The 113,057-nt window shown below is 71.7% G+C and carries 105 protein-coding genes, 1 tRNA gene and 2 riboswitches (1 of these 108 running past the window's edge); of the genes, 48 read left to right on the top strand and 58 right to left on the bottom strand.

Annotated features, from left to right (window positions below; translation table 11 throughout):
• The 6 genes from HNR73_RS29520 to HNR73_RS29495 all read right to left on the bottom strand — a co-directional run.
• On the bottom strand, window positions 1-593 hold the 5' portion of the coding sequence (locus HNR73_RS29520) for a carbohydrate ABC transporter permease (RefSeq protein WP_184790943.1). It extends 376 nt beyond the left edge of the window; 593 of the gene's 969 nt are visible here — the first part of the coding sequence; it begins with the start codon at window positions 591-593; its stop codon lies beyond the left edge, outside the window.
• Window positions 593-2,032 carry an ABC transporter substrate-binding protein gene (locus tag HNR73_RS29515; protein WP_184790942.1) on the bottom strand — a complete coding sequence of 480 codons (1,440 nt, stop codon included), beginning with the start codon at window positions 2,030-2,032 and terminating at the stop codon, window positions 593-595. The genes HNR73_RS29520 and HNR73_RS29515 overlap by 1 nt, the downstream gene beginning before the upstream one ends.
• 174 nt (window positions 2,033-2,206) lie before the next feature.
• Entirely contained in the window at window positions 2,207-2,836 is a 630-nt protein-coding gene (locus HNR73_RS29510) for a histidine phosphatase family protein (protein ID WP_184790941.1), read from the bottom strand.
• Window positions 2,833-4,263, bottom strand: coding sequence for an FGGY-family carbohydrate kinase (locus tag HNR73_RS29505; RefSeq protein ID WP_184790940.1), 1,431 nt, complete (start codon window positions 4,261-4,263; stop codon window positions 2,833-2,835). Before HNR73_RS29505 ends, HNR73_RS29510 begins: the two co-directional genes overlap by 4 nt.
• Before the next feature lie 258 nt (window positions 4,264-4,521).
• Window positions 4,522-6,615 carry an alpha-galactosidase gene (locus HNR73_RS29500; protein ID WP_184790939.1) on the bottom strand — a complete coding sequence of 698 codons (2,094 nt, stop codon included), beginning with the start codon at window positions 6,613-6,615 and terminating at the stop codon, window positions 4,522-4,524.
• A 126-nt stretch (window positions 6,616-6,741) separates the two neighbouring features.
• A complete protein-coding gene (locus tag HNR73_RS29495) occupies window positions 6,742-7,599 on the bottom strand; it encodes an oxidoreductase (RefSeq protein ID WP_184790938.1) in 858 nt (285 codons plus the stop codon).
• 108 nt (window positions 7,600-7,707) lie between these two features.
• On the opposite strand from HNR73_RS29495, the gene HNR73_RS29490 reads away from it, so the two are divergent.
• The 3 genes from HNR73_RS29490 to HNR73_RS29480 are packed head-to-tail and all read left to right on the top strand — an operon-like array spanning window position 7,708 to window position 9,667.
• Complete coding sequence (locus HNR73_RS29490) at window positions 7,708-8,607, top strand: LysR family transcriptional regulator (RefSeq protein ID WP_184790937.1); 900 nt, start codon at window positions 7,708-7,710, stop codon at window positions 8,605-8,607.
• The gene (locus HNR73_RS29485; RefSeq protein WP_184790936.1) at window positions 8,604-9,242 is read left to right on the top strand and encodes an NUDIX hydrolase; all 639 of its coding nucleotides are present in this window, start codon (window positions 8,604-8,606) and stop codon (window positions 9,240-9,242) included. Before HNR73_RS29490 ends, HNR73_RS29485 begins: the two co-directional genes overlap by 4 nt.
• A 2-nt stretch (window positions 9,243-9,244) precedes the next feature.
• A complete protein-coding gene (locus tag HNR73_RS29480; protein WP_184790935.1) occupies window positions 9,245-9,667 on the top strand; it encodes a hypothetical protein in 423 nt (140 codons plus the stop codon).
• Window positions 9,668-9,772: 105 nt separating this feature from the next.
• Here HNR73_RS29480 and HNR73_RS29475 read toward each other — a convergent pair whose 3' ends face one another.
• The 5 genes from HNR73_RS29475 to HNR73_RS39220 form a co-directional block, all read right to left on the bottom strand.
• Window positions 9,773-10,285, bottom strand: a complete 513-nt coding sequence (locus HNR73_RS29475) for a type 1 periplasmic-binding domain-containing protein (RefSeq protein ID WP_184790934.1) — start codon at window positions 10,283-10,285, stop codon at window positions 9,773-9,775.
• A 76-nt stretch (window positions 10,286-10,361) separates the two neighbouring features.
• On the bottom strand, window positions 10,362-11,537 hold the full coding sequence (locus HNR73_RS29470) for an ABC transporter permease (protein WP_184791060.1): 1,176 nt from the start codon (window positions 11,535-11,537) through the stop codon (window positions 10,362-10,364).
• Window positions 11,538-11,560: 23 nt separating this feature from the next.
• A complete protein-coding gene (locus tag HNR73_RS29465) occupies window positions 11,561-12,229 on the bottom strand; it encodes an ABC transporter ATP-binding protein (RefSeq protein WP_203686336.1) in 669 nt (222 codons plus the stop codon).
• An 8-nt stretch (window positions 12,230-12,237) separates the two neighbouring features.
• On the bottom strand, window positions 12,238-13,311 hold the full coding sequence (locus tag HNR73_RS29460) for an efflux RND transporter periplasmic adaptor subunit (protein WP_203686324.1): 1,074 nt from the start codon (window positions 13,309-13,311) through the stop codon (window positions 12,238-12,240).
• Window positions 13,311-13,850, bottom strand: a complete 540-nt coding sequence (locus HNR73_RS39220; protein WP_203686326.1) for a hypothetical protein — start codon at window positions 13,848-13,850, stop codon at window positions 13,311-13,313. The genes HNR73_RS29460 and HNR73_RS39220 overlap by 1 nt, the downstream gene beginning before the upstream one ends.
• Window positions 13,851-13,975: 125 nt before the next feature.
• On the opposite strand from HNR73_RS39220, the gene HNR73_RS29455 reads away from it, so the two are divergent.
• Together HNR73_RS29455 and HNR73_RS29450 are read left to right on the top strand one after the other, a co-directional pair.
• Complete coding sequence (locus HNR73_RS29455) at window positions 13,976-14,632, top strand: response regulator transcription factor (protein ID WP_184790932.1); 657 nt, start codon at window positions 13,976-13,978, stop codon at window positions 14,630-14,632.
• Window positions 14,629-15,765 carry a sensor histidine kinase gene (locus tag HNR73_RS29450; RefSeq protein WP_239122157.1) on the top strand — a complete coding sequence of 379 codons (1,137 nt, stop codon included), beginning with the start codon at window positions 14,629-14,631 and terminating at the stop codon, window positions 15,763-15,765. The genes HNR73_RS29455 and HNR73_RS29450 overlap by 4 nt, the downstream gene beginning before the upstream one ends.
• A gap of 3 nt (window positions 15,766-15,768) precedes the next feature.
• Here HNR73_RS29450 and HNR73_RS29445 read toward each other — a convergent pair whose 3' ends face one another.
• Complete coding sequence (locus HNR73_RS29445) at window positions 15,769-16,419, bottom strand: nitroreductase family protein (protein WP_184790931.1); 651 nt, start codon at window positions 16,417-16,419, stop codon at window positions 15,769-15,771.
• A gap of 92 nt (window positions 16,420-16,511) precedes the next feature.
• Here HNR73_RS29445 and HNR73_RS29440 point away from each other — a divergent pair, with 92 nt between their 5' ends.
• Window positions 16,512-17,210 (top strand): IclR family transcriptional regulator, encoded by a 699-nt coding sequence (locus HNR73_RS29440; RefSeq protein WP_184790930.1) that lies wholly within the window; start codon window positions 16,512-16,514, stop codon window positions 17,208-17,210.
• Here the strand turns inward: HNR73_RS29440 and HNR73_RS29435 are convergent.
• Window positions 17,204-18,193 carry an SDR family NAD(P)-dependent oxidoreductase gene (locus HNR73_RS29435; RefSeq protein WP_184790929.1) on the bottom strand — a complete coding sequence of 330 codons (990 nt, stop codon included), beginning with the start codon at window positions 18,191-18,193 and terminating at the stop codon, window positions 17,204-17,206. The genes HNR73_RS29440 and HNR73_RS29435 overlap by 7 nt on opposite strands.
• 91 nt (window positions 18,194-18,284) lie before the next feature.
• Between HNR73_RS29435 and HNR73_RS29430 the strand changes: the two genes are divergently transcribed.
• The gene (locus HNR73_RS29430) at window positions 18,285-20,867 is read left to right on the top strand and encodes a helix-turn-helix transcriptional regulator (protein ID WP_184790928.1); all 2,583 of its coding nucleotides are present in this window, start codon (window positions 18,285-18,287) and stop codon (window positions 20,865-20,867) included.
• A gap of 353 nt (window positions 20,868-21,220) precedes the next feature.
• On the opposite strand, the gene HNR73_RS29425 is transcribed toward HNR73_RS29430, so the two are convergent.
• From HNR73_RS29425 to HNR73_RS29415, 3 genes are all read right to left on the bottom strand, one after another.
• Entirely contained in the window at window positions 21,221-22,252 is a 1,032-nt protein-coding gene (locus tag HNR73_RS29425) for an NAD(P)-dependent alcohol dehydrogenase (RefSeq protein ID WP_184790927.1), read from the bottom strand.
• Window positions 22,253-22,274: 22 nt separating this feature from the next.
• Window positions 22,275-22,742, bottom strand: a complete 468-nt coding sequence (locus HNR73_RS29420; protein ID WP_184790926.1) for a rhodanese-like domain-containing protein — start codon at window positions 22,740-22,742, stop codon at window positions 22,275-22,277.
• A gap of 61 nt (window positions 22,743-22,803) precedes the next feature.
• Window positions 22,804-23,265, bottom strand: a complete 462-nt coding sequence (locus HNR73_RS29415) for a cysteine dioxygenase (RefSeq protein WP_184790925.1) — start codon at window positions 23,263-23,265, stop codon at window positions 22,804-22,806.
• 144 nt (window positions 23,266-23,409) lie between these two features.
• On the opposite strand from HNR73_RS29415, the gene HNR73_RS29410 reads away from it, so the two are divergent.
• A complete protein-coding gene (locus tag HNR73_RS29410) occupies window positions 23,410-23,865 on the top strand; it encodes an RrF2 family transcriptional regulator (RefSeq protein ID WP_184790924.1) in 456 nt (151 codons plus the stop codon).
• Between the two features lies 1 nt (window position 23,866).
• Here HNR73_RS29410 and HNR73_RS29405 read toward each other — a convergent pair whose 3' ends face one another.
• From HNR73_RS29405 to HNR73_RS40965, 6 genes are all read right to left on the bottom strand, one after another.
• Window positions 23,867-24,736 (bottom strand): ABC transporter permease, encoded by an 870-nt coding sequence (locus HNR73_RS29405; protein ID WP_184790923.1) that lies wholly within the window; start codon window positions 24,734-24,736, stop codon window positions 23,867-23,869.
• Window positions 24,726-25,496 (bottom strand): ABC transporter ATP-binding protein, encoded by a 771-nt coding sequence (locus tag HNR73_RS29400; RefSeq protein WP_184790922.1) that lies wholly within the window; start codon window positions 25,494-25,496, stop codon window positions 24,726-24,728. The genes HNR73_RS29405 and HNR73_RS29400 overlap by 11 nt, the downstream gene beginning before the upstream one ends.
• On the bottom strand, window positions 25,493-26,560 hold the full coding sequence (locus tag HNR73_RS29395; RefSeq protein ID WP_184790921.1) for an ABC transporter substrate-binding protein: 1,068 nt from the start codon (window positions 26,558-26,560) through the stop codon (window positions 25,493-25,495). The genes HNR73_RS29400 and HNR73_RS29395 overlap by 4 nt, the downstream gene beginning before the upstream one ends.
• A 673-nt stretch (window positions 26,561-27,233) precedes the next feature.
• Window positions 27,234-28,382 carry a beta-galactosidase gene (locus HNR73_RS29390; protein ID WP_184790920.1) on the bottom strand — a complete coding sequence of 383 codons (1,149 nt, stop codon included), beginning with the start codon at window positions 28,380-28,382 and terminating at the stop codon, window positions 27,234-27,236.
• A 93-nt stretch (window positions 28,383-28,475) separates the two neighbouring features.
• Window positions 28,476-29,069, bottom strand: a complete 594-nt coding sequence (locus HNR73_RS29385) for a hypothetical protein (RefSeq protein ID WP_184790919.1) — start codon at window positions 29,067-29,069, stop codon at window positions 28,476-28,478.
• 81 nt (window positions 29,070-29,150) lie between these two features.
• Complete coding sequence (locus HNR73_RS40965; protein ID WP_184790918.1) at window positions 29,151-29,930, bottom strand: GntR family transcriptional regulator; 780 nt, start codon at window positions 29,928-29,930, stop codon at window positions 29,151-29,153.
• Window positions 29,931-30,145: 215 nt separating this feature from the next.
• On the opposite strand from HNR73_RS40965, the gene HNR73_RS29375 reads away from it, so the two are divergent.
• From HNR73_RS29375 to HNR73_RS29365, 3 genes are all read left to right on the top strand, one after another.
• Complete coding sequence (locus HNR73_RS29375) at window positions 30,146-31,189, top strand: hypothetical protein (RefSeq protein ID WP_184790917.1); 1,044 nt, start codon at window positions 30,146-30,148, stop codon at window positions 31,187-31,189.
• A 17-nt stretch (window positions 31,190-31,206) separates the two neighbouring features.
• Window positions 31,207-32,148 carry a glycoside hydrolase family 130 protein gene (locus tag HNR73_RS29370; RefSeq protein WP_203686329.1) on the top strand — a complete coding sequence of 314 codons (942 nt, stop codon included), beginning with the start codon at window positions 31,207-31,209 and terminating at the stop codon, window positions 32,146-32,148.
• Between the two features lie 155 nt (window positions 32,149-32,303).
• Window positions 32,304-33,521 (top strand): glycosyltransferase, encoded by a 1,218-nt coding sequence (locus tag HNR73_RS29365; RefSeq protein ID WP_184790916.1) that lies wholly within the window; start codon window positions 32,304-32,306, stop codon window positions 33,519-33,521.
• Between the two features lie 26 nt (window positions 33,522-33,547).
• Here HNR73_RS29365 and HNR73_RS29360 read toward each other — a convergent pair whose 3' ends face one another.
• Window positions 33,548-34,516, bottom strand: coding sequence for a glycoside hydrolase family 130 protein (locus tag HNR73_RS29360; protein WP_184790915.1), 969 nt, complete (start codon window positions 34,514-34,516; stop codon window positions 33,548-33,550).
• A gap of 85 nt (window positions 34,517-34,601) precedes the next feature.
• On the opposite strand from HNR73_RS29360, the gene HNR73_RS29355 reads away from it, so the two are divergent.
• The 8 genes from HNR73_RS29355 to HNR73_RS29320 all read left to right on the top strand — a co-directional run bounded on the left by HNR73_RS29355 (window position 34,602) and on the right by HNR73_RS29320 (window position 42,373).
• A complete protein-coding gene (locus HNR73_RS29355) occupies window positions 34,602-35,351 on the top strand; it encodes an MBL fold metallo-hydrolase (protein ID WP_184790914.1) in 750 nt (249 codons plus the stop codon).
• 58 nt (window positions 35,352-35,409) lie between these two features.
• Complete coding sequence (locus tag HNR73_RS29350; RefSeq protein ID WP_184790913.1) at window positions 35,410-36,405, top strand: GNAT family N-acetyltransferase; 996 nt, start codon at window positions 35,410-35,412, stop codon at window positions 36,403-36,405.
• Window positions 36,406-36,412: 7 nt separating this feature from the next.
• Entirely contained in the window at window positions 36,413-37,888 is a 1,476-nt protein-coding gene (locus HNR73_RS29345; RefSeq protein ID WP_184790912.1) for an MFS transporter, read from the top strand.
• A 21-nt stretch (window positions 37,889-37,909) separates the two neighbouring features.
• The gene (locus tag HNR73_RS29340; protein WP_184790911.1) at window positions 37,910-38,362 is read left to right on the top strand and encodes a GNAT family N-acetyltransferase; all 453 of its coding nucleotides are present in this window, start codon (window positions 37,910-37,912) and stop codon (window positions 38,360-38,362) included.
• Between the two features lie 112 nt (window positions 38,363-38,474).
• Entirely contained in the window at window positions 38,475-39,695 is a 1,221-nt protein-coding gene (locus HNR73_RS29335; RefSeq protein WP_184790910.1) for a right-handed parallel beta-helix repeat-containing protein, read from the top strand.
• A gap of 206 nt (window positions 39,696-39,901) precedes the next feature.
• On the top strand, window positions 39,902-41,188 hold the full coding sequence (locus HNR73_RS29330; protein ID WP_184790909.1) for an ABC transporter ATP-binding protein: 1,287 nt from the start codon (window positions 39,902-39,904) through the stop codon (window positions 41,186-41,188).
• A 101-nt stretch (window positions 41,189-41,289) separates the two neighbouring features.
• Window positions 41,290-41,745 (top strand): VOC family protein, encoded by a 456-nt coding sequence (locus HNR73_RS29325; protein WP_203686330.1) that lies wholly within the window; start codon window positions 41,290-41,292, stop codon window positions 41,743-41,745.
• A gap of 49 nt (window positions 41,746-41,794) precedes the next feature.
• Window positions 41,795-42,373: a hypothetical protein gene (locus tag HNR73_RS29320; protein WP_184790908.1), complete on the top strand. Its 579-nt coding sequence runs from the start codon at window positions 41,795-41,797 to the stop codon at window positions 42,371-42,373.
• A 3-nt stretch (window positions 42,374-42,376) separates the two neighbouring features.
• Here the strand turns inward: HNR73_RS29320 and HNR73_RS29315 are convergent, their stop codons facing one another.
• Window positions 42,377-43,549, bottom strand: coding sequence for an ROK family transcriptional regulator (locus HNR73_RS29315; RefSeq protein ID WP_184790907.1), 1,173 nt, complete (start codon window positions 43,547-43,549; stop codon window positions 42,377-42,379).
• Between the two features lie 114 nt (window positions 43,550-43,663).
• Between HNR73_RS29315 and HNR73_RS29310 the strand changes: the two genes are divergently transcribed.
• Window positions 43,664-44,836, top strand: coding sequence for an MFS transporter (locus tag HNR73_RS29310; protein WP_184790906.1), 1,173 nt, complete (start codon window positions 43,664-43,666; stop codon window positions 44,834-44,836).
• Between the two features lie 78 nt (window positions 44,837-44,914).
• On the top strand, window positions 44,915-46,075 hold the full coding sequence (locus HNR73_RS29305) for an MFS transporter (RefSeq protein ID WP_184790905.1): 1,161 nt from the start codon (window positions 44,915-44,917) through the stop codon (window positions 46,073-46,075).
• A 1,409-nt stretch (window positions 46,076-47,484) separates the two neighbouring features.
• Here the strand turns inward: HNR73_RS29305 and HNR73_RS29300 are convergent.
• Window positions 47,485-48,237 carry a TerC family protein gene (locus tag HNR73_RS29300; RefSeq protein WP_184790904.1) on the bottom strand — a complete coding sequence of 251 codons (753 nt, stop codon included), beginning with the start codon at window positions 48,235-48,237 and terminating at the stop codon, window positions 47,485-47,487.
• A gap of 147 nt (window positions 48,238-48,384) precedes the next feature.
• Between HNR73_RS29300 and HNR73_RS29295 the strand changes: the two genes are divergently transcribed.
• The 3 genes from HNR73_RS29295 (at window position 48,385) to egtA (ending at window position 51,469) form a co-directional block, all read left to right on the top strand.
• Window positions 48,385-48,948 carry a DoxX family membrane protein gene (locus tag HNR73_RS29295; RefSeq protein WP_184790903.1) on the top strand — a complete coding sequence of 188 codons (564 nt, stop codon included), beginning with the start codon at window positions 48,385-48,387 and terminating at the stop codon, window positions 48,946-48,948.
• Between the two features lie 498 nt (window positions 48,949-49,446).
• Window positions 49,447-50,016, top strand: a complete 570-nt coding sequence (locus HNR73_RS29290; protein ID WP_373316620.1) for a DoxX family membrane protein — start codon at window positions 49,447-49,449, stop codon at window positions 50,014-50,016.
• Between the two features lie 196 nt (window positions 50,017-50,212).
• Window positions 50,213-51,469 (top strand): ergothioneine biosynthesis glutamate--cysteine ligase EgtA, encoded by a 1,257-nt coding sequence (egtA, locus tag HNR73_RS29285; RefSeq protein WP_184790902.1) that lies wholly within the window; start codon window positions 50,213-50,215, stop codon window positions 51,467-51,469.
• A gap of 52 nt (window positions 51,470-51,521) precedes the next feature.
• Here the strand turns inward: egtA and HNR73_RS40960 are convergent, their stop codons facing one another.
• The 5 genes from HNR73_RS40960 to HNR73_RS29260 all read right to left on the bottom strand — a co-directional run bounded on the left by HNR73_RS40960 (window position 51,522) and on the right by HNR73_RS29260 (window position 58,203).
• Window positions 51,522-52,088: a winged helix-turn-helix domain-containing protein gene (locus HNR73_RS40960; RefSeq protein WP_184790901.1), complete on the bottom strand. Its 567-nt coding sequence runs from the start codon at window positions 52,086-52,088 to the stop codon at window positions 51,522-51,524.
• Between the two features lie 227 nt (window positions 52,089-52,315).
• Complete coding sequence (locus HNR73_RS29275) at window positions 52,316-53,686, bottom strand: amidohydrolase family protein (RefSeq protein ID WP_184790900.1); 1,371 nt, start codon at window positions 53,684-53,686, stop codon at window positions 52,316-52,318.
• 75 nt (window positions 53,687-53,761) lie between these two features.
• Window positions 53,762-54,442, bottom strand: coding sequence for a DedA family protein (locus HNR73_RS29270; protein WP_184790899.1), 681 nt, complete (start codon window positions 54,440-54,442; stop codon window positions 53,762-53,764).
• Window positions 54,443-54,637: 195 nt separating this feature from the next.
• Window positions 54,638-56,638, bottom strand: coding sequence for an N-acetylmuramoyl-L-alanine amidase (locus tag HNR73_RS29265; RefSeq protein WP_239122159.1), 2,001 nt, complete (start codon window positions 56,636-56,638; stop codon window positions 54,638-54,640).
• A gap of 98 nt (window positions 56,639-56,736) precedes the next feature.
• Window positions 56,737-58,203: an MDR family MFS transporter gene (locus HNR73_RS29260; protein WP_203686338.1), complete on the bottom strand. Its 1,467-nt coding sequence runs from the start codon at window positions 58,201-58,203 to the stop codon at window positions 56,737-56,739.
• A 102-nt stretch (window positions 58,204-58,305) separates the two neighbouring features.
• Between HNR73_RS29260 and HNR73_RS29255 the strand changes: the two genes are divergently transcribed.
• Complete coding sequence (locus HNR73_RS29255) at window positions 58,306-58,821, top strand: PadR family transcriptional regulator (protein ID WP_184790898.1); 516 nt, start codon at window positions 58,306-58,308, stop codon at window positions 58,819-58,821.
• A 37-nt stretch (window positions 58,822-58,858) separates the two neighbouring features.
• On the opposite strand, the gene HNR73_RS29250 is transcribed toward HNR73_RS29255, so the two are convergent.
• Complete coding sequence (locus HNR73_RS29250; RefSeq protein ID WP_184790897.1) at window positions 58,859-59,584, bottom strand: alpha/beta hydrolase; 726 nt, start codon at window positions 59,582-59,584, stop codon at window positions 58,859-58,861.
• A gap of 137 nt (window positions 59,585-59,721) precedes the next feature.
• Between HNR73_RS29250 and HNR73_RS29245 the strand changes: the two genes are divergently transcribed.
• On the top strand, window positions 59,722-61,398 hold the full coding sequence (locus tag HNR73_RS29245) for a protein kinase domain-containing protein (RefSeq protein ID WP_184790896.1): 1,677 nt from the start codon (window positions 59,722-59,724) through the stop codon (window positions 61,396-61,398).
• On the opposite strand, the gene HNR73_RS29240 is transcribed toward HNR73_RS29245, so the two are convergent.
• A complete protein-coding gene (locus tag HNR73_RS29240; RefSeq protein WP_184790895.1) occupies window positions 61,377-61,991 on the bottom strand; it encodes a TIGR03086 family metal-binding protein in 615 nt (204 codons plus the stop codon). The two genes, HNR73_RS29245 and HNR73_RS29240, sit on opposite strands and share 22 nt — an antisense overlap.
• A gap of 23 nt (window positions 61,992-62,014) precedes the next feature.
• On the opposite strand from HNR73_RS29240, the gene HNR73_RS29235 reads away from it, so the two are divergent.
• Window positions 62,015-63,136, top strand: coding sequence for a hypothetical protein (locus tag HNR73_RS29235; RefSeq protein WP_184790894.1), 1,122 nt, complete (start codon window positions 62,015-62,017; stop codon window positions 63,134-63,136).
• On the opposite strand, the gene HNR73_RS29230 is transcribed toward HNR73_RS29235, so the two are convergent.
• From HNR73_RS29230 to HNR73_RS29170, 13 genes are all read right to left on the bottom strand, one after another.
• Window positions 63,133-65,361 (bottom strand): transglutaminase TgpA family protein, encoded by a 2,229-nt coding sequence (locus HNR73_RS29230; RefSeq protein ID WP_184790893.1) that lies wholly within the window; start codon window positions 65,359-65,361, stop codon window positions 63,133-63,135. The genes HNR73_RS29235 and HNR73_RS29230 overlap by 4 nt on opposite strands.
• A complete protein-coding gene (locus tag HNR73_RS29225; protein WP_184790892.1) occupies window positions 65,355-66,485 on the bottom strand; it encodes a DUF58 domain-containing protein in 1,131 nt (376 codons plus the stop codon). Before HNR73_RS29225 ends, HNR73_RS29230 begins: the two co-directional genes overlap by 7 nt.
• A gap of 74 nt (window positions 66,486-66,559) precedes the next feature.
• A complete protein-coding gene (locus HNR73_RS29220) occupies window positions 66,560-67,531 on the bottom strand; it encodes an AAA family ATPase (RefSeq protein WP_184790891.1) in 972 nt (323 codons plus the stop codon).
• Window positions 67,532-67,544: 13 nt separating this feature from the next.
• The gene (locus HNR73_RS29215; RefSeq protein ID WP_184790890.1) at window positions 67,545-70,091 is read right to left on the bottom strand and encodes a fibronectin type III domain-containing protein; all 2,547 of its coding nucleotides are present in this window, start codon (window positions 70,089-70,091) and stop codon (window positions 67,545-67,547) included.
• Window positions 70,092-70,202: 111 nt separating this feature from the next.
• Window positions 70,203-71,417 carry a uroporphyrinogen-III C-methyltransferase gene (cobA, locus tag HNR73_RS29210; RefSeq protein ID WP_184790889.1) on the bottom strand — a complete coding sequence of 405 codons (1,215 nt, stop codon included), beginning with the start codon at window positions 71,415-71,417 and terminating at the stop codon, window positions 70,203-70,205.
• Window positions 71,418-71,499: 82 nt separating this feature from the next.
• Entirely contained in the window at window positions 71,500-71,991 is a 492-nt protein-coding gene (locus HNR73_RS29205; RefSeq protein WP_184790887.1) for an SRPBCC family protein, read from the bottom strand.
• 152 nt (window positions 71,992-72,143) lie between these two features.
• Window positions 72,144-74,309 (bottom strand): transglycosylase domain-containing protein, encoded by a 2,166-nt coding sequence (locus HNR73_RS29200; protein WP_239122160.1) that lies wholly within the window; start codon window positions 74,307-74,309, stop codon window positions 72,144-72,146.
• Window positions 74,310-74,480: 171 nt separating this feature from the next.
• Window positions 74,481-75,200: an ABC transporter permease gene (locus tag HNR73_RS29195; protein ID WP_184790886.1), complete on the bottom strand. Its 720-nt coding sequence runs from the start codon at window positions 75,198-75,200 to the stop codon at window positions 74,481-74,483.
• Between the two features lie 34 nt (window positions 75,201-75,234).
• Complete coding sequence (locus HNR73_RS29190) at window positions 75,235-76,152, bottom strand: ABC transporter ATP-binding protein (protein WP_184790885.1); 918 nt, start codon at window positions 76,150-76,152, stop codon at window positions 75,235-75,237.
• Window positions 76,149-77,060, bottom strand: a complete 912-nt coding sequence (locus tag HNR73_RS29185) for an ABC transporter permease (RefSeq protein WP_184790884.1) — start codon at window positions 77,058-77,060, stop codon at window positions 76,149-76,151. Before HNR73_RS29185 ends, HNR73_RS29190 begins: the two co-directional genes overlap by 4 nt.
• A complete protein-coding gene (locus HNR73_RS29180; protein ID WP_184790883.1) occupies window positions 77,053-78,009 on the bottom strand; it encodes an ABC transporter ATP-binding protein in 957 nt (318 codons plus the stop codon). Before HNR73_RS29180 ends, HNR73_RS29185 begins: the two co-directional genes overlap by 8 nt.
• Before the next feature lie 93 nt (window positions 78,010-78,102).
• Window positions 78,103-78,933 (bottom strand): NAD(P)H-binding protein, encoded by an 831-nt coding sequence (locus HNR73_RS29175; RefSeq protein WP_184790882.1) that lies wholly within the window; start codon window positions 78,931-78,933, stop codon window positions 78,103-78,105.
• 17 nt (window positions 78,934-78,950) lie between these two features.
• On the bottom strand, window positions 78,951-80,315 hold the full coding sequence (locus HNR73_RS29170; protein WP_184790881.1) for a cobyrinic acid a,c-diamide synthase CobB: 1,365 nt from the start codon (window positions 80,313-80,315) through the stop codon (window positions 78,951-78,953).
• Between the two features lie 125 nt (window positions 80,316-80,440).
• On the opposite strand from HNR73_RS29170, the gene HNR73_RS29165 reads away from it, so the two are divergent.
• The 3 genes from HNR73_RS29165 to HNR73_RS29155 are packed head-to-tail and all read left to right on the top strand — an operon-like array spanning window position 80,441 to window position 83,108.
• Window positions 80,441-81,232: an SURF1 family cytochrome oxidase biogenesis protein gene (locus HNR73_RS29165; RefSeq protein WP_184790880.1), complete on the top strand. Its 792-nt coding sequence runs from the start codon at window positions 80,441-80,443 to the stop codon at window positions 81,230-81,232.
• Window positions 81,229-81,753 (top strand): hypothetical protein, encoded by a 525-nt coding sequence (locus HNR73_RS29160; RefSeq protein ID WP_184790879.1) that lies wholly within the window; start codon window positions 81,229-81,231, stop codon window positions 81,751-81,753. Before HNR73_RS29165 ends, HNR73_RS29160 begins: the two co-directional genes overlap by 4 nt.
• The gene (locus HNR73_RS29155) at window positions 81,750-83,108 is read left to right on the top strand and encodes a dipeptidase (RefSeq protein WP_184790878.1); all 1,359 of its coding nucleotides are present in this window, start codon (window positions 81,750-81,752) and stop codon (window positions 83,106-83,108) included. The genes HNR73_RS29160 and HNR73_RS29155 overlap by 4 nt, the downstream gene beginning before the upstream one ends.
• Before the next feature lie 59 nt (window positions 83,109-83,167).
• Here HNR73_RS29155 and HNR73_RS29150 read toward each other — a convergent pair whose 3' ends face one another.
• From HNR73_RS29150 to HNR73_RS29140, 3 genes are all read right to left on the bottom strand, one after another.
• Window positions 83,168-84,118 carry a COG1361 family protein gene (locus HNR73_RS29150; RefSeq protein ID WP_184790877.1) on the bottom strand — a complete coding sequence of 317 codons (951 nt, stop codon included), beginning with the start codon at window positions 84,116-84,118 and terminating at the stop codon, window positions 83,168-83,170.
• A 121-nt stretch (window positions 84,119-84,239) separates the two neighbouring features.
• Window positions 84,240-85,223, bottom strand: coding sequence for a M48 family metallopeptidase (locus tag HNR73_RS29145; RefSeq protein ID WP_184790876.1), 984 nt, complete (start codon window positions 85,221-85,223; stop codon window positions 84,240-84,242).
• Window positions 85,224-85,227: 4 nt separating this feature from the next.
• On the bottom strand, window positions 85,228-85,857 hold the full coding sequence (locus HNR73_RS29140; protein ID WP_184790875.1) for a uridine kinase family protein: 630 nt from the start codon (window positions 85,855-85,857) through the stop codon (window positions 85,228-85,230).
• Between the two features lie 352 nt (window positions 85,858-86,209).
• Here HNR73_RS29140 and HNR73_RS29135 point away from each other — a divergent pair, with 352 nt between their 5' ends.
• A complete protein-coding gene (locus HNR73_RS29135) occupies window positions 86,210-86,818 on the top strand; it encodes a single-stranded DNA-binding protein (RefSeq protein WP_184790874.1) in 609 nt (202 codons plus the stop codon).
• Between the two features lie 176 nt (window positions 86,819-86,994).
• A complete protein-coding gene (locus HNR73_RS29130) occupies window positions 86,995-87,816 on the top strand; it encodes an N-acetylmuramoyl-L-alanine amidase (RefSeq protein ID WP_184790873.1) in 822 nt (273 codons plus the stop codon).
• Here HNR73_RS29130 and HNR73_RS29125 read toward each other — a convergent pair.
• Window positions 87,801-88,460: a nucleoside/nucleotide kinase family protein gene (locus HNR73_RS29125; RefSeq protein WP_239122161.1), complete on the bottom strand. Its 660-nt coding sequence runs from the start codon at window positions 88,458-88,460 to the stop codon at window positions 87,801-87,803. The two genes, HNR73_RS29130 and HNR73_RS29125, sit on opposite strands and share 16 nt — an antisense overlap.
• A 130-nt stretch (window positions 88,461-88,590) precedes the next feature.
• On the opposite strand from HNR73_RS29125, the gene HNR73_RS29120 reads away from it, so the two are divergent.
• Window positions 88,591-88,666, top strand: a tRNA-Arg gene (locus HNR73_RS29120).
• Between the two features lie 435 nt (window positions 88,667-89,101).
• On the opposite strand, the gene HNR73_RS29115 is transcribed toward HNR73_RS29120, so the two are convergent.
• Complete coding sequence (locus HNR73_RS29115) at window positions 89,102-90,421, bottom strand: pectate lyase family protein (protein ID WP_373316618.1); 1,320 nt, start codon at window positions 90,419-90,421, stop codon at window positions 89,102-89,104.
• Window positions 90,422-90,852: 431 nt separating this feature from the next.
• Between HNR73_RS29115 and HNR73_RS29110 the strand changes: the two genes are divergently transcribed.
• From HNR73_RS29110 to HNR73_RS29095, 4 genes are read left to right on the top strand one after another with little or no spacing between them, the layout of a single operon-like run.
• Entirely contained in the window at window positions 90,853-92,727 is a 1,875-nt protein-coding gene (locus HNR73_RS29110) for a glycosyltransferase family 2 protein (protein WP_184790871.1), read from the top strand.
• Window positions 92,728-92,784: 57 nt separating this feature from the next.
• The gene (locus HNR73_RS29105; RefSeq protein WP_184790870.1) at window positions 92,785-93,015 is read left to right on the top strand and encodes a hypothetical protein; all 231 of its coding nucleotides are present in this window, start codon (window positions 92,785-92,787) and stop codon (window positions 93,013-93,015) included.
• A complete protein-coding gene (locus tag HNR73_RS29100; RefSeq protein ID WP_184790869.1) occupies window positions 93,015-93,347 on the top strand; it encodes a type II toxin-antitoxin system PemK/MazF family toxin in 333 nt (110 codons plus the stop codon). The genes HNR73_RS29105 and HNR73_RS29100 overlap by 1 nt, the downstream gene beginning before the upstream one ends.
• On the top strand, window positions 93,347-94,345 hold the full coding sequence (locus HNR73_RS29095; RefSeq protein WP_184790868.1) for an enoyl-CoA hydratase/isomerase family protein: 999 nt from the start codon (window positions 93,347-93,349) through the stop codon (window positions 94,343-94,345). Before HNR73_RS29100 ends, HNR73_RS29095 begins: the two co-directional genes overlap by 1 nt.
• Window positions 94,346-94,391: 46 nt before the next feature.
• Here HNR73_RS29095 and HNR73_RS29090 read toward each other — a convergent pair whose 3' ends face one another.
• Window positions 94,392-94,862: an SCO2322-related protein gene (locus HNR73_RS29090; protein WP_184790867.1), complete on the bottom strand. Its 471-nt coding sequence runs from the start codon at window positions 94,860-94,862 to the stop codon at window positions 94,392-94,394.
• A 12-nt stretch (window positions 94,863-94,874) separates the two neighbouring features.
• Window positions 94,875-95,903, bottom strand: a complete 1,029-nt coding sequence (locus HNR73_RS29085) for a prenyltransferase/squalene oxidase repeat-containing protein (RefSeq protein ID WP_184790866.1) — start codon at window positions 95,901-95,903, stop codon at window positions 94,875-94,877.
• Between the two features lie 102 nt (window positions 95,904-96,005).
• A riboswitch (cobalamin riboswitch) is annotated at window positions 96,006-96,141 on the bottom strand.
• 79 nt (window positions 96,142-96,220) lie between these two features.
• Window positions 96,221-96,375: riboswitch (cobalamin riboswitch) on the top strand.
• A 148-nt stretch (window positions 96,376-96,523) separates the two neighbouring features.
• Here HNR73_RS29085 and HNR73_RS29080 point away from each other — a divergent pair.
• Genes HNR73_RS29080 through HNR73_RS29055 form a run of 6 tightly spaced genes read left to right on the top strand, consistent with a single transcriptional unit; the run spans window position 96,524 to window position 103,027 of the window.
• On the top strand, window positions 96,524-97,936 hold the full coding sequence (locus tag HNR73_RS29080) for a prenyltransferase/squalene oxidase repeat-containing protein (RefSeq protein ID WP_184790865.1): 1,413 nt from the start codon (window positions 96,524-96,526) through the stop codon (window positions 97,934-97,936).
• Window positions 97,933-98,823: a hypothetical protein gene (locus HNR73_RS29075; RefSeq protein WP_184790864.1), complete on the top strand. Its 891-nt coding sequence runs from the start codon at window positions 97,933-97,935 to the stop codon at window positions 98,821-98,823. Before HNR73_RS29080 ends, HNR73_RS29075 begins: the two co-directional genes overlap by 4 nt.
• Window positions 98,820-99,998, top strand: a complete 1,179-nt coding sequence (locus HNR73_RS29070; protein WP_239122162.1) for a CbiQ family ECF transporter T component — start codon at window positions 98,820-98,822, stop codon at window positions 99,996-99,998. Before HNR73_RS29075 ends, HNR73_RS29070 begins: the two co-directional genes overlap by 4 nt.
• Window positions 99,999-100,000: 2 nt before the next feature.
• Window positions 100,001-101,605: an ABC transporter ATP-binding protein gene (locus tag HNR73_RS29065; protein ID WP_184790863.1), complete on the top strand. Its 1,605-nt coding sequence runs from the start codon at window positions 100,001-100,003 to the stop codon at window positions 101,603-101,605.
• Window positions 101,602-102,441, top strand: coding sequence for an ECF transporter S component family protein (locus HNR73_RS29060; protein WP_239122163.1), 840 nt, complete (start codon window positions 101,602-101,604; stop codon window positions 102,439-102,441). Before HNR73_RS29065 ends, HNR73_RS29060 begins: the two co-directional genes overlap by 4 nt.
• A gap of 28 nt (window positions 102,442-102,469) precedes the next feature.
• Window positions 102,470-103,027, top strand: coding sequence for a type 1 glutamine amidotransferase domain-containing protein (locus tag HNR73_RS29055; RefSeq protein ID WP_184790862.1), 558 nt, complete (start codon window positions 102,470-102,472; stop codon window positions 103,025-103,027).
• Here the strand turns inward: HNR73_RS29055 and HNR73_RS29050 are convergent.
• The 5 genes from HNR73_RS29050 to HNR73_RS29030 form a co-directional block, all read right to left on the bottom strand.
• A complete protein-coding gene (locus HNR73_RS29050) occupies window positions 103,024-103,488 on the bottom strand; it encodes a GNAT family N-acetyltransferase (RefSeq protein ID WP_184790861.1) in 465 nt (154 codons plus the stop codon). The two genes, HNR73_RS29055 and HNR73_RS29050, sit on opposite strands and share 4 nt — an antisense overlap.
• Before the next feature lie 40 nt (window positions 103,489-103,528).
• Window positions 103,529-104,488 carry a TIGR03557 family F420-dependent LLM class oxidoreductase gene (locus HNR73_RS29045; RefSeq protein WP_184790860.1) on the bottom strand — a complete coding sequence of 320 codons (960 nt, stop codon included), beginning with the start codon at window positions 104,486-104,488 and terminating at the stop codon, window positions 103,529-103,531.
• A 62-nt stretch (window positions 104,489-104,550) separates the two neighbouring features.
• Entirely contained in the window at window positions 104,551-105,435 is an 885-nt protein-coding gene (locus tag HNR73_RS29040) for a hypothetical protein (RefSeq protein ID WP_184790859.1), read from the bottom strand.
• A gap of 42 nt (window positions 105,436-105,477) precedes the next feature.
• Window positions 105,478-106,335, bottom strand: coding sequence for a hypothetical protein (locus tag HNR73_RS29035; protein WP_184790858.1), 858 nt, complete (start codon window positions 106,333-106,335; stop codon window positions 105,478-105,480).
• 9 nt (window positions 106,336-106,344) lie between these two features.
• Window positions 106,345-107,331 (bottom strand): helix-turn-helix transcriptional regulator, encoded by a 987-nt coding sequence (locus tag HNR73_RS29030; protein ID WP_184790857.1) that lies wholly within the window; start codon window positions 107,329-107,331, stop codon window positions 106,345-106,347.
• Between the two features lie 87 nt (window positions 107,332-107,418).
• Here HNR73_RS29030 and HNR73_RS29025 point away from each other — a divergent pair, with 87 nt between their 5' ends.
• The 3 genes from HNR73_RS29025 to HNR73_RS29015 are packed head-to-tail and all read left to right on the top strand — an operon-like array spanning window position 107,419 to window position 109,250.
• Entirely contained in the window at window positions 107,419-107,829 is a 411-nt protein-coding gene (locus tag HNR73_RS29025) for a VOC family protein (protein ID WP_184790856.1), read from the top strand.
• Window positions 107,826-108,389, top strand: coding sequence for a YdeI/OmpD-associated family protein (locus HNR73_RS29020; protein ID WP_184790855.1), 564 nt, complete (start codon window positions 107,826-107,828; stop codon window positions 108,387-108,389). Before HNR73_RS29025 ends, HNR73_RS29020 begins: the two co-directional genes overlap by 4 nt.
• A 9-nt stretch (window positions 108,390-108,398) precedes the next feature.
• Window positions 108,399-109,250 (top strand): serine hydrolase, encoded by an 852-nt coding sequence (locus HNR73_RS29015; protein ID WP_184790854.1) that lies wholly within the window; start codon window positions 108,399-108,401, stop codon window positions 109,248-109,250.
• Here the strand turns inward: HNR73_RS29015 and HNR73_RS29010 are convergent.
• Complete coding sequence (locus HNR73_RS29010) at window positions 109,247-110,200, bottom strand: LysR family transcriptional regulator (RefSeq protein WP_184790853.1); 954 nt, start codon at window positions 110,198-110,200, stop codon at window positions 109,247-109,249. The genes HNR73_RS29015 and HNR73_RS29010 overlap by 4 nt on opposite strands.
• 84 nt (window positions 110,201-110,284) lie before the next feature.
• Between HNR73_RS29010 and HNR73_RS29005 the strand changes: the two genes are divergently transcribed.
• Together HNR73_RS29005 and HNR73_RS29000 are read left to right on the top strand one after the other, a co-directional pair.
• The gene (locus HNR73_RS29005) at window positions 110,285-111,232 is read left to right on the top strand and encodes an MBL fold metallo-hydrolase (RefSeq protein ID WP_203686341.1); all 948 of its coding nucleotides are present in this window, start codon (window positions 110,285-110,287) and stop codon (window positions 111,230-111,232) included.
• A 91-nt stretch (window positions 111,233-111,323) separates the two neighbouring features.
• Window positions 111,324-112,907, top strand: a complete 1,584-nt coding sequence (locus HNR73_RS29000; RefSeq protein WP_184790852.1) for a hypothetical protein — start codon at window positions 111,324-111,326, stop codon at window positions 112,905-112,907.
• The last annotated feature ends 150 nt before the right edge of the window (window positions 112,908-113,057 follow it).

Here is a 113,057-nt window from a genome sequence, read left to right as displayed (position 1 = left end):
ATCGCCACGAAGGGCGTGTAGATCCAGGCGTCGACGACCACCGACCAGATGAACGCCCACAGTGGACTGTCGGTGCCGGTGTAGTCGGTGACGCCGAGCCCGGCCAAGAGCGGGCGGACCCAGCCGACCTCGGGCAGCAGGAGCAGCTTCCACATGATCGCCGCGAGGATCGGCGCGACCATGAGCGGCACGATCAGCGCGCGTTCCAGGACCTTGCCGAGGATCCCGCCGCGGTACAGGAGCAGGGCGACGCCGACGCCGAGGACCGTCTCGACGACGGTGGCGGTGACCGCGAAACTGCCGGTGACCCGCACGGAGTTCCAGAACGGCGCGCTGGTGGTGATCTCGGCGAAGTTGCGCAGCCCCACGAAGGCGGGGTTGGGATTGGCCGCCGAGAAGTTGAAGACGGTGTAGCTCACCCCGACGAAGAACGGGTAGAGGATCCCGACGCACAGCAGCACCGCCGGGACGGCGAGGGTGTACGGGCGCAGGCGTCGTCGGCGCCGCGACACCGTCGGCGGGCGGGAACCGGGTTCCTCCCGGCCCGCCGGGGTGTCGTCGTGGTCCACTTCGGACGGGGTGGTCACCGACATCAGTCGTTGACCCTCGGCTCAAGGCTCGTGGCCAGTTCGTCCAGAGTGGACTTGGCGTCGGCGCCGCCGTAGATGTCCTGGAGCGCCGCGGCCCAGGACGTGGTGGCGTCGAAGAAGTTCTTCTGCGGGGTGAACTGGATCTTCGTGGAGTCGATGACCTGCTCGAAGGTCTCCAGGAAGCCGGTGTTGGGCGCCAGCCTGTCCTTGTACTCGGCCGACGTGGCCACCGACCGCCGCACGGCGTCGATGTGCTGGCCCTGCGTGGCGGCGTACTGGAGGTGCTCCTTCGACTCCGCCCACTGGAGGAACCACCAGGCGGCCTCCTTGTTCTTGGAGGCGGAGTTCATGGCCAGCGACCAGATCCACAGGTTGGTGTTGAGGTTCCCGTCGGGGCCCTTCGGGCCCGGATGCCAGGCCAGTTTCCCGGCGGCGGTGGTCTTCTCGTTCTGGAAGTAGGAGGCGATGTCGGCGTCGAAGAGCATCCCGGCCTTGCCCGCGCCGAGGTCGCTGGAGGCCTGGTACCAGGTGTAGGAGGTCCACCCGGCGGGACCCGAGTCGCGGACCATGCCGGCCCACTTGTCGGTGAAGGCGATCGCCTCGGGAGTGTTCATGGTCGGCTTGAGGCGGCCGTTCTCGACGGCGAAGTCCTTCAGGCCGAGCCGGGTGTACATCGTCATGAAGCCGGGGTGGATCGTCGCCCACTCCTTGGATCCGCGCACGGCGATGCCGTACATGTCGCCGAAACCGTTCGAGGAGGCCTTGGTGTCGATGGTCTTGGCCAGCTCGATGAGCGAGTCGAAGTCCTCGGCGGGGGTGAGGCCGAGCTTGTCGAAGACGTCCTTGCGGTAGGCGACGACGTTGCTCTCGAAGCCCCACGGGAGCATCCACTGCCGGTCGCCGCCGAGCGGGTTGCCGTTGGTGAAGTCCCACTGCCCGGCCGTGAGCAGGTTCGGGTAGAAGTCGGCGGGCTCGAACTCGGCGTGCGTCGCCGAGGCGTTGTTGATCCAGGGATTGAGGTCTTCGAGGTACCCGGGCGGGCCGTACTGCCAGACCATGTAGGCGCCGAGCATGAAGGCGTCGTAACCGCCCTGGCCGGACTGGAGTTCGAGGGTGACCTTGTCGAAGTAGTTCGACTCGGGGAACTCGTCGATCTGGAGCGTGATGCCGGTCTTGGTGGTGAACTCGGCCTGGTGCGCCTTGAGGGCGTCGGTGTAGGGGTGCTTGTTCATCAGGAGCTTGACGGTCTTGCCGTCGTGCTTCTTCCAGTCGAAGGCGCCGGTGACCGCGTCGGCGGCCGAGCCGCCCTCGTCGGCGGGTCCACCGCCGAAGCCGCAGGCGGACAGCAGCGGTGCCGCCGCGGAGAGCGCGGTGCCGAGTCCGGCGATGCGGAGGAGGTCGCGGCGGGCGAGGCCGAGGCGCGGACGAGGTTCGCTGTTCATGGCGTTCGTGGCCTCCGGGGTCGAGGTGGGAACGGTGGCCCGCGGGGGACGGCGGGCGAGATATGACCGCGAGGTTTCGGGGTGGTGTCCGGAGCGTACGGCGGTAGTTCACAGGAGGTCAAGACTTGTTAACGGCAGATCTTGTTATTTTCTCGCCCGGGTAGCAGCGATGGGTTACCAGGCAACACCCGCACGCGTCAACACCGGGTTGAACGCGAGCAGTTCCCAGTCCCCGCCGTCCATCCGGCGCAGAATCGCGCCACTGGCGTTGCCGACCTTCGGGTACGCACGCCGGTACTCCGACGGGTCGACACCCGTGAAATGGCACGTGAGCAGACGCAGCAACGTGCTGTGACAGACCACAAGGGACACACCGCCCGCGCCCGCCAGTGCCGCGTCCAGCACCGCCGCGCTCCCCCGCGCGATCGCCGCACGCGGGTCCTCCCCGCCGGGCAGCGGATCGCCGACCGGGTCGGCGACGAAGGCCGCGCGCTCCTTCGGCCACCGCAACTCCATCTCGGCCGAGGTCAGGCCCTCCGCCTCCCCGAAGTCCAGCTCCACCAGACGATCGTCGGTCACGTGCGGCAGACCCGCGCCCGCCGCCGCCGGCGCGGCCGTCCGGATCGCGCGGGTCAGCGTCGAGCTCCGGACGGCCCGCAGCGCGGGCGTCACCGCGGCCCAGCCCGCCAGCGCCTCCGCCTGCCGTTCACCGTTCCCGGTCAGCGGCAGATCGGTGCGGCCGCAGTAACGGTTCTCGGCGTGCCAGGGGGTCTCACCGTGACGGATCAAGGCGACGATGGTCATGCGGGAACTCCTTCGCCCAGCCAGCCCCTGGCGACGAGCTCGCCGACGAGGCGCGCGTACAACGCGTCCAGCCGCCCGAGCCGTTCGGGCGGGTAGACCCTGGCCGGGGCCAGCATCCGCCGCGAGGTGGCGACGAGACCGTCGGCTCCGGCGGCGGCCAGCACCGCCATGCCCAGGGCCCCGTCCGCCTCCGCGGGGACGCGCACCTCACGGCCGAGACCGTCGGCGTGCAAACGGATCCAGTGCTCGCTGCGGGTGACACCGCCGGTCAGCGTCACGGCGCCCTCGACGGCCAGGCCCAGCCCGGCGACATGGTCGAGGCACAGGCGCGCGGCCAGCACGACACCGCGCAGGATCGCGGCATGACGGTCGGCGTCGTCGTGTACGTCGCCGACGGTGAAGGCCACGGCATCGCCGCTCTGGAAGGGAAAGCGCTCGCCGGTGCCGGTCAGCGGGTAGGTCACGGCATCGACCTCGCGGCCTTCCAGGTCGGGGCGCGGGCCGCCGAACACGGCGGTCACCAGCCCGGCTCCGGCGCTCGACGCGCCGCCGGGCCACCAGCGGCCGTCGGGGGACCGGTGCGAGTACAGGACCCCGGTCGGATCGGCAGGCAGGACGTCGGCGACTCCTTTGAGGACGGTCGTGGTGCCGGCGGCGATGCTCCAGCGGCCGGGTTCCAGTACCCCGGCGGCGATCTGGGCGGCGCATCCGTCGGTCATGCCCGCCACGACACGGGTGCCTTCGCGCAGGCCGGTGGCCTCGGCGACGGCCGGATCGACGTGGCCGAGCAGGTCGCCCGGGCGCACCAGGGACGGCAGGAGAGCGGGTGGCAGGCCGAGGCGGTCGAGATCCTCGTGCGGCCAGGTCCCGGTCACCGGGTCGGCGCCGGTCTTGAGGGCGTTGCTGGTGTCGGTCGCGGCGGGGCGCCCGATGAGCCGGGAGGTGATCAGGTCGACCTGGTGGGCGACGCGCGCCCCCGGCCCGGGGTGGCGTTCGTGCAGCCAGAGCGCCTTCGGCAGGGCCCAGGTCCGTTGTGGACGGAGGCCCGCGGCCGCCCAGACCGGTGCGGGCGCGGCGGCGATCCGCGCCGCCTCCGCGGTGGCGCGGGAGTCGTCGTACATGAGCCCGCGGGTCAGCGGCCGGGCCGGATCGCCGGGGACGTCCTCGACCAGCAGGATCGTTCCGGACGTGCCGCAGCAGGCGATCCCGGCGACCTCCGGGCCACCCGCCTCGCCGGTCGCGCGCCGGAGAGCCTCGACGACCGCCCGCCACCACGATTCGGGGTCCTGCTCGTGGCGGCCGCCGTCGCGCGTTCCGGCCAGCTGGACCGATCCACGGCCGATGACGGTGCCGTCCTCCTCGGCCACGACCGCCCGGACGCTCTGGGTGCCGAGATCGACACCCGCCCACGCGCGTCGTCCGGTCATGAGCGCTCCCTCGCTGTTACCGATGTTGAGAAGATAACAGGAGATCACGAGATTTCAGCGGCCGCGGCGGCCCGCTGTCGGCCATTCACCGAAGCGCGGTCGACTAACCGTCGAAGGCACTGTCGACTTTCCTCTTCCACCGGGCGCGCCGAACTGGAAGGCTGGAGCCGGTCCGACCGGTCCTCCGCTGCGTTCGGGCGGCCGCTCGGGCCGCAACGTGAAGGCCGGGCGCGAACCCGGCCTTCACCGCGCGCCGGGCTAGATCCGGCGCAGTTCGAGGACGTAGGCGTCGGCGGGCCGCAGGACCGGCCCGGTGAGTCCGTAACCGGCCAAGGTCTCCCCCGAGCGCAGGACCTCCGGTTTCCACGGTTCCCCGCGCCAGTCGGGGGCGGGGATCTCCGGGAGCAGGGTGACGGCGTACTCGGCCTCGGGATCGAGGCCCGGCAGGCGCAGGCGGACCGGCGCGGTCGAGGCCGACGTGGCCAGCTGCGCGTAGGCGAAGACGGCGTGGTCGCGGTCGGGCGAGACGATCCCGTAGAGGTGCGCCGACTCGTCGGGGTGGTCGACGCGGACGGTCCGTCCGGTGTGGAGGGTCGGGCGCAGGCGTTTGTAGGCCGCGATCCAGTCGGCGAGTTCGGCGAGTTCGGCGGGCGTGCAGGTGGTGATGTCCCATTCGATCCCGGCGTGCCCGAACAGGGCGGTGACGGTCCGCAGGCGCAGTCCGGTGACCCGGCCCATCTGGTGGTTGACGGGGGCGGAGACGTGCGCGCCGACGATCTCGGGCGGTACGAGCAGCCCGACCCAGCGCTGGATGTGCTGGCGTTCGAGGCCGTCGGTCATGTCGGAGGCCCAGACCCGGTCGGTGCGGGCGAGGATGCCGAGGTCGACGCGGGATCCGCCCGAGGAGCAGGACTCGATTTCGAGTCCGGGGTGGCGGGACTTGAGTTCGTCGATGAGCCGGTAGGCCGCGAGGGTCTGTTCGTGGACGCCGGCGTGGCCGTCGTGGACGGCTTCGACGAGGTCGCGGTTGTGGTCCCATTTGAGGTAGGTCAGGCGGTACTCGGTGACGATGGCGTCGAGGCGTTCCAGGATGTGCGCGTAGGCCTCGGGGCGGGCGATGTCGAGGACCTGCTGGTGGCGCTGGTCGGCGGGGGTGCGGCCGGGCGCGGCGAGGAACCAGTCGGGGTGTTCCCCGGCGAGCGTGGAGCGCGGGTTGATCATCTCGGGTTCGACCCACAGGCCGAACTCGATGCCGGCGGCGCGGACGTGGTCGACGAGGGGATGGAGGCCTTCGGGCCAGACCTCGGGGTCGACGTGCCAGTCGCCGAGCCCGGCGGTGTCGTCGCGGCGGCCGAGGAACCAGCCGTCGTCGAGTACGTAGCGTTCGACGCCGATCTCGGCGGCGCGGTCGGCGAGGGCCTTGAGGCGGTCGAGGTCGTGGTCGAAGTAGACCGCCTCCCACACGTTGAGGGTCAGCGGGCGGTCGCTCGCGGGGTGGGTCTCGCGGCCGCGCATCCAGGCGTGTGTGACCTCGGAGAGCCCGTCGAGGCCCTGTGGGGAGTAGGCGAAGTAGACCCACGGCGTGCGGTAGGTGCCGCCCGGCGCGAGGCGCACCTCCCCGGCGGTGAGCAGTTCGCCGCCGCCGAGGACGGCGTCGGCGTCGTGCAGGCGCTGGGCGAGGTGGACGTGGTTGCCGCTCCAGCCGACGTGCACGCCCCAGACCTCGCCGTGCCGGAAGCCGAAGCCGGGGGTGCCGGCGACGAACAGCGGCGGTGAGTCGAAACCGGTGCGGCCGCGCCGGTTCTCGTGCACCACTGTGGACTGTCCGAACTGGACGCGCTGCGGGAAGCGTTCACGGCCCCAGTGGCCGGTGGTGTCGAGGATCTCGGCGGCCTCGGCGGGCACGGGGAGCAGCGCGAGGACGCCGTCGGCGGTCCACACGCCCTTCCCGGTGTTGCAGACGGTGTGGCGCACCCGCAGCAGCCCTTCGGGCGAGAGGTGCAGTTCGCTGCGGACGTCGATGCCGGCGAGGTCGTCCATGGCGTCGACGGTGATGCTCCCGCCGCCCGCCGGGTCGATGTGGACGGCGGGCGGGGCCGCGACGGTCAGGCGCAGGTGCGGACCGCCCCCGTCGCGGTGACCGGAGACGCCGGGCCGTCCCATCCATCCGTCGCACTGGGCGGGGAGGAGAACGGCGCCGAGGGCGTCGCGGGACTCTTCGACGGTCGGCGCGGAGGTGACCCGGCCGCCCCAGTGGAGGACCCGCGGCAGTCCCGGGCCGGTGGTGTCGATGACGATGCTGGCGGCCCCCGCGGTGAGGACCACGGGGGCTCCGGTGAGGGTGTGGGTCATGGCTCGGGTCGACTCCGCAGGAGGTCTGAGTGGTGGAGGCAGATCGCGTGACGGTGGAGGGGTCCCACCGCGTTCACACTTAATCACAGACGATCGAACATCACCACCGGGAGTTCTCCTGAACTTCTAGTCGAATTCGACGTCCCGGCTGAGCTTCTCCCAGGCGAGCAGTTCGGCACCGGCGCGGTCGGCGCCGGCCATCAGTTCGTCGACGGCGTCGTTGCCGAGCGGCAGCCGCAGCGGGGTGTTCCCGGCGTCGAGGGCCGTCAGGATCGCCGCGGCCGCCTTGGCCGGGTCGCCGGGCTGCTGCCCGTCGCTGGCGGGCAGTGCCCTGCGGACCGGTCCGACGATGTCGTCATAGGCGGCGATCGGGGCCGACAGGTCCAGCGCGCCACCGGCGAAGGAGGTCCGGAACGAACCCGGCTCGACGATGAGGACCTTGATCCCGAAGGGTGCGACCTCGGCCGCGAGCGCCTCCGACAGGCCTTCCAGCGCGAACTTCGTGGCCGAGTAGGCGCCGACACCGGGGAAGGAGAAGCGCCCGCCCATGCTGGTCAGCTGCACGATGGCGCCCGACCCCTGCCGCCGCATGTGGGGCAGTACCGCGCGGGTCAGCGCCGCCGGTCCGAAGAGGTGCAGGTCCATCAGGTCGCGCAGTTCGCGGTCGGTGGTCTCCTCGACGGCGCCGACGATGCCGCGGCCGGCGTTGTTGACCAGCACGTCGACGCGGCCGTACCAGAGCACGACCTCGGCGACGACTTCGGCGACGCGTGCCTGGTCGGTCACGTCCAACGCCAGCACGGCCACCCGGTCGGGGTGGGCGGCGCGAAGGTCGTCGAGGACTTCGACGCGGCGGGCGGTCAGGACCACGGTGTCGCCGGCGGCGAGGGCGGCCTCGGCGATGGCGCGGCCGAAACCGGAGGAGGCGCCGGTGATGAGCCAGACGCGGCCTTCGGCGGGACGGCCGGTGGGAGAGGTGTTCATGTCGTGCTCCTTAGCTCAAGTGGGTGCCGTTCAGTTATCCCCCGGGACGGGTGGTGACGTCCAAGACAGGTTCCTTCTCGCGCCATAAACGGCGTTTATGATCCCCGCATGGAGCTTCGTGAGCTGCGCTATCTCGTCGCGATCGCCGCGGAGGAGAACCTCGGGCGGGCCGCCTCCGTGCTGTTCGTGAGCCAGCCCGCGCTCTCCTACGCGCTGCGGAAACTGGAGTCGGAACTGGGCGTGCGGCTCTTCGACCGGCATCCCGGGGGGGTCTCGCCGACCGCGGCCGGGCGCGAGATCGTCGACGAGGCGCGCCGGACGCTGCGGCAGTCCGAACGGATCACCGCGGCGGCGGCCCGGCATCGCGACGGGGCCGCCTCGGTGCTGCGGGTCGGCTTCGAGGCCAGCGGTGCCGGGGAGCTGACCACGCGGGCGCGGGCGGAGTTCTCCCGGCGGCGCCCGGACGTGCGGGTCGAACCCAAGCGCTTCGACTGGGGCGAGGAGGCCGCGGCCCTGCGCGACGGACGCGCCGACGTGGCCTTCGTGTGGCTCCCGGCCGACCTCGACGGCCTGCACGCCGAGATCGTGCACACCGAGGGGCGCGTGGTCGGCCTGGCCACCGGCCATCCGCTGGCCGAGCGGCCCGTACTGTCCATCATGGACGTCGCGGGGGAACCTCTCATGTGGACCGAGCGGGCTCCGCGGGCCTGGGTCGACTGGTGGGCGGTGAACCCGCGGCCCGACGGGTCCAGCCCGGTGTGGGGACCGCGCAACGACAACGTCGAGGAGATGCTGGAAAGCGTCGCCTGCGGAGCCGCGATCTGTTTCGCACCGGCCAGCATGGCCCGCTACTACGCCCGGCCCGACCTGGTGTGGGTGCCGTTGACCGGCGTGGAGCCGCTGCGGGTCGCGCTGGCCTGGGCCGAGGAGGCCGCGACCGCGCCCGTGCTCGGCTTCGCCGAGGTGGTCCGGGAACTCGCGCACACGGAGCCTAGGCTCCCGTCATGACGACCGATCCCGTGCGGGTACTGCACACGATGGCCGTGGAGCTGGGCGCGATGGCCCAGAACGGCCTGTACTACGCCACCGACAAGTACGACCTGGCGCGCTACCGCCGCATGCGCGAGATGACCGGGGAGATCCTGGAACTGATCGCCGCCACCGATCCGGCCGAACTGCGGGCCGGACTCGACCTCGAACTCGGCCACGCGACACCGAAGCTGGACGTGCGGGGAGCGCTCTTCGACGGCGACAAGGTCCTGCTGGTCAAAGAGGTCCGCGACGGCCGGTGGACACTGCCCGGCGGCTGGGTGGACGCCCTCGACGAGCCGCGCGCGGCCGCCGAGCGCGAGTTCGCCGAGGAAGCCGGTCTGCGGGTCCGCGCGACCCGGCTGGCCGCCCTCCACGACGGCAGCATCCACAATGGACACACCAGCCCGTGGCACGTCTACAAGCTGTTCTTCCTCGTCGAGCGCACCGACGACGCCACACCCACGGCCGGCCTCGACGGCGAGACCAGCGATGTCGGCTTCTTCCGGCTCGACGACCTGCCCGAGCTGTCCACCGGCCGCACGACCGCCGACCAGCTCGCCCTGCTGCTCGCCCACGCCAAGGACGCCTCGCTGCCGACGGATGTCGACTAGGGGTGGAGAGCCTCGACTGGCCCGCGGACGGAGGGGAACTGTTTCGCGCCGGCGGGCGGGCGGGCCGCTTCTACTGGGCGCGCGGCCGTCCCTCGCTCGTCTTCGCCGACGACTGGACCCCGTCCTTCGCGGAGTTGCTCGACGCGATCCCCATGGGCTACACGAGCCTGTCCCTCCTGGAGCGGGTCGCCCTCTACAACACCGGACGGGAGGTCCGGGTCTGGCGGCCCGACGCCACGCAGGCGCCGGACCGGCCGCCGCAGCCGTTCCAGCTGCTGCTCCCGCCGTTCGGCGAGCACGGCCATCAGCTCCTCACCGCGACCTCGGTGGTGGGTCCGGCGCTGCGGGAAGGCCGCGAGCTGTCGGCGCGGACCCGTGGGAAGGTGCTGGTGTGCCAGGCGATCAGTCAGCAGGGTTGGCACTGAGGCGGACCACCGATCGCCGACCCGGACTCGTGGACACGCGCACGCCGCACGGGTAGGGCAACGTTCGCGCCGGAAGGCCCATCGCTGGAGCCGCGCCGCGGAGGCCTACCGCGTCAACCGCGCCGGGCTGAGCCGGTGGGTGATCCGGCCGCAACCGGTCTGCCACACCGATCCGTCCGCTCCGGCGCCGCGCATGCCGAGCACGGCCGCGCCGGACAGCCGGACGACCGCCGGATCGCCGACGGAGGCGAAACCGAAGCTGCGCAGGGGATTCCAGTCCGTGCTGTGCCGCAGGCGACGGCTCAGCTGAGCCCAGCCGTGCGGGCTCCCGGCGATGATCCAGGCGTCCGGCCGGGCCTCGGTGAGGCGACGGGCCGGGCGCAGCCAGGACGCGGCCTCCTCGGGCCAGTCGGCGATCGCGACGACCGTGCGCCCGGCCGCCTCCCACGCCTCGCCGAAGGCGGTGGCGGCGGCCCGCGAGGCGTCGTCGCGGGCGTGGCCGATCGCGACGGTCTGCGCCGCCGACGCCAGCCGCAGCAGCGTCGCCAGCTCCTCCGGCGTGTGCGGGGCCGGGACCGCTCCGGCGGTCAGCCCGGGAATGCGTGGTGAGGAGGTCATGCATCGAGCCTGGCGCGCGGGGAGCGGCCGAACCGGCGGTTTCCGGACCTCGCGCTGACCCGGAGACCGCCGGTCCTCACTGAGCGGTGAGCGCCTCGGTCGGCGAGAGCCGCGCGGCCCGGATCGCCGGGTAGAGACCGGCGATGCCACCGATGACGAGCGTCGCCGCGACACCGCCCGCCGTCGCCCAGACCGGCACCACCGACGGCCAGCCCTGCGTGGTCGCGTACAGCGTCGTGACGGTGATGCCCAGCAGAACGCCGCCCAGTCCCCCGAGTGCCGACAGCAGCAGGGATTCGGCGAGGAACTGGAGCCTGATCTGCCCCCTGGTGGCGCCCAGGGATCTGCGCAACCCGATCTCGGATCGCCGCTCCAGCACCGAGATCACCATCGTGTTGGCCACCCCGACACCGCCGACCAGCAACGCCACTCCCCCGAGCCCCAGCAGCAGGGCCGTGAAGGCCTCGTTGGTCGCCTGCTTCGCGGCGAGCGCGTCGGATGGCCGCGAGACCTTGACCTCGTTGGGGCTCCGCGGATTGGCCGTCGCGGCGAGCACGTCCCGCACGGCCTCGACCTGTTCCTCCACCGAGCGCGTGTAGACCGTCGTCGGGTGCCCGTCGAAGTCCAGATAGGACTCCGCGGCGGGCCAGCCGACGAGCGCGGCCGAATCCAGTTCGGGGGCGAGCGCGACCGGGTCGAGGATTCCGGCGACGGTGAACCACCGCCCGCCGAGCCAGACCCGCACGCCTAGGTCGGTCCTGCCCACGCCGAGCCGCTCGGCCGCCGAGGATCCGAGCACGACCACCGGGTAGCGCTCGGTGGCGGCGTTGAGCCAGACGCCCTCGCCGACGGTCGCGCCGACGGTGGTGAGCAGGTCGAGGGCGGCCGCTTTGACGCCCAGCCCGTTGGTCCGGCCTTCGGGGATCCTGTCGGTGCGGTAGACGGAGGTCTCGGGGACCTTCCCGACGGCCGAGACGTCGGTGACCGGCGCGATCCGGCCGATCATCTCCACCGAGGCGTCGGGCAGGGTCGCCTCGCCACCGAAGATCGTGTCACCCGGTTCGACGGTCAGGAGGTTGGTGCCCAGAGCCTCCAGCCTCCGGTCGAGTTCGGCGCGGCTCGACGAGGAGATCCCGACGACCGCGATCATCGCCGCGATCCCGATGGCGATCCCGAGCGCCGAGAGGAAGACCCGCAGCGGCCGGGTCCGCAGCCCGGCACCGCCGGCCCGCAGCACGTCCGGCGGCCGCATCCGCGCGGGGACGAGGGTGTCGTTCACGCCGCCGCCTCCTCGTGGTGCAGGGCGCCGTCGCGCATCGCGACCTGCCGGGGCAGCGCGGCGGCGATGTCCCGGTCGTGGGTGATGACCAGGACCGTGGTCCCGGCCGCGTGGAGCCCACGCAGCAGCGCCATCACCGAGGCTCCCGATGCGGAGTCGAGGTTGCCGGTCGGCTCGTCGGCCAGCAGCAGCGGCGGGTCGCCGACGACGGCACGGGCGATCGCGACCCGCTGCCGTTCACCGCCCGACAGCTCGTGCGGCAGGTGCGACGCGCGGCCGCCGAGCTCGACCCGCTCCAGGGCGGACGCGGCTCGTCTCCGCCGTTCCCGCAGGCCGGTGCCCGAGTAGAGGAGCCCGTCGGCGACGTTGTCGAGGGCGGTCTGGCCGGGCGCGAGGTGGAAGGACTGGAACACGAAGCCGATCCGTTGCGCCCGCAGCGCCGACACGCGGCGGTCGGACAGGGCCGCGACGTCGAAACCGTCGATGCGGACCGAACCCGTGGTGGGCCGGTCGAGGGTCCCGATCAGGTTCAGCATCGTCGACTTCCCCGAACCCGAGGGACCCACGATCGCGGCCATCTCGCCGTGCGCGATCCGCAGGGAGATCTCCCGGACGGCCGTCACACCGCCCGGATAGGACCTGGTGACCTCGTCGAGTTCGACGATGGGCCCGCTCATCCCGGAACTCCGACGGTCATGCCCTCGGCGAGGCCCTCGCCGGTGACTTCGACCCGGCCGTCGGCGAACAGCCCGGTCTCCACCACGATGATCCGCGTCGAGGAGCCCTCCACGATCTCCAGTCCGTAGCCGCCTTCGGCGAGCGCGAGGAGGGCCGTCACCGGGACGGTGAGGACGTTCTCACGCTGACCGGAGGTGAACAGGACCTTCACGGAGGCGCTGTCGTAGTCGGCGATGGCCTTGGCGTCGTCGACGGTCACGGTGACCTCGATCTTGGTCTCGGCCTCCTCGTCGCCCTGGCCGGGCACGATGACCGTCTGGGTGCGCTCGATCCTCCCCTCGGGCTTCTTCCCGTCGGGGAGTTCGACCCGCACCGCGTCGCCGTCCTCGACGAGGCCGATGGCGGACTCGTCGAGTTCGACGGTGACGACCTTCTCCTTGCCGGTGTAGGTCAGCAGGGCGGTGCCCGGCCCAACGGCGTCGCCGAGGGCCGCGTCGAGCGTCTTGACGCGCACCGACGAGGGCGCATAGACGATCCGGCCCAGTTCGACCGTGCCGGTCTCGGGCAGGCCGAGGTCGGCCTGCCACTCCTTCACCGAGGTGGCGGTGGCATTGGAGTAGGTCTCGTCCACGGTGAAGCCGGTGTAGCCGAGTTCGGCGAGGTTCTTCTCGAACCGCTCGACGTCGGCGCCCTCACCGCCGACGGCGAGTTCCCGGTAGGACGGCAGCGTGCCGTACAGCAGGACGACGGGCAGGTCGTCGATCTCGCAGAGGGCCTTGCCGCGTTTGATCGTGGCGTCGGCCTTCGGGAGGCGGGTCAGCGTGCCGGTGAGGCGCGAGGTGTAGGTCTTGTCGTCGCCGTAGCCGAGCTCGCCGATCTCCGAGCGCCGGTCGACGAGGGTCTGGCGGGTGACCTCGGCCGTCGCGGGCGGCAGGTCGGCGCCGTCGGCGGTCCCGCCGTCATCGCCGAAACCGAAGCCGTAGGTGGCCGCGGCGGTGGCTCCGAGAGCCAGGGCGATGGCGACGGCGAGGCTCACGCGCCGGATCCGGCGGCCGCGTGCGCGGGCCATCAGTTCTCACCGTCCTCGGAGTCCTCGCCCTCCGGGCCCGTCGGCTTGTACTGGGCGCACGCCTCCTCGGCGGCCTTGAACTCCGCACCGCTCGGATCGAAGGCGTCGCCCTCGACGATGATCCCGCCGGTCTCCGGGTCGGGGTCGGGAAAGCCCTCGATGCCGTTCTCGCGCATGCACTCCGCGAAAAGGCGCTGTTCCTCGATCCTCTCCGGGTCGGCCTTGGGCGGTGCCCCGCCGTCGGGCAGAAACTGCTCGCACTCCTCCGTGGCGGCCTTGGCGTCTTCGGGGTCGACGCCTTCGGGCAGCTGGATCTGGATTCCCTCGGCGTCGGGGTCCGGATCGGGGATGTCGATGCCGTGCTCGCGCATGCACTCCCCGAACTTCAGCCTCGCCTCGGCGTCGCTGAGCGTCGAGCCCGCCGAGGGTGCCGCGCCGTCGCCTCCGGCGGTGGCGACGCCCTCGCCGTCACCGGCCGACCCGCAGGCGGTCAGGCTCAGCGCCAGGGCCGCCAGTACCAGTGCCGTTCTGATGCGCATTGTCTCTTTCCTTCTCCGCGCCGGGCGTTCGCCGGCCACGGGAGAAGTACAGGCGAGGGGGTGTTGCGCGGCCGTGGACCGAAACGGAAACGCCCGCGCAACACCCCACCGATCATGATGGGCACATGCGGATACTCGTGGTCGAAGACGAAGGGCTCCTCGCCGACGCGGTGGCGGAGTGGCTGCGCGACGAGGCGCACGCGGTGGACATCGCCCTCGACGGCGGGGCGGCGCTGGAACGTTTCGGCGTCAACGACTACGACGTGGTGATCCTCGACCGCGACCTTCCCGTCGTGCACGGGGACGACGTGTGCCGCGAGATCGCCGTTTCCGGCGGCGACGCGCGGATCCTGATGCTGACCGCCGCCGGCGACGTCGACGACCGCGTCGCCGGGCTCGCCATCGGCGCCGACGACTACCTCCCGAAACCCTTCGCCTTCCGCGAGCTCTCGGCCCGCGTGAACGCCCTCGGCCGTCGCGCGCGCCCAGCGGCCGCGCCCCTGCTCGAACGCGCCGGCATCCGCCTCGACCAGCACCGGCGGCAGGTCCACCGCGACGGGCGGTACGTGCCGCTGTCGCGTAAGGAGTTCGCCGTCCTCGCCGAGCTGCTGCGGGCCGAGGGCGCGGCGGTGTCGGCCGAGCACCTCCTGGAGAAGGCGTGGGACGAGAACGCCGACCCCTTCACCACGGCGGTGCGGATCACGATCCACAAGCTGCGCCGCAAGCTCGGCGAACCGCCGATCGTGCTCACCGAACCGGGAGTGGGGTACCGGATCCCGTGAAACTCCCCGTCCTGACCCTCCGCGCGCGGCTCACCCTCGTCTACGGCGTGCTGTTGCTGGCCGCCGGAACCGTCATGCTCGCCGCGACCTACCTGCTCATGAACCAGCAGCCGCCGAGCGAGGTCGCGCTGCGCGGCGCCACGGGCGACGCACCGCCGCCGGGCGTCGAACCGGGACTGCTGTCCAGCATCGCCCGGATGACCCAGCACGAGGCACAGGCCACGATGCTCCGGCAGGGCGCGATCGCGCTGGCCGTCGTCGCCGCGGCCTCCATCGCGCTCGGCTGGCTCATCGCCGGGCGCATGCTCCAGCCGCTGCACCGGATCACCGACACCGCCCGCCGCATCGCCGACCCGCACACCGGCGAACGCGGCCTGCACGAACGGATCGCGCTCCAGGGACCCGCCGACGAGATCCGGGAACTCGCCGACACCTTCGACGTGATGCTCGCACGTCTCGACCACTCCTTCGACGCGCAGCGGACGTTCATCGCCAACGCCTCGCACGAGCTGCGCACGCCGCTGACACTGAACCGGGCGCTGCTGGAGGTCGCGGTGAACCGCCGGGCCGCGACGCCGGAGATCCGGCAGCTCGGCGACACCCTGCTGGAGATCAACGCCCGGCACGAGAAGCTGATCGACGGGCTGCTCCTGCTGGCGAAGTCGGAGCGCGACATCGGTGAACGGTCCTATGTGGACCTCGCCGACATCGTCGAGCACGTCAGCGCCTGGGTGGACCACGGCGACGTGGTCGTCGAGGCGAAGGCCGAGGAGGCGCCGGTCGAGGGCAACCCGGTCCTGCTGGAGCGGCTGGTGCAGAACCTCGTGGAGAACGCCGTGCGGCACAACCTGCCCGGCGGATGGGTGCGCGTCACGAGCGGGCGGACCGACGAGGGCCGCGTGGAGACACGGGTCGCCAACACCGGCCCGCGCATCGCGCCCTACGACATCCCGACGCTGTTCGAGCCTTTCCGGCGGCTGGCCGCCGAACGGTCGGCGGGCGGTGTCGCAGGGGCCGGGCTCGGTCTGTCGATCGTGCGGGCCATCGCCCACGGCCACGGCGGCGACGTGCGGGCGGAGCCGCGCGACGACGGCGGGCTGATCGTCACGGTGAGCCTGCCCGGGGCCGAGTAGGGTTCACGCCCACCCGTCCCAGTGCAGCACCTCCTCGCGCGCGATCCGCTTCGCCGGCCGGAAATCCGTCCCGATCGTGTAGGCGAGGGGGACGAAGGCGGCGAGCATCACCCGCCGGTACGGAACGCCGAGGAGGCCGGCCATCTCCCGTTCGAGGGGCGCCTGCCCGGTCGTCCAGACCGTACCGAGGCCGCGTTCTCGGGCGGCGAGCATGAAACTCCACACGGCGGGCAGGATCGAGCCCCAGGTGCCGGCCTGCTCGGTGACGTCGGTGCCGTCGGTGCGGCCCTCGACGGCGGGGATCACGATCGCGGGCACGCGGTGGAGGTTGTCGTGGAGGTGCACGAACCCGTCCATGACCTTCCGCGTCGAACGCGGATGCGCCGACATGCGCTCGATGTCGCGTCGCGTCAACGGCGCACCCTGCGCGACGGCGGTCGCGCGGCGCCAGATGCCGGCGAGGGCGGCGATGCGGGCGCGGTCGGTGACGACGATGAAGTGCCAGCGCTGGCGGTTGCGGCCGGTCGGGGCCTGGGTGGCGAGGTCGACGCACTCCTCGATGAGCGCTCGCGGAACGGGGCGGTCGAGGTCGAGGCGGCGGCGGACCGCGCGGGTGGTGGACAGGACCTCGTCGGCGGAGAGGTTGAGGCGCATGGGATTCCTTCGCTCGGTGGGGAAGTCCCAGCCTCGGCGCGCGTTGCAGAGTTCGGCAAGGCGCGAGTTCCACGACGTGAAAGGAGTGACGCATGCCCGTGGTCGCGAGGAGTCTGTCGGTGCTCGACGCGTTCGGCGACGGCGTGCCGTCCCTGCGCTTGAGCGCCATCGCCGCCCGCACCGGCCTTCCGGCGCCGACGACGCTGCGGCTGGTCCGCGAGCTGGTCGCGTGGGGAGGGCTGGAACGGCAGGCCGACGGCTCCTACCGCCTCGGCACGCGCCTGTGGGTCCTCGGCAACCGCGCGCCCTGCCCCCAGCGGCTGCGCGACGCCGTCGGCCTTCCCATCCTGCACGCCGCCACCGGGCACTCCGCGCACGTCGCCGTCGCCGACACGGCGGGTGCCCTGGTCATCGGCGAGAGCGGTGGGCTCGTGCCCGACGGCACGCTCCTCCCCTGGCATGCCACCGCCGCCGGGCTGGTCCTCCTGGCCTGGGCCGACGACGACGTCCGCGCCTCCGCGCTGGCCGCGCCCGCGCGGCTGACGCCGTACACGGTCACCGCACCCGGCCTGCTCACCGAACGGCTCCGCCGGATCCGGCACGGCGAGGTCGCGGTGTCGCGCGAGGAGTGGCGGCCGGGCCGCACGCACGTCGCCGTCGCCGTACCGGGACCGCACGGCCGTCCCGCCGGCGCGCTGGCGCTGGCGGGACGGACCGCGATCCCGCCCGGCGCGGTCGCCGCGCTGCGGCGGACGGCGGCCGCGGCCGGGGCGGTGCTTGCGCGTCACTGATGGGCGGTCTTGCCGCCGTCGAGGACCAGCTGGTTGCCGGTCATGTACGGGAACTCGCCGGAGGCGAGCGCCAGCGCGCCGACCGCGATCTCCTCGGGCGTGGCCATGCGCGCGAGGCCCGGGACGCTGGCCTTGCCGAAGGCGGTGGCCATCGTCGCCCACACCTCGTCGGGGAGGTTCTCGGCCCCGGCGAGGCGGCGGACGAAGTCGGTGTTCGTCGTGCCGGGGACCAGGGCGTTGACGCGGATCCCGTCGGCGGCGTAGTCGTGCGCGGCGGCCTGGACGAGGCCGATGAGCGCGCGTTTGGCCGAGGCGTAGGCGGACTTGTTCTCGGCGGTCGAGATGGCGTTCGAGGAGGAGGTGACCACGATGGTGCCTCCGCCGCGTTCGATGAGGTGCGGGACCTGGTACTTCATGGCGAGGAAGACACCTCGCAGGTCGGTGCCGACGACGTCGTCCCATTCGGCGGCGGTGAGCTCGTGGAGGCGTTTCTCGATGGAGATGCCGGCGTTGTTGAAGCACACGTCGAGGCCGCCGTAGACGGACACGGTCTGCTCGACGAAGGCGCGGACGTCTTCTTCGACGCGCACGTCGGCGCGCACGTAGGTGGCCTCACCGCCGGCGTCGCGGATCTCGCGTTCGACCTCGCGGCCGAGTTGCTCGCGCCTTCCGCAGAAGGAGACCTTCGCACCCTCGGCCGCGAAGAGCGTCGCGGCGGCGCGCCCGATGCCCGAGGTCGCGCCGGTGATGATCACGACCTTGTTCTCGAAGCGCCGGGCCGAGGCGGGTTCGACGACCGGCGGTGTTCCCGCGCCCTGCAGGGCGACGGCGGAGCCGACGGCTCCGGCGGCCAGGCCGACCGTGGCGCCGACGGCTCCGGCGAGGACGCGCCGGCGGCTGCGGGGTTTCGCCGCGGGGGTCGTCTCCTCGGGTGCCGTCTCCTCGGTGGTCGCGTTGTCCCTGGTGTCTTCGGTGTCAGTCATGCCCCGAAGCCTTCCCCGCGCCCGGGCCGCCGCCATCTGTCATGGTGACCGGTCTCAGCGAGGTCTCAGTCCACCGGCCTACTTTCGTTCCATGGGTGGAGAACGGCGGCGGGCGATCGACGACGTGGTGGCGCGGGGCGGGGTCCTCGTGGTCCGGGGTGAGGCGGGGATCGGGAAGACGACGCTGATCGACGAGGCCGTCGGCACCAGACGGGCGCTGCGGGTCCGCGGAGTGGAGTCGGAGGTGGAGTTGCCCTTCAGCGGCCTGCACCAGCTCCTGTCCCCCGTGCGGTCCGATGTGGACGCTCTGCCGCGCAACCGGCGGGAGGCCCTCCGGGCGGCCCTCGACGGCGACGGTCCCGCCACCGACCTGCGTGTGTGCGCCGCCGCGCACGAACTTCTCACCGGGCTTGCCGAGCGGGATCCGCTCGTGATCGTGACCGACGACGCCCAGCACGTCGACCGCGCCACGCTCGCCGTCCTGCTGTTCTGCGCGCGGCGGCTGACCGGTACGCGCCTGACGATGCTCTTCGCCGTCCGCGACCCGGGACGTCGCGGCCTCGACGCCGGCGACCTGCCCGAACTGCGCCTGTCCGGTCTCGACCGGGCCGAGGCCGCCGCGCTGCTGCCCGGGCTCGACCCGGGCACCCGCGAACTCGTCCTCGACACCGCGCGCGGCAATCCCCTCGCGCTCACCCGTCTCGCGGCGGCCGACCCGTCGCGCCTGACCGCCGACACGCTGCTGACCGGCTCGGTCCCCGTCGACGAGGTGCTGCGGCGGGTGTTCCGCGAGCGTCTCGACGTGCTGCCGGCCGGGGAGCGGCGGGCGCTGCTGGTCGCGGCGGCCGACGACACCGGCCGGGCCGAGGTCATCGCGGCGGCACGTGAACATCTGGGACTCGACGGCACGGCCGCCGACGTCGAGCACCCGCTGATGCGCTCGGCCGCCTACGACGCCGCCACCGGCGCCGAACGACGCGAGGCCCACGACGCCCTCGACGCCGTCCTGCACGGCCTCGGCGACCGGGTCCGCGCCCGCCGCCACCGCGCGCTGGCCACCGAGCGGCCCGACGAGAGCCTCGCCGCCGCCCTCGAACGCGACGCCCGCGCGGCCACCGGCCGGGGCGGGATGGCCGCGACGACCTCGGCGCTGCTGCACGCCGCGAGGCTGTCGGCCCGTCCCGCCGACCGCGCCCGGCGCGTCGCGCAGGCCGCGCACGCGGCCTGGAAGTCGGGCCACGCCGTCCTCGCGCGGTCGCTGGTCGAGTCGGCCGAACGCGTCGGCGCCGACGCCGTCGACCTCGTCCGGCTGCGCGGCCTCATCGACCTCTACGGTGGCCACCAGGCCACCGCGCACGCCGAACTCGTCCGGGGTGCGGCGTCGTTGCGCAGGCACGGGCACCTCGACCAGGCCGCCGAGCTGGCCTTCATGGCCGTCGACGCCGCCCTGCACGCCGACCTGCCCGAGGAGGCCGCCGCGGCCGCCTCCGTCGTCGCCGAGACCCACCCGGACCCGGCCTACCGCCGCTACGGTCGCTGGCTCACCGCCGCGGCGGAAGGCCGCGCCGACGTCACCGCCGCCGACCCGTGGCGCGTCCACGAAGCCGCGCCCGCCGCGATCGCCCGCTCCGGCGCGCATCGCTGGATCCTGCCGCTGGCCATCGCCCGGGTCAGCGCGCGCCCGCGCGAGGCCCGCGAGTTCGCCCTCACCGCCTGCGAGCGGATGCGCGCGACCGGGATGATCGCGTTGTGCGCGGTGCCGACGCTGTGGCTGGCGGAGCTGGAGCACCGGCTCGGGATGTGGACCGAGGCGGCGGAGCACGCCCGCGAAGGGCTCGCGCTGGCCCGTGACGCCGGGCAGCCGGTCGCCGAGGCGGACCTCCTGGCGCTCTCGGCGCTCCTGCACGCCGACCGGGGTGAGCTCGCCGAGGCCGAGCGGGCGTCGGCGGAGGCGCTGGTCCTGGCGCGCGAGTACGGCAACCGGCTCGCGGCGGCGCGGGCCACCTGGGCGGCGGGGCGGGCGGCGGCGCTGCGGGGTGACGCCGCCCGCGCCGCTTCACTGCTCGGCGAACTGGGGGTGGCGGGCGGAGCCAGTGCGCACCGGACCGTGCGGGGCGAGTCGCTGCCCGACGTGGCGGAGGCGTCGCTTCGGTCGTCCTGTCCCGCACCGGAAGCCGAGGGTCCACCGTGGACGGTCGCGCTGCTGGCGGGACTCGGTGGTGATGATCCCGAGACGAACCTGAGCCGCGCGGTGTCCCTTCTGGACGGTGCCGAGCGGCCCTACGAGCTGGCGCGCGCGTCCCTGGCGCTCGGCCAGTGGCTGCGCCGGTCGCGCAGGCCCCGCGACGCCCGCGAGCCGCTGCGCCGGGCCGCTCTGCTCTTCGACGAGCTGGGCGCGGCGCCCTGGGCGGCGACCGCGCACGACGAGCTGCGCGCCTGCGGCGATGCCGTACCGCGCCCGGCGGGCGCGACGGCCGGGCTCACCTCGCGGGAGCTGACCGTGGCGGCGCTGGCCGCGCGGGGACTCAGCAACCGGGAGATCGGGGCGCGGTTGTTCCTGAGCCCACGCACGGTCGGATACCACCTGGCGAAGGTGTTCACGAAGGTCGGCGTCTCGGCGCGCGGCCAACTGCGCGGTCTCGACCTGGGCGCGGCGAAGCTCACGGCGACCTGAGCGGCGGGTTCGGGGCGGGATGGGCAGGGCGTCCGCGAGGGCCGCGCGAACGCGAGATGGCGGCACGGGACAGCGGGCTGGAGCAGGGTGCCCGGTGATCGGGCCGCGCGGGGAAGCGGCATCGTGTGCGCGGCGATCCAAGGGCACGCATCAGCCGCACGGCCCCGACACCGGCGCGAGCAGCCGCAACCGCGCCTCGCCGATACCGCGGCGAAACCGCCCACCGTCCCCCGAAGCGGCATCGGCCGCCAGCGCCGCGATCCGGGAGCACAGGTCAGCCGCGCGGCCCCGAGGTGCCACAACGTCGCGAGCAGCCCCGACCACACCCCAGCGAAACCAGCCGGCCCCGTCCCCTACGGCACCAGCACGGCTCGCCCGGCGACCTGTCCGAGCTGGAGCCGGTCGAAGGCCGTCTTGACCTCCGACAGCGGGTGGCGCTCGACGGTCACCGAAATGGCCCCGCGTGAGGCGAGCGCGATCACGTCGTGCAGGTCGGCGCGGGTGCCGCCGTAGGGCTTGACGATCCCCGCGCCCCAGGGCAGCGCGGCCGGTGGGCTGCCCGCGCGGAAGTCGAGGGAGCCTTCGGCGAGACCGACCAGGACGATCCGCCCGTGCGGGGCGATCACCGAGGCGGCGAGTTCGAGTGTCGGCTGCGCGCCGACGAAGTCGAAGACGACCTCGGCGCCCCGGCCGCCGGTGAGGTCGAGGATGCGCGCGGCGGCGTGCTCGTCGGACTTCACCGTCTCGGCGGCACCGAGTTCGGTGGCGTGGGCGAGTTTGGCCTCGTCGAGGTCGACGGCGATGATGCGCGAACCGGTGGTCGCCGCGAGGATCTGGACGCCCATGTGCCCGAGCCCGCCGACGCCGATGACGACCGCGTTGGCCTTGGCGACCAGGGCCTCCCGGGCCATGTTCACCGCGTGGTAGGGCGTGAGCCCGGCGTCGGTGAGGGGCGCGGAGTCGACCGGGTCGAGGTCGCCGAGCGGAACCAGGAAGCGCGCCGGGACGATGAGGTACTCGGCCATGGCGCCCTGATAGCCGAGGCCCGGGCCGGGGACGATGCCCCGGCCGAAGGCCTCGCAGTAGTTCTCGTAGCCCGACGCGCAGGTCCGGCACTTGCCGCAGCCCCAGCACAGGTAGGCGAGCGCGCCGTCGCCGTCGTCCCAGCCGGTGACGCCGGTGCCGGTCGAGGCGACGTGCCCGCAGACCTCGTGGCCGATCGTCATGGGCAGTGGCGCCCAGGCGTCGGCGTGGAGGATGTGCAGGTCGGAGTGGCAGACGCCCGCGCCGGACACCTTGAGCAGGACCTCGCCCGGGCCCGGCTCGGGAACGTCGACGTCGGTGAGTTCGGCGACGCCCGGAGACTGCAGCTGAAAGGCCTTCATACCCCCGTCTTACCGGAGAGGATCATGTCCGCGCATCGGAACGGCGAAGCTCGGCGGCCTGGTCGGCGGTCTGGTCGACGGTGACGCTCACGGTCGTCGCCGTGGGCAGGCCCGCGGCACGCCAGGCCGCGAAACCGCCGGCCAGGTCCGTCGCGCCCGACAGGCCGAGGTCGAGCAGCGCGGCCGCGGCCAGCGAGGACGTGTACCCCTCCTGGCAGAAGACGACGACGCGCAGGTCGAAGGCCGCGATCGGCAGCCGCGCCTCGCCACGCGGGTCGAAGCGCCATTCGAGGACGTTGCGCTCGACCACCAGGACGCCCGGGATCTCGCCCTCGGCGGCCCGCTGCGCCCGCGGCCTGATGTCGACGAGGACGGCGCCGTTGCGGTGTGCCACGGCCGTCTCGTGGGGGCCGAGGCGGCGCAGACGGGAACGGGCCTCGGCGAGGATCTGGTCGATGCCGCGCGAGCCTTCGGGTGCGGATGTCACCACGTTGTTCCCTCCCGCGCGCTTCGGTCGCCCGGCACCCGGCGAGCCTCGTTCCGCTCTTCGCTCACCACGCCTCCCCGGCGATGTCGGTGGCCGTCACGAGCAGACTCCCGTTCTCGATCTCGTACTTGTTCATCGTGCTCAGCGCGGGCCCGTAGACGTGCACGCTGATCGCCGGGACCGCGCCGGTGTTGCGGATGCGGTGGACGTGCCGCGCACCGAAACGCCGGGCCACACCGGAACCATAGTCGCGGTCGGCGAGCCACAGGCCCTCCCGCGAGTTCACCACGGTCTGCTCGTTGAGCACGCCCTCGACGACGACGAAGGCGCCCTCCGAACCGCCGTGGTCGTGCAGGTCGGTCTCCTGCCCCGGCAGCCAGGTCAGGAGCCACACCTCGTGGTCGGGCCCGGCGGCCAGGCGCGTGTACCAGCGCTCGCCCGGATCGAAGCGCGGCCGCACCGGCCACGCGGGGAGGGCGGCGTACTCCCGCGCGAGCGCGAGATGGTCGATGCGCGTGAGCGTCATGTGGTTCTCCCGTCGGTAACAGTGCCGAAAACAACTGGTCAGAGGCCTGAACCAGGATCATAACCCTACTAGTTCTATAGGAATAATGGGCTATTCGTGGCACGTGTCGCGACGCCGCCGGGTCCGGCGCGGCAGAATATGACCATGCAGGTATCGGCTCGTGGCGACTACGCCGTTCGCGCGGCGGTGGCGCTCGCCTCCGCCCACCCGGACACCGTTTCGGCCCAGACGCTCGCCGACGAACAGTCGCTGCCGCACAAGTTCCTCGAAGCCGTGCTCGCCGACCTCCGCCGCGCCGGTCTGGTCCGCAGCGTCCGCGGCGCCGACGGCGGGTACCGGCTGGCACGTGAACCGGGCGCGATCAGCGTCGGCGCGGTCCTGCGCGCCGTCGACGGGCCGCTCGCCGGCGTGCGCGGCCAACGCCCCGAGGACGTCACCTACGACGGCGCCGCCGCGCACCTCCCCGAGCTGTGGATCGCGGTACGGGCGGCCGTCCGCAACGTGCTCGACGAGGTGACGCTCGCCCAGGTCGCGAGCGGGAAACTGCCCGCACGCGTCCGGCGCCTGGTCACGGCGCCGGACGCGTGGGAACCACGCTGACTCAGACCGTCAGCCCCCACCGGCGCCGCAGCGCCTTGTCGGCGGCGCTGAACACGATGTCCACGACGATCCCGACGCACAGCACGATGATCACGTACGCGAGCAGCCCCGGCGCGTCGTTGAGGTCGCGCGAGGTCTGCAGCCGGACGCCGATCGACAGCGCCCCCGGCACGATCACCAGCAGCTCCCCCGCCATCAGACTGCGCCACGCGAAGGCCCAGCCCTGCTTGAGTCCCGACACGAAGGACGGCAGCGCCGCCGGGATGATCAGATGCCGGTACAGCCCGAAACCGCGCATGCCGAGGATCTGCCCGACGCGCTTCCACGTCGGCGGCACGTAGTCGATCCCGGAGATCAGGCCGTTGGCGATCGACGGCGCGGCACCCAGGACCACCACGAAGAGGATCGCCTCCTCGCTGATCTTGAACAGCAGGATCGCGAAGGGGAACCACACGATCGACGGCATCGTCTGCATGCCCGTGATGAGCGAGCCGATCGCCGCGCGCAGGGGCTGGAAACGCGCCACGGCGATGCCGATGATCATCCCGATCGCCACGGCCAGACCGAAACCGGTCGCCGCGCGCCCCATGGTGAGCAGGACCGAGTCCCAGAACGACGCCGTCGGGACGACCCGCACGAGCTCGTCGAACACCCGCGAGGGCGGCGGCAACACGAACACCGGCCGCCATTCGGCGAGCACGACCAGCTGCCACGCCCCGACGACGATGACGATCGCCAGGACCTTCGGCCACGTCCCCTTCCAGAGTTTCCGCGCCCAGACGCCCGGCCCGCCGTCCTTGCGCGGCCCGAGTTCGAGCCGGTCGAGTCCGGCGACGCGTTCGGCGGCGCCGACGCCGGTGTCAGCGGCCATGACGGGACACCTCCGCGCGGAGTTCGTCGGTGATCGCCGAGGCGAGTTCGGCGACCTGGGGTGAGTCGATGCGGCGGGGGCGCCGCTGCTCGACCGGGAACTCCTTGAGGACCCGGCCGGGCCGGCTGCTGAGCAGCACGACGCGGTCGCCGAGCCGGACGGCCTCGCGGACGTTGTGGGTCACGAACAGCACGGTCAGTTCCCGTTCGCGCCAGATGCGTTCCAGCTCGTCGTGGAGGATGTCGCGGGTCATGGCGTCGAGGGCGCCGAAGGGCTCGTCCATGAGCAGGACGTCGGCGTCCTGGGCGAGCGCGCGGGCCAGCGCGACCCGCTGCCGCATGCCGCCGGACAGTTCGTGGGGCCGCTTGCGGCCGAAGCCCTCCAGGCGCACGACGTCGAGCAGCCGGGCCGACCGCTCCCGTCGCGCGGCCCGTTCGACACCGCGCATGCGCAGGGCGATCTCGATGTTCCCGGCGACGGTGAGCCACGGGAACAGGGCGGGTTCCTGGAACATCAGCGAGACGCGGTGGTCGCTGACGTCGATCGTCCCGGCCGAGAGCGGGTCGAGACCGGCGATCAGCGACAGCAGCGTGCTCTTGCCGCAGCCGGAGGCGCCGAGGATGGACACGAACTCGCCGCGCCGGACGTCGAAGGAGACGTCGTCGAGGGCGAGCAGCGCCGTCCGGCCTTTCCCGTAGGTCTTCGACACTCCGTCGAGACGGACGGCGTGCTCGGTGCCGGTCTCGGTGCCGACGCTCATGGCGCGAGTTCCCCCGCGCTGACCTCGGGCTTGCCGAGGGCGCGCAGCTTCTCGTTGAGCAGGTCGAGGGCGTAGATGCCCTTGAGGTCGACCGGGTCGAGGAGCCCGACGTCCTGCGCGTGCTGCGCGCTGGCCTGGAGCGAGGTCGCGACGGGGTCGACGGTGTAGGTCAGGTTCTTCCAGGCGGCCTCAATGATCGCGGGGTCGAGTTTCTTGCCGTTGAGGGATTCCAGGTGCGCGTTGGCGGCGGTCTGGGCCTCGGCGGGGCTGGCGTTGACGTAGTCGACGGCGGCGATGTGGCCGTCGAGGAGCTTCTTGACGGTGTCGGGGTGCTCTTCGAGGAACTCGGCGCGGACGATGAGGTGGGTGGTGACGAACTGGCCACCGGGCCACAGGTCCTTCTCGTCGACCAGGACCTTCGCGCCGTGCTTGTTGATCAGCGTGCTGAAGAAGGGCTCGGGCACCCAGGCACCGTCGAGGTCACCGGCGGCGAAGGAGGTGACGGTGTCGGAGTTGGCGGTCGGGAGGATCGAGACGTCGCCGCCGCCTTGCTGGTCGGCGTTGAGACCGTTGGTCTTGAGCCAGGCGCGCAGGGCGACGTCCTGGGTGTTGCCGAGCTGCGGGGTGGCGATCTTCTTGCCCTTGAGGTCGGCGGGGGCGTTGATGCCGTCGCGGACGACGAGCCCGGCACCGCCGGAGGTGCTGCCGGCGATGATGCGCAGCGCGGTCCCCTCGGACTTCGCCCAGCCGTTGATGGCCGGGTTCGGGCCGATGTAGGTGGCGTCGATGGCGCCGGAGAAGAGCGCCTCGATGGCCTCCGGGCCGGCGTTGAAGGTGGTGGGTTCGAGCTTGACGTCGGCGCCGAGCTTCTCGGCGAAGATGCCGTTCTGGACGCCGACGAGGGCCGGCGCGTGCGTGATGTTGGGGAAGTAGCCGAGGCGGAGGGTCCCGGCCTCGCCTCCCGAACCGGCCGCGTCATCGCCACCGCCGCACGCGGTCAGGGCTCCTGCCGCGAGCACGAATGCGGCGATCACCGCGACGAGGCGGTACCTGCGCGAACTCATCAGAACTCCTCCGGGAGGCGTGATCATTTCCTAGTACACCGATGGGATATACCGAGCAAGGCTAGTTAGCGGCGCTGTCCGCCGTCAACCGGCCCCACACCTGACGCGCCAAGGTCTGACCGAACGGCCGACGGGACCTTGGTCCCGGACCCGCCCGCCGACCGGCCCTAGAGGGCCGCCCGCGACGCGAACAGCATGGAGTCGACAGGACGGTTCGGTTCCGCCGCGAGACCCCGCCGACGGCGTGTGGAGCGGACGCCGGCCACGCAGCCGACCTCGCCCGGTCCGCCGTGGAGACACCGTCGTGGACAGTGCGTCCGGGATGCCCGCGCCGTACGGATGAACGCCAGCGGGATCCACTGTGAGGACGGGACCGGGGCCCGGTATGCCAGCCGGGTCCCGGCTCCCGGTCCGACGCGGGGCGGTCAGGCTGGAAAGGGCCCTGGGGGCGAGCCTTGGGGCGGGCTCGGGATCGGGCTCGGCGAGATCACCGGGCCAGCCGGGATCCGGCCGTCGCGGCCGGGGCCGTTGGGCGGATCGCTACCGGGCCGGGAAAGCGAAACCCACAAAGGACGGTCGGCTTCGCACGAAGCCGAACCGGCGCACCGGGCATGGCGAAACCCGGTGCGCCGGCGTCGATGTCACCGCATCGGTGGCGCGGTGCGCGCGGGCGTCACCGCCCGGAGAACTCCCGTGCCAGCGCGGTGAACGAGGTCGGCTGTCCGCCACCGGCATCCACAGTAGACGTCCACAGGCACGGGTACTCGCTCATGCACTCCGGGCCCCACCACAGGCCCACGGCCGCACCGCCGTCGCGCATGCCCTCGATCGCCGCGCGCATCATCGCGGGCGTGCTGGCGTAACTGCTCGCGCTGACCGGCGCGTAGAACTCCGACCACCAGATCGGCAGCGTCGTCTTCGAGCGGATCCAGGCGGTGATGTCCTTGAACTTCTCCTTGGTCGCCGCGGCGCCCGGATGGAAGCCGTCGCGGGTCCTCGACCAGCCGTCGATGGTGAAGAACTGGGCGCCGGTCTTGTTGGCCAGCCAGTAGGTCATCGCGTTGAGGTCGCGCTGGTCGGCGGTGCCCCACGTCGGGTCCGTCAGTTCCGTCGACGGGTGCGACTGCCCGCCCTTGTAGGTGTTGAGCGAGACGTAGGGCCCGCCGAGCTGCGCGCTCGACCGGACGGCCTTCACCGCGCTGTACACCTGGTTGTACATCTGGGTGTAGCCCTCGTGGTTCCACCGGTTCCCGGCCTCGTCCCAGAAGCCCTTGAACTCGTTCCACACCTGGAAGTACTGCACCTGCGGGTAGCGCTGCGCGACCTTGGCCGACAGGGCCGCGAAGTCGTCGTAGTACTGCGGCAGCGGTGCCAGGTCCATGTTCCAGCGGATCGCGTCGAGGGCGTCCTCGCGCTCCTTCGGGTCCTCGATCTGCTCGGCCTCGGCCCAGCCCGGCTTCATCCAGCCCGGCGCCGAACACAGCGTGATCACCGGCGTGCCACCGGTCTCGGCGATGAGGTCCATGCGCTCGTCGAGGCTGCCCCAGTCGTACACGCCCGGGCTCGGCTCGGGATCCTCGGCACCGAAGCCCATGATGTGCTGGTTCTGCAGCGGGCCGAGTGAGGCGAGGACGTCCTTGGCGTCGGCGACCGAGCCGGGATCGTTCCAGGAGTCGGCGTTGATCTTCTCGAAGGTCACGCCGACCTGGAACGCCGCGGCGCTCGCGTCGGCGGCCTGCGCGGGGGCGGCGGTGGCCAGGACGAGAGCGGCGCCGAGGAGCGCGGCCGTACGCACCGGTCGCCCGGTGGAGAGGTTTCGCATACGTCTCCCAGGATCGTGGTTGCAAGGCCATGGAAGCGTTCCCATGACCGGACGCACGTCACCGTAGCGGATCAAAGTGGACAGTGGAAGATCTCAGCGGCGGCGCAGCGAGAACTGACAGACGGCGTCGCCGAGATCCGCCGGAGAGGTGCGAAGCCCGCCACCTTCGGCGATGGTGAGGCGGAACGCGATCGGCCCGTCACCGGCCATGACCTCGACGGGGATCTCCTCCCCGGACGGCAGCACGGTCACCACGAGCGAAGCGGCGACCGCCTCCTCCCGGGCCGCGCAGGCGACGTTCATCAGGTAACCGCCGGGCGTCATGTCGTCGTAGACGGCGTCACCGGAATCCACGACGGCCACGTACATGTCGGCACCGCCGGGCAGTGCCGTCTGGGCCGCCACGCGCAGGTCGTGCTCGTCGGCCGGGCCTTTCGCCGCTCGCGAGGGTTTCGACCGGGCCGCTGGTGCCGCGGCACCGGGATCGCCCACCTCGCCGGCGCCGTCGTGCGTCACGGCGACCGTCAACGCGAAGGTGACCACGGCCGTGACGGCGACGAGAAGCTGCCGCGGCCACGGACGCGCCAGCCGCCGGCGCAGACGCCAGGCGAGCGCCGGGCTCGCCGCGAAACCACCCGGCGAGGGCTCTACTTCAATGCCGCCGTCGTCGATCTCGCCGTCCCCCACAGTGCCCCCTCCCCGCCGGTGGTGTCCACGAAGGACGAACCGACGCGAGCCTAGAAGATCATCGTCCCGCCCCGCCTCCCCTCAGCGGGCGGGAAGTTCGTACGACAGCTCGAAGGCCGTGGCGTTCAGGTGGGTGTCACAGACCTCGACCGCCCGCTCCCCCGCGAACGCCGTGCGGATCAGGTGGATCACGGGCGCCCCGACCGGCAGCCGCAGCAGGCGCTGCACCGGCTCGGCCGCCACCTCGACGGCCAGATCCTCGGTGATGCGCGTGAGCCGGTGACCCGACTCCTCCAGCCGCGCGTAGATGCCGCCCGGACCGGTGTCGGCCGACATGATCGCCGTGCCCTCGGCCAGATCCAGTGGGACATAGGAGGTCGCGATCTGTAAAGGCAGGCCCTCCACGACATAGCGGCGGGCGCGCACGAGGACCTTGTCGGCGCCGCTCAGCCCGAGCCGCGCGGCGATCGCCTCGGGCGCCGAACCCGTGCGCAGGTCGAGCATCTCGACGTCGCTCGCGGGGTCGTAGGCACGCCCCGCCTGCTCCATCTCGACGGTGAAGGCCGCCTTGCCCGCCCGCCGGTGCCGGCGCGCGAAACGGTCCGACGCCAGGCGCCGCACGGGAGGGCGGCCCTGCACGAAGCGCCCGCTGCCGTGCTCGGAGTAGACGAGGCCCTCGGCGATGAGCAGCGCGAAGGCGTGCTGGACGGTACGGCGGTTGACCCCGTACCGGGCGACGAGTTCGCTCTCGGATGGCAGCCGGTCACCGGGACCGTGGACACCGGCGGTGATGTCGGCGCGGAGGTCGTCGGCGATCTGCCGGTAGATGGCGCGGTCGCTACTGCGGTCAAGGGGTGTCACGCCGGCGTCCTCTCTTCAGATGCTCCGCTCACGGTGGGGTGGCCGAGTACCTGTCTGTCAGACAGTCATGTCGATCTGTGTACAGGATTTGACACCGGATTTGAACCCCAATGGGTGACACCCCGGGGTAGGGGTCCTTCGGCCCTAGGCGTCCCACGAGTGCGGGCTCACGCTTGGGTACACCTGCCCGACCGGCACCGCCGACAAGGATCGGTATGTCGATTTCCTCCGTCACGAGACCCGCCTTGGCGCGGCCGCTGAACCTTCGCCACCTCGACCGGCTGGTCGACGCCCGGGGCATCGTCCAGTTCGCGCGCGGGGAACGGCCCGACCTCTCGTCCGGCTACTGCGTCGACGACGTCGCGCGCCTCGGCGTGGTCGCCGCCGGGCTCAGCACCGCCGGTAAAGGCGGCACCAGACCCGGCCGCTGGGCCCGGCTGGCCGTCCACTTCCTCTGGCAGGCCTGGGATCCCGGCACCGAACGGCTGCACAACCTGATGGACGCCCGGGGCAGGTGGCTCGACGAGCCGCACCACGGCGACCACACCGGCCGCGCGATCTGGGCCCTCGGCGAGCTCACCGGCGCGCCGCTGCCGTCCCGCGTCCGGCACCGGGCCGCGCGGCTGCGCGCACGCCTCGCGCCGACCCTGCCGGCGCTGGCGCGACACGGTCTGCGGCCCGTCGCCTACGCCGCCCTCGGCCTGACCGGCCACAGTGCACTGTCCCTCCTCGACATGACCGCGCCACCGGCGGACTGGCCGTGGTTCGAACCCCAGCTCACCTACGACAACGCCCGCCTGCCGCAGGCCCTGCTGCGCACCGCCGTCGCGGCGGGCGACCGTGCCACCGCGGCTCGCGCGCTCGCCGCGATCGACTGGTACGCCGAGCGAGTGGGGCTGCCCGCCGGGCCGCCGCGACTGGTCGGCAACCTCTGGTGGAGACACGGACAGGAGCACGCCGGCGGCGACGAGCAGCCCCTTGACGCGGCGGCGCTCGCCGAGGCCCTCACCGACGCCTGGCTGTACACCGGCGAGGAGCGTTACGCGGCCATGGCCGCGCGCGCTTTCGGCTGGTTCCACGGCGACAACGCGGCCGGGCTCCCGGTCTACGACCCCGCCGACGGGGGCTGCCGAGACGGCCTCGGCGCGTCCTGGACGAACCGGAACAAGGGCGCCGAGTCCACATTGGCCTATCACCAGGCACTGCTGCGTCTGACCTCGGCATCGCTCGTTAAGCTACCTGTCAACTACCCACCGTAATCAACGAGGAGACACCGGTGGCACCACTGTTCACCCGCGACCCCGACGGCCCGGTCCTGACCGCCGAGGACTGGCCGTATCCGGTCAACGCCGTCTTCAATCCGGGCGCGGCCGTCCACGATGGAGCGACGGTCCTGCTGGTACGGGTCGAGGACCGGCGCGGGATCTCGCACCTGACGGTCGCCCGCAGCGCCGACGGCCGCTCCGGCTGGCGGGTCGACGACAAGCCTCTGCTGAACGCCGAGCCCGACAACCCCGCGAACTGCTGGGGCGTCGAGGATCCGCGACTGACCTATGTGGACGAGCTGAAGGCGTACGTGATCGCCTACACCAGCTACGGACCGAGCGGACCGGCCGTCTCACTGGCGCTCACGGCCGACTTCCGCACCGTCGAGGACCTCGGCGTGATCCTCCCGCCCGAGGACAAGAACGCCTCGCTGCTGCCCCGCCGCGTCGACGGGCACTTCGTGCTCCTGCACCGGCCCGTCTCGGTGACCACCGACCGCGCCGACGTCTGGCTGTCGCGCTCGACGGACCTGCGCTCGTGGAGCGCGCCCGAACCGGTGATGCGCGCGCGGACCGGGCCCTGGTGGGACGCCGTCCGGATCGGCATCGGCCCGACGCCGATCGAGACCGAGAAGGGCTGGCTCGCCGTCTATCACGGCGTCAAGGCGAGCGCGAACGCCCAGATCTACCGCGCCGGGCTGTGTCTGCTCGACCTGGAGCGGCCGACGAAGGTGATCCGTCGGCTGCCCGACTGGATTCTGAGTCCGCAGGCCCCCTATGAACTGGCCGGCGACGTGCCGAATGTCGTGTTCCCGACGGGGATGACGCACGACGCGGCCACCGACGAGCTCCGGGTCTACTACGGTGCCGCCGACACGAGCATCGGGCTGGCGGTCGGCCGACTGTCCACTGTGCTTGAAGCGGTCTGGGCAGCGGAGTCGGACGCGGCGTAGTCCCAGGTGCGCAGGGTCTTACGGCCCTGTCGGTGGGTGGGCCGCGTCGGGAAGTCTGGCGGAGATCCCCTTTCTCCAGCACGGAGGCAGCCGGTATGTCACGCGCTCCTTTCCGAGGTCTCCTTCCCGCGCACACCGATCGCCGTACCCGACTCGTGATCGTCTCGACCTACCCGCCCCGGCGCTGCGGACTGGCGACGTTCTCCCGGGATCTGCGCGACGCGCTCGTGCGGGTCGCGCCGGATCTCGCCGTTTCGGTGTGCGCGCTGGACGCCGACCTCGGACTCGACTATCCGGCCGAGGTCGGCACCGTCGTGCGCGGTGGCGAGCCCGCCGCCTACCGGGCCGCCGCGCGGGCCCTGGCCGCGCGAGGCACCGACGCCGTGCTGATCGAGCACGAGTTCGGGATCTTCGGGGGGCCGTGCGGTGAGCACGTGCTGGCGATGACCGATGAGCTGAGCAGGCTGCACGTGCCGTACATCGTCACGCCCCACACGGTGCTGTCGGATCCGCCGCCCGAGCAGGCGGCGACGCTCGGCGAGCTGTGCCGGCGGGCGGCGGCCGTGGCGGTGCTGACGCCGTCGGCGGTGCGTTACGCGGTGGCGTCGGGTGTCGCCGCGCCCGAGCAGCTCGTCGTGACGCCGCACGGCGCGCCGACGGCGCTGCGGACGGAGGCCACGTCGGCGCGGACGGGCGCGCCGCTCACGGCGGCACTGGCCGAGGCCGAGGGCCGGCGGATCCTGTCGACCTTCGGGCTTCTGGGCCCGGGGAAGGCGATCGAGAACGCCGTGCGGGCACTGTCGACGGTGGTGGGCGACCATCCGGATCTGCGCTACGTGGTGGCGGGTGCGACGCATCCGGAGGAGCAGCGCAGGAACGGTGAGGCGTACCGGGATTCCCTGCGGGAACTGGTCTCCGGGCTGGGACTGGACGAGCACGTGGTGTTCGTCGACGACTTCCTCAGCACGACGGACCTGGCCGTCCTGCTCGGCCGGACCGATGTGTACCTGACGCCGTACCGCAGCCGCGAGCAGATCTCCTCGGGGACGCTGACCTTCGCCGTGGCGGCGGGCCGGCCCGTGGTGTCGACGGACTACCACTACGCGTGCGACGTTCTCGCCGGCGGCGCCGGGGAGCTGGTGCCCGTGGACGACCCGGTGGCGTTCGGGTCGGCGCTGGCGGGCCTGCTGGGGGATCCGGCGCGGCTGCGTCGCGCCCGGCTCGCCGCGGAGACGACCGGGATGGGGTTGTTGTGGCCCGCCGTGGCGCGGCAGGTGGCCGGTGTGGTGCGTGGCGTCGTGGGCGCAAGCGGGTCCTTCACGGGCGGTCTCCGGCGGCGGACGACCGAGCGGGTCGCGCACTCACCCGCGTGAGCGAAGGGGGCCTCGCCGCCCCCGGCTCATCCCACTCCCCAGCCCAGCAGCCCTTCGCCGTCCCCGGCCCTGACCGTCGCCATCGCCACGCACGCGTCGGCGGCACCGTAGTACAGGCGCAGTTCCCCGGCGTCCTCGTCGTGCACGAGTCCCGTCGGGTACACCACGTTCGGCGCGTCGCCGCTGACTTCGTACGGCGCGGCCGGCCCGAAGACCCAGTCCGCGCTCCTGCGCAGTACGCGGGTGGGGTCGTCGAGGTCCAGCAGTACCAGCCCGACGTGGTACAGCGGCGTCGAAGCCGTGCGTTTCACGCCGTGGTAGAAGCACAGCCATCCCGCGTCCGTCTCGATCGGCGGCGGGCCGATGCCGATGTGCTCGGAGTCCCACCACGGCACTGGCCTCGTGCTGAGCAGTGTCTTCCCGCCGTACCAGCACCTCAGGTCCCGCGAGCGCGACAGCCACACGTCTCCCCGTCGCGACATCGGCGAGATGGGCCGGTGCAGCAGCACGAACTCGCCGTCGACGCGGCGGGGCAGCAGGGCGGCGTCGGTGTTGTCGGGCGGCATCGCGACGCCCATGTGCTCCACCGAGCAGAAGTCACGGGTGAGCGCGACGGCCACGCACGGCCCGCCGTATCCGAGCGCCGTGTAGGTGATCACCCACGCGTCCAGCTCGTCGACGCGGGTGACGCGGGCGTCGCCGGCGCCCCAGGCGGTGAGGGAGTCGTCGCCGTCGGGGGCGATCAGGGGCTTGTCGTCGACGCGCCAGTCGCCGACGCCGTCGGCGCTGCGGGCGACCGTCAGGTGCGACAGTCCGCGCCGGTCCTCCACGCGGCAGAGCAGGATGGTCTCGCCGTCGACGACCGCGGCGCCGGGGTTGCAGACCGCGCTGACCGGATAGGGCCAGTCGGCGGCCGTGAGCAGTGGATTGGCCGGGTGCCGGGTGAACAACGGGGTTCTGCCGGTCGGGGGGACTGTCTGGCTCAGTGGGGACATATCGCACACTCCTCCGGTCGAGTCTCACCCGCCCTCTCTCGCGGGATAAGGGCCGTAAGTCCCGCGCGGGCGTAGGCTCCCCGACATGTCGACGCTGACCGTCCTCGGTTCCTCCGGCGCCTATCCGCAGGCGGACAACCCCTGCAGTGGCTACCTTCTCGAACACGAGGGCGTCAGCCTCGTGCTCGACCTGGGCTACGGGACGGCCGGCCCGCTGCTGCGGCATCGTCCACAAGGGGCGGTCGACGCCGTCGTGATCACCCACGAGCACGCCGATCACTGCGCCGACCTGCACGCACTGATGCGCATCCGCCTGTACGGCTCCCCCGGCGCGCCCCGGATCCCGCTGTTCTGCACCGAAGGGGTCCTCACCCGGATCAACGGGCTCGACACCGGTGAGGGCCTGTCGCAGGTCTTCGACATCCGGCCGTGGCCGGAGACCGTCCACATCGGACCGTTCGAGCTCACGCCCTTTCGGCTTCCCCACCACGTCGGCGACTTCGGCGTCCGGTTGTCCACCCCCGCCTTCACGTTCGCCTACACCGGCGACACCGGACCGGATCCGGCGATCGCCGAGCTCGGGCGCGACGCCGACCTCTTCCTCGTCGAGGCGACGCACCAGGGTCCGTCGCCGTCGCCCGACACACGGAACCTGCTGCTCACCGCCGGTGAGGCGGGCCGTTTCGCGCGGGAGGCGGGCGCCCGCGGGCTGGCGCTGACCCACCTGTGGCCCGGCTCCGATCCCGCCGTCTCCCGCGAGGAGGCCGCCGCCGAGTACCCCGGCCCGATCCTCACGCCCGTCGCCGGTGACGTCATCGACCTCGTTTCGGCCTGATGTCGGACAGGGGTCATCCGGGTGGACACCGGCCCCCGCGACACACCAGAATGACGTGATGTCTGCTCTGCCCGACGGGTACCGCATCCTCCGCCCGACCCTCGACGACGCCGAAGCCGTCCTCGACGTCGTGCGGGCGCACGACATCGCCACCATCGGCGAACCCGACATCACCATCGAAGACATCCTCGAACTGATGGGTAAGACCGGCCACTCCCTCGACGCCGACGAATGGCTCATCGCCGACGCCGACGGCCGCTACACCGCCTGGGGCTACGTCGACGACAGCTACGGCGGCGAGCGCCTCCGCATCGACGTCTCGGTGCGCCCGGAGGAGGCCGGCCCGGTGACCACGGCCCTCGTCGAGGTGCTGCTGGGGCGGGCCGCCGAACTGGCCGCCGCCAAGGACCTCGACGGGATCCGCGTGCGGGCCTCGGCGCCGCACGGCGCGACGGGCCTGCGCGAGGTCTACGAGAACGCCGGTTTCGAACTCGACCGCTACTACGGCCGCATGAACTACGACCTCAGCGGCGACGAGCGGACCCCCGAGCCGCCCGAGGGCGTCGAGGTCAAGGTCTTCACCGAGCTGCCCGACCGCGACGAGGCCGCCCGGATCCACCACCGCATCATGGACAGCGGTTTCGCCGACCTCGACGACCACGTCAGCGTCGACTTCGACTCCTGGTGGGCCAACACCGCCGCCAGCGGCAACACCCCCTACGACGAGTGGCGGGTCGTGTTCGTGGAGGGCGAGCCCGCCGCGGTGCTGCAGACGGCCAACATCGGTGCCGCCGACAACGGCGGCTGGATCCGCAACCTTGTCGTGCATCCCGACTACCGGGGGCGCGGCCTCGCGCAGCTGCTGCTCGGGACGGCCTTCGCGCTGTTCGCCGAGAAGGGCCGCACGTGGGTGGGCCTGTCGGTCGACACCGGCAACTCCACCGGCGCCTTCAAGATCTACGAGAAGGTCGGGATGCGCCCGAAGTACATGATCGACGTGCTGAAGGCGTGGGTCCCGGTGTCCTCGCCCGCGCCGGGTTCCGCCGTGTCTTAATAGGCGCATGGATCAAGCACCGACCGTTCGGCTGAGCACCGCGGCCGGCCGCGGCGTGGTCGCCGCCGCCGTCCTCGGGTCGAGCGTGGCGATGCTCGACGGGACCGTCGTCAACGTCGCCCTCCCGCACATCGGCGCCGAGTTCGGCGCGCGGATGGACGGCCTGCAGTGGATCGTCAACGGTTACACGCTGACGCTGGCCGCGCTGGTGCTGCTCGGCGGTGCCCTCGGAGACCGCTACGGGCGGCGGCGGGTGTTCGTCATCGGGGTGATCTGGTTCGGCGTCGCCTCGATGCTGTGCGGGGTCGCGGTGAACACGCCGACGCTGGTCGCCGCGCGCATCCTCCAGGGCGTCGGCGCGGGCCTGCTGACGCCCGGTTCGCTGGCGATGATCCAGTCCGCGATCGCCCCGCGCGACCGGGCGCGCGCCATCGGCGCGTGGTCCGGGCTCGGCGGGGTCGCCGCGGCGGCCGGGCCGTTCCTGGGCGGCTGGATGGTCGACGCCCTGAACTGGCGCTGGGTCTTCTTCATCAACGCCCCGGTGGTCCTGATGGCGGTCCTGGCGACCTTCAAGTGGGTGCCCGAGAGCAAGACCGAGGGCGACGCCGACGGCCGTTTCGACGTCCTCGGCAGCCTCCTCGGCGCGCTCGGCCTCGCCGGGGTCACCTACGCGCTGGTCCAGACCGATCCGATAGGCCCGGCCATCACGGCCGGTGTCATCGGCGTCGCCGCCTTCACGGCCTTCCTGATCTGGGAACGCCGGACCGCGCGACCGGTGCTGCCGCCCTCGCTGTTCGCCTCCCGCCAGTTCAGCGCGATCAACGCCGCGACCTTCTTCGTCTACGCCGCCCTCGGCGGGGTCCTGTTCTTCCTGGTCCTCTACCTCCAGACCGTCGCCGAGTACACCGCACTCGCCGCCGGGGTGTCACTGCTGCCCTTCACGATCCTGATGCTGCTGTTCTCCTCGCGCGCCGGGGATCTCGGCGAGCGCCTCGGCCCGCGGCGGCCGCTGACGGTCGGCCCGGCGGTCGCGGCGGCCGGGACGCTGCTGTTCCTGCGCATCGACGCCGACGCGAACTACTTCACCGAGGTGCTTCCGGCGGTGTTGCTCGTCGGCATCGGCATGACGATCACGGTGGCCCCGCTGACCGCCGGCGTCCTCGCCGCCGCCGACCAGCGGCACGCCGGGGTCGCCAGCGGTGTGAACAACGCGGTGGCGCGGGCGGCGAGCCTGCTCGCGGTGGCGGCGCTGCCGCTGGTGTCGGGCCTGACCGGCAACGCCTATGAGGATCCGGCGGCGTTCACCTCCGGGTTCAAGGTCGCCACGCTGTGGTGCGCGGGGCTGCTCGCGGCCGGTGCGGTGGTGTCGTGGCTGTTCGTGCGGGATCCCGCGAAGGAGCCCGACCGGCTCCAGCCGACGGCGCACACGCACTGCGCGTATGACGCGCCACCCCTCGACCCCGGGCTGAAGCAGGAGGCCTGAGCGGGGTTTACGATCGCGATCATGAGCGATCTCCACATCCGGCCCGCGACGGTCGAGGACGTGCCCGCCATCGTCGCGATGCTGGCCGACGACATGCTCGGCAAGTCCCGCGAGGACGCCGCCGATCTCACGCCCTATCTGGCCGCGTTCGCCGTCGCCGACGCCGACCCGCACCAGCACATCGTGGTCGCCGAACGCGACGGCCGGGTCGTCGGGACCCTCCAGCTGACGGTCATCTACGGGCTGTCGCTCAAGGCGGCCACGCGCGGGCAGGTCGAGGGCGTGCGGATCCACCGCGACGAGCGCGGGACCGGTCTCGGCACGACCCTCATGGAGTGGGCCGCCACGCGCGCCAAGGAGCTCGGCTGCAGCCTGATCCAGCTCAGCTCCAACTCCGCCCGCACCGACGCCCACCGCTTCTACGAACGCCTCGGATACAGCGGATCGCATATCGGTTACAAGATGAACCTCTAGGTCCGCAGGCCCGCGGGCCGCGGGCGATCTTGGTACCTCCACAGTGGACCGCGTTCCGGTAGCGTCCGGTCCGAGCGAGCCCGGACGCGCCGGGCCGCGGCTTGGAGGACCCGTGCGCCCGACCACCGCACCCACGCCACCCCCTCGCCTGAAGGTCCGCGACCGGACGCTGTCCTGGGCGATCGGCGTGTCCCTGATCTTCGGGATGCTGTTCGGCGCGTTCCTGCTCGGCGACGTCCGCCCGGCCGCCGCCGCGCGGCACGACGTCGAGTGCACCAACACCGCCGGGGACGGCACCACCACCGGCGACTCGAAACTCGTCCAGGACATGATCAACGCCTCGGCGCCCGGCGACGAGATCGTCATCTCCGGGACCTGCCTGCTGGTCAGCACCCTCGAACTCGCCGACGTGCGCACCTACCGCGGCGACGGGCGCAACGCCACGATCCTGCGCCAGGCCGACGGCCGCAACCTGCCCGCGCTGGTGTCCACCGACACCTGGACGAAGAACCAGGACTGGGTCAACACCGGCGTGCGCGTCGAGCGCCTGACCATCGACGCCAACGCCCCCGCCAACACCGGTACGCACGGGCTGGTGCTGAAGGCCTGGGACAGCCGCGTCTACGACGTCGAGATCCACGCCGCCGCCGGGGACGGGATCCACATCGACAGCCGCTCGGCGAACGGGACGCCGCTCAAGGACGGGCAGACGATGGTCAACTCGATCATCAGCGACTCCTACGTGCACCACAACGGCGGTGCCGGGATCCGGGTCAACGACCCGGGCAACGCCGTCACCGACTGGATCCTCGAACGCAACTGGATCGAGGAGAGCGGCGGCTCGGGCGTCGACCTCGACAACGCCGCCGGCTGGCAGATCCGCAACAACCATCTCTACGGCGTCGGCGTGCACGCCATCAGCGCGCATCGCTGCTACAACACCGGGATCAGCGACAACTACGTCGAGGACTTCGGCGGGCAGGGCACCCCGAGCGAGTGGTATTTCGGGATCCGCTGCACGCTTCAGGAGGACGTGTCCAACGCGATCACCGGCAACCGCGTCAACCTGTTCACCAGGGACGGCGGACCTCCCCCGCTGGGCACGCACATCTACATCGGACTCGACGGCGTCAACGGCGGCGGCGCCGGGAACGCCACGGTCACCGGGAACTCGGCGATCGGGCACGGGACCGCGCTCGACGTCGGGCTCGGCTACTACGTCGGCGACGGCGGTTCGCTGACCGTGGTCTCGGCGGGGAACCTCATCTCCGGGATGGGCAAGGAGATCGACACCGAGGGCAGCGCCGACGTACACGTGAGCGACGGAATCTAGCCCCGGCCGAGCACGCGCCGACCCGCGCACGGCGGTCCTTTATGGACCGTCGCGTTTCTTCGGCGCCGTAGGTACTCAAAAGTTCCCCGGTCGGTTTCCAAGGTCGGACATTCAGGGGATGGCCGCGATTCCCCGGAAGGTCATAGTGTCGCAACACGCATGTCACGTGTGGGCGTCTTTACTCGGTGAATTCCCAGGGATCGACTGTGACCGCTATCGAAGCAAAAGGATTGTCCAAAGTCTTCCCCGACGGCACCGTCGCCGTCGACGACTTGAACCTGACGGTCGACAACGGCGAGTTCCTCGTGCTCCTCGGGCCCTCGGGCTGCGGGAAGTCCACCGCGCTGCGCATGATCGCGGGCCTGGAGGATCCCTCCGCGGGCGAGGTTCTGCTCGACGGGGAACCGGTCGGGAACGTACATCCCGCCGATCGCCAGATCGCGATGATCTTCCAGAACTACGCGCTCTATCCGCACATGACGGTCGGGGAGAACATCGGCTTTCCACTGCGCTTGAGAAAACGCGCGCAGAACGATATCGACGCTCAGGTCTCCCAACTGGCAACGGTTCTCGATATCACCGACACACTCGGCCGCAAACCCGCGCAGTTGTCCGGCGGACAGCGCCAGCGGGTGGCGATGGGCCGGGCTCTCGCCCGCAAACCCCGGATCTTCCTGATGGACGAGCCACTGTCCAATCTGGACAGTGGACTGCGGGCGCAACTGCGGGCCGAGATCTCCGGCCTCGTGCGCGAACTCAAGGTCACCACGGTGTACGTGACCCACGACCAGACCGAGGCCCTGACGATGGCCGACCGGATCGCGGTGATGCGCAACGGGGTCCTCCAGGACGTCGGTACGCCCAACGAGGTCTACCACCATCCGGCGACGGCCTACGTCGCCGCTTTCCTCGGCACACCGCGGATGACGCTCGTCCAGGCCCGGGTCATGGCCCACCTCGACAAGCGGGTGCTGCTCCAGATCGGCGAGCAGTCCATCGACGTGCCCGGCCACGACGTCACCGCCCACATGCTGCGGCACTACCACGGCGAGGACATCATCGTCGGGTTGCGGCCGGAGGCGCTGCGGCTGCCCGACCCGGCCAGCCAGGACCCGATCCTGCACACGCGCGTCAAGCACCTGGAGCACTCGGGCCACGAGTCGCTGGCGCACCTCGACGTCGGCGCGACCGCCGCGCCGATCGAGATGACCGAGGCGACCCCCCGGCCCGCGCCGAGAACGGTCAAGCGCGGCCTGTTCCGCCGTCGCGAGATCCAGGCCGTCGCCTCGCATCCACCGCCGGCGGCGCCGGGCCAGGAGCGGCACCTGCAGCGCCCGATCGACCTGACGCTGCGGCTCGCGCCCTACCCGCGGCTCGGTCCGGGCGACCGGATCAGCGTGCAGATAGACACCCGCCAGCTGCACTTCTTCGGTGACCGCGGCGAACGCATCGGCGCCGGGCAGCAGGTGCGCACGGCACCGCGGCGGGCCTAGACGTTGGGGCCGCGCGGTGGCGGAACTGACGCCGTCGCCGCGCACGGCCCCCGTGCCGGGTCTCACGGTCAGGGCGTCCGCGTCTCCTCTACAGTGCTGCGATGACCATGAAGCCCGTGCTCCAGCTGACCGTCGACTGCGCCGATTCCGAGCGGCTCGCGGTGTTCTGGGCCACCGCCCTGGGATACGACGTCGAAGCCGCGCCGGCTCCGTTCGCCACCTGGCGCGCGTACTGGCTCGCGCGGGGCCTGTCGGAGGAGGATCTGGGCGAGGGCGACTGCAGCGACTCCGTCGTGGATCCCACCGGCGCCGGGCCGCGGATCTGGTTCCAGCAGGTGCCGGAGGCGAAGACCGTCAAGAACCGGCTGCATCTCGACCTCGGCGTCGGCGGAGGGCGCGACGTTCCGTTCGCCACCCGCAGGGAGCGGGTGCTGGCCGAGGTGGCGCGATTGGAGGCCGCGGGTGCGTCGCGTCTGCGCCTCACGGACGCGGAGGACGCCAACTCGTTCACCGCCCTGATGGGCGATCCGGAAGGCAACGAGTTCTGCGTGCACTGACCCGAAACGCACGAGAACCCGACGGCGGCGCCCTCTTAGACTCGCGCCCATGAGCCTTCGACTCCTCGGCGCCAACCCCTGCGTGACCCTCTACGACGACGGCACGGCCGTCGCCTACGCGTCCCTGTGGCGCTCCGACTGGTCGGAACAGGGCGGCACCGGCCACGTCATCGTGTTCGGGCGACCCGGCCGCATCCGCGTGCTCGGGGCCGACCGGGACCTCTCGGTCTGGCTGGCCGAGTCCTTCAACCGGCACCTCAAAGGCGTCAACGGCGCCATCCCGTGGAGCGAGCCGGAGTACACCGTCGCCCCCGTCGAGTGGGATCTCGACCTGTCGACGGGTGTCCGCGCGGCCGCCGACGACGTCGAGGTCGAGATCACCGGCCCCTTCGACCGCATGCTGACCCGCGACGACGCCTATGACCTGGGCGGCACGACCAACGTCCTGTCGACGGTCTGGATGCCGTGCCGCGCGGGGACCATCAGGGTCGGCGGCGAACTCGTGCCGGGCGCCCCGGAGGTCGACCTGGAGGCGCCGATGTCCTCGGCGTTCATCGCCGAGGCCGAGGTGTGGGGCTGGACGACCGGCGAGCGCGGTCCGGCCGCGACGACGCCGGGCGTCTCCTGACGTTCAGGAGAGGTCGGCGGCCGCAGACCAGGAACCGGAACCCCCGAAGACCTCGTCATGGGCCGAGACGAGGGCCGTGCGCACGGCTCCGGCGAGGATCGGGTTGTCCGACAGGGCCGTCGGCCGGACCTCGGTGCGCACCAGGCTGATCACGGTGAGGCGTTCGGCGACCCGCCTGGCCAGTTCCCCGCCGCCGTGCCGGCCGGTCTCTCCGGCGAGGACGACGAGGCCGGGGTCGAAGACGACGACGGCGGCCGCGGCGCCGAAGGCGACCCGTTCGGCGAGTTCGTCGAAGAAGGCGGCCGCGCCCGAGGCGTGCGCGGCGTCGAGGATCTCGCCCGGCCGGTCGCCGGGGATCCCGTGCCGTGCGGCGAGGTCGAGGACGGCGGGGAGGCCCGCGAGGTCCTGGAACCCGCCGGTGCAGGTCTCGACGCCGGGCAGGTCGGCGGCGTTGACGGGGAGACGGCCGAGCTCGCCGGCCGCGCCGGAGGCGCCCCGGCGCAGTCTTCCGCCGATGACGACGGCGCCGCCGATGCCGCGGTCGAGCCAGATCAGGGCGAAGTCGTCGTGTCCGGCGGCGGCGCCCTTGTCGTGCTCGGCGATGGCGGCGAGGTTGACCTCGTTCTCGACGACGACGGGCACGCCGAGCAGTTCGCGGAGGTCCGGGAGGGGCACGGCGGGCCAGCCCGGAAAGGCCATGCCGCCGGTGCGGGGGTCGACCATGCCGGGCGCGCCGATGACGAGGTTGTGCAGGTCGGCCAGGGTGACTCCGGCGCGGCGGGCGGCGTCGGCGGCGGCCTGCCGGATCGTCTTCTGGAGGACGGCGCCGGGGGCGAGGGCGCGGCGGGCGGTGGCCACGGACTTGCCGGTGAGGTCGGCGACGACGGCGGTGACCGCGTCGTGGCGGACGTCGACGCCGGCGACGTGGGCGTGGTCGGCGACCAGGCCGTAGATCTTGGCGTTGGGGCCGCGACGGTCGGCGCCCTCCTCGCCGACGGCCTCGACGAGGCCGGCTTCGCCGAGGCGGTCGAGGAGGTCGGACACGGTCGGGCGGGACAGGCCCGTCAGCTCGCGCAGGCGGGGCGCCGACAGGGGGCCGTGGGCGATGAGAAGGTCGAGCGCGACCCGGTCGTTGATCGCCCGCGCCAGGCGCGGCGTCGCCGTGCGAACCGTCATCTGAATCCTCCTCGATAAGGACTAGTCATCAGGGAGCCTACCTGTTAGTTTTGCCGGGCTCGGACACCCCGCCGAGCGAGGCCCGAAACAGGAAGGTCCACCGTGGAACAACCGATGACCAGGCGCGACCGGGTCACGATCACCATGGTATTCGCCGTGCACGGCATGGTCGGAGCCAGCTTCTTGACCCGCGTCCCCTGGCTCGCCGAACGGCTCGACCTCAGCAACGGCCAGCTCGGCATCGCGCTGGTCTGCCCGGCGATCGGCGCCTTCCTGACCATGCCCCTGACATCGGGGATCGTCCACCGCCTCGGCGGCCGCGCGGCCACCCGGCTGCTGATCGTGCTGTGGTGCGCGGCGATCAGCCTCCCCGCGCTCATGCCCTCGCTGCCCGCGCTCTGCGCGGCCCTGCTGCTCCAGGGAGCCGCCGCCGGCACCGCCGACGTGGCCATGAACGCCCAGGGCGTGCAGATCGAGCGCGGCCTCGGCCGCTCGATCATGTCGAGCCTGCACGGGTTCTGGAGCGTCGGCGCCCTCGCCGGCGCCGGGATCGGCGCGGCCATCACCTACGCCGACGTCGACGCGCGCATCCACCTCGCGGGCATGTCGGCGCTGCTGATCGGCCTCGGCCTCTACTACACCGGACGCCTCCCCGAGGCGGCGACGAAGTCCGACGACGCCAAGCCCCCGCGTTTCGTGCTCCCCGGCAGGGCGGTGATCGGCGTGGGCATCGTCGGCTTCTGCGCGGCCTTCATCGAAGGGGCGGCGCACGACTGGACGACGGTCTTCGTCGCCAAGGTCACCGAGTCGAGCCAGGGCACCGCCGCGCTCGCCTTCAGCTTCTTCGCCGCGACGATGGCGGTGACCAGGATCGTCGGCGACCTCGTCGTGCAGCGCATCGGTCCGGTGTGGACGGTGCGGGCCAGCGGGGTCTCGGCGATCGCCGGGACCGTGATCGTCGCGCTGTCACGCGATCCCGCACCCGCGATCGCGGGCTTCGTCCTCATCGGACTCGGCGTGGCCGTCATCATTCCCCTCGCCATATCGGCGGCCGGTCGGGCCAGCGCCGTGCCGAGCCAGGCGATCGCGGGCGTCGTCACGATCATGTACCCGGCGAGCCTCTTCTCGCCGGGGGCGATGGGCGGCGTCGCCGAACTGACCTCGCTCCCCTGGTCCTTCGTGATGCTCGGCGCGGTCGCGCTGGTGATGCTCGGTCTGGCCGGCGCGGTCCGCGAGAAGAAGGCGGCGCCTAGCGGCACCGGCGAGCCCGCGCTGTCGCAGCCATGACCCGGATCACCCTTTTTAATAGGCAGGGTCACTGATAGTTTTGCCTCAAAGCCCACCCCGCCCCCTGGGAAGTCGACCATGGACCATCGGCGCACGCGCATCGCCATCGCCCTCGTATTCGCCGTCCACGGCACCGTTTCGGGCAGCTTCGCCGCCCGGCTGCTGTCCATAAAGGAGGGTCTGGAGGTCGGTTCCGGCCTCCTCGGGGCGGCCCTGATGGCGCAGGCGCTCGGCGCCTTCGTCGCGATGTCGATGGCCAGCAGGCTGATCCACCGCTTCGGCGCCAAGGGCGCGCTGCGGGTGTCCATGGTCGCCTGGCCGCTGGCGCTGCCGCTCCCGGCGCTGATGCCCAACATCTACACCTTCGCCGCGGCGATGTTCATCATGGGAGCCGCGGCCGGTACCTCGACGATCACCACGAACGCACAGGCGGTCGTCGTCGAACACGAGGTCGGGCGCTCCATCATGACCGGCCTGCACGGCATGTGGAGCGTCGGCAACCTCGTCGGCGCCGGGCTCGGGGCACTGGCCATCCGCGCCGACCTCGACCCGCGCGTCCACTTCGCCGCCCTGGCCGTCGTGGCGCTCGGACTGGCGCAGCTCTCCTGCTCGGTGCTTCCCGCCGACGTCCCGGTCGCCGACGCCGCTCCCCCGCCGCCGCGTTTCGCGATCCCGGCCAAGGCGATCGTGGCGATCGGGCTCGTCGGCTTCTGCTCGTCGTTCATCGAAGGCGCCAGCCACAACTGGACGTCCATCTACATCAAGGAGATCACCGGCTCGACCGCCGCGGTCGCCGCCCTCGGTTACACCGCGTTCGTCGCGGCCATGGCCGCCGCGCGGCTGGTCGGCGACCTCGTCGTCCGGCGCGTCGGGCCGGTCGCCACGGTCCGGACCGGAGCCTCCCTCGCCGCGCTCGGGGCCCTCACCGTCACCCTGGCGACGCATCCGGCCGTCGGCGTCATCGGCTTCGTGCTGATCGGCGGCGGGGCCGCGGTGACGATCCCGCTGGCCGCCGCCGCGGGCGGACGCGTCGGCGCGACCCCCGCGCAGGGCGTCGCGGGCGTCATGACCATCACCTTCACCGCCGGACTCATCGCGCCCACGACCATCGGCGGCATCGCCGACGCGACCTCGATGCGCGTGTCCTTCGCGCTCGTCTGCGCCGTGGCCGTGACCATGGCGGTGCTCGCGACAGCACTGGGGCGGCGGCGGGCTCCCGAGGTCGTGAAGGCGGCGTAGGGGTGGGGGTGCGTGCGGCAGGTGTCGCACGCACCGACACGTTAGCCGGAGTGCCGGGAGTCGACCCGCGACTCGCGACTCGCGTGGGCAACCCGGCGGGCAACGCGGCACCGGCGGGCGGCTGCGGCGGAACGGCGGTTCCACCCGCCCCCGATGCATCCGCATGAGTCTCCGCGCCCGCCACCCAGCGGCACACCTCAGCCGAGGTTCGGGGTTGTGCTGCGACGCGCGGCCATCTCCAGGCGACCGCGCCCCCGGAGAGCCGCCCGCGGGCGCTCCGGCGACCGGCACGCCACCGGCGGGGGCGCGACGAAAGGCGGTTCCACCCGCCCCCGATGCATCCGCATGAGTCTCCGCGCCCGCCACCCAGCGGCACGTGAGCCGGGATGTCCGGCACTGTCCCGCGACCCGCGATCCGTGTGGGCACCTGGACCGGCTGGCACGCCGCCGGCGGGCGGCCGCACCACCCACCGAGAGCGCGAGCCGACACAGCACCGGCGGCCAGGCCGGTGAGAGGACGCCCCGCCCGAAGTCGTGGAGGCGGCGTCACCGCGTGCCGCCGCCCGGGCGCGAGCAGGGCGGCCCATGCGACGCCGCACCAACGCACGCCGGTGAAGCGCCACGGCGGAAACAACGCGGCCGCACGGATCGACCGGCGACAGCGGGACAGTCGACACCGCGCCGCGTCGCGCGGAGTGGGAAGGCCGGACCCGAGAAGTCGGCGCGAGCTCACGCGCCCCGCAGCATCCGAAGCCGCGCGGCCGCAGCCCTCAGCCCACGGCAGCGGCAGCGGCAGCGGCAGCGGCAGCGGCAGACTCGAACCCATTCGCCGCACACGCCGGGTCCACCAGGCCTCCCACTACGAGACCGCCGAGAGCGTCTCCTTCCGGGCCGAGAACCACCCGCCGCCCCACCGAAGACTCCGCCCGCCCGAGGCCACCCGGCGGCGGCCCCTGAGGGCCGACCCGAAGATGTCACCTCGTGAACCGGGCCCCGATCGAGCTCGCCGCCCCACCGGCCACTCCGCCGAGGTCCCCTACCGGCGGCATCCGTGGCCCGGCTGGCGAGCTCACCTCGTGAACCGAGCCCCGATCACGCTGACCGCCCCACCGGCGACTCCCCGCCCGAAGCCACCCGGCGGGAGCCTCTGACGGCCGACCCGAAGATGTCACCTCGTGAACCGGGCCCCGATCGAGCCCCCGCCCGCCACTCCACCGGGGACCCCGACCGCCGGACATCACCCGGTGCGGCATCCGTGGCCCGGCACGCGAACTCACCCCGCGAGCCGCACCCCGATCAACCCGGCCGCCCGCCGCCCCACCGGCGACTCCCCGCCGAAATCCACCCGGCAACGGCACCGGAATCCGAGCCGCGAGCCCGTCCCACGAGCCCACCCCGCAAACCCCCACCTACTCCTCGCTGTATCGCTTGTGCAGCTCCACCGGCTTCTCCGCCTCCGCCGCCCGGCGCGCGCGCCTGGCCGACACCGTGATGTTGAGCAGCTCCACCGCCAGCGAGAAGGCCATCGCGAAGTAGATGTAGCCCTTCGGGATGTGCAGCTCGAAGCCGTCGGCCACCAGCGTCATACCGATGAGCAGCAGGAAGGCCAGCGCGAGCATCTTGATCGACGGATGCCGGTTGACGAATCGCCCGAGCGGCCCCGCGGCGACCAGCATGATCCCGACCGAGATGACGACGGCGGCGACCATCACCCAGATCTCGTCGACCATCCCGACGGCGGTGATCACCGAGTCGAGCGAGAAGACGATGTCCAGCAGCATGATCTGCACGAGCACACCGCCGAACGAGGCCGCGCCCTTCGGGTTGTCGTGGCCCTCCTTGGCCTCAAGGCTGTCGTGGATCTCGAAGGTGGCCTTCGCCAGCAGGAAGAGGCCGCCGAGGATCAGGATCACGTCACGGCCGGAGATCTCGTGGCTGAAGACGGTGAACAACGGCGCCGTCAGCTTCACCACCCACGACAGGGTGAGGAGCAGCAGCAGCCGCATGATCAGGGCGAGGCCAAGGCCGATCTTGCGCGCCTTGTCCTGCTGATGCTCCGGCAGTTTGCCCGCCAGAATCGAGATGAAGACGATGTTGTCGATCCCGAGTACGAGTTCGAGCAGAACCAGACTGACGAACCCGGCAATGACGTCGGCGGACATCCGGCCTCCCTGGGAATGTTGGGAACAGGGTAGGCCATTCCGGGCCGCAACTCAGCGACTCGCCGATCAGCTCGGACTCTTTACAGTAAGCACTCTTTAGTGCATACTGACGCCACCAACCCCCCCCAAACCATCGAAAGGTGCACCATGACCGGCATCGCGGCGCGCCAAGATTCCAGCCCCGACCCCTTATACGCCCCTTCCCCCACCGGCGCCCGCGCCGCCGCCTCCCCGGCGGCCGCACGGGCATTGGCGATCGCGCGGATCGCGCTCGGCTGGGTCTTCCTGTGGGCCTTCCTCGACAAGCTCTTCGGCTTCGGCCATCCCACCCCCACCGGCAAAGGCTGGCTTGACGGCGGCAGCCCGACGGCCGGTTACCTCTCCGGCGTCGACGGCCCCTTCGGCGGCCTGTTCACCTCGATGTCGGGCCTGCCCTGGGCCGACTGGCTCTTCATGGGCGGCATGGCCGGACTCGGCGTGTCGCTGGTACTCGGCATCGGCATGCGCCTGGCCGCGATCGGCGGCGTCCTGCTGCTCGGCTCGCTCTGGGCGTCCTCACTGCCGATCGCCGCCAACCTGTTCCTCGACCAGCACCTCGTCTACCTGCTCACCATCATCGGCCTGACCCTCGCGCGCGCGGGCGACACCTGGGGTCTGGGCCTGTGGTGGTCGCGCACGGGCCTCGTGCGCAAGCTGCCCATCCTGCGGTGAACGACGGGGCCCGGGCCACGCCCGGGCCCCTCCAAGGAATTGACAGAGTTGCATGAATTAAGGACTGTGCACCCCGATCCTCCTAGACTTGACCTCGTCGATGACCGCTACGGGGAGACGAGAGGCGGGAGTGACATGAGCAGTTCTGCGACGGGCCACGAGCCCTGGGAGACGACGGAGAACGCCGCCGACGCCGCCCCGAACCCGGCGGACGTGAACGTCCCGCCGACCGGCGACACCGCCCGCGACTCCGCCGGCACCGAAGGCATCTCGGCCATCAACACCACCGCCCGCGACGCCGCCGCGAAGGCCGAGTCCGCCCGCGAGGGCGCCGACGAGGCCGCCGAGCGCGCACGGGCCGCGGCCGACGAGGCCACCGAACGGACACGGAACGCCGCCGACGAGGCGAGAGCGGCCGCGACCACCTCCGTCGCCACGCCGACCGCGGACACCGCCGCCGCCACGGCACCCGCCGCGGGCGCCGTCCCGGCCGCGGGAGTGGTCACGCCGGCCGCCGTCACCGACACCGGCGCGGGCGGCGAGACCGTCCCGATGCACGAGATGACACTCGGCATGGCCGTCACCTCGGGTCCCGGCCGCTTCTTCTTCGGACTGGCCCGCATCCTGCTCGGCTGGGTCTTCTTCTGGGCCTTCCTGGACAAGCTCTTCGGGCTCGGTTACGCCACCGAGTCGGCGAACTCCTGGATCAACGGTGGCAGCCCGACCAGCGGCTACCTCAACGGCGTCGACGGTCCGTTCGCGAGCTTCTTCAACTCCATGGCCGGACAGGCCTGGGCGGACTGGCTGTTCATGATCGGCCTCGCCGGGATCGGCCTGGCGCTCATCCTCGGCATCGGCGTCTGGCTGGCCGCGCTCACCGGCACCGTCCTGCTGGTGTTCATGTGGATGGCCTCGCTGCCGATGACGCAGAACCCGTTCCTCGACGAGCACCTCGTCTACGCCGTCGTGCTGCTCGGCCTGGCCTTCGTCCGGGGCGGCGACACGCTCGGCCTCGGCAAGCCGTGGGCGCGCTCGGGCCTGGTCCGCGCGCTGCCGTTCCTTCGCTGAACACCGCGTCCCGCGCCATATCCGCCGCCACCCGAGGGGCCGGTCCGTCACGGATCGGCCCCTCACCACGCCGCACCGGACGTGTCCGCCATGCGACATAGCCTAGTACTCCTATATGAACAGTAGGGTATTGCCGGGCGCGATCCGTGCGCCTATGGTCAAGGGAAGCTCACCCAGAGTCGACAGGGAGCCGCGCATGTTCAACGCACCGACGGCCGACACCCGCACCCCGACCGCCCACGAGGCGCTCACCGAAGAGGAGGCCACGCGGCACATCGCCGAGTCGGCGTTCCGCACCGGCCCGCCCGCCACCGTCGGCGTCGAGCTCGAATGGCTGGTCCGCCCCACACACGACCGCCTCTCCCGCACGCCGCCCTCGATCATCGACGCCCTGCTCAACGAGACCGGCACGGCACCCCGGCACGGCCATGTCACCTTCGAGCCCGGCGGTGCTTTAGAACTCAGCTCGCACCCGGCGAACGGACTCGCCGAGTGCCTCCGGCGCACCTCGGCCGACCTCTCCCGCGTCCGCGCGGCCCTCGACGCACTCGGGATCCGGCTGCTGGGCAGCGGTCTCGATCCCGAACGCCCACCCCGGCGGGTCGGGCGTTCACCGCGCTACACCGCGATGGAGCAGTTCTTCGACCGGAACGGCCGGGCCGGGCGCTGGATGATGGCCAACACCGCCTCGGTGCAGATCTGCCTCGACGCGGGTCACGAACGCGCCGGCACCCTGGGCTTCCGCGAGCGCTGGCGACTGGCGCACCGGCTCGGCCCGGTACTGGTGGCGGCCTTCGCGAACTCCCCGATCAGACTGGGCGAACCGGCGGGCTGGAAGTCGATGCGGCAGTCGGTGTGGTCGCGGCTCGATCCGGGCCGCACGGCGCCGGTCGATCCGGGCGATCCGCGTGACGCGTGGGTGCGCTACGCGCTGTCGGCCGACGTGATGATGATCCGCTTCCCCGACCGGCCGTGGCTCGTGCCGAGGGGTCTGTCGTTCAGCGAATGGATCCGGGCGGGCGTCCCGCGCAGGCCGACGATGGACGATCTGGAGTACCACCTGTCGACGCTGTTCCCGCCGATCCGGCCGCGCGGATACCTGGAGCTGCGGATGGTCGACGCGCAGCCCGGTGACGGCTGGACGGTGGCGCTGGCGGTGGCGACCGCGCTGCTCGACGACCCCGTCGCCGCAGACGAGGCCTCGGCGGCCCTGGAACCCTTGTGGGAGCGCCCTTCGGTGGAGACACCGTGGTGGCGTGCCGCGAAGCACGGGCTCGCCGACCCGGAGCTGGCCGCGGCCGCGCGCGGCTGCTTCACGGCCGCCGTCGAGGCACTGCCGCGCCTCGGCGCGGGGTGGAGCGTCACGACGGCGGTCGAGGAGTTCACCGCCGACTATGTCCAACGTGGACGGTGCCCGGCCGACGACGCTCTCGACGCGCTCGGCATCGGGTGACGGCCATCCGCCTCGCCGGGCCCGTCCATCGTGGACGGTGCCCGGCGGTGGTTCAGGACCGGGTGACGCTCACCCGCCCCTTGCCGTCGAAGCGGTAACCGACGCCACGGATGGTCGTCACCAAGGGGAAACGGTCGTCGATCTTCGCGCGCAGCCGCCGGACGTGGACGTCGATGGTGCGGCGCCCGACATGGGCGTCGCCCCATACCGACGTCAGCAGCTGCGCCCGGCTGAAGACCTGCCCGGGGTGCTCGGCGAGGTAGAGCAGGAGGTCGAACTCCAGCCGGCTGAGCGGCAGTTCGGCCTCGCCGAAGCGGACCACGCGCGAGTCGGGGTAGATGTGCACGTGGACGCCGGGGTCGACGACCGGCGCCTCGGCCGGCGCGGTCGCGTGCGGTTCGGCGGCGCGGACGGTCATGGTCACCGCGCCGAGGTGGGCGATGTGCCCCCGGGCCGCGTCGAGGGCGGCGAGCAGCTCCTCGTTGAGCGCCGACCCCTCCGCCGACAGCTCGATGGTCACCGTGAGCCCGGATGTCGGAGCGGGCCGCACGGGAGTCGGCAGCGGGCGCGGTGGAGTGGCGACACGGATGGCCGGTGGGTGTTCGAGCTGGATGGTCATCGGGATGTTCCCCCTGATCAGGAGCGTTTCGCGCGGCGGCGGACGCGGGCGCGCGGACTCGGGAAGGCCGCGGTCGCGGCCGATGGCGGGCGCGGTTCAGCGGCGGCCGGGGCGACAGGCCCGGGAGCCGCGCGGGCACGTTCCGGCGTCCATCCGCTGCTCGGATGGCCCGGTGTCGGTGGCGCCCCTGCTCATGGCGCCACCATATCCTACTAATCCGATAGGATTCAAGGGTGGATGGCGCCGGTCACGGCCGAGGTGCGTCCACTGAGGACTTCGGAGCGGGAGTCCCACGCCCGCCGCAGCAGTTCCCGCCGCAGCCCGGCACCGCCACCGGTGTGCGCGCATACCCAGTCCAGCTCCTCGCTCAGCGTGGTCCCGAAGATCCCGGGATCGTCGCTGGAGACGACGTAGGGCAGGCCTTCGGCCTGGAAGCGGTGGACGGGATGGTGCGCGGGGTCGAGGATCCCGCCGATCCGCAGGTTCGAGGTCGGGCAGACCTCGACCACCGCGCCGGCCGCGCGCACGCGCGCCATCGCGTAACGCTGCCGCAGCCGCACCTCGGCGAGACGCGCGACGTCGTAGACGACCGCGACGGTCGCGTCGGCCGGGCCTTCGGCGAGCGCGGCCCGTTCGGCCAGCAGCGCCTCGGCGTCGACGAGCACACCGGCCGTCGCGAGTCCTTCGGCGTGGGCGAGGTCGTAGTCGATCTGGTCGAGGCGCTCGGCGGCCGACTCGGTGCGCGTGTGCTCGCCGTAGACGGCGGGGTCGATGCCGAGGGCGATGGCGTGCCCGAGCCGGTGCGCGCCGAACTCGGCGGCCTGCTGGACCCAGCGCACGGCCGACTCCAGGCTCTTGTCGGTGAAGCTCTCGCCCACGTGGTGCAGGACGGCGAGGGCCCGTTCGGGGTGCGCGGTGTTGAAGGCGGCCACGGCGGCGAACAGCCGCGCGAAGTTCTTCGGCGGGTGCCCTTCCTCGACGTGGCAGAAGTCGATGCCGACGATGGTCTCCCCGCGCGGGCCGAGGGCGAGCTCCTGGACGCGTTCCCAGCCGGGCCAGGGGTCGGCGCGGTCGAGGGACAGGACGAGTCTCTCGTTCGGGCCGAAGGAGTCGAGGAGGGTGTCGATGATGACGGCGTTGACGGGCAGCCGCAGGTCCTCGCCGAGCAGGCAGCGGATCTCGGCGTGGCCGATGCCCTGCCGGGCGTGGTCGGCACGGATCCCGGCGGTGAAGGCGGCGACCTCGGCGGCGATGTCGGTGAGCGAGCCGCGCCGCCCGGCGACGAGGGAGGCGATGAACAGCAGCTGGAACTTCGCCGAGAAGCGCGCGAAGTTCCCCGCGTCGGCCTCGCCCATGACGAACAGTTCGGCGAAGGCCGCCTCGGCGGACGGATCCCCGGCCCGGTGGCGTTCGATGAGCTCGCGGGCGGCCGGGACGGTCCCGTAGGCGTCGCTCATGGCCTGTTCGTACCCGTCCCAGGTGAGCAGGGCGGGGTCGGCGGCGACGATGTGGCGCAGCAGGTCGGCCGGGCGGATGCATCCGTAGAGGTGCAGGTGGAGTTCGACGAGGTCGCCGCGTCCGTGGGGTGGAGCTTCCATGGTGGTGAGCCTGGCAAAGCGAAGCCGGTGGGGGCAATGGATTTCCCCCACCGGCTCGACGTCGCGCTTCGGGTGTTACTCCGCGGCGGCCGGGGCCACGACGGGCTCGGCGACCACGGGCACCACGCCTTCGGTGGCCAGGGCCTCGCGGTTGCGCTTGGCGCGCTTGCGCAGGTAGGCGACCGTCTCGTGGATGGCGGTGATCGAGACCGCGATCCCGAAGCCGAGGAGCAGGCCCTTGATCGGGTCGCCTTCGACGGCGTGACCGGCGAAGAAGCCGATCCCGGCGGAGTAGACGCCCCACGAGATCGCCGCGATCGAGTCGAAGAAGGCGAACTTGCGCAGCGGGTAGCCGACCGAGCCGGTGATGAGGGTCGTCGCGGTGCGGCCGCCGGGAATGTAGCGGGCGATGATGAGGACCAGGCCGCCGCGTTCGGCGAGGGCGTTCTCCGCCCAGTCGAAGAGTTTGGCCTTCTTCGTGCCCGGTTTCATCTTGCGGCGGATCCCGCCGCCCGCCGTGCGGCCGATGAAGTAGGAGATGTGGTCGCCGGCGAACGCGCCCGCCGCGGCGACGACGATCGCCAGCCACAGGATCGGCTTGCCGGTGGTCGAGGCGTAGACGCCCGCGGTGATCACGGCCGTCTCGGCGGGGACGATCGGGAAGAAGCCGTCGAGCAGGGCGATCGTGAAGATCCCGAGGTAGATCCATGGAGAGCTCATCAGCTCTTCCATGAACTGCATGATGTTCTGGGTCATCGAGGCGGGCCAATCGTCGGGGTGCGGCGTCTCCAATACGGTAAGCGCCCCTCGCAACCGCCCGCATGGGCCCGAGGTCTGATCTTTCCCCTTACTTCCGTCAGGGGGGCTCCATCTAGGGGACCCGAGGGTCCGCACTCCCGGCACGAGCGCGGACCCCGGGCGTCTAGGTGGAGCGGCCGGGCGAGCGCGAGGTCACGGCGCCCCGAGGAAGGACGGGAGGATGTTGACGTCCTCGGCCTTCACGAACATGATGCGGTGTCCGAGCTGGATCTGGTAGTACCTGGTGTCGCCGTCGACGACGACGTTCGGTCCCGCCAGGGTCTGTGCCCAGTAGTACTCGGTCTGGGGCGAGAAGTCGCCCAGGGTGTAGCGCTCACCGGCGTTGAGGACGTACGGCAGCGGGGTGAGCTCCTGGTAGGGCACGCCGGTGCCCTCGTAGGCCGCGGCTTCCGGCAGCGCCCGCCCGTAGACCGGCACGTTGACCTCCCCGCGCTTCGGCGTCACGACCAGGCCGAGCGTCGGGGTCGCGACCGGATTGCTCGCGGGGTTGTACATCCAGCCCTTCTGGCCGAGGTACCAGATCGCCAGCCAGTCGCCTTGACGGTCGGCGACGGCGTACTGCTGGCCGGTGGCCACGCGACTGCCGTGGTCGCTGACCTGCCGGGTGGCGCGACTGCCGTCGGGACGCATGCCCCGGTCGTAGAGCAGGGGCGCGTCGAAGCTCGGCTCGCTGTACAGGAAGACCGTGCTGGAGGCGCGGTCCGGGCAGGGCAGCGCGGGCTGCTTGGAGTCGCAGCCGATCATGGCCGGGCGGTTCGCGGTGAAGTCGGGGTCGATGGTGACCATGCCGGAGTGCTTGCCGCCGAAGGAGCGGAAGGGCGCGCCGAGCAGGTCGAAGTAGTGCGACCAGTCCCAGTAGGGGCCCGGGTCCCAGTGCATGCCGGGGACCTTGGCCGGGCTGATGCCGGGGACGTTGTCGTGGCCGATGATGTGGGCGCGGTCGAGCGGGATGTCGTAGCGGTCGGCGAGGTAGCCGACCAGGCGCGCCGAGGTCCGGTACAGGGACTCGGTGTACCAGGCGCCGTTGGCGGCGAAGCCCTCGTGCTCGATGCCGATCGAGTGCGAGTTGACGTACCAGTTGCCGGCCTGCCAGGCCACGTCGGTGGGCTTGACGTGCTGCGCGGTGTGGCCGTCGGTGGAGCGCATCGTGTACTGCCAGGAGACGTAGGTCGGATCCTGGACCATGTCGATCGCCGTGTGGTAGTAGCCCTCGATGTCGTGGATGACGATGTACTGGATGTCGAGGTCGTTCGGGCGGTCGGCCTTGTCGTGGTTGCCGTACTGGTTCGGGGCCGGGCCGTACTGCTCGTAGGGCGCCGGGATCCACTCGCAGCCGAGGGAGCGGGGGCAGTCGGTGCGGGTGCCGTCCTTGGTCGGGCGCAGGCCGAGCGCTTCGAGCTGGCCCGCGGCGGGCGCCAGGTCCGGGTCGGCGGCCAGCGTCACCTCGCCGCCGTCGGTGGACTCCACCGCGCCGGAGCGGATCGTGGCGAAGACGTCGTCGGCGAAGCGTCCCGCCGTGCCGAGGTCGGCGGCGCCGCTGTACCGGGCCACGGCGCCGTACCAGTCGCCGGGGGCGTCGCCGTCCACGCCGAGGACTCGCTGGTGCTCGGCGAGCAGGGCCGCGCCGCCGCGGATGTTCTGGGCGGGGTCGGTGCGCAGGGTCTGCTCGTCGACGCCGGTCAGGGCGGCGGCGGTGTCGAGGGTCTGGAGGGACGCCTCGGTGGGGGCGTCGGGCATGGGCGCGAGCTCGGGGGCCGGACGGCTGTCGTCGCCGCGCGGGTCCTCGGTGCCGTCGTCGTGGTGGGTGCCGTCCTCGGTGGCGACGGCGAGGGCGTCGGTGAGGTGCATCGGGCCGAAACCGGCGCCGGTGCTGGGATCCCCGGCGTGGTCCTGCCAGCGGGACTCCAGATAGGACACACCGAGGAGGATGCTCTCGGGGATGCCGAACTCGGCGGCCGCGGCGGCGTACTCGGCCTGGCGGCCGGTGACCGGGTCGGCCGCCGCCGGAGCGGCGAGGGCGGCGAGGCTCGCGGCGAGGAGCACGGCGGCGGTCGAACCCGCGGCGAGCCCGCGTCCGCCCGGGGGTCTGCGGAAGGCGCTCATGGTTCCCCTGTTCGTTAACGGTTGGGCCATGGCCGCACTTTATCTACATCGGAGCCCGCTGGGAAGAAGGAAAACTACGCGGGATGGGGCGGACGGCGGATTCGTGCCCGCTCGCCCGCCCCGGGCGTTCAGCGGCGCAGGGTGAGTTTGCCGCCGGGGGCGGCCAGCAGGGCCAGGAGCATGACGGCCGCGCCGATCCCGCCGACCCAGGCCAGCACCGAGCCGGTCGCGCCGGAGGCGGCCTCGGCGAGACCTCGCGCGGGGGCGATGTCCTCGACGTCCTGGATGTACAGGGTTCCGGCGAGCGCGAGGGCGACCGAGCCGCCGATCTGGCGGAAGAAGGACAGTTTGCCGGTGGCCAGGCCGATGTGGCGCGGTTCGACGGTTCCCTGCACGGCGATGGTCAGGCCGGACAGCATCGGCCCGACGCCGAGTCCGATGACGGCCATCCAGATCCCCGTTTCGAGCGGGGAGGTGCCGTGCTCCAACTGTCCGAAGAGGACGGTCCCGGCCAGCAGCAGGACGGCCGATCCGGCGAGCAGGGCCTTGTAGCGGAAGGTACGGGTGATGAGGATGCTGGCGCCCATGCTGCCGATGACCATCCCGATCATCATCGGGTAGACGCGCAGGCCGGAGTCGGTGGCGCTGACGCCGTGGGCGGTCTGGAAGAAGCGGGGCAGGAAGACCATCGCGGTCATCATCCCGAAGGCGCCGAAGAAGGAGGCCAGGTTGAAGGTCGTGTAGGCGCGGCTCTTGAACATTCCCAGCGGGATGAGCGGTTCGGCCACCTTGCGTTCGATCAGTACGAAGACGACCAGGAGCACCGCGGCGGCGGCGAGCGGTCCGGCGACCTGCCAGTCGCTCCAGTCGCGCAGTTCGCCGGTGCCGGCCTCGACGGCCGACTTCTGGGTGAGGCCGATGAGCAGGCCGGAGACGGCGAGGGCGAAGACGGCGATGCCGGCGTAGTCGACGCGGACCTTCACCGAGCGGTCCCTTGTGGACTTCGGCAGGGCCCAGAGCATCACGCCGAGGATCACGACGCCGACTGGCAGGTTGATCAGGAAGATCCAGTGCCAGGAGACGTTGTCGGTCAGCACGCCGCCGAGGTAGGGGCCGCCGATCATGCTCGCGCCCATCATGACGCCGAGCAGGCCCTGCATCTTTCCGAGCTTCTCGACCGGGATGAGGTCGGCGGCCAGGGCCAGTGAGAGCGGGATCAGGGCGCCCGCACCGAGTCCCTGTACCGCCCGGAAGGCGATGAGCCAGACCATGTCGGGCGACCAGGCGCACAGCGCCGAGCCGAGCAGGAAGAGCGAGAGGCCGGTCACCAGCAGGAACTTGCGGCCGTACACATCGGACAGCCGGCCGTAGATCGGCACGGTGATGGTGGAGGCGAGCAGGTAGGCGGTGACGGTCCAGGTGTAGAGGGAGGCGCCGCCGAGTTCCTCGACGATGCGCGGCAGGGCGGTGCCGACGATGGTGGAGTCGAGCAGGGCCAGGAACATGCCGCCGAAGACGGCGACGAGGAGCAGGCTCAGGTTCTTGACGGGCGGGCGCGCCGACGCCGCGACGGGGGGTGCCGTCTGTACGGACACGGGATTCCTCCATGAGACAGGAAGTTTTTGACATGTCGAGATTTACATGTGCACCATACATGTCAACTCCAACATGTCAAACCTTGCATTAGGATGGCGGTCATGTCACTGCGCATCGCCCTGCTCGGGCTCCTGGTGGAATCCGGGGCCGCCTCCGGTTACGGCCTGACGAAGCACTTCGAGCTGTCGGCCGGCAACGTCTGGCACGCCAAGCACAGCCAGATCTACCCGGAGCTGCGGAAGATGGAGGCCGACGGCGCCATCGAGACCGTCGAGGAGGGCGCGCGCGGCAAGCGGACCTACGACGTCACCGAGGCCGGGCGGGTCGAGCTGCGGCGCTGGCTCGTGGAGCACGAGCCCGAGCGGACGATCCGCAACGAGGCGAGCCTGCGAATGTTCCTGCTGCCGCTGCTCGGGCCGGAGGAGTCGGTGCCGCTACTGCGGGCGGAGGCGGCGATGTACACGACGCGGGCCAAGCGGCTGGACGAGATCTGCTCGCACATCGGCAACGACGTCAGCATGTACCAGGCGCGCATGGGCTACCACAACATGCGGGCCATGGAGGCCTGGGCGACCGAGACCGCCGACGCGATCGAGCAGAAGGCGGCCGGGGCCTGACGGGCCGCGCGCGGGGCGGCGCACGCGGCGGAACGGGCTAGGAAAGGTGCGACAGGACCTTGCCGATGGCGAGGTCGACGGCCGTACGGGACTCGTCGGTGTCATTGGTGTGGTCGAAGCCGTGGACCCCGTTGGGCACCTCGATCAGTTCGACGGCGAGCGGACCGCCCTCGGCCTCTTCCAGGAACGTCGCCTGCGCGGGGGCGAGGAAGTCGCGTTCGAGGCCCACGCGGGTGAAGACCAGCGGGATCGCCGGGGCATCGGCCAGTTCTTCGAGGGGATGGAAGCCCTCGGGCGGTTTCACGTCGAGGAAGGAGTCGAGCGCCGGGTAGGTCGCGCCGAGGACCTTCAGCCAGGACGGGCGGTCCCGCAAAAGCGGCGCCAGCATCGGGCCGCCTCCGGAGAAGACCCACACGGCGACGCGGTCGGCGTCGACGCGCTCGTCGGCGCGGGCGGCCTCGACGGCGTCGAGCACGTCGGCGTATGCCTGGGGATAGGCGTCGCCGCCGTGCAGGCGGTGGTCGACGGTCACGGCGGTGAAGCCGCGTGCGGCGACCTGGGCGCCGTAGCCGCGGTACACGTGCCAGTCACGCGGCGAGGCGGGCCAGGCGGGGTTGACGGGGCCGCCGTGGACGAAGACCACGAGGGGACGGGGGTGGTCGCTCTGGGGGTCATAGAGGTCCCAGTGCCCGTGCCGCTCGCGCGGCACCTCGGGGGTGTCGAGGACGAACGGGGCCACCCACGGGGGTTGAGGTTCGGTCATGTCTGAAACCTAGCCAGACCCGCGACCGTCGGCACACCCCCGAAGCCGAAGCGGACAAACGGGCCCTCATCGAGACATGCGAATTCGTCCCTGGCCCCGGTGCGGTAGCCTGCGCAGGGCGCAAAGGAGTTCGTCACTTGAGCAGTAATCTGTCAGCCGGTCCGGACATCTCCGGCTACCGAGACCTGCAGTTGATTGCCCATGGCAGCACGGCCCTCGTCTTCCGCGCCCGGCAGGAGCGCCTCGACCGCGATGTGGCCATCAAGGTCCTGAGCGTCGACGAGGTCATGACCACCCAGGCGTCGGTCGCCAAGGAACTGGAGACGACCGTCGCGCTGTCGGCGCACCCCCACATCGTCTCCATCATCGACACCGGCACCTCCGCGAGCGGCCAGCCCTACATCGTCATGGAGTACTGCGAGGGCGGGTCCTACTCGCAGATCCTCAAGGCGAACGGGCCGCTGCCCGTCAACGACGTCATCGAGGTCGGCGTCAAGATCGGCGAGGCCCTGCACGCCGCGCACTCCGTGTCGATCCTGCACCGGGACGTGAAACCGCAGAACATCCTGCGCACCAAGTTCGGGCCCGCGCTGGCCGACTTCGGTATCGCCCGCGCCGCCGACGACCTGGCCGCCACCGGCACCATCGACAAACTCACCCCGCTGCACTCGGCGCCCGAGGCCCTGCGCCGCGACGCCCAGTCGCCCGCCACCGACGTCTACAGCCTCGCCTCGACCATGTGGCACCTGCTCGTCGGGCGCGGGCCGTTCTCCTCACCGGCCGGCCGCACCGACCCCGACGAGTTCCGGCAGCGCGTCGAGTACTCCCTCGCGCCGTCCGTGCCGCGCTCGGACATCCCCGACTGGCTCCAGCACGAACTCGCCCGCGCGCTGGCCAAGGATCCGCAGGCCCGGCACCAGAGCGCCTTCGCCTTCGCCGAGGCGCTGCGCAGGCACTCCTACGGCGCCATCACCTCCACCTCGGTCGGTTCGGCCGCGATCCAGCCCCCGATGCCGGATCCCTCCGACGAACTGACCACCTTCGCGTTCCCTCCCTCGGGTAATACCGCGGCGGGGGTGAGTTCATCGCCGGCACCGATGACGCCCCCGGCACCCCCGCCGCTCTACCCGGCCACCGATCCCTTCGCCACCCCGGCCGCCTACACGCCGCCGCCGTCACCGCACTCGACGGCCGAGACCGTGCCGCTGCGGCTGCCGCACGGACAGCAACCCGTGTCGGCGCAGCCCTACACGCCACCGCACCCCGTGTCCGCGCAGCCGTACACGCCCCCGCCGGTGTCGGCGCCACCGAGCGATCCCTTCGCCGTGTCGGCTCCCCCGGTCTCCGCGCCGCCGCAGTACGCGCCGGCCCCCGGCCCGGGCCCGGCGCGGCCGGAGGGCAGGAGCCGCCTGCCGCTGATCCTGGGCGGCGGGGCCGGACTGCTGATCGTGGCGATCCTCGTCGTCGTCATCGGCTTCGTACTGCCGAACGCCGACAAGAACAACACGCCCGAGCAGGTCGACGGCACCGCCGACGTGACCATCGAGAACCCGCCGACCGACCTGGCGATCGTCTCCGACGACGGCAACGGCGTGACACTCCAGTGGGTCGACCCCTCGACCGGAACCCTGTCGTTCATCGTCTTCGGCGGCCGCCGGGGCACCGAACCCGGTGTCATGCAGGCCATCGAGGCGGGCACCACGACCGCGACGATCAGCGGACTGAACCCGGCGCAGAACTACTGCTTCACGGTCGGCGCGCTGTACTCGGTGGAGCTGGTCGCCAAGTCGAATCAGGTCTGCACCTCGCGCTGAGCCCACGCCGGATCGCGGCCCAGCCAGCGCAGGATCTCGTCGAGAGTGCCGTGCTCGATCGGCCCGAGCGCCGGCCGGAAGGCCGCACCGTCCCGCTGCCGGTTAGAGCCGTCCGGGACCGCCTTCGCGATCGGCAGCGCCACCGCGAGGACACCGGGCTCGAACTCGACGCGCTCGCCGATCGCGGCGGCCACGTCCCAGGAGTGGACGACGTAGTCGATCAGGTGGAAGCCGAGGGCCTGCGAGCCCGGGAAGGGCTCCTCGCGGAACTCCGGCAGCTTCCAGAGGCGGTCGACGGCACCGTCCTCGGCGACCGCGCGCAGGAGCGACCGCGCCGAGGTCTCGAAGGCCTTCCCGGCCGCGCCCTCATCGGCCGGAACCGGCCGCGGAGTCCACATCGAACGGTCGCTGACCTCGCCGAGGGCCGCGGCCGCGAAGCCGTCGTTCTGCGCGATCATGTGCGCGAGCAGCTGGCCGACATTCCAGTCGGCGCAAGGGGTCGGGAGGTCGAGGTGGGCCGACCGGACCTTGTGGACGGTGGCGACGGCCGTGTCGAGGACGGCGGCGTGGGTCTCGGTGAGGGATGGGGTCATGGGGGTGAGGGTAGCTTGGGCGGGTGCCCGACGAGCGCTTGAGCGAGATGATCCGCACCCACCTCTTCGAGACTCCGGACGAAGACTCCGCGCAAGCCCTGGCGGCCGACCTGGCACTGCGGGGGCACCGCTTCGTACGGTCCCACCCCCACGAAGGGCGCTGGCGACTGGAGTCCCTTGTGGACGAGGAGGCGCCCGGCCCCGAGGCCGAGTTCGGGCAGGCGGCCCACGAAGCCGCGGCCACCGGGGCGCTGGCCCGCGGCCACGGCGGCCATCGCAGGGGCGAGATGATCGCGCACCGGCGAACCGCCCTCATGCACCGCGAGGACGACGCCGACGACGCGGCTTCGGCGCGCGCCATCCGGCGAGAGGTCGTCGCACGATTCCCGGCGACGGTGAAGCCGCCCGAGCCGACGGACCCACTGGCCACGCGAGCCGGCTCGTACCGGCCGCTGTTCGAGGTCCTGCGAACGGTCGCGACGGCCGACTCATGGTGGCGCACCACCGATGCCGACGCCTTCGCCGGATCGAGCGAGACCGAACTGGTCTTCGAGCTGCACGACACCTTCATGCACCAGGGAAGCTGCTACGACCACACCGCCCGCGAAGTGCCCCTCATCGCCGCCTTGGCGGCACATGACGACGTGCGCCCGGCACTGCGCGCGACCCTCGTCGACTTCCTCTTCCTCGCCGCGACCGCCGGACGCAGGTTCGCCGCCGCCGACACCGACCGCCGCGACTCACTCGGCCTCTCCCAAGACGAGGACGCCGAGGAACGCTCAGCACGAGAAGCGGTCGAGGCGAGTGCACCCGCACTGCTCGCCCGCTGGGACGACGAGTCCGAGGCCGTGTGCTTCGCCCTCGCCCTGCTCGCCGCCGCCTGCCCGCGCCAAGGCCGACACCTCGCCGGCGAGATCACGGCCTGGGCCGAGTCCGAGGGCGACTCACCCCGCTCGACCATGCTCCGGCTGGCGGCGGCGCTCGCCGCTGACTCGCCCGAGCTCGAAGCCGTCCTCGCCGGAGCGCTCGCCGAAGGCTTCGGCCGGGCACCGGCGAATCCGGCGGAACCGGCGGAGGGGACGGCCCTCGGGCTGCTGGAGGAATGGGCCGAGCGGGAACTCTCGATGGTCCTGGAGACCCTCTAACCCCGCGCCCTCGGCAGCGGCGCGTCCCGCCAGAACAGCGGCCTGGGCGTCAGCGTCCACAGCACCCTGCCGAGCCACGACCGCGACCCGCGCAAGGCCGCCACGTACGCCTCGGCCGTCCGGGCCGCCGCCTCGGCGACGTCCTCCCGAACCGCGTCGGAGGCGAAGGCGACCTCGTTGATCGCGGCGACGAGTGCCCGCATGCTCGGAGCCTCGACGCCCTCGCGCGGTCGTACGGCTCCCACCGCGAAGTCGGCGACCTCCGTCGCCGTCAACGTCGGCGGCGGGCGCCTGCGCGCCAGCCGCAGCCCGTCGTGGACCTCCTGCCACGCGCCTCTCACCCGCGAGGCGGCGCTCCCGTGCCACAGTCGCCGCGACGTCTTCGCACGCTTCATCGCCAGGATCGTCACGACGACCGCGATCAGCACGACCAGCCCGCCGACGGCCCCGAACACCCAGCCCGGGATCCCGTCCTTCGCCGTGGCCGTCGCGCCCGGGTCGCCCGAGTCGTCGCCCGACGGGGGCGTCACCGACGGGTCGTCGTAGTCCTGCGGCGGCGCCGAACTCTCCGGCGGCTTCGACTCCTCCGGCGGCTTGATCTCGTCCTCGGGCGGCGTGATGTTCTGGTCGGGTTGCGGCATCGGGTCGAAGGGCACCCAGCCCGCGCCCTCGAACCAGACCTCCGGCCACGCCAGCGCGTCGGCGCCCCGGACGGTGTACTCACCGGCCTTGGCGTGGAAACCGACGGCCACCCGCGTCGGCAGCCCCAGCATCCGCCCGATCACCGCGTAGGTCGCGGCGAAGTGCTCCGAGGTCCCCTGCTGCCCGCCACCGCGCGGCGGCGCGCCGAGGAAGAACCCGAGGTTCGGCAGCGAGTGCCCGCCGGGCATGTCGGCCTTGAACGCGTAATGCGTCGCCATGAACTGCTCCAGCGTCGTCGCACGCTGGTACGGCCCGCCGCCCTGGTCCTCCAGGTAGGTCGCGAGGTCCGTCAGCTCCTTCGGGAGTTCCGGCGGGAGCGCCAGGAAGCGCGCGACCGACGGACCGCTGCCCGTCGACGCCGTCGCCAGCCGGTTCACCGGAATCTGCGGCTCGGCGGAGGTCACCGTGTACGTCTCGCCCTGCACGAGGCCCGTCGGGTTCATCAGCGTGCCGGTCTCCCGGTCGTAGGCCACGCGCATGCCCTCGACCCGGATCGGGTCGGCGACCGACGGCACCAGCCGCCCGGTCAGCTCGCCGATGGTGATCTTCTGCGTGACCTCCCGCGTCGGCGCCAGGGTGTTCACCGGCGGCGCCAGCACACGCCCGGCGGCCCGGTAGATCGAGCCGACCTTCCAGGTGATGCCGTCGTAGTCGTACATCACCGCCAGCCGCAGCCGCGCGTCCTCCGACAGGTTCGTGGTCAGCAGCGGCTGGTCGGGGTTCTGCGCCCACCCGGCGATGCGGATCAGCGGGTTGGCGTCGATGTCGTTGAGCTGCGGCGGCACGACGTACTGCCGCGGATCGCTCGGCGATCCGCTCACCGCGCCACCGGCGACCGGCCCGAGCACGGCGACGGCCCCGATCAGCACGGCCAGTCCCGCCGCGCCCGTCGTGATCGCGCGCAGGCGCACACTCCGGCCGCCCTGCTGCGTCGCGGTGATGGTCCCCTCGGGCACCGGCTCGATCGCCGACACCGCAAGGCCCAGCCCGGCGAGGCCCGCGAACGCCAGCGCGTACCAGATCAGCCCGGAAGCGTTCGGCCCGACGAGGTACAGCGAACCGCCGTACAGCACCATCGGGCCCAGATACCCCAGCAGCACCCGCCGGTAGCGGACGGCGAACTCGGTCGCGATCAGCCCGACCGCCCAGCTCGCCACGACCGGCACCAGCACGGTGTCGGGCTGCGGCTCGACCGGGATCATCGACGTCAGCAAGCGCGGCACACTGTTGCGGACCGCGTCGAGGTAGATGTCGGCGAGGGTGCCGCTGACCGTCGCGCGCCCGGCGGTCATCTGCACGCACAGGATCGTGTACCCGAACAGCAGCACGACCGTCAGCGGCGGCAGGAACACCGCGCTGCGGTTCCGCAGCAGCGTCCCGACCGCGACCGACCCGAGCGCCGCGCCCGCCACCAGGTACAGCAGCAGCTCGTTGACGTAGATCCGGCCGAGCGCTCCCCCGGCCAGGGTGATCATCCCGACCAGGGTCAGCGGCACGATCAGCAGCCGCAACCGGTTCACCACGCGCCCGCCCCGTGCCAGGCCGCGGCGAACTCGCGGCCGTCGGCGGCGCCGAGCACCGGGAAGCCGCCGACGGTGCCGTGCCCGGGGTTGCCGGGCCCGAGGACCGCCGCGAGGATCGCCGGATGCCCGCCGCGCAGTGACGCCAGCTGGGGCGTCTCCAGGGGCCGGCCGGACCCGGTGAGGTAGATGAGGGTGTCGCCGAGGCGCTGGTGGCGCAGGCGGTTCACGGTCTCGTTCAGCGCGTCCTCGTCGACGGTCAGCTCGGCCTCGGAGAGGGCGTCGAGGTAGTCGTCGCGGCCGCCGGTGACGATCGTGCGGCCGCTGGTCAGGGTCATCGCGACCGACAGTCCTTCGCGCAGGGCCGCGACGACGACCGACGCGGCGGCCTCGCAGGCCGTCTCGAAGCCGTCGTGGCGGTAGGACTGGGCGCGGTCGTCGAGGAGGACGACGATGTGCGGCAGCGAGGTGTCCATGTGCTCGCGGATCATCAGGTCGCCGATGCGCGCCGAGGTCCGCCAGTGGACGTGGCGCAGGTCGTCGCCGACGACGTACTCGCGCAGCGCGTGGAAGGTGAGGCTGCCGTGCTCGATGCGGTCGATCTGCCCGTCCATGCTCCGGGCCACGCCCTGCGGGGACGTGTACAGGGGATGCACGACCGGGTGGACCCACACCGTTCCCGGATCGCCGTAGCTGCGCGCGAGCTTGACCAGCCCGAGCGGGTCACGGCGGCCCACCGTGAGCGGCCCCAGCCGCATGACGCCCCGGCGCTCGGTCGGGACGCGGTAGTCGACGGTCGCCTCCTTGCGCGGCCGTACCCGGTGCAGCGGGACCGGCACGCGCATCCGGTCGCAGATGTCGTGGGCGACCATGCTCACCGCCCGCAGCTTTCCGTCGTTGCGGACCGTCAGGGTCACCGTGCAGGCCTCACCGCGCTCGACGCGCTCGGGTTCGATACCGCGCGTGACGGTCAGCTTCGGCCGCCAGCCCGCCACCAGCAGCGCGACCAGGAACGCCGTCACCGCCGCCGTGCCGATCGTGGCCGGTTCGGGGTAACCGAGCCAGAAGCCCACGCCGAGCAGCACCGCGCCGGCCGCCGCCATCCCCCACCCTCGCGACGTCACCATGGGAGCACCTCACGTGATCGACATCGGACAGGCGGGACCGTGGACGCGACGGCGTGGTGTTCCATGCTGTGCGATCAGGCGTTGGCGGGAACGGGGACGGGGACCTGGGCGGCGATGCGCTCCAGGATGTCGGCGGCGTTGGCACCGCGCATGGCCGCGTCGGGCGCCAGCACGAGCCGGTGCCCGAAGACGGGGAGCAGCAGGGCCTTGACGTCCTCGGGGACGACGTAGGTCCGCCCCGCCGACAGCGCGTAGACCCGCGCGGCCCGCGACAGCGCGATGACACCGCGCGGGGACACGCCGACGCGCACCTCCGGCAGGTCGCGCGTGGCCGCGGCCAGCCGCACCAGGTAGGTGTACAGCGGGTCGGCGATGTAGGTCCGGCGGGCCTCCTGCGCCATGAGCGCGACCGTCTCGGTGTTGACGACCGGCCGCAGGTCCTCCGGCGAGCGGTGCGACGCGCCCCGCAGGACCTCGATCTCGACGTCCTCCGAGGGGTACCCGACCGAGAGCTTCATCAGGAAGCGGTCGAGCTGCGCCTCCGGCAGCCGGTAGGTCCCGTCCATCTCCACCGGGTTCTGGGTGGCGACGACCAGGAACGGCTGCGGCACCGGGTGGCGCGTGCCGTCGACGGTCACGTACCGCTCCTCCATGACCTCCAGCAGCGCGGCCTGGGTCTTCGGGGAGGCGCGGTTGATCTCGTCGGCGATGACGATGTTGGCGAACACCGGGCCGGGGTGGAACTCGAACTCCCGGCTGCCCTGGTTGAAGATCGTCACGCCGGTTACGTCGGAGGGCAGCAGGTCGGGCGTGAACTGCACCCGGCGCCACAACCCGTGCACACTGGCCGCGATGGCCCGCGCGAGCGTCGTCTTACCCGTGCCGGGCACGTCTTCGAGGAGGACGTGCCCTTCGGCGAAGAGCGCGACGAGCGCCAGCCGCACGACCTCGGGCTTGCCCAGCACGATCTGACCGATCTGCTGGGACAGCCGGTCGAACAGATCGGCGAAGGACTGCGCCTCCTGCGGGGAGAGTGGGTGACTCAACTAAGACCTCCTGCTAACAGTTCGCCAGGAGACCAGTGTTATCGCCCGAGTCGAGGTTGAACCAGGCCCACGGGATGTAAGAACCGTTACTCAACTTGATGAAGACGGTGCTCTGCTTGTCGTTGTTGTAGTTGTACGCGTAGACGTTGTCGCCCTCGTCCGCCTTGCAGACGGCGGTGCCGCGGTCGCCGTTGTACATGGTCCCGGTCTTGGAGTAGCTCTGCTTCGGCCCGGAGTAGATCCGGATGCCGGTGTTGCAGTACACCGCGGTGTCCCCGCTGCCGTAGTTCACGCAACGCGTGACACCACCGAGGTCGTTGGTGTTGACGTTCTTCTTGTCGGTCGCCGAACCGGCGGCGTTCGTGACGGTCACCACGGCCTCGAAGGACGAGGACGCGGGCAGCCCGCCGAGGGTGATCGAGGAGCACCCGCCGTCGACGGACTTGCCGCCGGCCGAGAGCTTGCACGTCGCCTGTCCGCCGCCGTCGTTGGCGCTGAAGTTCACCGTGATCGAGTTCGTCGTGGCGCTGTGGTTGCCGACGCTGACCGTCGGCTTCGACATGGCCTGCGCGGTCGTCGAGGCGGCCTCGCTCTCACCGGCCTCGTTGATCGCGACCACGTCGACCTGCACGGTCGCGCCGTCGCCGATGCCGCCGATGTCGGCCGAGGTGCCCGTGACGGTCTGCGAAGCGCCGTTGGCGGTCACCTTGTAGCCGGTGATCGGGCGTCCGTTGTCGGCCGGGGCGCCCCAGGTCGCGTGCACGGTGCCCTTGGCGTTGGCCGTGGTCGCGGTCAGGTTCACCGGCTTGTCCGGCTTGGTGAAGGGCACGACCGTCGCACTGACCGCCGACGGGTCGGAGGCCGCGCCGCTCTCGGCGATCGCCGTGACGGTGAAGGCGTACTGCTGACCGTAGGTCAGGTCACCGGCGGGAACGGTCATCGTGGTCTCGTCGCCGACCTCGCCGACGGGCTGCGAAGCGCCGCCCGCACCGATGGAGTCGACCTTGTAGCCGGAGATCTTGTTGCCCTGGCCGTCGGCGGCGGGCCACTGGATCGCGACGGTGCCGTCGGGGTTGGCCGTGGCGGTCGGCGCGCCGGGCGCGTCGGGGACCTCGGCGGTCGGGACGACCGGGTTCGCCGCGCCCTTCGGGCCCTCGCCCTTCTTGTTGATCGCGTACACCGTGAGGTTGTACTCGGTGCCGTTGTCCAGCCCGGGGATCTTGAGGACCTGCTGGTTGCCGGCCACCTCGAAGGTCTTGTCGAGCGCGCCCTCCACCACGTACTTCGTGATGGCCGCGCCGTTGTTGGGGGCGGCGTCCCAGCTCAAGGTCGCGCTGCCGTTGCCGGGCGTGGCGCGCACGTTGCGCGGCGCTCCGGGCGGGGCCTCCTTGGGCTTGGGCGGGTCGGCCTCGACCTTCTCCTCCGGCGGGATGTCCGCACCGAGGATGCCCCCGACGCCCTTGTCGACCTTCTTGACCTTGTGGTTCTCATCGACGACGAGCGCGTTCTTGGTGTACGGCGCGTTGATGAACAGGTGGCCGTCGCGGGTCTGCATCTCGATCAGGCCGTCTCCGGCCGCGATCTCGATCTCGTCGACGACCTTGCCGTCCTTGTCGAAGACGTAGACCGTGTCGGTGGCGTTGTCGGCGACGTAGATGCGTCCCCACCACTCCATCGCCGCGCCGAGTTCGGCGCCCTCACCGGGCACCGCGTAGTCCTTGACGGATTCACCGTCGACGGCGAAGACGTGCCGGCCGTCGGTGACCGTGATCGTGGCGATTGTCGAGTCGGTGCTGGCGGGCATGATCGCCATGCCGTTGAGCGGGACGGCGACGTTGCGCACGTCGTCGGCTCCGTAGACGGTCGTCAGCGTCGCGCCCGTGGTGTCGAGCACGGCGACGCCCTCGCGGAGGACGGAGATGACCAGCTCGTGGCTGGGCTCGGCGACGCCGATCGTGTTGTCGACCTTGGCGTTGGCGCCGTTCTCGCCGGGCGTGATGCCGACGAGCGTGCCCTCCTTGGGAACCGCGAACCAGAGCTTGCCCTCGTTGTCGAAGACACCGCCGGTCAGGCCCGCCGCGAAGCGCAGCGGCTCGCCGATCGGCGTGAGGGTCTTGGCGTCGACCTGGCGCACCACGCCCTGGACGGAGTCGACGATGAACGCCTTCCCGTCGTGCAGCGCGACATTGATGCCCTGTCCGGGCGGCGTCTCGGCCGAGCCGGTCACCTGGAGCGTCGCCGGGTCGATGGCGTTGATCTTGCCCGTGTCGAGGTCGCGCAGCAGGATCTGCTCGTCGGTCTGAACGATCTCGACGTCGTGACCCTGCGCGTCCTTGAGCTCCTCGCGGATGTCGACCCGTCCGGTGTCACCGTTCACGTGCGCCATCTCGCCGGGCATGACCGACCACAACCAGGCGGCGGCGTCGTGCGTCGCGACGGCGGTACTGAAGAACCCCGTACCGAGCAGTGTCGCGACGATCGCGGCGATGAGCGCCACGGTGGTGACGAGGCTGATGACCGCGCCCTTGCTCTTCAGCTTCCGAACGGCTGCACCTGGCATGGTGGGCTGTCCTCCCCAGGACTCCGCAGGTACTACTCAACACAGACCTCGCGCAGCCTACTGGGGTCCGGCAAGGCCTCGCCAGTGCTCGATCACCGGAACGCCCGACCTTTACCGAACTGTGCCCCTTAGCTCCTCTTCCAGGGCCACGACCTGGCCTATCACCACGGTGGCGGGCGGTCGCAGCTCGTGTTCGCCGAGTGTGCCGAGCGTCGCGCGGACCACTTCCTGTCGCGTCGTCGTCGCATCGGCGATGACGGCCGCGGGGGTGTCGGCGTCGCGGCCGCCGTCGATGAGGGCGGCGGTGATCGCGGGCAGGTTCTCGATGGCCATGAGGAGGACGAGCGTCCCCTTCATGCGGGCCAGCGCCGGCCAGTCCACGAGCGACTTGGGGTGCCCGGGCGGAACGTGCCCGGACACGACGGTGAAGTCGTGCACGACCCCGCGGTGCGTCACGGGGATCCCGGCGGCCGAGGGCGCGGCGATCGCGCTGGTCACGCCCGGTACGACCGTGACCGGGACGCCCGCGGCGGCGCAGGCGGCGACCTCTTCGCCGCCCCGGCCGAACACGAACGCGTCGCCGCCCTTGAGGCGCACGACGTCGAGCCCCTGCAGCGCGCGCTCGACGATGAATGCGTTGATCTTCTCCTGGGCGGCGTAGCGGCCGTAGGGGATCTTGGCGGCGTCGAAGATCTCGACGTCCGGCCGCAGCTCGTCGAGCAGCAGGTGGGGCGCGAGCCGGTCGACGACGACCACGTCGGCGACGGCGAGCGCCCGCCGGCCCCGGACGGTGATGAGTTCGGGGTCGCCGGGCCCGGCACCGACGAGCGTGACGCGGCCCTGTTTGGGAGCATCGCGGAAGGCCTTGCCGGTGAAGGTGCCGTCGGCGAGTTTCTCGGCGATGTCGTCGCGCAGGCGCGCGGCCCGGCGCGGGTCGCCACCGCCGAAGGCGGCGACGGTGACCTCGCCGTGGCGGGCGACGGCGGGCGTGTGCGCGGTGGCGGCCTCACCGTCGTCGGCGCGGACGCAGAAGACGCGTTCGGCGTCGCAGCGGGCCGATATCTGGGCGTTCACGCCGGGTTCGTTCGTGGCGGCCAGGACCAGCCAGGCCTCGTCGACGTCGGAGGGCTCGAAGGGCCGGCCGTGCCAGCCGATGCGGCCCTTGTCGGCGAGGTCCTGGAGCGCGGGTGTCACGACCGGCGAGACGACGTCGACGTGCGCGCCCGCGGCCAGCAGCGCGGGGACGCGCCGGGTGGCCAGCACGCCTCCCCCGACGACGAGGACCCGGCGACCCGAGAGGCGGAGTCCGAGAGGGTAGAGGCTCACAGTTCTTGAGGGTAGTCGCCGGGGAGATCTTGGGGTCGGGACCGGGGCGCGGGCGTCCCACGGCACGGGCGGGGGTCCGGTTTCAGTCCTCGGTCTCGCGGACGTCTGTTCCGTGCTCGGCGAATTCCTTGAAGTCCCGCATGTGCTGTCGCGACTGCTCGCGGAAGGTGCCGGGCATCAGGAGCCCCACCAGTCGCATGAGCACGCCGCCGAAGCGGAACTCGTTCTCGCTCTCCCACAGCGTCGTCTCCGGGCCGGCCTCGGTCAGCCGGTCGCGCACGGCGTTCCACATGCCCTGACCTTCGATCTCGCGCTCGAAGTGGACGGCCTGTTCCCGTGGGATCTCGCGCAGGTCCGCCGGTTCGCGGCGGGTGATGGTCTCGGTGGCCTCGAACCGCTGCTTCCCCATCCGCATCACGACCCGCGACGTGGTGCCGACCTGCCCGTGTTCCCCGCTCAGCGCTTCGTGCAGCACCAGCCCGCGCAGCCACTTGGGCATGTGCGCCGGGTCGGCGAGCAGCTGTACGGCCTTCTCACGCGGCAGGGCGAGCTCGATCGAGACGGTGTACTTCATGGTGGAGCGCTCCGGGTTCCGGCTGAACGGCGTGGACGTGCGGTCCGGCCTCACACTATGCGGTCGTGCCGACGATTCCGCCGGTCCGGCCGAAGGCACGCCACCTCACACGGCCGGGGGCCGCGGCTTCCGCCGCGGCCCCCGGCCGTGTGTCAGCTCGCTAAACCTCTGCCGTAGGAGATCCACCGGTTGGGTTTCTTGAACTTCTTCGGCGGTCTGTCGTCGGCGTTCTGTTTCAGTACCGCCGAGGCGGTGTCGATGGGTTTCATCGAGTTCCCGTCGCCGACGGCGTGGAACGGGTTGTCCGGGTCGGCGATGAAGCTCGCCGCCGCCAGGTACGGGGTGAAGCCCACGAACCAGGCCGCGCGCGTCTCGTCGGTCGTACCGGTCTTGCCCGCGACGGGCGAGCCGACCTTCGGGTACACGCTCGGCGCCGTGCTCCACGGTCCGCAACCGCCCTTCGAGGCGCCGTAGCCGGTGACGCAACGGGCGGCGTCGGTCGCGGCCCTGGCCACCTGTTTGTCCAGTTCACGGTGGCATTTCGGGGATCCGGCGTCGAGTTCCCGGCCCTGCGAGTCGATGATCTTCAGGACCGGCGTGGCCTTGCAGTAGATCCCGTCGGCGGCGACCGTCGCGTAGGCGTTGGCCATCTCCAGCGGGGTCGTGTCGGCGACGCCGAGGGTGAACGAGCCCCAGCCCGAGGAGCGCGCGGGGTCGGCGAAGTACTTGTCGGTCGAGCTGCGCCAGCGCAGTCCGAGCCGCTCGGCCATCTTGACGACCTTGTCGGCCCCGACCTGCTGGATCAGCTGCGCGAAGTAGGTGTTGACCGACATCCCGAAGCCCGACCACATCGTCCGCGAACCGGCCATGCCCTTGCTGGCGTTCGACGGGCACCACAGGCCGCCGCACGACGCCGGGCCCGACGCCACCGGGTACTTCGTGACCACCCGGTTCGGGGACTGGATCGTGTGGTTGAGTTTCATGCCCGAGTCGAGCGCGGCCAGCATGGTGAACATCTTGAACGTCGAACCGGCCTGGTAGCCGGCCAGATCGCCGCCGCCCATGAGCGGGTTGACGGTGTTGGGATAGTTGCCCTTGACGCCGTCTGCGCGGGCGACCGGGTTCGAGTGGTCGAGGTTCTTGCTCTGGTCGAGGCTGAAGCGGCGGTTCGTCGCCATCGCGGTGACCCGGCCCGTGCCCGGCTCGACCGAGGTCACGCCGATGGCGAACTGGCTGGTCTTGCGCTCCGACTTGTCGACTTCCTTCTGCGCGGCCTCCTGCGTGTCCGGGTCGAGGGAGGTGATGACGGTGTAGCCGCCCTGCCGGAGGTTCGTCTCACGCTCGCGCGGGGTCTCCCCGAAGGCCTTCTGGCCGCGCCACCAGTGGCGGACGTAGTCGCAGAAGAAGCCGTAGCCCTTGTCCTTCTTCTTGGGGATCATGCAGGAGTTGACCGGGTTGCGCAGCTTCAGTTTGATCTTCTCGGCCTTGATGACCTCGGCCTCGGCGGCCGGGACGTAGCCCAGCTCGACCATCTGGTCGATGACGTAGTTGCGGCGGTTGGTCGCCGCCGACTTGTCGGTCACCGCCGGGTCGTAGGACGACGGCGCCTGCACCAGCCCGGCCAGCATGGCGGCCTCGGGGAGGGTGAGGTCGCGCGGCGACTTCGAGTAGTAGATGTAGGCGGCGGCGTAGATGCCGTAGGCGTTGTGGCCGAAGTAGACCTGGTTGAGGTAGCGCTCCAGGATCTCGTCCTTGGTGAGCTCCTCCTCGATCTGCACCGCCAGGCGCATCTCGCGGATCTTGCGCTCACTGGTGCGGTCGGTCGCGGCGAAGACCTCCTCGTCGCTCTTCGCGCTCTGTTTCAAGGCGCCGCGGACGTACTGCATGGTCAGCGTCGAGGCGCCCTGGGAGACCTCGCCCGCGCTGTGGTTGGCGGTCATGGCGCGCACGATGCCCTTGAGGTCGACGCCGTTGTGCACCCAGAAGCGGGAGTCCTCGCTGGACACGATCGCCTGCTGCATGACAGGCGCGATGTCCGAGAGCGGGACGTAGCGGCGGAACTCGTCGTAGAACATGCTGAGCAGCGTCTTGCCGTCGTTGGCGTACACGTACGTCGTCTGCGGCGGCGGGTCCATCGCGAGGGACTCGGAGACGTTCTGCAGGTCGTCCACACTGGACTTGACCGTCAGCCCCCCGAGCGCCACCAATGGGAAGAGCATCACCGCGACCAGCAGTCCGGCGATCACGCCGACGCGCACCAGACTGCGAAGACCGAGTGCCGCTCCCCTTGCGCCTTGCCGAATCCCCTCCAGCGTCACAGGGTTGACGCTAAGTCAGTTCGGGATGAAATGGGCGGCAACGCGCCAAGTAGTGGGGATTGGGTCACCGAGAAGGGCGCGGTGACCCACCCACACGAAGGCCCCGGCGCCCACTCCCTGGACGCCGGGGCCCACACCCCGCCCCCGCGGGTCTGGCGGCGGACGACCGCCCTACTGCTCCCCCGCCAGCGTCAGCGACCGCAGCCGCTGCACCGCGAAGTACAGCCCGAACAGCGCGACCGCCGTCAGCAGCGACGCCCCGACCGGCAGCGACACCGCCGCCGAGATCAGCCCGTCGTCGGCGACCTTCTCACCGACCGACAGCGACCACTGCTGCACGCTCAACGCCTGCGCGCCCGGCACGGCACCACCGACGAAGCTCTCCCAGATCAGCACGTACAGCAGCCCGACGACGACCGCGTGCCTCGTCACGACCCCCAGCAGCAGGAACAGCGCCGAGTACCCCAGCGCCCCCACCAGCGCCGACACCGCGAACGCCAGCACGACGCCCTTGTCGGCACCGACCAGGATCAGCGCGGCCAGCGTGATCGGGATGACGGCGAGCAGCACGGCACCGAAGACGGCGACGACGTACTTCGTCAGGATGATCGTCGGCCGGCCGATCGGCTTGGCCAGCAGGTACACGACCGACCCGTCGTCGATCTCGGTGGCGATCGCGCCGGTCCCGCAGATCAGCGCGACCAGCGGCAGCACGGTCCCGATCCCCAGCGTCGCCAGGACCGTCGTGGACTCGTCGATGGCCAGGCCCGACGCCAGTCCGCGCAGGAGACCGGCGACGGCCAGCAGCACCAGCGGGATCAGCGACAGCAGGAGCAGCCTGCGCGGCGACAGCAGTCCCCGCATCGTCAGGCGGGCGATGGTGCGGTTCATGACTTCGACTCCTCAGAAGGGGCGGCCCGGCGCATCAGGCACCCACCAGGTACGTGAAGACGCTTTCCAGCGACTCGTCGGTCGGCGAGACCTCGTAGAGCCGGATCCCCCGCTCGCGGGCCACCTGCGGCAGCCTGCGGGTGAACCCGACGAAGTCGATCGCCTGGATGTGCAGGACACCGTCGCGCAGGTCGAGCTCGATCCCGGCGGTGCTGTCGTCGGCGATGAGGGCCGAGGCCAGCGCGCGGTTGTCGCCGGAGCGGACGGTGTAACGGTGCGGCCGGTCGACCATGAGCCGGCGGATCTGCCGGTAGTCGCCCGACGCGGCGTGCCGCCCGGCCACCATCACCTCGATGTGGTGGGCGAGCTGCTCGACCTCTTCGAGGATGTGCGAGCTGAACAGCACCGTGCGGCCCTCGGCGCCCATCTTGCGCAGCAGGTCCATCAGGTGCATGCGCTGACGGGGGTCCATGCCGTTGAAGGGCTCGTCGAGGAGCAGCACCGACGGGTTGTGCACCAGGGCCGAGGCCATCTTGACGCGCTGCCGCATGCCCTTGGAGTACGTGGCGATCTTGCGGTCGGCGGCGTACTCCATCTGCACGGTGTCGATCGCGGTCTGCGCGGCGAAACCGGCGTTGGGCAGCCCGAACAGCTCGGCGTTGGCGACGACGAACTCGCGTCCGGTGAGGAAGTCGTACATCGCCTCGCGCTCGGGCACCAGGCCGATGTGGTTGTAGATGTCCTCGTTGCGCCACGTCGCGGCACCGTCGAGGGTGACGGTCCCGGTCGAAGGAGCGAGGAAGCCGCCCATCATGTGCAGGAGGGTCGACTTGCCGGCCCCGTTCGGGCCGAGGAGTCCCGTGACGCCCGGACCGATCGTCATGGTCACGTCGTTGACGGCGACCACGTTCCCGAACCAGCGGGAGACCCGGTCAACGCTGATGGTGGTCATGAGTGGGACACCTTCTTGTAGCGCAGGGACAGGAGGGCGTAGCTGCCGGCGATGACCGCGAGGAGCACCACCACGAACACGACCTTCCCGATGGTCCCGGGCGGACCGGCGGGCGTGTTGGAGTCGACGCCGAACAGCGCGACCTGGGCACCGTCGAACAGCGTCATCGGCGAGAACAGCCCGGCCCAGCCGGCCAGCTTCTCGCTGCCCAGCTCGTAGGTGATGCCCTGGACGGCGCTGACGACGGTGTAGCTGCCCGCCAGCAGCGTGATGATCGCCGCGACGCCCAGACCCCGGCGTGGGGTGAGCGAGGCGATGAGCAGGCCGATGCCCGACAGGAGCGCCGCGAGCAGCAGCACCGCGACCAGCGCGAGCAGGAAGTCGCCGGTCTGCTCCATGAAGTCGAGCTTCCCGAGCAGCGCGCCGGCGTAGAGGATCACGACGGGCGCGGCGAGCAGGATGAACAGCGCCGAGGTCATGCCGGCCCACTTCGCCGCGACGTAGTCGCGGTCGGTCAGCGGGCGCGAGAAGTACATCGGGAGACTGTGGAAGCGCAGGTCGCGCGACACGGTCTGGGGCGCCTGGGCGGCCAGGAAGATCGCCGGGACGGCCTGCACGATGATCGCGTAGCTGGTGTAGGCGACGAGCGGCTCCTCGGCGCCCATGAAGATCATGACGGCGACGATGATCGCGGCCGGGAGCACCATGAAGGTCGCCAGGCCCATCGGCATGATCTTCGACTTCGCGGCGCGGCCGAGGCCGAAGACGCCCCGGAGGCTGTGGACGTACAGGGCCCGCGTGATCTGGCGGCGGCCGCCGCGCGGTCCCTCGTAGTGGCGGTAGCCGATGTCGTGGATGACCCCGGTGCCGCGCGCGGAGCTCTGGTTCACCGCTTCGGAACTAGGCATCGGCCGTCTCCTTCTCGGTCTGCGGCGCCTGACTCTGCTCACCCAGGAACACTTCGGCGATCCGGTGCCGGCGCTGCTGGAGGCGGACGAGTCCGACGCCGAGGCCGTCGATGGTGTCGCGGATGGTGTCGTAGCCGGTCTCGTCGGCGACGGACACGTGCAGCAGCCGCCCGTCGCGCTCGACGGGGAGGCCCGCGCCGACCAGCGCGGTCTGCGCGTCGTCGGTGCCGTCGGACCCGTCGGCGTTGGTGTCGACCTCAACGGTGAACACGCCCGTCGTGCGCGTGAACTCCTTGGTGGCCTGGGCGCGCAGGAGCTTCCCGCCGTCGACGACCACCACGTGGTCACACGTGCGTTCCAGCTCGCCGAGCAGGTGCGAGGTGACGAAGACCGAGATCCCGAAGTCGGTGTGGATCCGGCGGATCAGGTCGAGCATCTCGTCGCGGCCGACCGGGTCGAGGCCGTTGGTGGGCTCGTCGAGGAGCACCAGCCTCGGGTCGTGCACGAGGGCCTGGGCGAGCTTGACGCGCTGCTTCATGCCCGTCGAGTAGCCCCCGATCGGGCGGTAGCGCTCCTCGTAGAGGCCGACGTGCCGCAGGGTGTCGGCGGTGCGTTCACGGGCGGCGGTCGACGGGAGACCCGACATGCGCGCCATGTGCATGACGAACTCGGTGGCCGAGACGTCGGGCGGCAGGCAGTCGTGCTCGGGCATGTACCCGACTCGCTCGCGGATGGTGGCGCCCTCGGTGGCGACGTCGAGCCCGAGGACACGGGCCTTCCCCTCGGTGGCCGGGGAGAGGCCGAGCAGAATCTTGATCAGCGTGGACTTGCCCGCGCCGTTGGCGCCGACCAGGCCGGTGACGCCCTCGGGGACGTCCACGGTGAGTTGGTCGAGGGCGGTCACCCGCGGATACCGCTTGGTGAGTTCCTCGGTAGCTATGACAGACACGCCACTGACGTTAGTGCCACATAGCCGGTAGGCAATCGTTCCGCAGGCTGAGGGAAACCTGAGGATTCCCCGGGAACGGCCCTTAGGGGGTGATCAGCTCAGCTCCGCGAGGTGCGCGCGGACCCACTCCCGGAACCCGCGCGGAGCCGTCCCCGTGACTTCCTCGACCGTGGGCAGGACGCGCGACTCGTCGAGGTTGCCGTCGACGTAGAAGTCGAAGAAGGCGTCGACGTACTTCTTCGGCATCGCCGCCTCCATCTCGACGCGGGCGACGTCGTCGGGGATCGCCTCGAAGCGCAGGTCGCGGCCGAGTTCCCGGGCCAGGACGCGCGCGCGCTCGGCGGGCAGGATCGGCTCGGGCCCGGAGACCTCGTAGACCTTCCCGGCGTGACCATCGTCGGTCAGGGCGACGCGGACGACCCGGCCGATGTCGTAGGGGTCGATCATCGCGGCCGCGACATCGCCAAAGGCCTCGCGGACGACATCGCCTTCCCGCAGCTGCGGCAGCCAGCGCAGGGTGTTGGCCATGAACGCCGACGGGCGCACGATCGTCCAGGCGAGCCCGGAGGCGCGCACGGCGTCCTCCGAGGCGGCCATGTAGGCGGTGACGGCGTTGGTCAGGTCGCCGCTGCCCGCGGACATGCCCGACAGCTGCACGACCCGCTCGACGCCGGCCTTCGCCGCCTCGGCGAGCACGCCCGGCATGTCGGCGTAGCCCGGCAGCAGGAACACCCCGCGCACGCCCTCCAGGGCGGCGGCGAGGCTCGCCGGCTCGTCGAGGTTTCCCGCGACCGTCGCCACACCCTCGCCGAACCCGGCCGGCGCGCCCGAGCGCGTCAGCGCCCGGACCTCGCGGCCGTCGGCGACGAGCGCCTCGACCACCGCCCGGCCGACGTTCCCACTGGCCCCGCTCACCAAGTACATGTCGTCTCCCATGTGGTTCAGGTCGCCGCAGCGGCGGCCGCGACCAGGCGGTGCGCGATGCGCGGGTACCCGGCCCAGTGCAGGTTCAGGTAGGACGCGTGGACGTTACGCCACACGTAGCCCTCGGGCTGCCCGCCCTCCCACTTCCACGCGGCCGCGTCACCGGTGCGGGGCATGACCGTCGAACGGTGACCCTTGTGCCCGGTCATCTCGTCGCCTTCGTCGGCGATCACACTGCTCGACTGCGCGACGGCGTTGCGGTACCCGAGCACCAGCATCGACGAGGAATGGGCCTCGGCGTCGAGGACACCGCCCATCGGCCGGTTGTCGTACTCCTTGGTCAGCCACAGGAAACCCGAGGACTCGGCGACGACCGGTGCGCCCGTGCGCGCGAGTTCGGCGACGGCGTCGCGCAGTTCCTCGTTGGCCGACAGCTCGTCGACGTACTGCTCCGGGAAACCCCCGCCGAACACCAGCGCCTTCGTGCCCGGCGGCAGCGCGGTGTCGCGCAGCGGGTCGACGACGGCGATCTCGGCGCCCGCGGCGGACATGAGTTCGAGCGACTCGGCGTAGGAGTAACTGAAGATGTTCCCGCCCGCCACGGCGATCAGCGGCCGCTCGTCGTCCTCGAATTCGACGGGGTCGCCGATCGCGGCCTCCGCCGACCACGGCTCGGAGGTCAGCGGCGGCACCGAACGGCAGATGCCGAGCAGGCGGTCGAGGTCGACCGAGTCGAGCATGAGCTCACCGAGGCGGCGGATGGCGCGGACGGCCTCCACCGAGCGCTCCACGACCGGGACGAGGCCCTGGGCGCGCGGCGGCAGGACGACCTGGTCGCGGCGGCGCAGGACGCCGAGGACGGGCACCTCGATCGCGTCGAGGGACTCGCGGAGGATGTGCTCGTGGCGGTCGGAGACGACCCGGGTGAGGATCACGCCGCCGAGCCACAGGGGCTCGTGGAAGGTCTTGAAGCCGTGCACGAGAGCCGCCACCGACTGGCCCGTGTACCCGCAGTCCACGACGAGGATCACCGGTGCCCGGAGCATCCCGGCGACCTGCGCGGTGCTCTCGGTGTCGGCGCGGCCGCCGAGCCCGTCGAAGAGGCCGAGCGTCCCCTCGACCACGGCGATGTCGGCGCCCTGCGATCCGTGCGCGAACAGCTGCGAGACCAGCGCCGGCGAGGTCAGCTGCGGGTCGAGGTTGCGGCCGACGCGGCCACCGGCCAGGCCGAGGTAGCCGGCGTCGACGTAGTCGGGGCCGATCTTGAACGCCGCCGGTTTCAGTCCCCGCGAGCTCAGCGCGGCCAGGAGACCGGCGGTGACCGCCGTCTTGCCGTGCCCCGAGGACGGGGAGGCGACGATGAAACGGGGGATGGCGGTCATTGCTCCTCCGAGAACTGGTGGCGAGCCTTAAATAGTGCCCGGCTTCGGCAAATCGCGGTGTACCGGGTCGCATCGGCGGCGGGAGCGCCAGGGGACTCACAGGGGCGAAGCGTAAACTCGCCGCCGTGTCGACGCCCGGTTACCGCTTCCTCGCCTCCCCCCGCTGGATCGGGATCATCGTGGGCGGGATCGCCGCCATGGCGCTGTGCGCTTTCCTCGCGCAGTGGCAGTACGGGCGCTACGAGGAGCGCGCCGCGGCCAACGACCGGGTGACGGCCGCCGCCGACTCCGAACCGCGCGCGCTGAGCGGGGTCCTCCCCGCGGGCGCGGCCCTCGCCGAGGACGACGAGTGGACCCTGGTCACCGCGACGGGCACCTTCGACGCCGCCAACCAGATCTTCCTGCGCGGACGAACCGTCGACGGCAACACCGGCTGGGAGGTCGTCGTCCCGCTCAAGCTCGCCGACGGCACCGCCGTCCTCGTCGACCGCGGCTGGGTTCCGCAGGGCGACAAGGGCGCGACGCAGCCCCCGGACGTGGCGCCGGTCCCGTCGGGCGAGGTCACCGTCGACGGCCGGATCCGCCCCTCGGAGACGGCGATGGGCGAGATCGCCGAACTCAACGGCGCGCTCCAGACCCGCCGCCTGAGCCCGTCCCTCATCGGCGAGGCGCTCCCCTACCCGGTACTCGACGGGTACATGACGCCCGACGTGCCCGAGGAGGGCTTCAAGGCCATCCCGGTGCCCGAGCAGCGCAGTTGGCAGAACTTCGCCTACGCCTACCAGTGGTGGCTCTTCGCCGGTCTCATCCCGATCGGGCTGGTCATCCTGGCCCGCAAGGAGAAGCGCGGCGAGCGCAAGGAGGCACTTTTCGGGGACCGGGTCGATGGCGATGAGCCGGTACCGTCCGGGGTATGAAGACCGACCGGTACCGCACCTCGGGCGAAACGCTGAACGAGTTCTCGCTCGACGTCGCACCGCACCACCCTGCGCTGCCGATCCCCGTGACCGGACCGCCCTCGTCCCTGCGTACCAGGCGTACGGTGCGCGGCGGCGGTGAGGTGTTGCTCACGGCGCTGGGGCCCGTCCGGGTCACCAACCGCCGTGTCTACACGCCCGCGGTGACGCTGCCCCTCCACGAGGTGCGCTGGCGGGTCGAACACCGCTTCACCTGGACCGAGGAGACGCCGGAGTGGGCGACGGTCGCCTCGCTCGTCGGCGTCCCCTTCACGCTGGGGCTGAGCCTGCTCCTGCTGATGGTCAAGGAGTCGCACCTGCGCGGGCACGTGAAGGTCACCATCAAGCACCCGGCCGGCAGGTACACGATGCGGCTGCCGGTGACGTCGGTGACGCAGGTCGGCCAGATTCATCAGGCGGTCGCCTACGTCGGGCAGTGGAGCCGACGCCGTTCCCGCTCGGGTCATACGATGGCGGCATGAGTGATCTTCGTTCCGCGGTGGAGGCGGTTCTTCCCGGCGTGCGCGCCGACCTGGAGCGCCTCGTCCGCATTCCCAGCGTGGCCTTTCCCGGGTTCGACCACAGCCACGTCCGGCGCAGCGCCGAGGCCGTCGCCGAGCTCCTGAGGGGCGCGGGCCTGCCCGACGTCACGATCGTGTCGACGAACGCGCCCGACGGCACCCCCGGCCAGCCGGCCGTCATCGGCCGCCGTCCCGCGCCCGAGGGCGCGCCGACGGTGCTGCTCTACGCGCATCACGACGTGCAGCCCGCCGGGAAGCCCTCCGAGTGGGAGCAGGACGACCCCTTCGAGATCGTCGAGCGCGACGGCCGCCTCTACGGGCGCGGCGCCGCCGACGACAAGGCCGGTGTGATGGCCCACGTCGCCGCCCTGCGCGCCTTCGGCGACGACCTGCCGGTCGGCGTCACGGTGTTCGTCGAAGGCGAGGAGGAGTACGGCTCGGCCTCGCTGGAGAAGCTCATCGAGGAGCACAAGGAGGAGCTGGCCGCCGACGTCATCGTCATCGCCGACTCCGGAAACTGGGACATCGGCCACCCCGCGCTGACGACATCCCTGCGCGGCCTGGTCAACGCCTACGTCGAGGTCCGCACCGCCACCCACGCCGTGCACTCGGGCATGTTCGGCGGGACCGTCCCCGACGCCCTGACCGTCCTGTGCCGCGTTCTGGCAGGCCTGCACGACGAGAACGGCGACGTCGCGATCCCGGAGCTGATCCGCTCCGAGGCCTCGCCGCTGGACTACCCCGAGGACCGCCTGCGCGCCGAGGCGGGCATGCTCGACGGCGTCGAGTTCATCGGCACCGGCCGCCTCGTCGAACGCATGTGGACCAAGCCGACCGCGACCGTCCTCGGCATCGACGCGCCCGGCGCGCAGGAGTCGGCCAACGCCCTCCAGCCCTACGCGCGCGCCAAGGTGAGCATCCGCATCGCGCCCGGCGAGAACGACATGCAGGCCTTCGAGTACCTCCGGAAGCACCTGCTCGCGCAGAACGCGTGGGGCGCCGAGGTGACCGTGAGCCTTGACCAGGGCGGCCTGCCCTGCGTCATCGACGCCACCGGCCCCTCCTACGACGCCGCCCGCGACGCCTTCGCCGAGGCGTGGGACGGCGTGCGGCCCGTCGACATCGGGGTGGGCGGCTCGATCCCGTTCATCGCGACCTTCCAGGAGATGTTCCCGGAGGCGGCCGTACTGGTGACCGGTGTCGAGGACCCCGACGCCCGGGCGCACGGCCCCAACGAGAGCCTGCACCTGGGCGAGTTCGCGCGGGTCTGCCTGGCCGAGGCCTACCTGCTGCGGAACCTCGCGCCGAAGAACTGACACACGACGAGCGAGCGGGGACGGCCCTGGTGAGGGCCGTCCCCGCTGGTTTGCGTTCGTCAGTCCCCGTAGGTCTCCGCGCGGCGCCGCTGGGCGAGGAGCCACAGGCCCGCGCCGCCCGCGAGCAGGACCGCGCCCACGATCGCCAGGAGGGTCGCGGTCGGGCCGGTCACGGCGAGTCCGCCGCCGTTGCCGGGGCCGGTCGGGGTGACCGGGGTACTCGGGGTCGGCGAGCTCTCGGAGGCCGAGGAGCTCGCGCTCGGGCTGGGTGAGGGCGGCAGGACCTCGATGCGGACGTCGTTGTCGTGTTCGCCGATCTGGGTGCCGCCGGAGTCGAAGCCGCGGACGCGGATGCGGACGGTGAAACTCTGGTCGGGCGCGGGCGAGACGCAGGTGTACTCCTCGACCTGGCCGGGCGACATGTCACCGAGGTCGCGTTCGCATTCCTCGACGTCGGGAGAGCGGACGACGACGTCGAGGATCGTGAAGGTCGGGTGGACGTTCTTGACGGTGATCGTGTAGGTCACGGGGTCACCGGGGTGCACGGTGGTCTTGTTCGCCTTGACGTCGACGCTGAGGACCGCGCCTTCGGCCTCGGGCTCCGGCTCGGCCTTGACGGGTGTCCTCGGGAGCGGCACGGTCGTGTCGGCGCTCGACTCGGTCTTGCCCGCCGTGCCGGTGACGCCGAAGGACGCGGACTCGCGGTCGGCGTACTTCCCGGTGCAGTCGAGAATGGACCGGCCGCCGGGCGCGAGGATCGCCTCGGCGGGCGCGCAGTCGAAGCCCGTGGGCGCGGTCAGCCCGGTGAGGCGAACCGGATCGTCGCCTTCGTTGGCGACGGTGAGCGTGACTCTGCCGGCTCCATCCACCGTGGCCTCCGCGGCCTCACCGGAGAGGGTGAGCGTGCCCTCGGCGACGGCGGCCGAGGGCACGGCGAGCACACCGATCCCGGCCAGGGCGAGGGCGGCGAACAGGCCACCGGCCTGTTTGAGCGCAGCATGGATCTTCATACGACTCCCCACGGAAATATCCCCAAGCGCCCACGAAAAGTGAGCGGTCCCAATAACTGGATAACGGGATGTTGCCTGTTCGGTTACGGGAAGTCTTGCAATCTAATGGATCTCGATACGTTCAGTCGATGTCGCCTCGGCCGCGCAGCCGACGGACGAGTCCCGCGATCGGGTCCTGCGATCTGTTGAAAGCGTCCCTATAGGACCGTGCGGCGGCCCTGACCTCGTCGGAGATCGAGACCTTGTCGTCGTCTTCGCGTCGCGGATATTCGCCGCGGAGCACTTTCCCGTATTCACCGTCATCGACCCATTGCTGAAGGGAAGCGGCGCGCGCGACGGCGAAATCGTGACTGCGGCGTTCGAGCATCATCAGTTTGAGAACGCTGTCGCGCACATCTCCGCCCGCCTCGAATTCGCGTGCCTGGGCGAGGAAAGCGGTGATGTCCACATCGGACAGGTCGCCGCCGCCGGCGAGTTTGGCGAGGGCGCGGATTCCGGCGGCCGGGTCCTGTCCGGCGAGCAGGCCGGCGCGGTCGGCGGACAACTCGGCCTTACGGCTCCACTCGTAGAGGGCGGCGACGATCGCGCGCAGGGCCAGTGAGCCGACGGGGATCCAGGAGACGCCGAGGGCGAGATTGACCAGCAGGTCGAGCATGGTCCGGTAGACGGCGTGCCCGGAGGCGGCGTGGCCGAGTTCGTGACCGAGGACGTAGCGCAGCTCCGGCTCGTCGTAGAGGTCGACGGTGCCGCTGGTGATGACGATGAAGGGCTTGTCCATGCCGATGGTCATGGCGCCGAGGTCGGGATCGCGGCTGACGTAGAGCTCGGGCAGCTCGGCGAGGTCGAGGGTGGCGGCGGCGTCGGCGTAGACCGCGTGGACCTTGGAGAACTGGCGATGGTCGACGCGGATCGAGGAGCCGAGGTGGCGCAGCCGCAGGGAGCGCTCGTCGAACATCCCGAAGAGCTTGCGCAGCACGGTGTCGAAGCCGCGCAGCTCCCGCAGTGCGACGAGGGCGCCGCGGTCGGCGGGATGTTCCCAGGCCCGGGAGCTGATGCCGCGCAGGATGACGCGGCGGCGGGGGGTCGTCAGGTCGGCGTCGGCCATCGGCTCAGGCTCCTTGCCCGGGGGGCGGGTCGAGGCGAACGTACTCGGTGTCATGATCGTGCCCCACGCGCGCACGTCCGTCCATCACGACATCGGCTGCCCCGCGAGTGCCCTCGGCGGTGAAGTGGGCGGTCTCCTCGGCGATCCAGCGGCGCAGGGGCGCGTCGACCTGGGCCCCGTCGCGGGCGAGGACGCGTTCCCTGCGCACGGCCAGGGGCGCCTCGACGAAGACGGTGAAGGTCAGGTGCGGGCGATTGGCCCTCCGGGCGCTGCCCACGCCTTCGAGGATGAGGACGTCGGGGGCGCCGACGTGGCGGAGGCGGTCGCCGAAGCGGGAGGCGTGCCAGTCGTAGGCGGGATAGGCCGCCGGGCGGCCCTCGGCGAGCGGGGTGAGGACGAGCTCGGCGAGGCGGCGGCCGGAGCCGGCGAGGTCGGACCATCCGTCGAGGAGGTCGTCGGTGTGGAGGACGTGGGTCGACGCGCCGGCCGCCCGGAACGCGCGGTCGAGTGCCGAGGCCACTGTGGACTTGCCCGCGCCGGTGCCACCGTCGACGGCGACGACCCGGATGTCCCCCAAAAAGGGCGGGCGCTCCAGAATGGACGCCGCGAGTGCCCCGTAACGGCCGGTTTCCATCAATCTCCCAGGTCAGCTCGGGTGCCGGCGGGTGAATCCGCCGTCACGTTCGATGAGGTGCCATCTTCTCGCGGTAACATCCGCATAACATCTACGGCGCTGCGACTTGACTCGTGCGTCCCATTACGGCTATTCGTATGGTGGGTCAGCGAAACGGCGTGGGGCACCGGGAAGAATCATCCATCTTCCCGGTGCCCCACGCCGTATCCATGTGTTTTTCCGCCCCGCCTCGGCCGAAGGTTATCCACAACCGGTGAGTAATCCACAGGGCTCGCGGCCACCGGCTGGCAGGCGTCCCCGACCTGCGGGATCGTCGAGGAGTCAACGCACCCGAGGAATCCGGAGCCGACTCATGTACGACACACCGCTGACCGTCATCGGGAATGTCGCCGACCGCCCGAGCCGCCGCCGACTTCAGCCTTCCGGGGTGTCCCTGACCGATTTTCGCGTCTTGTCGACCAGCCGCGTCAAAGACCGCGAGACCGGAACATGGACCGACGGGGACCTCTTCGCCGTCCGCGTCGTCTGCTGGCGCGACCTCGCCGACCGCGTCTTCGAATCGGTGTCGAAAGGGGACCCGGTCATCGTGCACGGGTCGTTCAAGGGCGATTCCTGGGTCGACGCCACCGGCGCCAAACGCTACAGCTACGAGCTGGAGGCAAGAGCCCTCGGCCACAACCTCAACTGGGGCTTCGCCACCTTCGAACGGGCGAGCAAGGGCGCAGGCACACCAACGGCGATGCCCGGACTCGACCGCGTCGTCCTGGCCGGACTGGCGGGCGACGGCGGGTCAGCCGGATCAGCCGGATCAGCCGGATCAGCCGCCGAGCGGACGGCACTGACCGTGACGGGAGGCGGCGGGGGCGGTCCCGAGGCCACCGGCGGACGCCTCGACGGCCGCTTCGGCTGGACGGAGGCCCCACCCGAAGAGGAGGCCCGGGAGGACGCGCCGGTGAGCTGAGGACGGACCGGGCGGCAGCGGCGCTGAGGCGCGGCCGTTGCGGGGTGGACGCCGCGGTGGTGGCGGCGTCCCGCGCCTCGCTCGCACCCTCGTCCAACCCGCCCCCACCCCTCCCCCGGCCGGACCCGGTACGGTCTCACGTGGCCAGCTGACCGAACGGATGAGGTGACGACCACGTGAGTCCCGGTGGCGTACGACCGAGACGGACCCACCCGGCGCGCGTTCGCGCGCGGCTGCTCACGGCCGTCCTCGGCGTGGCCGCGCTGCTGCTCGCGGCGGCCTGCACACAGGCCTCGCCGGAGGGCACGGCCGGTTCGGTCGCCGCCCAGTCCGAAGGCGTTCTCGGCGGCCGCGTGATCGTCATCGACCCCGGCCACAACGGCGGCAACGCCGAGCACCCCGAGGTCGTCGACAAGCTGGTCGACGTCGTCACCAAGAAGAAACCCTGCGACACCACGGGCACCGAGACCAACGACGGCTACCCCGAGCACGCCTTCAACTGGGACGTCGCCGAGCGCCTCGCCGCGGTCCTGCGCGAGCGCGGCGCGACGGTGCTCCTGACCCGCGAGGGCGACGACGGCGTCGGGCCCTGCATCACCGAGCGGGCGGCCGTCGCCAACGACGCCGGTGCCGACGTCGCCGTCTCGATCCACGCCGACGGCGGCTCGGCGAAGGGCCACGGCTTCCACATCATGGAGCCCGTCCTGGTCAAAGGCCACAACGACGAGATCGTCAAGCCCTCGCACCAGCTCGCCATCGCCATCCGGGACGCCTACGAGGAGGGCACGGGCCTGCCGCCCGCCGACTACATCGGCGACGACGGCCTGAACCCGCGCGACGACATGGGCGGGCTCAACCTCACGACGGTGCCCAAGGTCATGGTCGAGTGCGGCAACATGCGCCACAAGGGAGACGCCGAGAAGCTCTCCGACGCCGACTTCCGGCAGAAGATCGCCGAGTCCATCGCGGCCGGCCTGACGACCTACCTCGAAGCCTGACCTTCGGCCAGGCTCACCAGGACGCCGGCGCGCTCGCGCGCGCCCTCGACGAGGACGGCGTTGCGCTGGTCGGAGCCGTAGGCCCACTCCCGCGCCGCCGCGGGCGTCTTCCCGTAGGCGCGATGCCGCTCGACGAGACGGTTCATGCGCAGGTCCTCGGGCACTTCGACGTACCAGGACTCGTCCAGCAGCGCGGCCACCGCCCCGAACGGCCCCTCGCCGAGCAGGAGATAGTTCCCCTCGGTCACAACCAGCGGCGTAGAGGCCTCGACCGCGATCGCTCCCACGATCGGCTCCTCAAGGTCACGACGAAATTCCGGCGCGTAGACCGTGGCGTCGCCCACGTTGCCCACGTCGCGCACCCGCCGCAGCAGGGCGACGTAGCCGTCGGCGTCGAAGGTGTCCGGCGCCCCCTTGCGCGCGGTACGCCCCAGCCGAGCCAACTCCACCTGCGCCAGATGGAAGCCGTCCATCGGGACATAGACGGCCAGGTCACCGAGGGCGGCGACCACCCGCCGCGCCACCGTCGACTTGCCGGCGCCCGGCGCACCGGTTATCCCGAGCACACGACGACCGCCGCCCCGCGCCAGCACCCCGGCACGCGCGACACACCCCTCGACGGACTCCACGACCTCTTGCACCACCCGGCGAGTCTGCCAGCCCGAACGACCACGATGGCGATCACCCGTTCGTGTAGTCGCTAGCAGCGGTGGGCCAGGGAACGATAATCTTCCATCGGCATGCATCATGGACCAACAACGATCATGCCCACCGGCCCCCGTAGCTCAGCGGATAGAGCAGGAGACTTCTAATCTCAAGGCCGCAGGTTCGAATCCTGCCGGGGGCGCCACTCAGCGCATGGCGACACGCCCAGTGGCGACCACGCCTACCGAGCTGCTAGGAACCATACTCCGCTCGGTGGCGATCGTCACCACCCAGCGTGACCGCGAACTTCCGCCGAGGGCGGTCCTCTCGGGACCGCCGCACGCGGAGCCGCCCGCCGGGGAGCACGGTCGCCAGCGCGTCGGCCCTAGGACGGCGAGTGGGAGCCGCTCGGCGCGAACCGATCACCGGAGTCGCGCCGACGGCGCTTCCGGACGAGCGGCCTGTGCCGCCCGCTGCCGCTCGGTGGGCGCTCATCCTCCATAAGGCACGGAAAGGCGCCTCCTGAGGCCTGCTCGTGCGCCTGGAGGCCCATACCGGGGCCGACGAAGTGAACTGTGCACCCTCCTGCTCGGAGACGTCGCGGCCAGGCGATGCCGAGCGGATCGGGGCACTGACAGGTTCAGAGGATGAGGCGGTCGGCGCCCGAGGTCAGCGCGGTGACAAGTGGCACCGCCGAGGCCGGCAGCAACGGTCCTCGCCGCAAGACCGGCGTCCAGCCCGCGTCGGAGCCCAAGTCCGGATCGTGCGCGGCGTTGTAGACGTCGAGAAGGCTCACCGGGCGCAGGGTCCACGGCCCGGTGCCGACGCGGTTGCCCTTCTCGGTGAGCGCCGTCCCGCCCCAGTCGTAGAGCAGGTTCCCGGCGGCGGCGCCGGGGGCGAGCACGAAGGCGTTGTTCTCGGCGTACACGGCCGACTGGACGCCGACGCCGATGGCGTAGGCGAAGCCGCCGGTGAGGCGGTAGTAGTTGTTGTAGACGTCGACCTGGCCGAAACGCACGCGCGGCAGGCGCTGGAGGGCCCCGTCGAAGACGTTGTGGCGAACGGTGACGTTGAGGCGTCCGACGTCGGGGCCGACGGTGTTGGACGAGCCGATGAGCATGCCCTTGTCGTGCTCGGTGAACCGGTTGTGGGAGACCGTGACCAGGCTCGCGGTGTGCGTGATGTCGAGCCCGCCGTCGTGAACCTGGTAGGGCCGTCCGAAGTGGACGGGCTGGGCGCTGTCGGGGTTGTCGCCGTCGGTGAAGGTGTTGTGGTCGATCCAGACGTTCTCCGAACGGCGAACCGAGATCCCGTCGTACTGGGAGTTCCAGTTGCCGGTCGCGCCGTCGGTCGGCGACCACGCCGGGAAGCAGTCACGGGCATCGTCGAAGGTGATGTTGCGGATGATGACGTTGCTCGCGGTGTCGGCCATCAGCGTCAGGCCGGTCAGGACGGCGCCGCCGGTCCCGACGATGGTCGTGTTGGGGCCGACGTTGATCTGCGTCCGCCGGGTCTGGGCGGCCACCGATCGGACACGCGCCTCCTCCAGCGGACCGGAAGGATTCACCCGACCCCACACCGCCGGGTCGTAGGCGGCGAGGTAGGCGTCGAGCGTGTAGGCGGGATCGGCGAGCTCGGCACATGTGAGCAGGCCACCGTCATCGGACTCGAACCCGTCGATGACCCCGCGGATGTAGACGATCTTCGGAGTCCCGTTGGCCTTGTTCGTGGCGTTGTCGCCGCCGAGGGCCGCGACGAGCTCGGCCCGGGAACCGGCGACGTGGACATCGGCGGACGACGCGGCGGACCCACCGGTCGTGCCGGGACCGGCCGACGCCCAGCCGTCCCCGGCGGGCAGGGTCTGGCGCCCTAAATCACGAGCGTGCGCCTGGGCGGCGGGAACCGCCGTGACGCCTGACGCCAGGAGGACCAGAGAGACGACCGCGGGGGTGAGTGTCATGAGACGCATCGGGCTCCTGTCAACGCGTGTGGGCGGGGCCTCCCCCGAACCTAAGAGCGCGCGACGAAAGGGGTCAATACCACTGGTTTGCAGGTTGTTTGCCGCCCACAGCCCTCAATATCGCGGTGTTCGCGTGGGGAAAGCATGGTTTCGCCGACTTCGCGGCTCGGGCCTGTTGCAGGAGGACGTTCATCCGGGCGGCTCGTCGCCGTCCCACCGATCGGCTCGCCCCCGGCGGAGAACAGACTTCGCCAACCTGAATCCGACCCCGCCCAGTGGCCGTCGTCACCACCCAGGGTGAGCGCAAATCCGGCGATCCGGGGCCGTTGGCGACAAGGCCACCACGCGTAACGGCCCTGGCCGTGCGGTGCCCGGATTCGGCTCCGTCTCAAGCCTGTGCCGGTCGTGCCGGGCGCGGTTAGGATCCGGCTGTGCCTGACCCCACCGTGTCCGTCGTCATCCCCGTCTACAACGTGCGTCCGTGGCTGGGCGAGTGCCTCGACTCGGTCCGCCGGCAGACGATCGGGACCGCGAGACTAGAGGTCATCGCCGTTGACGACGGGTCCACCGACGGGAGCTGGGAGGAGCTTTCGCGGCTGGCCGCGGAGTTCCCCGAGTTGACGGCCGAGCGGCTTCCGGCGAACTCCGGTGGGCCCGGCGGCCCGCGCAATCGGGGCCTCGAACTGGCGAGCGGCACCTACGTCTTCTTTCTCGACGGGGACGACTATCTCGGTGACGAGGCCCTCGAACGGCTCGTCGCGATGGCCGAGCGTGCGTCCGCGGACGTCGTCCTCGGTCGCATGGCCACGCCGCCGGGGCATCGGGACCGGGCGCCGAAGTCGATGTTCGGGCGCTCGATGGAGAAGGCCGACCTGTACACCTCGAAGGTCTTCAACAGCCTCGGCCCGTGGAAGCTCTTCCGCCGCTCCCTCATCGAGGACAACGGCATCCGCTTCCCCGAAGGCGTCCCCCGCCGCGAGGACGGCCCTTTCACGAGCCTCTGCTATCTCAAGGCCGCGACCATCTCGATCGTCGCCGACTACGACTGCTACTACCTCCGCCAGCGCGCCGACGGCTCCAACGCCACCAACCAGCCCCCCGACTACCCCGCGCTGCTCGACATCGCCGCCGACCTCTTCGGCATCGTCACCGACAACGTCCCGCGCGGTGAGAAGCGCGATCGCCTGCTGCAGCGCCACGTCCGCACGGCCGTCCTCACCCTCTTCGGCGGGTACTGGCTGGCGACGTTGTCCGACACCGAGAAGCGCGGCACCTTCGGCAAGGCCCACGCGCTGCTCGAAGAGCACCTCACCGACGGGATCCTCGCCGCGCTCGATCCCAGGCGGCGCCTGCTGTCGCACCTGATCGCCGTCGGCGACTTCGACGGCTTCATCGCGGCTCTCGGCGAGATCGTCGCGGACACGGAAGCGTCGCCGGTCGTCGAGGACGGCCGCGCCTACCTGCCGCTGACCTTCTTCCGCGACGCCACCAGGACCGTCCCCGACCAGATCTACGACGTGACCGACCGCCTTCGAGTCGACCACGAACTCGGCGGCCTCGCCCGGACCGATGAGGGCCTGCGCGTCACCGGCACGGCCGTGATCCCCGATCTGCCAAACCACCCGCAGACCGTCGAACTCGTCCTGCGCGAACGCGCCGGCGAGTCGACCGTGACGATCCCCGCGACCACGACCGAGTCCGGCGCCTTCGAAGGCGTCCTCGACCCGTCGAAACACGCCATGCCCGACGGGCTCTGGGACGTGTCGGTCGCCGTCGCTGTCGACGGGCTTCGGCGAGAGCAACGCCTCGGCACCCGTCGCGCCGACGGCCTCGCCGCCGCGACCGAGTCGCACGAGCTGCCCGGCCGCGACGGATCCGTTGTCGCCACGGTCTTCCACACCAAGTACGGCAATCTCGGCCTCGACCTCGGCGAGCACGTCCATTCGACGATGCCGGTGCCGCTTTTGAAGTCGATGCGCAGCACCACGACCCGTCTCCGCCTCACGGTCGACTACCCGGCGCCGCCCGACGATCGTCTCGTCGACGCGGTGATCACGCTGGCGCGCGGGCCGGTCCGGCATCGGCTCTCGACGACCACGACGACGGCGGCGGGAAATCTGCGTCTCACCGCCGGTCTGGCCCTGCCCGGTGTCCGCCTGCGCCCCGGCAGCTGGGACGTCCGCGTGGATCTCCAGATCGGTGACCTCCACCGGGATGTGCTGGTGGTCAACAAGAAGGGCCGGTCGGTGCGCGTCCGCCTCCTGCCGCGGCTGACGGCGCTCGCGAGGCGACTGCGGCGGCGCTGAATTTCTCCGGCCGCCGCCCCTCCCATTCCGCATGAGAGGATCGCTACGATGGTTCCTATGACGACCGCTCCCGTCTCCCTCTCGCTCGACGTCGATCTCCTCGCGCGCTTGCGCGACCAGGCGAAATGTGCCGGGGTCTCGCTTTCGGCCTATGTCAACGGGGAGCTGGCGCGGCGGGAGCAGGCACGGACCGCCATGACCTACTTCCGGGTCTCGGAGCGCATCGCGCATCGCGAGCAGCTCGACGTCGACCGCCTCACCGAGGAGCTCGTCGGGGACCACGCGTAGTGCGCCCGGCCGGGGTGCGGCGCGGCCAGATCCGCCGTCTGCGGACCACCGTCGCGGGTGACATCCTCACCGCCGTCGTGTCCGCCGACGAGATGCACGACGCGACAAGCCGCGCGATCGTCGCGCGCATCACGGCCGATGCCGAGGCCGCCGACACGGGTGTGTCCGTCCCACTGCCCACCGGGATGGACGCGGTCGGCTGGATCATGCCCGACCGCCTCAACGAGGTCACCCAGATCAAGCTCGGCCCCTCGCTCGGCGATCTTCCCGCCGAGACCCTCGAACATCTCGACGTCGCCCTCGGCGTCGTCCTCGGGCTCCCCCGGCGCTGATGGTCCCGGTCCTCACCCGCGTCACCGGGCGCCTCGGCCGGATCGTGCTCAACCGGCCGCGCGCGATCAACGCCCTCAACGCCGACATGGTCGCCGCGCTGCACACCGTCCTCGATCGTTGGGAGCACTCACCTCGGGTGCGTGCGATCCTCGTGACCGGCGCCGGTGACCGGGGTCTGTGCGCGGGCGGCGACCTCCGTGTCTTCCACGCCGACGCGCTGTCGGGCGGCACGGCCTCGCTCGACTTCTGGGCGGAGGAGTACCGCCTTAACGCCCGCATCGCCGCCTACCCCAAGCCGATCGTGGCGTGGATGGACGGCCTGGTCATGGGCGGCGGCATCGGCATCGGCGGCCACGCCGGGGTCCGGCTGGTCACCGAGCGCTCGCGGCTGGCGATGCCCGAGGTCGGCATCGGTTTCCATCCCGACGTCGGCGGCAGCCGCCTGCTCGCCCTCGCGCCCGGCCGCACGGGCCTGCATCTGGCGCTGACGGGCGGCTCGATCGGTGCGGGCGACGCGATCTACACCGGCCTCGCCGACCATTACGTGCCCTCGTCACGGCTGCCGTCGCTGGCCTTGGAGCTTCACGACGGTGAGGTCCCCGGCTTCACCGCACCGGTTCCGGACGGTGAGCTCGCCGCCGCCCGGGACTGGATCGACGACTGCTACGCCGCTCCCGACATCGCCGGAATCCTCGCGCGACTGCGGGACCACCCGGCGCCGGGCGCGCGGGCCGCGGCCAAGGAGATCGAGGGCAAGTCGCCGACATCGCTGGCCGTGACGCTGCGGTCGGTGCGCGAGGCGGCCGCGCTGCCGAGCCTGGAAGCCGTGCTGGACAGGGAGTTCAGGCTCTCGGCGGCGCTGCTGCGCACCCACGATCTGGCCGAGGGCATTCGCGCGCAGATCATCGACAAGGACCGCGATCCGCGCTGGGCGCCGGTCGGGGACGTCGACGCCCTGTTCGCCCCCGGCGAGCGGGAGCTCGGTCTCGTCCATTGAGGACTCGAACGCCCCGGCGGTGCGGCACCGCCGGGGCGCGCCTGCGTTACGGCGCCACGGTCGGCTGCGCGCCCGAGCCGAAGGCCCAGCCTTCGACGCTGCCCGGCGCCGGGTTGTAAGCGCTGGCACCGGAAGTGCTGTAGGTCCAGGCGCTGCCCGGGGTGCCGTGCCAGTACGACCAGTAGGCCGAGGTCGGTGGCGTGTTGACGCAGGCCTCGGCGGCCGCCGTCGGCAGGCCGTCGAGACGGCAGACGAAGGCGAGTCCCCAGCGGCTGGTGCCGGTGACGGTGAAACTCGCGCCTTGGAGGGCGGCGATGCCGGTGGCGGGATCGCCGAGCGCGCAACGGCGTTCGACGCTGCCGCCGAAGGCGGTGAAGTCGACGACGACGGTGACCCCCGTCGTGCCGCTGCACCCGGCGGCCTGCGCGGGGCGGGCGGCCGGGTCGGCGGCGACGAAGGAGACGGCGGTGAGGAGGGCGGCGAGCAGCAGCGCCGCCCGGCGGGTGAGCGTGGTCATGTCGGGTTCCCTTTACTGGCAGGAGAGGACGGGGTCGCCGGACCGCGCGCCGGTCGCGTCGAGGCGGCCGAGGCTGACCGACGCGAGACCGAGGACGGCCTGCGCGGTGGCGCGGGTGGCGGTCGCCGGGTCGAGAGGCCCGGCCTTGAAACGGATCGCGCCACGGTCGGCGGCCGCTCCGGTGCAGTCGACCTGGAGCCCGCGCAGGAACTGGCGGGCCTTGGCGGCCGCGGTGAACCTGCCCCCGGCGAGGAGGGCCTGGGCGGCGAGGCCGGTGCTGTTGGCGTTCTCGACGCCGAGGGCGCTGAAGGCGCCGTTCGCCGACTGCACCGAGAGCAGCCAGCACAGTCCGGCGGCGGCGTCCGACCAGCGCCCGGCCGCGATCAGGGCCTGGACGGCGATCGCGGTGACGTCGACGTCGCTCGTGCAGGTCGCCTGCGCGAACAGCAGCGGGTAGCCGCCGTCGGCGCAACGGCTTCCGGCGAGGAAGCCGACCGCCGTCGCGGGCGCGCCGCCGGTGGTGCGGTCGAGGGCCAGGACGGCCAGGGACTGGCTGAAGCCGTTGCTGAAGTCACCCCACTGGGAGCTGTCGGAGAAGCGGCCCGAGGGGGTCTGCAGGCCGCGGAGGCGCGCTTCGAGGTCGAAGCCGCCGAAGGCCGACGGGTCGCCGCCGCGGACCTGGACGGCGAGGGTCAGTTTGGCGGTGGCACCGGCGTAGGCCTCGGTGCCTTCACCGATGTAGCCGCCGGTGACACCCGGCGAGGCGAGCCAGGTCAGGGCACGCTCGGCGAAGGCGTCGGCGGTCTTGCTCGCGGCGAAGGCGAACACGGCGTCGACGGTCAGGCCCTGGTCGGGGTAGGCGACGCCGTCGAAGACTGCCTCGAAGCGTTCGCCGTCGACCATGTGGCGGGCGAGCCAGCCGGCCGCGGCGTCGCCACGATCGCCGGTGGGAGGGGAGGACGCGACGGCGGGCGTCGCCGCGAAGACCGTGAGCGCGAGTCCGCCGACAAGGGCGGCTCGCGTCAACAGGCGCAATGACATGGGCGTTTAACGCCTTTCCGGTATGCGAGACGCGTACCGGAGTCCGTGGACGGCTGCGCCCTGATACCGGTCGCCGTCCCGCGGACCACGACGGGAAATGGGCGATGCAATACGGGCGGTGCGGGTATTCGGGCTCGCCGCATACGTTGCGGCCCACCGTTGCGGGTCAGCGCCGGACTTCGACCGGACTTCCCCCGCTACCGTCCTGATTGGATGTGCGCAGGCAGTATGTGCGGCCGCACGGTACGTGTCAAGCCGGGTGTGAACCTCCGGACAGATGTGGGCCGGATCGCAGCGGCGACCTGGCGCACGGACCGTGACGGGAAGTAGACTCCGGTCGCCGACTGCCCGTCGGCGGACAAGCGAATCGCGTGCAAGGCAAGGGAAAGCCGGTGCGAATCCGGCGCTGACCTGCAACCGTGAGCGGCGAAGGCCGCAAGTCGGAACACCTGCCGGGCGCGTGCACTGCTTCTCACTGTCATGGTCTGCGGTGTGGAGCCCGGTAGCCGAGTCTTTCGGGCCCCTTGCGGCATTCGTCAACGGATGCGCCAGGGGCTCTTTTGGTTCGCCGCCCTGGCCCGCGACGCCGATCGCCCCGCGCGCGTCGAAAGGTGCCACCGATGTCCGGCAGACCCACCGCCAGAACCCTGGCCGCCCTTGGGGCCGCCACCTCCGTGGTGGCAGGCGCCGCGATCGTGTTGTCCCCGACCGCCCTCGCCGACCCGTCCGCCGCGCGGGCCGCCGCCGCGTGGCAGGCCCGCGAGGTCACCGCCGAGGGCTTCGTGCCCTCCGGCTGGGGCACCGCCGACTGGGGTCTGACGATCGACACGCTCATCGCGTTGAAGGCGACCGGTGCCGACGACGCCGTCGCCGACAAGATCACCGAGACGCTGAAGACCCGCGCGTACGAGTACTTCTCCCTGGATCTGTGGGACACCAAGGGTCAGCGCATCGCCGGCGCGACCGCGAAGGTCCTCTACGCGGCGGTCGTCTCCGGCGCCGACCCGGAGGCCTTCGGCGAGTACGACATGCGTCAGGAGGTCCTGGATCTGCTCGCCGGGACGGACAAGGGCCCGGAGGAGGGACGGGTCAAGGACAAGGTCACCTCCGGCAACGACAACAGCAACACCTTCGACCAGTCCCTCGCCGTACTCGGTCTCGTGCGCAGCGGCGAGGTCCCGCCGCCCGCCGTCGACTTCCTCATCGACCAGCAGTGCTCCGAGGGCGGTTTCCGCCTGTACCCGTACGCCTTCGGCGGCAGCGGTGTGACCGGGAACTGCGACGCACAAGACGATCCGGTCCTCGATCCCGACTCGACCGGGATGGCCGTGCAGGCGCTGCTGGCGGCCGCGGCCGACGGGGTGGAGGGCGCCGAGGCCGCCGCGAAGAAGGGCGGCGACTGGCTGACGTCGATCCAGAAGCCCGACGGATCCTTCGGCGGGTCCGGCCCGACGGCCGCGCCGAACACCAACTCCACCGGCCTGGCCGGGCAGGCCCTCGCCGCGACCGGCCACAAGGCCGAGGCCGACAAGGCCGCCGCGTGGGTCGTCGCGCACCAGATCACCGAGGCCGGCGGGGGCGCGGCCAAGGCCGACGCCGGGACGATCGCCTACAACGACGAGATCCTGGCCGACGCCAAGGCCAACGGCCTCGACCCGCTCCAGCGCGACACCTGGCGCCGCGCCACCCCGCAGGCCCTGCTCACCCTCGCCCAGATCCCGCTCGGCGAGATCGGTGTCACCGACCCCGACCCGGGCGGCTCCGACTCGCCGAGCCCGTCGTCGCCCGGCTCCTCCGCTCCATCCACTTCGGACCCCGCCTCACCTGGCCCCTCCGATTCGACGACCGCGAGCCCTTCGGGCACCACCGCCACCACCACCGCACCCGGTACACCCGGTCCGGGAGGCAACGGCAAACTTCCGCTGACCGGTGCGAGCCTCCTCGGCTTCGGCGGCCTGGCGATCGGCCTGCTCGGCGGCGGCCTGGTCCTGCTCCTCATCGCGCGCAAGCGCAAGGAGGCGACGAAGGCATGAGACGCGTCCGCAACGCACTGACGGCCCTCGCCCTCGCGGCCGGTCTGACGGCCGGGTGGGCCGCGCCCGCCTCGGCGATCGACACGGGCAAGGGCACGCCCGGCTTCTGCCCCGACGCCACCGGCGTCACCGTGATCATCGACTTCCAGGAGCTCGGCGGCACCACGATCGTGCGCTGCGCCCCCGGCGACCAGGCCACCGGCCTGACCGCGCTGAAGAACGCCGGCATCCAGATCGCCGGGACGAACCGCTGGGGCGAGGCCTTCATCTGCCGCGTCGAGGGCAAGCCGGGCCCCGCCGACGAACCCTGCATCGACACGCCCCCGGCCTCGGCCTACTGGAGCTACTGGCACGCGCCCAACGGCGGGAACTGGACCTACAGCCAGTGGGGCGTGATGAACCGCAAGCCGCCGCAGGGCAGCTTCGAGGGCTGGTCGTTCTCCAAGAACAACTCCTCGACCTCCAATCCCCCGCCCGGCGTGGCACCGCAGCGACCCGCGCCCCCGCCGACCGGCGGCGACAACGGCGGTGATGACGGCGGCGACGGCGGCGATCCGCCCGGCGACAACGGTTCCGGCCCCGGCGGTGAACCCGCGAAACCCGGCGGCGGCGACCCGGCCGCACCGAAACCGGGCGAGTCCGCGGCACCGTCGGCGAGCGCCACTCCGTCCACTGTGGAGTCCGGTCCCGGTCCGGCCGATCTGCCGACCGAGGCCCCGAATTGGACCGGCGTCGGCGAGGACGGCCTGAAGAGCGCGTCGAACACCACCGAGGGCGGCATTCCCGGCAGCACGCTCGCCGGGATCGGCGTGGTGGCCCTGCTCGCGGTCGGCGGGGGCGCGATCGCCTGGCGCCGGAGACTCGCCCGCCGCGGCGAGACGAGTTGAGCCTCCGGGACCGGTGGCCGCCGCTGCCCCGCACCGTTCACCCCGGTGCGTGGTGGCTGTGGTCACTGGGCCTGGCGACGGCCGCGAGTCGCACGACGAACCCGATCCTGCTGGTGATGATCCTGGCGGTGTGCGGTTTCGTCGTCGTGCGTCGCCGCGGGGACGCGCCGTGGGCGCTGGCCTTCCGGATGTACCTCTTCCTTGGCGCGTTCATCGTGACCATGCGGGTGGTCTTCCGGATCGTGTTCGGTGGCGGGCAGGGCGACATCGTCTTGTTCACACTGCCCGAGATCCCACTGCCGGAGTGGGCGGCGGGGATCCGGTTGTTCGGGGCGGTGGCGGTCGAGCAGATCCTCGGCGGCTTCTACGACGGGCTGCGACTGGCGACTATGGTCGTGTGCGTCGGCGCGGCGAACGCGCTGGCCAACCCCAAGCGCATGCTCAAGGCGCTTCCCGGTGCCCTGTACGAGATCGGGACGGCGGTGGTGGTCGCGCTGACCGTCGCACCGCAGCTCGTGGAGAGCGTCCTGCGGGTGCGACGGGCGCGCCGCCTGCGCGCCGGCGGGCAGAAGGGCCTGCGTGCTCTGCGCGGAATCCTCATACCCGTCCTGGAAGACGCCCTCAACCGCTCGCTGGCCCTGGCCGCCGCGATGGCCTCGCGCGGTTACGGTCGCACCGGCCACGTGCCTCGCGGGACGCGGCTGCTGACCGGATCCCTCGTCGTGACAGGACTTCTCGGCGTCTGCGCCGGGCTCTACGGCGTCATGGACGCCTCGACGCCCCGGTACATGGGCGCGCCGATGCTCGCCGCCGGACTGGCCGTGGCGACCGCCGGTTTCGTCATCGGTGGCAGGCGCGTCCGCCGCAGCCGCTACCGACCCGACCGGTGGCGGCCGGGCGAGTTCGCCGTCGTCGCCTCGGGTCTTGCCACCGGAACCCTGATGTACCTCACGACCCGCGTCGACCCGGCGAACCTCTATCCCTCGCTGAATCCACTGACCTGGCCCGAAGTCGGCCTGCTCCCGGCCGTCGCGATCCTCATCGGCGTGCTCCCGGCCTGGCTCGCGCCGCCGCCGGAGTCGACACAGGAACCGGCGACCGCCGAGATCCCCGCCCAGGGCACCGCACCGGCCGCCCTGCCCGTCGGCGGCCCACCGCGGGCCGCGAGGAAGTGACCATGATCCGCTTCGACGACGTCACCTTCTTCCACGCCGGAGCGAGCACGCCCGTGCTCGCCGGTGTGAACCTGCACATCCCCGAAGGGGAGCTGTGCCTGGTCACGGGCCGCACCGGCGCGGGAAAGTCCACATTGCTCGGTGCCGTCAACGGGCTCGTCCCTCGCTTCACCGGCGGAACACTGCACGGGCGGGTCACCGTCGACGGCCACGCGACCGAGGACCGCGCGCCCCAGGAGTTCGCCGAACTGGTCGGCGTCGTCGGCCAGGATCCCCTGGCGGGCTTCGTGACCGACACCGTCGAAGACGAACTCGCCTACGGCATGGAGCAGCTGGGGACGTCACCGGAGGTGATGCGCAAACGCGTCGAGGAGACCCTCGACCTGCTGGGCATCGCCGAACTCCGTCGACGTCCACTGCGGACACTGTCCGGCGGGCAGCAGCAGCGGGTCGCCATCGGCGCGGTCCTGACCGCCCATCCCAAGGTGCTGGTCCTCGACGAACCGACCTCCGCGCTCGACCCGACCGCCGCCGAGGACGTCCTGGCCGCGATCATCCGCCTCGTGCACGATCTAGGCACGACCGTGCTGGTCGCCGAGCACCGGGTCGAGCGGGTCCTCCAGTACGCCGACCGGCTCGTCCGGCTCGACGGAGACGGACGGGTCGTCGACGGTGAACCGGCCACGCTCATCGCCGACAGCGACCTCGCGCCGCCGGTCGTGCGCCTCGCGCGGCTCGCGGGCTGGGAACCGCCGCCGCTGTCGGTGCGCGACGCCCGCCGCCGGGCCGCCGGGCTGCACGAACGACTCCGGGGCCGCGAACCGGCGACGAACACGGCCGAGCCGGGCGCCGCACGCCTCACGGCACGACGGGTCACCGTCGCTTATGGACAGACCCTCGCCGTGCGCGGAGTGGACCTCGACCTGCGCGGCGGGGAGGTCCTTGCCCTCATGGGCCGCAACGGATCCGGGAAGTCCTCACTGCTGTGGGCGCTCCAGGGCTCGGGTCCCCGCCGGTCGGGAACCGTCGACGTCGGCGGCACCGACCCCGGCAAGGCCTCGGCGAAAGGCGCCCGCGCGCTCGTCGGGCTCGTCCCGCAGACCGCGAGCGACCTCATCTACCTCGACACCGTCGACGCCGAATGCAAGCAGGGCGACACCGAGTCGCAAGTCCCGCCCGGAACCTGCCGCACGCTGCTCGACGCGCTCGCGCCGGGCATCCCCGGCGACCGGCACCCGCGCGACCTGTCGGAAGGCCAGAAACTCGCGCTCGTCCTCGCCGTCCAGCTCTCCTCGGCGCCCGGCGTGGTCCTGCTCGACGAGCCGACGCGCGGCCTCGACTACCACGCCAAACGCCACTTCACCGAGACCGTCCGGGCACAGGCCGCGGCCGGGCGGGCCGTCGTCGTCGCCACCCACGACGTGGAGTTCGTCGCCGGGGCCGCCGACCGGGTCGTCGTCATGGCCGAAGGCGAGATCGTCGCCGACGGGCCGACCGCCGAGGTCGTCGTCTCCTCCCCCGCCTTCGCGCCCCAGGTCGCCAAGGTCCTGGCGCCCTGGCTCACCGTCGAGCAGGTCGCGGCGGCACTCGCCGAGGAGGCGTCGTGAACCGCGTGTCGGTCCTCCGGATCAACCTCCGCACGGCCTTCGTGCTGACCGTCGCCAGCCTCGCCGGGCTGTCGATGTTCTTCTGGCCCCTGTTCGCTCCCCCGGAGCCCGAGGCGATGGCGCACTCGGCCGACGCGCCCCTGATCTTCCTCATCGCGATGCCGGTCATCCTCGCCGTGGTCCTCGCCGAGATGTCCTCCGGCGGCATCGACCCGAAGGTCCTGGCCCTGCTCGGCGTGCTGTCGGCCGTCAACGCCGGGCTGCGCCCCCTCGGCGCCGGAACGGCCGGGATCGAGACCGTGTTCTTCCTGCTCGTGCTCGCCGGACGGGTCTTCGGGCCCGGATTCGGTTTCGCGATGGGCGCGACCTCGCTGTTCGCCTCGGCGTTGCTCACCGCCGGCGTCGGGCCGTGGCTGCCCTTCCAGATGGTGTCCTCGGCCTGGATCGGGCTCGGCGCCGGACTGCTGCCCAAACGCGTCACGGGCAAGGCCGAGATCGCGATGCTGGCGGCCTACGGAGTCGTCGCCGCCTACGCCTTCGGCTTCATCATGAACATGTGGTTCTGGCCGTTCACCGCGATCGGCACGAGCCTCGGCTTCAACCCGGCGGCCACGCCCGGGGAGAACCTGCACACCTTCTTCGTGTTCACCGTGACGACGTCGAGTTTCGGCTGGGACACCGGACGGGCGGTCACCAACCTCATCGCGATCATCCTGGCCGGCCCGGCCGTGCTCGCCGTGCTCCGGCGGGCGTCGCGGAGGGCGGCCTTCGGCGTGCCGGTGCGCTTCGAAACGAGCCCGCGACCTGGGGGTTTGACGCCCGGCGCGGACGGGTAGGCGACAGGCGAACAGGGAGGGGATAGCCATGGAGTCCACCAGCCTGCGCGGACGGCGCGTTCTGGCCATCGTGACCAACTACGGCGTCGAACAGGACGAACTGCTCGTTCCCGTCGCACGTCTCCGCGAAGGCGGGGCCCAGGTCGACGTCGCCGCGGCCGAGAACGAACCGATCCGGACGCTCGTCGGCGACAAGGACCCCGGCGAGACCGTCGACCCGTCGCTGACGATCAGCGCGGCCGACGCGTCCGCCTACGACCTGCTGCTGATCCCCGGTGGGACGCTCAACGCCGACAAGCTGCGCCAGGACGGCGCCGCCGTCGGCCTGGTCGGGGCGTTCCGCACCGGCGGGCGGGCGGTGGCCGCGATCTGCCACGGGCCGTGGGTACTGGTCGAGGCCGACGCGGCACGCGGCAAGACGCTCACGTCCTACGCCTCGCTGCGGACCGACATCCGCAACGCGGGCGGCGAGTGGGTCGACCGGTCCGTCGTCAGCGACGACACCGGCGGCTGGACCCTGATCACCTCGCGCGATCCCGGCGACCTCGACGACTTCGTCGGCGCGATCGCCAAGGCGCTCGGCTAGCGCGCGTCCGGGGTCCAGCGCAGGGTCATGTCGGGCAGCTTCTCCATGTTGCCCTGCCCGTCACCGAGCTCCAGGACGGTGAAGCCGTGGCGCTCGTAGAAGGCGCGGGCCTCGGCGTTCTGCTGGAAGACGTGCAGCGACAGGCCCGCGGGACTGTGCCGCCGGACCTCGTCGAGCAGCAGGGTGCCGATCCCGCGCCGGCGCGCGTCCGGACGCAGGTAGAGGTGTTCGAGCAGGTCACCGTCGAGGGCCGCGTAGCCGTCGATCTCCGCACCGGTCACCGCGACCCAGACGCGGCATTCCTTGAGCACGACGTCGAGGACCCATCGGGTCACCTGCTCGTGGTTCCGCTTCTGCGGCGGCAGGTAGGGCATGGCCGCCGCCCGGGAGGCCAGGTGGATTGCGGCGATCACGGGCGCGTCCGCCTCCACCGCCGAACGGATCCGCGTCTCATCGCTCATCCCGGGAACCTACAAGGGCGGCACAGGCCCGATCCAGGGGTTAACCCAGGTCGCGCAGGGCGGGCGCGAGCTCGCGCTCGAAGAAGGCGAGGAAGCCCTCCGGGTCGGGTCCGGCGTTCATGAGGACGAGGTGGTCGAAGCCCGCCTCGACGTAGGGTCGGGCGACCTCCAGGTAGCGCTCGACGTTCGGCCCGCACGCGAACTGCTTCGCCACGTCCTCCTCGCGGACCGTGGCGCTCGCGGCCTCGAAGTTGACCGGGTTGGGCAGCTCGGACATGACCTTCCAGCCCGTGACGGCCCAGCGCGTGGTCTCCCAGGCCGCATGGACGGCGGTCTTCTCGTCGGGCGCCCACGACACCGCCATCTCGGCGTACATCGGGCCGCTCCCGCCCGCCTTGCGGTAGGCCTCGACGAGTTCGGTCTTCGGTTCGGTGGTGAACAGCCCGTCGCCGTATTCCGCGGCCAGCCTGGCCGCGCGCGGGCCGCCCGCCGCGACGACGATCGGCGGAAGCGGGTCGGGCAGGTCGAAGACACGGGCGTCCGACAGGCTCAGGTGGCGGCCCTCGTAGGAGCGATAACCGCCCTTCCAGAGCAGCCGGATGATCTCCAGGGCCTCCACGAGGAGCTCCTGGCGCCCGTCGGCGTCGGGGAAGCCCCGCCCGACGACGTGCTCGTTGAGGCGCTCGCCGGACCCGACGCCCAGCGTGAAACGCCCGTCGGCGACCAGGGCGAGCGTGGCGGCGGCCTGCGCGATGATCGCCGGGTGGTACCGGACGGTCGGGCAGGTCACGCCGGTGGCGAGGCCGAGGCGCTCGGTCCGGGCGGCGATCGCGCCGAGGACCGTCCACACGAACGGCGAGTGGCCCTGCGCGTCGAGCCAGGGGTGGAAGTGGTCGCTCATCTCGGCGAAGTCGAACCCGGCCTGTTCGGCGCGGACGGCCTGCGCGATGAGCTCGGCCGGGCCGAAGGCCTCGGCGATGAGCTTGTACCCGATCTGCATGGCGCCTCCTCGCACCCGACGCTACGGGCGCGATGGAGCCGCGGTCGGGGGTTTCGGCGGACTCAGGCGGGGACGGGGACGTCGGCGCCGCGTCTGGCCCTCCGGAACTGAAGGTAGGCGTCGACGAGCAGCAGTAGGAGCCCGATGTTCATCAGCGCACCGAGCGGCAGCACGGGCAGGGGGAAGCGCGCGGCCTGCCACAGGTCGGCGGCGCCCACGCCCCAGCCGCCGCCGATGAAGCTGACCGTGACCGCCAACGCACTGGGCACCAGGAACGCGACACCTACCGGCCCGGTCAGACCGGCGTCGATGCGGTGCCGCCGCCGGTGACGGCGGCGCAGGAACAGCCAGGCCGACGCGACGACGAGCCCGGCGGCGGCGCAGGCCAGCACGGGCGCGGCGGGGGTGGGGTACGGGAGCGGGTAGATCGAGAGGCTCGGGGTCTCCCCGCCGTAGCTGTCCAGCACGACCTCGACCTGGCCCTGGTGCGCGGTAAGGATGTCATCGGGCGTCGGGGTGCCGTCGACGCGCCGGAGGGCGTCGCCGTACCCGTCGATGGTCCACCCGGCGGTCCGCAGCGCGGCCTCGGCGTCGACGAGGCGCTGGTAGGCGATCGCGTCGGTCGCCGCGATCTCCGCGTCCGACCAGCTGGCACCGGCCACCCCTCCCTGGTCGCTGTGTCCGAAGAAGAGCTTCTGCCACCAGGCCTCCATCGGCCAGTCCTCGTGCGGGACGGTTCCGGGACTGTCCTCGCCCCCGATCCACTCCGGCGCCACCGGGTAGACCAGCGCGGCGATCTCGGCGATCCGCTCACGGTCGGGCAGCTTCTCCGGCCGGCTCCACACGAGACCCGAAGCGAGCGCCGCGCCCAGCGCGAGGCCGACCACTCCGACGACGGCGACTCTCACCCAGCCGTAGATCCGGTGGGCGTCCTCGGGCAGGTCCATCACCGCACGCTACCGGACCACGGACCATCCACATCGGACGAATCAGGCGGCGAGCACGATCTCGTCGGGCCGCCATCCCCTGGGGCGCACCAGCAGCAGGATCGCGTCGGTGACGAGCAGGATCACGCCCGCGTTCATGAACAGGCCGAACGGTGTGATGTCGACGTAGAAGCGCGCCGACTCCCACAGGTTCGCCGCGTCCTCGCCCCACCAGCCGGACTCACCACCCGCCGCGTAGACCGCGAGGGTGCTGGGGACGAGCAGGACCATGCCGACGACGCCGACCTTGGCACCGGGCCTTCCCTTGCACGCCAGCAGATGGCGGCGCCAGAGCAGCCACAGCAGCGCGATCCCGGCACCGGCGAGCGCGGCGGCGATCAGCGGCGCGGCGGGGGTCGGGTAGGGCCGTACGCGCACGGCCAGTTCCAGTCGCCCGGGGTCGCCGCGGATCGCGATGGCGAGCGAGGAGTCGTGGGCGGTCAGGGGTGTCGTGCCGTCGATGATCCAGCCGCCGGCACGCAGGGAGGCCTCGATCTCGGCGAGGGAGGGCAGGTCGGGGTTCGTGTGGCCGGGAGGGCTGAGCCAGTCCGCGGTGAGGACGTTGGGTTCGCTGTTGTGGCCGAGGAGGAGGTGGTTCCAGAAGCCGTCGACGGGCCAGTCCTCGTGGGGCAGGCGCGCCGGGGCGCCCGCCTGGTCGACGGTGGTGGGCGGTGCGGACGTGATCTGCGCGGCGAGTTCCCGGGTTCCCTGCTCGCCGGGGAGCGTGGCCGGTGCCGACCAGACGAGCGCGGAGCCGGCGGCCGCGCCGAGGGCGAGGCCGGTGAGGAGGACGGCGACGGCGCGCGCCCATGCCGACAGCCGTGTCTCCCAGTCGTCGGCCCACGCGCGTTGGAGGTCCATGGCGGCACGCTACCGGGCCGGGGTCTCGTCCGGGGGTCCGTCCACTTCGGACGCAGCCAGGTACCGCGATGCCAGTGAACGCAGGGTTTCCCGCAGCTCGGGCGGCTCCAGCACGGTGAAGGGGACGTCGATGCGGCTGAGGTACCAGGCCAGGTCGATCAGCGAGTCGGAGCCGGTCTCCAGTTCGCAGGTCCGTTCGTCGACCGGGGTCAGCGTCCCGGCGGCGGGGATGACGCGGTCGGCGACGACGGCGGCGGGCGCGTCGAGCCGGACGCGGGCCTGGTGCCGCCACGCGCGCGTGCCGACACCGCGCACGACGTGCGAGGCGGCGTCGCCTTCGGGGAGTTCGCGCGGGGTGAAGCGCGGGCCGGTGGGGACGCGCGGGCGCACGCGGTCGGCACGGAAGGTGCGCCAGTCGGCGCGGGCGGTGTCCCAGGCGAGCAGGTACCAGCGGTGGCCGGTGTAGACGAGCCGGTGGGGTTCGACGTCGCGGAGGGTCGTGTCGCCGGAGCGGTCGAGGTAGTCGAAGCGGACGCGTTCGCAGCGGTGCACGGCGGCGGCGAGGGTCGTGAGGATCTCGGCGTCGACGGTCGGGCCGCCTCCGGCCGCCGAGACCGTGGCGGTGCGAAGCGCGTCGGTGCGCTGCCGCAGGCGCGGGGGCAGGGTCTGTTCCAGCTTGGCCAGCGCCCGCAGCGAGGTCTCCTCGATGCCGGTGACGGTGCTCGCGGCGGCGACCCGGAGGCCGACGGCGACGGCGACGGCCTCGTCGTCGTCAAGCAGGAGGGGCGGGAGGGCGGTGCCCGCGCCGAGGCGGTAGCCGCCGTGCGGGCCCGTGGTCGAGTCGACCTGGTAGCCCAGGATCCGCAGGCGCTCGATGTCGTTACGGACGGTCCGGGTGGTGACGTCGAGCCGGCCGGCGAGTTCGGCGCCCGGCCAGTCCCGTCTGACCTGCAGCAACGACAGCAGGCGGAGGAGGCGAACGGAGGTGTCCAGCATTCCTCGCAGTTTGCCAGAGATTGCGGAACCGGAGCTTCCACAATGGCTTCTAGTGTGGTCTTCACCAGCCCGAACGAAGGAGAAGTCATGAGCGTCCTGCGCGGAATGTGCACCATCACCTACTGGGCCGAAGACGTCGCGGCGGCCGTCGACTGGTACCGCGAGTACATCGGCGCCGACCCCTACTTCCGCAACGACGGTCCCGACGGCAAGCCCGCCTACGTCGAGTTCCGCATCGGCGACCACCAGGCCGAGCTCGGGATCTGCGACAGCCGCTACGCCCCGCCCGGCACGACCGGAACGCCCGGGGGCGTGGTCACGTACTGGGCCGTCGACGACCTGGAGGCGGCCGTGGAGCGCGCGATCGCCATGGGGGCCGAGACCTTCCAGCCGATCACCGAGCGCGGGACCGGTTTCCGCACGGCCTCGGTCGCCGATCCGTTCGGCAACATCCTCGGCCTGATGAGCAACGCGCACTACCTGGAGATGCTCGGATGAGCGCCCCGATCGTCCTGGCCCGCGACCTCGGCGAATGGGAGGCCTGGCTGGCCGCGCATCCCGGCGAGCGGGAAGGCGTGTGGCTCAAGATCGCCAAGAAGGGGAAGGGCGCGACCTCGGTGACGCTGTCCGACGCGCTCGACGGCGCCCTGGCCTTCGGGTGGATCGACAGCATCCGCAAGAGCTGCGACGAGCGGTACTACCTGCAGAAGTACTCCCCGAGGCGGACGCGGAGCTCGTGGTCGCGGATCAACGTCGACCGGGTCCTCACGCTGGACGCCGCCGGGCGGATGCGGCCCGAAGGGCTCGCCGAGGTCGCACGGGCGAAGGCCGACGGGCGCTGGGACGGCGCCTACGAGTCACAGGCGAAGGCGACCGTCCCGCCCGACCTCCAGGCCGCCCTGTCGGCCGACGCGCGGGCCGCGGCGGGTTTCGAGGCCCTCGGCAAGACCGGCCGGTACGCGGTGATCCTGGAGCTGGCGAAGGCGCGCAGCCCGCAACGACGGGAGACGCTGCTGCGCCGGGCGGTCGAGCGGCTGGCCGAGGACACGCGCGGTTAGGCTCGCCGGATGCCGCTCCAGGACGTGTTCGCCGAGGTCGGCGCCGACGCCGCACTGCACGCCGTCGACCTCGCCACCGGCGCCGGGACGGGCCTGACGCCCGACCGGCCGGTCGTGATCGCGTCGGTCCTGAAGGTGCTGATCGCGCTGGAGTTCGCGCGGCAGGCCGACGCCGGGCAGCTCGACCCCGCCGACCGCGTGCGCGTCCGGGAAGACGACCGGCTCGGCGGGACGGGCACCGCCGGGTGCCTCGACGACGTCGAACTGAGCCTGCGCGACCTGGCCGCGTTCATGATGTCGGTCTCCGACAACACCGCCGCCGACCTGCTCTGCGACCGCGTCGGCGTGCCGAACCTGCGCTCGCTCGTCACCGAACTCGGCATGGACGCGACCGTCGTGACCGGCCCCCCGCGCACGGTCGTGACCGCGATGGCCGAAGACCTCGGCGACCTGGCGGCGCTCGCCGCCGCGAGCGACGAGGAGCTCGCGGGGACGCGCGCGTACCGGCCGGGCGGCACGAACACGTCAACGCCTCGCGACATGACCCGGATGCTCGCGGCGATCTGGGGCGACACGGCCGGGACGCCGGCGGCGTGCGCGCACGTCCGGACGCTGATGTCGCGGCAGGCCGACTGGCACCGGATCGCCGCCGGGTTCGACGACGACGTGCGCGTCGCGGCGAAGTCGGGGACGCTGCCGGGGCTGCGCAACGAGGTCGCGGTCGCGGAGTACCCGGACGGCTCGCGTTACGCGATCGCCGTGTTCACGCGGATCGCGACGCCGCACCGGCGGCGGCCGGACGTGGACCTGGCGATCGGGCGGGCGGCGAGGATCGCGGTGGACGAGTTGCGCGGCGCCTAGACCTCGCCGAACACCGCCGTCCACGGCCGCGCCACCGTCTCCCTTTCGCGATCCGCGGGTTCGGCTCCCCCGTCGAGCACCTCCACGACCACCGCGGCGAAGTCCTCCGCCGCCGGGTGGGCGTGCTCGCGCGGGACCAGCACCGTCGACCGCGCGACCAGCGCGTCCCCCTCCAGCGGGCGCCACACCACGCGGGCCTCCTTGCGCGCGACCTCGCCGGTGTCGAAGGCGACACCTTTCCCGGCGAGGACCAGGCCGAGCACGAACTCGGGGTTCTGGGCGTGATGGACGCGCACCGGGTCGAAGCCCTCGGCACGGCACACGTCGAGGACCTCGTCGTAGAAACCGGGCGCGGCCGCGCGCGGGCGGCTCACCAGCCCCTGCTCCGCGAGGTCGGCGAGCCGCAGTTCGGTGCGGGCGGCCAGCGGCGAGTCGCGTGGCAGGACGACCCCGAGCGGGACGGACGTCTCCGCGGCCACCGCGAAGCCCTCGGCCTCGACGGGCCGCCGGACGAGCGCGGCGTCGAGGGCCCGGTCGGCGAGCTGGCGGAGCTGTTCGGCGGTGGTGAGTTCCTGCAGGTCGAGGTCGAGTTCCGGCCGCCGGTCGGCGAAGGCACCGGCGATCGCGGCGAGGGCGCGGCCGGAGATGTCGGCGGGGACGCCGGCGCGCAGCGTGCCGACCTCGCCGCGGTGGGCGCGGCGGGTCAGGTCGACGGCCCGGTCGAGGCGGGCGAGGAGCTCGACGGTCTCGCCGAGGAGGACCCGGCCGGCGTCGGTGAGGTCGGCGCCGCGCGCGTGCCGGTCGAAGAGCCGGACGCCGAGTTCGGTCTCCAGTCGCCGGATCCGCTGACTCAGCGGCGGCTGCGCCATGCCGAGGCGTTCGGCGGCGCGGCCGAAGTGACGTTCCTCGCTCACCACGACGAAGTACCGCAGGTGCCGCACCAGGTCCACCCGGCGACGATATCAATCCGGATATCGGGCCTGCACAGAGCCGATCTTGGACGCGGCCCCCGAACCCGTGCTTTGGTCTGCGGCATGTCCGATTCCGCTTTCCTCACCCGCCGACGCATGCTGGCCGCCTCGGCCGCCGGAGCCGTCGCCGCCACCGGGGTGCCGGCCGTCGCGAGCGCCGCCGTGCACGCCGAACCCTCCCTGTCGCCGGAGACCGACGTGACCCTGCGCTGGCTGGGCAACAACTCCTGGGAGATCACCGGGGCCGGGAAGACGATCCTGATCGACCCGTGGCTCACGCGTTTCTGGACCGGCACCTACACGCCCGAGGGCGCCTCGCCGGACATCGAGATCGAGAGCGACCCGCGGCTCATCGACCCCTACATCGGCACCGCCGACCACATCCTGGTCACGCACGGGCACTACGACCATCTCACCGACGTGCCCTACATCGCCGACAAGACCGGCGCGATGGTCATCGGCAGCGAGAGCCACCTCAACATGATCAAGGCCCTCGGCGCCCGCACGGACAAGCTGTCGCTCGTCCGCGGCGGCGAGGCCTTCCAGCACGAGGGTTACACCATCGAGGTGTTCCGCTCCTCGCACTCGGCCGGCGGCGGGAAACTGCCGTTCCCGGGGACGCGACCGGGCAAGCCGCCGAAGCGCCCGAAGACGATCGCCGACCTCGTCGAAGGCGACAGCCTCGCCTACCTCATCACCATCGGCGGCGTGCGGATCATGAACTTCGGGTCCTCCAACTACATCGCCCGCGAGATCGAAGGACTGCGGCCCGACGTCATCCTCATCCAGCCGGGCGGCACGAGCACCCCGTCCTACGTGCCGCGCCTCTTCAAGGCCCTCGGCGAACCCCGCTACGTGATCCCCACGCACTGGGACGACTTCGACGAGCCGCTGACCGAGGAGGCCGTCGACTGGGGCGGACTGGCCGCACTGCAGGAAGCCGTCGCGCAGGCCTCCCCTCGCAGCGAATGGGTCAAGATCGACCACCTCGAACGGTTCACCGTGCGGTGATCCCGGCGAACCGGCACGGACCCCCCGATCCGTGCCGGTTCGCAACAAGCCCGTGACCCCCCGATGACGTCACCCCCCGATCCTCGAACCCATGCCCGCCGCGCACCCCTCGATCCGCTGGGTCGCCCACCCCCTGACGATCGCCGCCGCCCTGGTCCTGCTCCTCAACGACCACGTCCTGAAAGCGGCCTTTCCCGGACCGATCACCGGAAAGCTCAGCGACGTCACCGGTCTCGCCGCGGCACCCGCACTCCTCGCCCTGGCCATGAGCCTGATCGCGCCACGACGACTCGACGCACACGCCCCGGCGGTCGCCGCCCTCATCACGAGCGGCCTCGCCTTCACGCTGGTGAAGACCACCCAGACCGGCGCCGACATCGCGTCCGCGCTGTGGAGCGCCCTCGCCGGCCCCTCCCTGGTCCGAGCCGACGCCACCGACCTGGTCGCCCTCCCCGCGCTCGCCCTCGCCTGGCTCGCCTGGCGGCGAAGCCGGCCGGCGACGCAGATCCCCGTCGCCGCCACCACGGTGGGACGAGCGCGCCTGCTCCTGGGACTGCCCCTCCTGCTCCTGGCCACCACCGCGACCTCACTCGTGCCGATGGACGCCGTCTACGCCGTCGAAGAAGAGGACGGAAGAGTCGCCGTCTACACCACCTATGGCGTCACACGCGGACAACCGGGAACCTGGTCGCGCATCGAAACACCAAGCACCGGCGACACCGACCCCATCGACGCCGCCGAAGCCCGCATGAACCGCACGGACTGCGTACCCGAGGAGCCGGGGCACTGCTACCGCCTCCACGAAGGCGAAGCCCTCGGCATCGACGAGACCCTCGACGACGGCGCCACCTGGCACACGACGTGGGAGATCCCACCCGAGCGCTGGCCGTGGCTCGCCGAACGCCACGGCCTCGGCGGCGACTACAGCACGGAACTGCTCACCGCACGAGACATCCTCGTCCGCACCACCCCGCAAGGGCACGAAGTCATCGTCGCCGCGGGCATCGAAGGCCTAGTCGTCAGAAGCACCGACGGCACCTGGACCCGCGTGCCCGTGGACACGATGGGTGGCGAATACGGGCCGTCGCGGTTCCATGCGGGACCGCTCGCGCTCGCCCGGTTCGGGTACGGGGTCACGACGGAGCTGGGGATCGCCGCGCTCCTCACGGCGCTCGCGATGGCCGTGGGAACGGGGGCGCTGGCGATGCGGGAGCGGAGAGGGGCGCGGGAGCGGGAGTGGGAGCGAGAGCGGGGTTGGCCGCCCGGTCGGACAGGTGTGGATGCGGGAGTGGGAACGCATGCGGGACTGCGCGGGTGGTGGGCGGTTTCGTGCGGGCTGCTCGTACTGGGGGTGCCGGTGCTCGGCGTGGGCGCCTTCACGGAAAGCGCGGCGTGGGCGGTGGGGCTCACGCTGACGATGCTGGTGGTGCACGGCGGGTTCGCGGGGTTGGCGCTGCGGGGAGCGGGGATGCCGCGAAAGGGCAAGGCGCTGGTCGTGGCGGCAGGGGCGCTGGTGTGGGTGGCGTTCGCCGGGCCGTACCTGGGATGGAGCGCGGGATGGCCTGCGGGGTACGCAGGCGCGACCGGCTTGGCGGGGATATGCGTGGCGGGAGTAGGAGCGGGGGTAGGGATGGGAGCGTGGGTGATCGGGAGGGGTGGGTCTTGTCGCGCGTAGCGCGATCGGGTGGGTCTTGTCGCGCGTAGCGCGACCGGACCCCTCGAACCACTTACGTGTGTCTCCGTCGCTTCGGCCAGGGATTGGTGCAACACGAAGGTTCTGGGGCTGTCAAGGGCGCTCTTTCCCTTGACTGCCCCAGGTTCTTCG

Source organism: Phytomonospora endophytica (assembly GCF_014202425.1).
Lineage (GTDB): Bacteria > Actinomycetota > Actinomycetes > Mycobacteriales > Micromonosporaceae > Phytomonospora > Phytomonospora endophytica.
This window is presented reverse-complemented; position numbering and strand designations above follow the sequence as displayed.

Bases quoted from the DNA above. Each gene is read 5' to 3' on its own strand.
- HNR73_RS29515 (WP_184790942.1), bottom strand. From the start codon at position 2,032: ATGAACAGCGAACCTCGTCCGCGCCTCGGCCTCGCCCGCCGCGACCTC.
- HNR73_RS29510 (WP_184790941.1), bottom strand. From the start codon at position 2,836: ATGACCATCGTCGCCTTGATCCGTCACGGTGAGACCCCCTGGCACGCC.
- HNR73_RS29505 (WP_184790940.1), bottom strand. From the start codon at position 4,263: ATGACCGGACGACGCGCGTGGGCGGGTGTCGATCTCGGCACCCAGAGC.
- HNR73_RS29500 (WP_184790939.1), bottom strand. From the start codon at position 6,615: ATGACCCACACCCTCACCGGAGCCCCCGTGGTCCTCACCGCGGGGGCC.
- HNR73_RS29495 (WP_184790938.1), bottom strand. From the start codon at position 7,599: ATGAACACCTCTCCCACCGGCCGTCCCGCCGAAGGCCGCGTCTGGCTC.
- HNR73_RS29490 (WP_184790937.1), top strand. From the start codon at position 7,708: ATGGAGCTTCGTGAGCTGCGCTATCTCGTCGCGATCGCCGCGGAGGAG.
- HNR73_RS29485 (WP_184790936.1), top strand. From the start codon at position 8,604: ATGACGACCGATCCCGTGCGGGTACTGCACACGATGGCCGTGGAGCTG.
- HNR73_RS29475 (WP_184790934.1), bottom strand. From the start codon at position 10,285: ATGACCTCCTCACCACGCATTCCCGGGCTGACCGCCGGAGCGGTCCCG.
- HNR73_RS29470 (WP_184791060.1), bottom strand. From the start codon at position 11,537: ATGCGGCCGCCGGACGTGCTGCGGGCCGGCGGTGCCGGGCTGCGGACC.
- HNR73_RS29460 (WP_203686324.1), bottom strand. From the start codon at position 13,311: ATGGCCCGCGCACGCGGCCGCCGGATCCGGCGCGTGAGCCTCGCCGTC.
- HNR73_RS39220 (WP_203686326.1), bottom strand. From the start codon at position 13,850: ATGCGCATCAGAACGGCACTGGTACTGGCGGCCCTGGCGCTGAGCCTG.
- HNR73_RS29455 (WP_184790932.1), top strand. From the start codon at position 13,976: ATGCGGATACTCGTGGTCGAAGACGAAGGGCTCCTCGCCGACGCGGTG.
- HNR73_RS29445 (WP_184790931.1), bottom strand. From the start codon at position 16,419: ATGCGCCTCAACCTCTCCGCCGACGAGGTCCTGTCCACCACCCGCGCG.
- HNR73_RS29440 (WP_184790930.1), top strand. From the start codon at position 16,512: ATGCCCGTGGTCGCGAGGAGTCTGTCGGTGCTCGACGCGTTCGGCGAC.
- HNR73_RS29435 (WP_184790929.1), bottom strand. From the start codon at position 18,193: ATGACTGACACCGAAGACACCAGGGACAACGCGACCACCGAGGAGACG.
- HNR73_RS29430 (WP_184790928.1), top strand. From the start codon at position 18,285: ATGGGTGGAGAACGGCGGCGGGCGATCGACGACGTGGTGGCGCGGGGC.
- HNR73_RS29425 (WP_184790927.1), bottom strand. From the start codon at position 22,252: ATGAAGGCCTTTCAGCTGCAGTCTCCGGGCGTCGCCGAACTCACCGAC.
- HNR73_RS29415 (WP_184790925.1), bottom strand. From the start codon at position 23,265: ATGACGCTCACGCGCATCGACCATCTCGCGCTCGCGCGGGAGTACGCC.
- HNR73_RS29410 (WP_184790924.1), top strand. From the start codon at position 23,410: ATGCAGGTATCGGCTCGTGGCGACTACGCCGTTCGCGCGGCGGTGGCG.
- HNR73_RS29405 (WP_184790923.1), bottom strand. From the start codon at position 24,736: ATGGCCGCTGACACCGGCGTCGGCGCCGCCGAACGCGTCGCCGGACTC.
- HNR73_RS29400 (WP_184790922.1), bottom strand. From the start codon at position 25,496: ATGAGCGTCGGCACCGAGACCGGCACCGAGCACGCCGTCCGTCTCGAC.
- HNR73_RS29395 (WP_184790921.1), bottom strand. From the start codon at position 26,560: ATGAGTTCGCGCAGGTACCGCCTCGTCGCGGTGATCGCCGCATTCGTG.
- HNR73_RS29390 (WP_184790920.1), bottom strand. From the start codon at position 28,382: ATGCGAAACCTCTCCACCGGGCGACCGGTGCGTACGGCCGCGCTCCTC.
- HNR73_RS29375 (WP_184790917.1), top strand. From the start codon at position 30,146: ATGTCGATTTCCTCCGTCACGAGACCCGCCTTGGCGCGGCCGCTGAAC.
- HNR73_RS29360 (WP_184790915.1), bottom strand. From the start codon at position 34,516: ATGTCCCCACTGAGCCAGACAGTCCCCCCGACCGGCAGAACCCCGTTG.
- HNR73_RS29355 (WP_184790914.1), top strand. From the start codon at position 34,602: ATGTCGACGCTGACCGTCCTCGGTTCCTCCGGCGCCTATCCGCAGGCG.
- HNR73_RS29350 (WP_184790913.1), top strand. From the start codon at position 35,410: ATGTCTGCTCTGCCCGACGGGTACCGCATCCTCCGCCCGACCCTCGAC.
- HNR73_RS29345 (WP_184790912.1), top strand. From the start codon at position 36,413: ATGGATCAAGCACCGACCGTTCGGCTGAGCACCGCGGCCGGCCGCGGC.
- HNR73_RS29340 (WP_184790911.1), top strand. From the start codon at position 37,910: ATGAGCGATCTCCACATCCGGCCCGCGACGGTCGAGGACGTGCCCGCC.
- HNR73_RS29325 (WP_203686330.1), top strand. From the start codon at position 41,290: ATGACCATGAAGCCCGTGCTCCAGCTGACCGTCGACTGCGCCGATTCC.
- HNR73_RS29320 (WP_184790908.1), top strand. From the start codon at position 41,795: ATGAGCCTTCGACTCCTCGGCGCCAACCCCTGCGTGACCCTCTACGAC.
- HNR73_RS29315 (WP_184790907.1), bottom strand. From the start codon at position 43,549: ATGACGGTTCGCACGGCGACGCCGCGCCTGGCGCGGGCGATCAACGAC.
- HNR73_RS29310 (WP_184790906.1), top strand. From the start codon at position 43,664: ATGACCAGGCGCGACCGGGTCACGATCACCATGGTATTCGCCGTGCAC.
- HNR73_RS29305 (WP_184790905.1), top strand. From the start codon at position 44,915: ATGGACCATCGGCGCACGCGCATCGCCATCGCCCTCGTATTCGCCGTC.
- HNR73_RS29300 (WP_184790904.1), bottom strand. From the start codon at position 48,237: ATGTCCGCCGACGTCATTGCCGGGTTCGTCAGTCTGGTTCTGCTCGAA.
- HNR73_RS29295 (WP_184790903.1), top strand. From the start codon at position 48,385: ATGACCGGCATCGCGGCGCGCCAAGATTCCAGCCCCGACCCCTTATAC.
- egtA (WP_184790902.1), top strand. From the start codon at position 50,213: ATGTTCAACGCACCGACGGCCGACACCCGCACCCCGACCGCCCACGAG.
- HNR73_RS40960 (WP_184790901.1), bottom strand. From the start codon at position 52,088: ATGACCATCCAGCTCGAACACCCACCGGCCATCCGTGTCGCCACTCCA.
- HNR73_RS29275 (WP_184790900.1), bottom strand. From the start codon at position 53,686: ATGGAAGCTCCACCCCACGGACGCGGCGACCTCGTCGAACTCCACCTG.
- HNR73_RS29270 (WP_184790899.1), bottom strand. From the start codon at position 54,442: ATGACCCAGAACATCATGCAGTTCATGGAAGAGCTGATGAGCTCTCCA.
- HNR73_RS29265 (WP_239122159.1), bottom strand. From the start codon at position 56,638: ATGGCCCAACCGTTAACGAACAGGGGAACCATGAGCGCCTTCCGCAGA.
- HNR73_RS29255 (WP_184790898.1), top strand. From the start codon at position 58,306: ATGTCACTGCGCATCGCCCTGCTCGGGCTCCTGGTGGAATCCGGGGCC.
- HNR73_RS29250 (WP_184790897.1), bottom strand. From the start codon at position 59,584: ATGACCGAACCTCAACCCCCGTGGGTGGCCCCGTTCGTCCTCGACACC.
- HNR73_RS29240 (WP_184790895.1), bottom strand. From the start codon at position 61,991: ATGACCCCATCCCTCACCGAGACCCACGCCGCCGTCCTCGACACGGCC.
- HNR73_RS29225 (WP_184790892.1), bottom strand. From the start codon at position 66,485: ATGGTGACGTCGCGAGGGTGGGGGATGGCGGCGGCCGGCGCGGTGCTG.
- HNR73_RS29215 (WP_184790890.1), bottom strand. From the start codon at position 70,091: ATGCCAGGTGCAGCCGTTCGGAAGCTGAAGAGCAAGGGCGCGGTCATC.
- HNR73_RS29205 (WP_184790887.1), bottom strand. From the start codon at position 71,991: ATGAAGTACACCGTCTCGATCGAGCTCGCCCTGCCGCGTGAGAAGGCC.
- HNR73_RS29195 (WP_184790886.1), bottom strand. From the start codon at position 75,200: ATGAACCGCACCATCGCCCGCCTGACGATGCGGGGACTGCTGTCGCCG.
- HNR73_RS29190 (WP_184790885.1), bottom strand. From the start codon at position 76,152: ATGACCACCATCAGCGTTGACCGGGTCTCCCGCTGGTTCGGGAACGTG.
- HNR73_RS29185 (WP_184790884.1), bottom strand. From the start codon at position 77,060: ATGCCTAGTTCCGAAGCGGTGAACCAGAGCTCCGCGCGCGGCACCGGG.
- HNR73_RS29175 (WP_184790882.1), bottom strand. From the start codon at position 78,933: ATGTACTTGGTGAGCGGGGCCAGTGGGAACGTCGGCCGGGCGGTGGTC.
- HNR73_RS29170 (WP_184790881.1), bottom strand. From the start codon at position 80,315: ATGACCGCCATCCCCCGTTTCATCGTCGCCTCCCCGTCCTCGGGGCAC.
- HNR73_RS29160 (WP_184790879.1), top strand. From the start codon at position 81,229: ATGAAGACCGACCGGTACCGCACCTCGGGCGAAACGCTGAACGAGTTC.
- HNR73_RS29155 (WP_184790878.1), top strand. From the start codon at position 81,750: ATGAGTGATCTTCGTTCCGCGGTGGAGGCGGTTCTTCCCGGCGTGCGC.
- HNR73_RS29150 (WP_184790877.1), bottom strand. From the start codon at position 84,118: ATGAAGATCCATGCTGCGCTCAAACAGGCCGGTGGCCTGTTCGCCGCC.
- HNR73_RS29145 (WP_184790876.1), bottom strand. From the start codon at position 85,223: ATGGCCGACGCCGACCTGACGACCCCCCGCCGCCGCGTCATCCTGCGC.
- HNR73_RS29140 (WP_184790875.1), bottom strand. From the start codon at position 85,857: ATGGAAACCGGCCGTTACGGGGCACTCGCGGCGTCCATTCTGGAGCGC.
- HNR73_RS29135 (WP_184790874.1), top strand. From the start codon at position 86,210: ATGTACGACACACCGCTGACCGTCATCGGGAATGTCGCCGACCGCCCG.
- HNR73_RS29115 (WP_373316618.1), bottom strand. From the start codon at position 90,421: ATGACACTCACCCCCGCGGTCGTCTCTCTGGTCCTCCTGGCGTCAGGC.
- HNR73_RS29105 (WP_184790870.1), top strand. From the start codon at position 92,785: ATGACGACCGCTCCCGTCTCCCTCTCGCTCGACGTCGATCTCCTCGCG.
- HNR73_RS29095 (WP_184790868.1), top strand. From the start codon at position 93,347: ATGGTCCCGGTCCTCACCCGCGTCACCGGGCGCCTCGGCCGGATCGTG.
- HNR73_RS29090 (WP_184790867.1), bottom strand. From the start codon at position 94,862: ATGACCACGCTCACCCGCCGGGCGGCGCTGCTGCTCGCCGCCCTCCTC.
- HNR73_RS29085 (WP_184790866.1), bottom strand. From the start codon at position 95,903: ATGTCATTGCGCCTGTTGACGCGAGCCGCCCTTGTCGGCGGACTCGCG.
- HNR73_RS29080 (WP_184790865.1), top strand. From the start codon at position 96,524: ATGTCCGGCAGACCCACCGCCAGAACCCTGGCCGCCCTTGGGGCCGCC.
- HNR73_RS29075 (WP_184790864.1), top strand. From the start codon at position 97,933: ATGAGACGCGTCCGCAACGCACTGACGGCCCTCGCCCTCGCGGCCGGT.
- HNR73_RS29065 (WP_184790863.1), top strand. From the start codon at position 100,001: ATGATCCGCTTCGACGACGTCACCTTCTTCCACGCCGGAGCGAGCACG.
- HNR73_RS29055 (WP_184790862.1), top strand. From the start codon at position 102,470: ATGGAGTCCACCAGCCTGCGCGGACGGCGCGTTCTGGCCATCGTGACC.
- HNR73_RS29050 (WP_184790861.1), bottom strand. From the start codon at position 103,488: ATGAGCGATGAGACGCGGATCCGTTCGGCGGTGGAGGCGGACGCGCCC.
- HNR73_RS29045 (WP_184790860.1), bottom strand. From the start codon at position 104,488: ATGCAGATCGGGTACAAGCTCATCGCCGAGGCCTTCGGCCCGGCCGAG.
- HNR73_RS29040 (WP_184790859.1), bottom strand. From the start codon at position 105,435: ATGGACCTGCCCGAGGACGCCCACCGGATCTACGGCTGGGTGAGAGTC.
- HNR73_RS29035 (WP_184790858.1), bottom strand. From the start codon at position 106,335: ATGGACCTCCAACGCGCGTGGGCCGACGACTGGGAGACACGGCTGTCG.
- HNR73_RS29030 (WP_184790857.1), bottom strand. From the start codon at position 107,331: ATGCTGGACACCTCCGTTCGCCTCCTCCGCCTGCTGTCGTTGCTGCAG.
- HNR73_RS29025 (WP_184790856.1), top strand. From the start codon at position 107,419: ATGAGCGTCCTGCGCGGAATGTGCACCATCACCTACTGGGCCGAAGAC.
- HNR73_RS29020 (WP_184790855.1), top strand. From the start codon at position 107,826: ATGAGCGCCCCGATCGTCCTGGCCCGCGACCTCGGCGAATGGGAGGCC.
- HNR73_RS29015 (WP_184790854.1), top strand. From the start codon at position 108,399: ATGCCGCTCCAGGACGTGTTCGCCGAGGTCGGCGCCGACGCCGCACTG.
- HNR73_RS29005 (WP_203686341.1), top strand. From the start codon at position 110,285: ATGTCCGATTCCGCTTTCCTCACCCGCCGACGCATGCTGGCCGCCTCG.
- HNR73_RS29000 (WP_184790852.1), top strand. From the start codon at position 111,324: ATGCCCGCCGCGCACCCCTCGATCCGCTGGGTCGCCCACCCCCTGACG.